85 protein-coding genes, 10 pseudogenes and 1 riboswitch (1 of these 96 running past the window's edge) are annotated in these 115,343 nt (G+C 47.4%); of the genes and pseudogenes, 20 read left to right on the forward strand and 75 right to left on the reverse strand.

All coding sequences use genetic code 11. The features are described 5' to 3' along the window. Positions 1 to 535, forward strand: the 3' portion of a protein-coding gene (locus tag ACFQ88_RS23550) for a polysaccharide lyase family 7 protein (RefSeq protein ID WP_379457342.1). The gene continues 65 nt to the left of window position 1, outside the view; 535 of the gene's 600 nt are visible here — the last part of the coding sequence; the start codon falls outside the window, past its left edge; the stop codon is at positions 533 to 535. 372 nt (positions 536 to 907) lie between these two features. On the opposite strand, the gene ACFQ88_RS23555 is transcribed toward ACFQ88_RS23550, so the two are convergent. Next, on the reverse strand, positions 908 to 1,648 hold the full coding sequence (locus tag ACFQ88_RS23555) for a Fic family protein (protein WP_379457344.1): 741 nt from the start codon (positions 1,646 to 1,648) through the stop codon (positions 908 to 910). Positions 1,649 to 1,925: 277 nt separating this feature from the next. Beyond that, positions 1,926 to 2,780 carry an aldo/keto reductase gene (locus tag ACFQ88_RS23560; protein ID WP_379457346.1) on the reverse strand — a complete coding sequence of 285 codons (855 nt, stop codon included), beginning with the start codon at positions 2,778 to 2,780 and terminating at the stop codon, positions 1,926 to 1,928. A gap of 237 nt (positions 2,781 to 3,017) precedes the next feature. Between ACFQ88_RS23560 and ACFQ88_RS23565 the strand changes: the two genes are divergently transcribed. After that, positions 3,018 to 3,170 (forward strand): LacI family DNA-binding transcriptional regulator, encoded by a 153-nt coding sequence (locus tag ACFQ88_RS23565; RefSeq protein WP_379457956.1) that lies wholly within the window; start codon positions 3,018 to 3,020, stop codon positions 3,168 to 3,170. Between the two features lie 251 nt (positions 3,171 to 3,421). On the opposite strand, the pseudogene ACFQ88_RS23570 reads toward ACFQ88_RS23565, so the two are convergent. From ACFQ88_RS23570 to ACFQ88_RS23590, 5 genes and pseudogenes are all read right to left on the reverse strand, one after another. Further along, a pseudogene (locus ACFQ88_RS23570) lies at positions 3,422 to 3,928 on the reverse strand (IS110 family transposase); the annotation flags it as partial. 946 nt (positions 3,929 to 4,874) lie between these two features. Continuing rightward, entirely contained in the window at positions 4,875 to 5,681 is an 807-nt protein-coding gene (locus ACFQ88_RS23575) for an extracellular solute-binding protein (RefSeq protein WP_379457348.1), read from the reverse strand. 1,326 nt (positions 5,682 to 7,007) lie between these two features. Next, positions 7,008 to 7,877: a phosphotransferase family protein gene (locus tag ACFQ88_RS23580; RefSeq protein ID WP_379457350.1), complete on the reverse strand. Its 870-nt coding sequence runs from the start codon at positions 7,875 to 7,877 to the stop codon at positions 7,008 to 7,010. 284 nt (positions 7,878 to 8,161) lie between these two features. Then, on the reverse strand, positions 8,162 to 9,364 hold the full coding sequence (locus ACFQ88_RS23585; protein WP_379457352.1) for an MFS transporter: 1,203 nt from the start codon (positions 9,362 to 9,364) through the stop codon (positions 8,162 to 8,164). Between the two features lie 47 nt (positions 9,365 to 9,411). Further along, a pseudogene (locus ACFQ88_RS23590) lies at positions 9,412 to 10,943 on the reverse strand (ABC-F family ATP-binding cassette domain-containing protein). Between the two features lie 737 nt (positions 10,944 to 11,680). Between ACFQ88_RS23590 and ACFQ88_RS23595 the strand changes: the two are divergent. Next, positions 11,681 to 11,884 carry a helix-turn-helix domain-containing protein gene (locus ACFQ88_RS23595; protein WP_379457958.1) on the forward strand — a complete coding sequence of 68 codons (204 nt, stop codon included), beginning with the start codon at positions 11,681 to 11,683 and terminating at the stop codon, positions 11,882 to 11,884. An 821-nt stretch (positions 11,885 to 12,705) separates the two neighbouring features. Here ACFQ88_RS23595 and ACFQ88_RS23600 read toward each other — a convergent pair. Genes ACFQ88_RS23600 through ACFQ88_RS23610 form a run of 3 tightly spaced genes read right to left on the reverse strand, consistent with a single transcriptional unit; the run spans position 12,706 to position 23,753 of the window. Further along, positions 12,706 to 18,486, reverse strand: a complete 5,781-nt coding sequence (locus ACFQ88_RS23600; RefSeq protein WP_379457354.1) for a glycoside hydrolase domain-containing protein — start codon at positions 18,484 to 18,486, stop codon at positions 12,706 to 12,708. A gap of 26 nt (positions 18,487 to 18,512) precedes the next feature. Beyond that, positions 18,513 to 20,243: an S-layer homology domain-containing protein gene (locus ACFQ88_RS23605; RefSeq protein ID WP_379457356.1), complete on the reverse strand. Its 1,731-nt coding sequence runs from the start codon at positions 20,241 to 20,243 to the stop codon at positions 18,513 to 18,515. A gap of 18 nt (positions 20,244 to 20,261) precedes the next feature. Then, positions 20,262 to 23,753 carry a PA14 domain-containing protein gene (locus tag ACFQ88_RS23610; protein WP_379457358.1) on the reverse strand — a complete coding sequence of 1,164 codons (3,492 nt, stop codon included), beginning with the start codon at positions 23,751 to 23,753 and terminating at the stop codon, positions 20,262 to 20,264. A 231-nt stretch (positions 23,754 to 23,984) separates the two neighbouring features. Between ACFQ88_RS23610 and ACFQ88_RS23615 the strand changes: the two genes are divergently transcribed. From ACFQ88_RS23615 to ACFQ88_RS23625, 3 genes are all read left to right on the forward strand, one after another. Beyond that, positions 23,985 to 24,338: a TetR/AcrR family transcriptional regulator gene (locus ACFQ88_RS23615; RefSeq protein ID WP_379457360.1), complete on the forward strand. Its 354-nt coding sequence runs from the start codon at positions 23,985 to 23,987 to the stop codon at positions 24,336 to 24,338. Positions 24,339 to 24,383: 45 nt separating this feature from the next. After that, the gene (locus ACFQ88_RS23620; RefSeq protein ID WP_379457362.1) at positions 24,384 to 24,554 is read left to right on the forward strand and encodes a hypothetical protein; all 171 of its coding nucleotides are present in this window, start codon (positions 24,384 to 24,386) and stop codon (positions 24,552 to 24,554) included. A 361-nt stretch (positions 24,555 to 24,915) separates the two neighbouring features. Then, complete coding sequence (locus tag ACFQ88_RS23625) at positions 24,916 to 25,068, forward strand: hypothetical protein (protein WP_379457364.1); 153 nt, start codon at positions 24,916 to 24,918, stop codon at positions 25,066 to 25,068. Positions 25,069 to 25,571: 503 nt separating this feature from the next. On the opposite strand, the gene ACFQ88_RS23630 is transcribed toward ACFQ88_RS23625, so the two are convergent. Beyond that, positions 25,572 to 25,694, reverse strand: a complete 123-nt coding sequence (locus ACFQ88_RS23630) for a hypothetical protein (protein ID WP_379457366.1) — start codon at positions 25,692 to 25,694, stop codon at positions 25,572 to 25,574. A gap of 384 nt (positions 25,695 to 26,078) precedes the next feature. On the opposite strand from ACFQ88_RS23630, the gene ACFQ88_RS23635 reads away from it, so the two are divergent. Beyond that, positions 26,079 to 26,351, forward strand: coding sequence for a CBO0543 family protein (locus ACFQ88_RS23635; RefSeq protein ID WP_379457368.1), 273 nt, complete (start codon positions 26,079 to 26,081; stop codon positions 26,349 to 26,351). 686 nt (positions 26,352 to 27,037) lie between these two features. Here the strand turns inward: ACFQ88_RS23635 and ACFQ88_RS23640 are convergent. After that, positions 27,038 to 28,030: a DUF3231 family protein gene (locus ACFQ88_RS23640; protein WP_379457370.1), complete on the reverse strand. Its 993-nt coding sequence runs from the start codon at positions 28,028 to 28,030 to the stop codon at positions 27,038 to 27,040. Positions 28,031 to 28,493: 463 nt separating this feature from the next. Between ACFQ88_RS23640 and ACFQ88_RS23645 the strand changes: the two are divergent. Beyond that, positions 28,494 to 28,658, forward strand: a pseudogene (locus ACFQ88_RS23645) (IS110 family RNA-guided transposase); the annotation flags it as partial. 84 nt (positions 28,659 to 28,742) lie between these two features. Here ACFQ88_RS23645 and ACFQ88_RS23650 read toward each other — a convergent pair. The 17 genes and pseudogenes from ACFQ88_RS23650 to ACFQ88_RS23730 form a co-directional block, all read right to left on the reverse strand. Continuing rightward, positions 28,743 to 28,943: pseudogene (locus ACFQ88_RS23650) on the reverse strand (tyrosine-type recombinase/integrase); the annotation flags it as partial. 311 nt (positions 28,944 to 29,254) lie between these two features. Beyond that, entirely contained in the window at positions 29,255 to 30,568 is a 1,314-nt protein-coding gene (locus ACFQ88_RS23655) for an ABC transporter substrate-binding protein (protein ID WP_379457374.1), read from the reverse strand. A gap of 135 nt (positions 30,569 to 30,703) precedes the next feature. Continuing rightward, positions 30,704 to 32,017 carry a sulfatase family protein gene (locus ACFQ88_RS23660; RefSeq protein WP_379457376.1) on the reverse strand — a complete coding sequence of 438 codons (1,314 nt, stop codon included), beginning with the start codon at positions 32,015 to 32,017 and terminating at the stop codon, positions 30,704 to 30,706. Between the two features lie 97 nt (positions 32,018 to 32,114). After that, positions 32,115 to 33,752, reverse strand: a complete 1,638-nt coding sequence (locus tag ACFQ88_RS23665) for an extracellular solute-binding protein (protein ID WP_379457378.1) — start codon at positions 33,750 to 33,752, stop codon at positions 32,115 to 32,117. A gap of 191 nt (positions 33,753 to 33,943) precedes the next feature. Then, positions 33,944 to 36,253, reverse strand: coding sequence for a helix-turn-helix domain-containing protein (locus ACFQ88_RS23670; RefSeq protein ID WP_379457380.1), 2,310 nt, complete (start codon positions 36,251 to 36,253; stop codon positions 33,944 to 33,946). A gap of 580 nt (positions 36,254 to 36,833) precedes the next feature. After that, positions 36,834 to 37,139 (reverse strand): hypothetical protein, encoded by a 306-nt coding sequence (locus tag ACFQ88_RS23675; RefSeq protein ID WP_379457382.1) that lies wholly within the window; start codon positions 37,137 to 37,139, stop codon positions 36,834 to 36,836. Positions 37,140 to 37,149: 10 nt separating this feature from the next. After that, on the reverse strand, positions 37,150 to 37,443 hold the full coding sequence (locus ACFQ88_RS23680; RefSeq protein WP_379457385.1) for an FAD-dependent oxidoreductase: 294 nt from the start codon (positions 37,441 to 37,443) through the stop codon (positions 37,150 to 37,152). 323 nt (positions 37,444 to 37,766) lie between these two features. After that, positions 37,767 to 38,150, reverse strand: a complete 384-nt coding sequence (locus ACFQ88_RS23685) for a VOC family protein (protein WP_379457387.1) — start codon at positions 38,148 to 38,150, stop codon at positions 37,767 to 37,769. Between the two features lie 101 nt (positions 38,151 to 38,251). Then, a complete protein-coding gene (locus tag ACFQ88_RS23690; protein ID WP_379457960.1) occupies positions 38,252 to 38,530 on the reverse strand; it encodes an ArsR/SmtB family transcription factor in 279 nt (92 codons plus the stop codon). Positions 38,531 to 39,478: 948 nt separating this feature from the next. Then, the gene (locus ACFQ88_RS23695) at positions 39,479 to 40,114 is read right to left on the reverse strand and encodes a DedA family protein (protein WP_379457389.1); all 636 of its coding nucleotides are present in this window, start codon (positions 40,112 to 40,114) and stop codon (positions 39,479 to 39,481) included. Continuing rightward, positions 40,092 to 41,315 carry an MFS transporter gene (locus ACFQ88_RS23700; protein ID WP_379457391.1) on the reverse strand — a complete coding sequence of 408 codons (1,224 nt, stop codon included), beginning with the start codon at positions 41,313 to 41,315 and terminating at the stop codon, positions 40,092 to 40,094. The genes ACFQ88_RS23695 and ACFQ88_RS23700 overlap by 23 nt, the downstream gene beginning before the upstream one ends. After that, positions 41,315 to 42,454, reverse strand: a complete 1,140-nt coding sequence (locus tag ACFQ88_RS23705; RefSeq protein ID WP_379457393.1) for an MGDG synthase family glycosyltransferase — start codon at positions 42,452 to 42,454, stop codon at positions 41,315 to 41,317. Before ACFQ88_RS23705 ends, ACFQ88_RS23700 begins: the two co-directional genes overlap by 1 nt. Before the next feature lie 22 nt (positions 42,455 to 42,476). Then, positions 42,477 to 43,178, reverse strand: a complete 702-nt coding sequence (locus ACFQ88_RS23710; RefSeq protein ID WP_379457395.1) for a polysaccharide deacetylase family protein — start codon at positions 43,176 to 43,178, stop codon at positions 42,477 to 42,479. A gap of 30 nt (positions 43,179 to 43,208) precedes the next feature. Then, positions 43,209 to 43,472: a glycosyltransferase family protein gene (locus tag ACFQ88_RS23715; protein WP_379457397.1), complete on the reverse strand. Its 264-nt coding sequence runs from the start codon at positions 43,470 to 43,472 to the stop codon at positions 43,209 to 43,211. Positions 43,473 to 43,557: 85 nt separating this feature from the next. Further along, on the reverse strand, positions 43,558 to 44,079 hold the full coding sequence (locus ACFQ88_RS23720; protein WP_379457399.1) for a phosphatase PAP2 family protein: 522 nt from the start codon (positions 44,077 to 44,079) through the stop codon (positions 43,558 to 43,560). Continuing rightward, positions 44,057 to 44,683: a YqaA family protein gene (locus tag ACFQ88_RS23725; protein WP_379457962.1), complete on the reverse strand. Its 627-nt coding sequence runs from the start codon at positions 44,681 to 44,683 to the stop codon at positions 44,057 to 44,059. Before ACFQ88_RS23725 ends, ACFQ88_RS23720 begins: the two co-directional genes overlap by 23 nt. 146 nt (positions 44,684 to 44,829) lie before the next feature. Beyond that, positions 44,830 to 45,459, reverse strand: a complete 630-nt coding sequence (locus ACFQ88_RS23730; protein ID WP_379457401.1) for a YkoP family protein — start codon at positions 45,457 to 45,459, stop codon at positions 44,830 to 44,832. Positions 45,460 to 46,439: 980 nt separating this feature from the next. Between ACFQ88_RS23730 and ACFQ88_RS23735 the strand changes: the two genes are divergently transcribed. Further along, positions 46,440 to 47,843: a hypothetical protein gene (locus ACFQ88_RS23735; RefSeq protein ID WP_379457403.1), complete on the forward strand. Its 1,404-nt coding sequence runs from the start codon at positions 46,440 to 46,442 to the stop codon at positions 47,841 to 47,843. Between the two features lie 1,040 nt (positions 47,844 to 48,883). Here the strand turns inward: ACFQ88_RS23735 and ACFQ88_RS23740 are convergent. The 3 genes and pseudogenes from ACFQ88_RS23740 to ACFQ88_RS23750 all read right to left on the reverse strand — a co-directional run. Beyond that, positions 48,884 to 50,012 (reverse strand): annotated as a pseudogene (locus ACFQ88_RS23740) (ABC transporter ATP-binding protein); the annotation flags it as partial. 250 nt (positions 50,013 to 50,262) lie between these two features. Beyond that, positions 50,263 to 50,547: a DUF4183 domain-containing protein gene (locus ACFQ88_RS23745; RefSeq protein WP_379457405.1), complete on the reverse strand. Its 285-nt coding sequence runs from the start codon at positions 50,545 to 50,547 to the stop codon at positions 50,263 to 50,265. A gap of 74 nt (positions 50,548 to 50,621) precedes the next feature. Continuing rightward, a complete protein-coding gene (locus ACFQ88_RS23750; protein WP_379457407.1) occupies positions 50,622 to 51,407 on the reverse strand; it encodes a DUF4183 domain-containing protein in 786 nt (261 codons plus the stop codon). A gap of 282 nt (positions 51,408 to 51,689) precedes the next feature. Between ACFQ88_RS23750 and ACFQ88_RS23755 the strand changes: the two genes are divergently transcribed. Next, on the forward strand, positions 51,690 to 51,968 hold the full coding sequence (locus ACFQ88_RS23755) for an MmyB family transcriptional regulator (RefSeq protein ID WP_379457964.1): 279 nt from the start codon (positions 51,690 to 51,692) through the stop codon (positions 51,966 to 51,968). A gap of 779 nt (positions 51,969 to 52,747) precedes the next feature. Here the strand turns inward: ACFQ88_RS23755 and ACFQ88_RS23760 are convergent. From ACFQ88_RS23760 to ACFQ88_RS23830, 15 genes are all read right to left on the reverse strand, one after another. Further along, positions 52,748 to 53,455, reverse strand: coding sequence for a response regulator transcription factor (locus ACFQ88_RS23760; RefSeq protein ID WP_379457409.1), 708 nt, complete (start codon positions 53,453 to 53,455; stop codon positions 52,748 to 52,750). A 1,035-nt stretch (positions 53,456 to 54,490) separates the two neighbouring features. After that, complete coding sequence (locus ACFQ88_RS23765) at positions 54,491 to 55,876, reverse strand: FAD-dependent oxidoreductase (RefSeq protein WP_379457411.1); 1,386 nt, start codon at positions 55,874 to 55,876, stop codon at positions 54,491 to 54,493. 17 nt (positions 55,877 to 55,893) lie between these two features. Further along, positions 55,894 to 57,249, reverse strand: coding sequence for an extracellular solute-binding protein (locus ACFQ88_RS23770; protein ID WP_379457413.1), 1,356 nt, complete (start codon positions 57,247 to 57,249; stop codon positions 55,894 to 55,896). Between the two features lie 78 nt (positions 57,250 to 57,327). Further along, positions 57,328 to 58,161, reverse strand: a complete 834-nt coding sequence (locus ACFQ88_RS23775) for a carbohydrate ABC transporter permease (RefSeq protein WP_379457415.1) — start codon at positions 58,159 to 58,161, stop codon at positions 57,328 to 57,330. Positions 58,162 to 58,176: 15 nt separating this feature from the next. Further along, the gene (locus tag ACFQ88_RS23780) at positions 58,177 to 59,061 is read right to left on the reverse strand and encodes a carbohydrate ABC transporter permease (RefSeq protein WP_379457417.1); all 885 of its coding nucleotides are present in this window, start codon (positions 59,059 to 59,061) and stop codon (positions 58,177 to 58,179) included. Positions 59,062 to 59,308: 247 nt separating this feature from the next. Beyond that, positions 59,309 to 60,862 (reverse strand): response regulator, encoded by a 1,554-nt coding sequence (locus tag ACFQ88_RS23785; protein WP_379457966.1) that lies wholly within the window; start codon positions 60,860 to 60,862, stop codon positions 59,309 to 59,311. Further along, positions 60,849 to 62,651 (reverse strand): sensor histidine kinase, encoded by a 1,803-nt coding sequence (locus ACFQ88_RS23790; protein WP_379457419.1) that lies wholly within the window; start codon positions 62,649 to 62,651, stop codon positions 60,849 to 60,851. The genes ACFQ88_RS23785 and ACFQ88_RS23790 overlap by 14 nt, the downstream gene beginning before the upstream one ends. 455 nt (positions 62,652 to 63,106) lie before the next feature. Continuing rightward, positions 63,107 to 65,383 carry a glycoside hydrolase family 88/105 protein gene (locus ACFQ88_RS23795; RefSeq protein WP_379457421.1) on the reverse strand — a complete coding sequence of 759 codons (2,277 nt, stop codon included), beginning with the start codon at positions 65,381 to 65,383 and terminating at the stop codon, positions 63,107 to 63,109. Continuing rightward, positions 65,364 to 66,245 (reverse strand): carbohydrate ABC transporter permease, encoded by an 882-nt coding sequence (locus ACFQ88_RS23800; protein ID WP_379457423.1) that lies wholly within the window; start codon positions 66,243 to 66,245, stop codon positions 65,364 to 65,366. Before ACFQ88_RS23800 ends, ACFQ88_RS23795 begins: the two co-directional genes overlap by 20 nt. Before the next feature lie 12 nt (positions 66,246 to 66,257). Further along, positions 66,258 to 67,199: an ABC transporter permease gene (locus ACFQ88_RS23805; protein ID WP_379457968.1), complete on the reverse strand. Its 942-nt coding sequence runs from the start codon at positions 67,197 to 67,199 to the stop codon at positions 66,258 to 66,260. A gap of 72 nt (positions 67,200 to 67,271) precedes the next feature. Next, complete coding sequence (locus ACFQ88_RS23810; protein ID WP_379457425.1) at positions 67,272 to 68,957, reverse strand: extracellular solute-binding protein; 1,686 nt, start codon at positions 68,955 to 68,957, stop codon at positions 67,272 to 67,274. Between the two features lie 495 nt (positions 68,958 to 69,452). Next, positions 69,453 to 69,668 carry a hypothetical protein gene (locus ACFQ88_RS23815; protein WP_379457427.1) on the reverse strand — a complete coding sequence of 72 codons (216 nt, stop codon included), beginning with the start codon at positions 69,666 to 69,668 and terminating at the stop codon, positions 69,453 to 69,455. Further along, on the reverse strand, positions 69,604 to 69,885 hold the full coding sequence (locus tag ACFQ88_RS23820; RefSeq protein WP_379457970.1) for an Ig-like domain-containing protein: 282 nt from the start codon (positions 69,883 to 69,885) through the stop codon (positions 69,604 to 69,606). Before ACFQ88_RS23820 ends, ACFQ88_RS23815 begins: the two co-directional genes overlap by 65 nt. Before the next feature lie 12 nt (positions 69,886 to 69,897). After that, on the reverse strand, positions 69,898 to 73,254 hold the full coding sequence (locus ACFQ88_RS23825; RefSeq protein WP_379457429.1) for a family 43 glycosylhydrolase: 3,357 nt from the start codon (positions 73,252 to 73,254) through the stop codon (positions 69,898 to 69,900). 85 nt (positions 73,255 to 73,339) lie between these two features. Beyond that, positions 73,340 to 77,311 (reverse strand): S-layer homology domain-containing protein, encoded by a 3,972-nt coding sequence (locus ACFQ88_RS23830; RefSeq protein ID WP_379457432.1) that lies wholly within the window; start codon positions 77,309 to 77,311, stop codon positions 73,340 to 73,342. A 542-nt stretch (positions 77,312 to 77,853) separates the two neighbouring features. Between ACFQ88_RS23830 and ACFQ88_RS23835 the strand changes: the two genes are divergently transcribed. The 3 genes and pseudogenes from ACFQ88_RS23835 to ACFQ88_RS23845 form a co-directional block, all read left to right on the forward strand. Next, positions 77,854 to 80,145 (forward strand): helix-turn-helix domain-containing protein, encoded by a 2,292-nt coding sequence (locus tag ACFQ88_RS23835; protein WP_379457434.1) that lies wholly within the window; start codon positions 77,854 to 77,856, stop codon positions 80,143 to 80,145. A gap of 92 nt (positions 80,146 to 80,237) precedes the next feature. After that, positions 80,238 to 80,594, forward strand: a pseudogene (locus ACFQ88_RS23840) (transposase); the annotation flags it as partial. Positions 80,595 to 80,598: 4 nt separating this feature from the next. Then, positions 80,599 to 80,736 (forward strand): annotated as a pseudogene (locus ACFQ88_RS23845) (DUF1259 domain-containing protein); the annotation flags it as partial. Here ACFQ88_RS23845 and ACFQ88_RS23850 read toward each other — a convergent pair. Next, positions 80,733 to 80,930: pseudogene (locus tag ACFQ88_RS23850) on the reverse strand (IS3 family transposase); the annotation flags it as partial. The pseudogenes ACFQ88_RS23845 and ACFQ88_RS23850 sit on opposite strands and share 4 nt — an antisense overlap. Before the next feature lie 180 nt (positions 80,931 to 81,110). Further along, positions 81,111 to 81,599 (reverse strand): CBO0543 family protein, encoded by a 489-nt coding sequence (locus ACFQ88_RS23855; protein WP_379457436.1) that lies wholly within the window; start codon positions 81,597 to 81,599, stop codon positions 81,111 to 81,113. A 275-nt stretch (positions 81,600 to 81,874) separates the two neighbouring features. On the opposite strand from ACFQ88_RS23855, the gene ACFQ88_RS23860 reads away from it, so the two are divergent. Genes ACFQ88_RS23860 through ACFQ88_RS23875 form a run of 4 tightly spaced genes read left to right on the forward strand, consistent with a single transcriptional unit; the run spans position 81,875 to position 86,076 of the window. Beyond that, positions 81,875 to 83,488, forward strand: a complete 1,614-nt coding sequence (locus ACFQ88_RS23860) for a spore germination protein (RefSeq protein ID WP_379457438.1) — start codon at positions 81,875 to 81,877, stop codon at positions 83,486 to 83,488. Beyond that, on the forward strand, positions 83,485 to 84,699 hold the full coding sequence (locus tag ACFQ88_RS23865; RefSeq protein WP_379457441.1) for a Ger(x)C family spore germination protein: 1,215 nt from the start codon (positions 83,485 to 83,487) through the stop codon (positions 84,697 to 84,699). The genes ACFQ88_RS23860 and ACFQ88_RS23865 overlap by 4 nt, the downstream gene beginning before the upstream one ends. A 6-nt stretch (positions 84,700 to 84,705) precedes the next feature. Next, complete coding sequence (locus ACFQ88_RS23870) at positions 84,706 to 84,939, forward strand: hypothetical protein (protein WP_379457443.1); 234 nt, start codon at positions 84,706 to 84,708, stop codon at positions 84,937 to 84,939. A gap of 39 nt (positions 84,940 to 84,978) precedes the next feature. Then, a complete protein-coding gene (locus ACFQ88_RS23875; protein ID WP_379457445.1) occupies positions 84,979 to 86,076 on the forward strand; it encodes a GerAB/ArcD/ProY family transporter in 1,098 nt (365 codons plus the stop codon). A 386-nt stretch (positions 86,077 to 86,462) separates the two neighbouring features. Here the strand turns inward: ACFQ88_RS23875 and ACFQ88_RS23880 are convergent, their stop codons facing one another. From ACFQ88_RS23880 to ACFQ88_RS23935, 12 genes are all read right to left on the reverse strand, one after another. Beyond that, a complete protein-coding gene (locus tag ACFQ88_RS23880) occupies positions 86,463 to 86,969 on the reverse strand; it encodes a hypothetical protein (protein WP_379457447.1) in 507 nt (168 codons plus the stop codon). A 487-nt stretch (positions 86,970 to 87,456) separates the two neighbouring features. Next, positions 87,457 to 91,170 carry a cobaltochelatase subunit CobN gene (locus ACFQ88_RS23885; RefSeq protein ID WP_379457449.1) on the reverse strand — a complete coding sequence of 1,238 codons (3,714 nt, stop codon included), beginning with the start codon at positions 91,168 to 91,170 and terminating at the stop codon, positions 87,457 to 87,459. An 81-nt stretch (positions 91,171 to 91,251) separates the two neighbouring features. Next, positions 91,252 to 93,177: a VWA domain-containing protein gene (locus ACFQ88_RS23890; RefSeq protein ID WP_379457451.1), complete on the reverse strand. Its 1,926-nt coding sequence runs from the start codon at positions 93,175 to 93,177 to the stop codon at positions 91,252 to 91,254. Then, positions 93,167 to 94,105: a magnesium chelatase ATPase subunit I gene (locus ACFQ88_RS23895; protein ID WP_379457453.1), complete on the reverse strand. Its 939-nt coding sequence runs from the start codon at positions 94,103 to 94,105 to the stop codon at positions 93,167 to 93,169. Before ACFQ88_RS23895 ends, ACFQ88_RS23890 begins: the two co-directional genes overlap by 11 nt. 89 nt (positions 94,106 to 94,194) lie before the next feature. After that, the gene (locus tag ACFQ88_RS23900) at positions 94,195 to 95,052 is read right to left on the reverse strand and encodes an ABC transporter ATP-binding protein (protein WP_379457455.1); all 858 of its coding nucleotides are present in this window, start codon (positions 95,050 to 95,052) and stop codon (positions 94,195 to 94,197) included. Further along, positions 95,049 to 96,050 (reverse strand): FecCD family ABC transporter permease, encoded by a 1,002-nt coding sequence (locus ACFQ88_RS23905; protein WP_379457457.1) that lies wholly within the window; start codon positions 96,048 to 96,050, stop codon positions 95,049 to 95,051. Before ACFQ88_RS23905 ends, ACFQ88_RS23900 begins: the two co-directional genes overlap by 4 nt. Further along, positions 96,040 to 97,047, reverse strand: a complete 1,008-nt coding sequence (locus tag ACFQ88_RS23910; RefSeq protein ID WP_379457459.1) for an ABC transporter substrate-binding protein — start codon at positions 97,045 to 97,047, stop codon at positions 96,040 to 96,042. The genes ACFQ88_RS23905 and ACFQ88_RS23910 overlap by 11 nt, the downstream gene beginning before the upstream one ends. 174 nt (positions 97,048 to 97,221) lie before the next feature. Continuing rightward, positions 97,222 to 97,551: a (2Fe-2S) ferredoxin domain-containing protein gene (locus tag ACFQ88_RS23915; protein WP_379457461.1), complete on the reverse strand. Its 330-nt coding sequence runs from the start codon at positions 97,549 to 97,551 to the stop codon at positions 97,222 to 97,224. Positions 97,552 to 97,662: 111 nt separating this feature from the next. Continuing rightward, on the reverse strand, positions 97,663 to 97,812 hold the full coding sequence (gene rpmG, locus ACFQ88_RS23920; RefSeq protein WP_379457463.1) for a 50S ribosomal protein L33: 150 nt from the start codon (positions 97,810 to 97,812) through the stop codon (positions 97,663 to 97,665). 31 nt (positions 97,813 to 97,843) lie between these two features. Then, positions 97,844 to 99,067, reverse strand: coding sequence for a GTP-binding protein (locus tag ACFQ88_RS23925; RefSeq protein ID WP_379457465.1), 1,224 nt, complete (start codon positions 99,065 to 99,067; stop codon positions 97,844 to 97,846). 6 nt (positions 99,068 to 99,073) lie between these two features. Beyond that, the gene (locus tag ACFQ88_RS23930) at positions 99,074 to 99,592 is read right to left on the reverse strand and encodes a Fur family transcriptional regulator (protein ID WP_379457467.1); all 519 of its coding nucleotides are present in this window, start codon (positions 99,590 to 99,592) and stop codon (positions 99,074 to 99,076) included. Next, the gene (locus tag ACFQ88_RS23935; RefSeq protein WP_379457469.1) at positions 99,573 to 99,830 is read right to left on the reverse strand and encodes a metal ABC transporter solute-binding protein, Zn/Mn family; all 258 of its coding nucleotides are present in this window, start codon (positions 99,828 to 99,830) and stop codon (positions 99,573 to 99,575) included. The genes ACFQ88_RS23930 and ACFQ88_RS23935 overlap by 20 nt, the downstream gene beginning before the upstream one ends. 491 nt (positions 99,831 to 100,321) lie before the next feature. Here ACFQ88_RS23935 and ACFQ88_RS23940 point away from each other — a divergent pair, with 491 nt between their 5' ends. Together ACFQ88_RS23940 and ACFQ88_RS23945 are read left to right on the forward strand one after the other, a co-directional pair. Then, the gene (locus ACFQ88_RS23940; protein ID WP_379457471.1) at positions 100,322 to 101,314 is read left to right on the forward strand and encodes a CobW family GTP-binding protein; all 993 of its coding nucleotides are present in this window, start codon (positions 100,322 to 100,324) and stop codon (positions 101,312 to 101,314) included. Continuing rightward, a pseudogene (locus ACFQ88_RS23945) lies at positions 101,311 to 101,834 on the forward strand (MogA/MoaB family molybdenum cofactor biosynthesis protein). The gene ACFQ88_RS23940 and the pseudogene ACFQ88_RS23945 overlap by 4 nt, the downstream one beginning before the upstream one ends. A gap of 515 nt (positions 101,835 to 102,349) precedes the next feature. Here the strand turns inward: ACFQ88_RS23945 and ACFQ88_RS23950 are convergent. Further along, positions 102,350 to 102,811, reverse strand: coding sequence for a CBO0543 family protein (locus ACFQ88_RS23950; RefSeq protein WP_379457473.1), 462 nt, complete (start codon positions 102,809 to 102,811; stop codon positions 102,350 to 102,352). After that, a complete protein-coding gene (locus ACFQ88_RS23955; RefSeq protein ID WP_379457475.1) occupies positions 102,808 to 103,299 on the reverse strand; it encodes a CBO0543 family protein in 492 nt (163 codons plus the stop codon). The genes ACFQ88_RS23950 and ACFQ88_RS23955 overlap by 4 nt, the downstream gene beginning before the upstream one ends. Before the next feature lie 464 nt (positions 103,300 to 103,763). Between ACFQ88_RS23955 and ACFQ88_RS23960 the strand changes: the two are divergent. Next, a pseudogene (locus tag ACFQ88_RS23960) lies at positions 103,764 to 104,411 on the forward strand (GNAT family N-acetyltransferase); the annotation flags it as partial. A gap of 14 nt (positions 104,412 to 104,425) precedes the next feature. After that, positions 104,426 to 104,512: riboswitch (cyclic di-GMP riboswitch) on the reverse strand. A gap of 81 nt (positions 104,513 to 104,593) precedes the next feature. On the opposite strand, the gene ACFQ88_RS23965 reads toward ACFQ88_RS23960, so the two are convergent. From ACFQ88_RS23965 to ACFQ88_RS24020, 12 genes are all read right to left on the reverse strand, one after another. Then, positions 104,594 to 104,845, reverse strand: a complete 252-nt coding sequence (locus tag ACFQ88_RS23965; protein ID WP_379457974.1) for an S-layer homology domain-containing protein — start codon at positions 104,843 to 104,845, stop codon at positions 104,594 to 104,596. A gap of 245 nt (positions 104,846 to 105,090) precedes the next feature. Continuing rightward, positions 105,091 to 105,411 (reverse strand): Fur family transcriptional regulator, encoded by a 321-nt coding sequence (locus tag ACFQ88_RS23970; protein WP_379457489.1) that lies wholly within the window; start codon positions 105,409 to 105,411, stop codon positions 105,091 to 105,093. Positions 105,412 to 105,484: 73 nt separating this feature from the next. Beyond that, positions 105,485 to 105,934, reverse strand: a complete 450-nt coding sequence (locus ACFQ88_RS23975; RefSeq protein ID WP_379457491.1) for a periplasmic substrate-binding domain-containing protein — start codon at positions 105,932 to 105,934, stop codon at positions 105,485 to 105,487. Next, on the reverse strand, positions 105,927 to 106,232 hold the full coding sequence (locus ACFQ88_RS23980) for an ABC transporter substrate-binding protein (protein ID WP_379457493.1): 306 nt from the start codon (positions 106,230 to 106,232) through the stop codon (positions 105,927 to 105,929). Before ACFQ88_RS23980 ends, ACFQ88_RS23975 begins: the two co-directional genes overlap by 8 nt. Positions 106,233 to 106,901: 669 nt before the next feature. Further along, positions 106,902 to 107,963, reverse strand: coding sequence for an undecaprenyldiphospho-muramoylpentapeptide beta-N-acetylglucosaminyltransferase (locus ACFQ88_RS23985; RefSeq protein WP_379457495.1), 1,062 nt, complete (start codon positions 107,961 to 107,963; stop codon positions 106,902 to 106,904). Positions 107,964 to 108,152: 189 nt separating this feature from the next. Further along, positions 108,153 to 108,830 (reverse strand): FadR/GntR family transcriptional regulator, encoded by a 678-nt coding sequence (locus ACFQ88_RS23990; RefSeq protein WP_379457497.1) that lies wholly within the window; start codon positions 108,828 to 108,830, stop codon positions 108,153 to 108,155. 358 nt (positions 108,831 to 109,188) lie between these two features. Continuing rightward, the gene (gene vanX, locus ACFQ88_RS23995; protein ID WP_379457499.1) at positions 109,189 to 109,836 is read right to left on the reverse strand and encodes a D-Ala-D-Ala dipeptidase VanX; all 648 of its coding nucleotides are present in this window, start codon (positions 109,834 to 109,836) and stop codon (positions 109,189 to 109,191) included. A gap of 4 nt (positions 109,837 to 109,840) precedes the next feature. After that, complete coding sequence (vanA, locus tag ACFQ88_RS24000) at positions 109,841 to 110,872, reverse strand: D-alanine--(R)-lactate ligase (protein ID WP_379457501.1); 1,032 nt, start codon at positions 110,870 to 110,872, stop codon at positions 109,841 to 109,843. Then, complete coding sequence (locus ACFQ88_RS24005) at positions 110,873 to 111,835, reverse strand: D-isomer specific 2-hydroxyacid dehydrogenase family protein (protein WP_379457976.1); 963 nt, start codon at positions 111,833 to 111,835, stop codon at positions 110,873 to 110,875. Positions 111,836 to 112,260: 425 nt separating this feature from the next. Then, positions 112,261 to 113,391 (reverse strand): sensor histidine kinase, encoded by a 1,131-nt coding sequence (locus ACFQ88_RS24010; RefSeq protein WP_379457978.1) that lies wholly within the window; start codon positions 113,389 to 113,391, stop codon positions 112,261 to 112,263. After that, positions 113,372 to 114,076 carry a VanR-ABDEGLN family response regulator transcription factor gene (gene vanR / locus ACFQ88_RS24015; RefSeq protein ID WP_379457503.1) on the reverse strand — a complete coding sequence of 235 codons (705 nt, stop codon included), beginning with the start codon at positions 114,074 to 114,076 and terminating at the stop codon, positions 113,372 to 113,374. Before vanR ends, ACFQ88_RS24010 begins: the two co-directional genes overlap by 20 nt. A gap of 292 nt (positions 114,077 to 114,368) precedes the next feature. Continuing rightward, the gene (locus ACFQ88_RS24020; RefSeq protein ID WP_379457505.1) at positions 114,369 to 114,617 is read right to left on the reverse strand and encodes a hypothetical protein; all 249 of its coding nucleotides are present in this window, start codon (positions 114,615 to 114,617) and stop codon (positions 114,369 to 114,371) included. Between the last annotated feature and the right edge of the window lie 726 nt (positions 114,618 to 115,343).

Below are 115,343 nucleotides of genomic sequence, written 5' to 3' on the forward strand. Positions count from 1 at the left end.
CCAGAAGCCATGGAATCTTAATTTGAGCGACCGATACAGCTTCGATTCAGCTACCAATACGCATACCATGTGGATTTATTCCACGGACGAACCGTTCCAGCAAGGGAACACCACGGATCCCCGGACTGAGATGCGATGGAATGAAGAATATTCGACCGGTGAGCATATGTGGGAAGCCGATGTCTATATTGCCTCCGGATCGGCCGGATCGTCTGTCATGCAGATTTTGAGAATCGATAGGCCAGCAGGAACGCCTGCAACCGACATTATGCTGGTTGCTCATGCCGATAATACCGTGAGACGATATTTTGATTCGAATGGAGCACTTATCAATTCCAATGTGTATGACAACTGGTGGAACCTGAAAGTTGCCCATGATGCGGATAATGGAACCATCAAGGTATACGCCGACGATCAGTTGGTACTGACGGTAGATGACCGTGGACCTGCGACTCGTCACTTCAAGAACGGGGTTTACGGGGTAGACGGACGTTCAGAGACCAAGTTCCGGAATATTAAATACTGGGTCAGATAAGGTCAAAAAAACATGTAAAAGGAAGGCCTACTCGTATTTGTCGTGTAGGATAATGATTTCCTCCGTATCCAGAATGCTCCTTGATGGAGAAACCGCCACCGGAATTCCGGCAATGAGCTACATCCGTTTATGATCCGAACCAGGTATTAGTCAAACTCTGAATCAATGCTCGACTTCCCTTCTCTATACGGGCTCAATCGCCTATCTTTTTGCTTACACATCTTGTTTCCCGATTGTCCGTTTTCCATATTTGTTAATTTATAAACCAGAGGTGACCTCCTAAATGAAAAATGCCCCCAACAGTGTATAAGCAAAAATAGATACACTGTTGAGGGGCATTCTATTGGTTTGAGGCCTATAGCAAAATAGAAGTTATTTTACGGCACCTATGTATCTTTGTAAACTAACTTCAACACATTCAGCAATTAATTGCACGAATGGCACTATGTCACTTTCAATACTCGCTTTTTCCAAAGTCTCATAATATTTTAACCTAGCCTCATTTGCTGCTTTTACAATGGCTGGCGGGAATCCGTACTTCATTAAAATTATATTCATTAAAAGTCGTGCTGTACGTCCGTTTCCATCAGAAAACGGATGGATATAGACGAAACGGAAATGAAATTCTGCGGCTAGCTCAACGGGGTGAAGCTTATCTTTGTGTTCATCATACCATAAAATCAACTGTTCCATTTTTTCAGAGAGGACTGCGAAATTTGGAGGGGTATGTTGTGAACCAGATATCATGACATTAATCATTCGATACCGCCCAGCATTTTCATCATCGATGTTTTTAAGTACTAGATGGTGAATCGACTTTATTACATACTCCGATAATTCAATATTTCTATCTACAACATCTTGTACATAATTGATTGCTTCTGAATGGTTAACCACTTCAAAATGCTCTCGAAGCTTTTTTCCGCCTATGGTTAGTCCTTCTTCTAGAACCAACTTGGTTTCAAGTAGTGTTAATGTGTTACCTTCAATTGCGTTAGAATTGTAGGTCCACTCAACCCGATAAACTTGTTCAAGATTTCTTACAGCTGCAGAAGGTAATGGACGTAATTTATCTAATTCACTTTTTAGCAGATCAATCTTATCGAAGTTCATAGTTCCCTCCTCCCTACTACATATTATATCACAACTAACAATAAATAGACTCTCTACCCAGTGTTCATAAACCCAAGCGGGTTATATGTACAACTGTCCAAATGTTGGGCAAAAACATTCTTGTATTAACATAATATATATTATGTTAATTCCATTGGACCTGACCTAACCGGTTACACGGTGTTAAAGGCTTAATATTATCCCCTAAAGCGAGCTCCACCACAGTCCAAAGCTACTTGTCAATCTTAACATCTACCAAAAGTAAGCTAACACTCTTTTATATAATATCTAGCGGAACTTTTCTTGATGGTTTAGGAAATACCGCATCCAATCTGTTTAAGTCATTTTGTGTAAAGTCGATTTCACTAACGGCTGCATTTTGTCTCACATGCTCCTCTGTGGATGCTTTCGGTATGGCTAATACATCATCATTTTGGATACACCATGCCAAAAGGAGTTGAAAAGGGCTAATGCAAAGCTGTGCTGCAATATCCTTTACTACTGGATCATCCACTAACTCTCTTCTTAACGCTCCTGCCTGTGCTAAGGGAGAGTACGCCATGATGGGGATGCTATGCGCCTTCTGCCAAGGAAGGAGATCGACTTCAATACCTCGTGAACCCAGATGATACAAAACCTGATTAATTATACAGTTTCCCCCTTTGGCAATACCGAATAGCTCCTTCATATCAGCCGTATCTAAGTTAGAGACCCCCCATCGCCTGATTTTCCCTGCTTCCACAAGTCGCTCCATACCTTCAACAGTTTCGCTCAAGGGGACCCTTCCTCTCCAGTGAAGAAGATAAAGGTCAAGCCGATCCGTCTTCAGCCGTTTCAAACTTTGCTCGCAACTCCGAGTGATACTAGCCCCACCAGCGTTATGCGGATACACCTTAGATATTAAAAAGACTTGATCTCGAATGTCCTTGATGCCATCCCCAACCAATTCTTCTGTTGAGCCTTCACCGTACATCTCTGCGGTGTCAATTACCGTCATCCCAAGTTCTACGCCAAGTCTAAGAGTACTGATCTCCTGCTTTCTTTTCGACGGGTTTTCACCAATGAGCCAAGTTCCTTGACCGATAGCAGGTAATATCGTACCGTCCGGCAATGTTACCATACGTTTCGCCATGTTTTACACCATCCTTAGATTCTGATCTTTATTGAATAATAACACTGTTTAGAGGAAGTGTTATAAAATGTTAAGAGATAACCCCAAACATCCTTTTTTAAAGGAGAGTATTGTATGAAGAAAATCGCGCGGATGAAGACAGGTTCATTGTTCCTCCTTTGTGGTCATGTTATTGAGGAATGATCGGCCGGCCGTCTACAAAATAACTTAGGGATCGGGCCTTTATTTCGTTCCGAGATCGCAAACTGTGCTGATGCCCACGAGTTTGCCAAAAAAGCCGGCGTTTCCGTTACGACCATCTCGAGGGTACTTAATGGTGAGAAGTATGTACAGGATGCCACACTTCTAACTCAGCGTAAGAACAGTATTAGACTGGAGTCGTTGATCTAACGCGGTTTTTGAATTGAAGAATCGTCGGCTTTTTGAAAAATAAGTTTTAGATTTGTTCCGTTAAAAGAAGCAGCGGCGGACCAAGACTAAAATAAAGTCTTAGACCTGCCGCTGTTGTCGTTTAACGTACGCTTACGATGTCGCCCAAGGCGACGATCTAGCCGCGTCGAAGGATTTAGTGATGAACATGCTTCGCATATTCGGAGTAGAAAACCGTTTGACTGGGATGGAACGTTGGAAGCGGAGGTACCTACGCCACAAGAGACCCAAAATTCCCGATCACTCATGATGGTGCGCAGCGTCTGAAAGTCACCCGCTTGGCGTGTGTAATCGTAGTAATAAACACGGCTGATAACATCAGCAATAACAAGGGCATCTTTGGGATCGCTCTTGGAAGGACAGTTATCACGGTTCTCCTTATTTCGTTTGGTTGTCGCTGGATTCACTAAGATAACGTTTAATCCCAGCTCAACCAGCCAATTGGCCATGTTGTTCCAATAGTGCCCTGTCGGTTCCATGCCGATGGATAAGGCTTTTTAATCTGTGCTTCCGCTGCAGTGCATCCTTCCACTGCTTTAAATTTTCAAACCCATCGTTTGTGTTCTTTAACGAAAGATGCCGATTGGATAGAACGATTCCTCGGAAGTTGGTGGCTTGTGCGACATGCGTTTCCTTGCCATATCTATTCCTATAACAAGGTGAGAGGTGGTAATTCGTTCAATTCGTTGATTTTGTGCGTCGGATTGCTTAAACTTCATATTAAGAGCGCCTCCTTGATGGTGTTGGGTTTCGAACCCGTAGACAAACCCATCATACCGAGGCGCTTCCTTTTGGCAAGCCCGTTTCTTAGGACTAACAGGAATGTTTATTTTAATGAACAGTCCCTAAAAATGATATAAACAGCTCTTTCCGCTTGTGATATTCAGGTGAATCAGAAGGTAACAAACCACATGCATACTCTATAATCACCTTCCAACCAAAAAAATCCTTGTCTGAAGCTTTAACACCACAATCTTTGGAATTGAAACCACACCAATCCTGTACGTTTTTCCATTGTCCCTCAAACGTGGTAACATCTCGATGTTCCGCGAAGCTTACAGTTACCCATGGCGAAATTATAATTGCTGAGACGATGAAAATAAGGACTATCGCGAGAAAAATTATGTGTTTCATGAGTGAGATAACCACTTCTTTTTCATCACCAATAGAAGTATAACTATTATTAAAAACACACTAATTGAAAATGATTTCCCTTGAATTACTCTTTCCATGGAAGGAGCACTATCCATTACTCTCCACAGACTCCAACCCTGATATAACAAACATCCCACGTAAATAGATAATCGGTTATCCAGCCCCATGTTCTTTTACCTAAAAGAACAACCCCTGCAATTTGCCAAACCAAGGAGCTTATTGAAACAGAGTAAAAAGCGTAATATTCCCCGAATGAAAAATCAAACTGATTTTCAAAAACCAGATTTAATGCTATGCTTGAAATAAAAATAAAACACCAATCGTTATTTGAAATATTGAAAACGATTTGGCAAATGTGAGCGGACTCAGTACCCAACCTTGTCACCCGACATTTTTTATTAAATGCAGATTTAAGCGTCATTTTTTGCGAAAAATTCAAAGAATTCATTTTGAAAAAAGATCGATCAAAATGGATTCTACAGTTCAGTTTTTAAGATTTAAGGCTCGTCCTTACTTCCAGCCCCATTTTTGAAAGATTTGGTGAGATTCTTCCCTTCTTAAATAATCAATAAATTGCTGTGCCTCTTTTTTCTGATCGGTGTTTTTCGTCAGGGCTATCGGCGTTCCACGATAGAGCTTTTCTTCTTCGGGCAGTTCGACCAGGTCGGTCACATCCTGGAGCCGGTAATACCACGATTCATATGTAATCCAAGCGTCCAGACTGGAATTCGATTTCCATCGTTCAATGGCTTCGGCACTCGACTTTACAGAAAGGTTAATATTTTGGGAAATGCCTTCGATCAGTCCTTTTCTGCCTGCCAGGTCTTCCCACAGGCCAAGCTGGCCGGCCCCATTTACATCGATTATTTTTACTCCATTTTTCGATAAATCCTCCAGGCTTTCAATCTTCTTAGGATTTCCTTTCCTCACCAATATTCCTGCAGCACGCGGGTAGAGTTCTTTTCGTGATTTAGTGTCGATCATTTCGGGGTAGTTAAAGATGAAGTCCTGCAGCATATACTCGGAGCCACCGAAAATAATATCTGCATCTTGCTTTGCCTGGCCGATCCAATTGCTCTCTGGTCCGGCTGTTACTTCCACCTTGATTCCCGTTTCAGCTGAAAAACATTCAGCAGCTTCCTTGATCGGTCCAAGTGGTCCGCCCGGTCCGTACACCCGGATGACATGATCACTTTGGCTGGAATTTGGTATCACCTGGGAGGTAGGCTTATTATTTTCCATTTTTGCATAGGCTGACAATCCGGCAGCCGTAATGACAAAGAGCAGTAGAGCTGATAGGAACAAGGTCTTCTTCATGATTCTCCCTCCATTTCATACATGATTTTTACAGGTACTATTATAGGCAACGAAGGGAGGCTGTAAACGGTTTGAATATAGTTGCAAAATAGTTTGAAAGTTTCATAACTACTGTTAATTAGTCTGGTGAAGAATAAATAATGGTACTTTCTGTTCACCGACACAAAACTGCTTTACTACGCGACACAACTTTGTTTAAATAAAAAACGCAAGAAAAAACTGCTTTAATCACAGTTTATTCTCGCGTTTCACTCACGCTGTCTGTACGTGGGTATTGTTCTAGCTGCCGTTCAACGCGGAAGCCTTGCGATGTTATTAATAATTACGCTATCGTGCTAGCGTGTGTCCCTTCATGTTGGGCATCGTCTAATGCCTTTACTTCTCGGCTTACACAATATTTGAAGGATATGCTTGGGGCTTGATAACCTTTGCCTATAATACAAACCAAAAGCGTATTGTCCTCCCGTGGCTCAACAATGCGATATTCGATCCACGGAAAATTGGCAGTAAGCGTATCGCGCAATTCATGAATGTTTTTTTTGACCCCAGGATTTTCGGCAAGTGTATCCGCGGAGATAACCCATATTTTTTTGATGGATCCGGATACTTTAGTGCATGCTCGATCATGAGCTGTAGTGTAAGTCGTGAATCGATTCCGCCTGAATTAAGCAAACCGATCAATGAGTGCTCATCATATATTTTTTTGATCCTGGCTCGTGTGGATGCGAGCAAATCCTCATCCACTTTTTCTAACATATCCAGACTCTCCCCTCGATAACACGATGACGATCCCGCTTCGTTCCAATAATTTCAACATCAAAATCTAGTAGTACTTGAACCCGATCTTGAGGAAATGGAAGTGGATCTTTATTAGCACCGTAAGGAGGTATCAGGTTTTGCATATAAATTTCTACCAAAAGCGAACAATTAGGATGGAAGGCATACACCTGGAACTTGTGTTTCGGGCTCATATAATGCCAATCTGTCCCATCATCCAACATGGCATCGATTACAGCCTGCTATTTCATAAGACACTCAGAACTAAGACCCTCCTTAATTATTCAGTCGATCTCTTTCGCGAAAACTCTTAAGTAAGGAATCCGTTTCCTCAGACATTTCCGTAGCACTATTTTACAGTTCATCAATACGTAATATAATTTCTTTGACTGCTATCTCACCCAAAGAAACCCCTAATTGTTTAGTATGAATATATGGATCGGACATAGAGTTGATTTTAAGCAGGAATACGCTGGGTTGTGGTTACAAATAGTTGCTTTCAGGTTGTTGGCGATTATTTGCAGAAACGACATTAGGAAAAGGGAACGATCATTGATAATTGAATATCCCGTTCTTAAACGCTTGTTCATCATTGTTCTCAATACCAAATAAAGCTTCTTGAAGCGCAAACGTGCCTAGGTAAAACCTCATTCGTGATTCAGTGCTTTGAAACCCAGGGTAGAACCCGTACATCTGTTTCAAAAAATCTTCTCCGTATCCGCTTATTATAGCTGCAGCATCAACGGCTGGATCACCTACATGTGATCCACCGAAATCAATGATGCCTGCAACTTTCGGAAGTTTAAGATCGATCAATATATTTCCCACGCCAAAATCCCCATGCACAATTGCTGGTTTATATTGAAAGTTCATTCTGTCATTCAAGAAATCCTCAAAATGTTTTCTTACTCGTATTTGATTCTCATTGCTTATATAACGAAACAGTTTCTCTTGAATGCGTTTGTACATATTCTCCCAATACTTATATTGATTTTGTTGATAGAGGTGATCCTTGAACTCTTCTTGCAAAGGAATATTGTGCAACTCCAATAAAAATTGTGACAGCTGGTTGGCTATCACACATAAATCTTCATGGCCCATAGAGTGAAAAGCTTGCATGTCGAAAGTTTTTCCCGGTATCTTACGATAGCCTACAAATACCTCTCCCACGGTCTGCGATTCGAGGTTCTGGTAAATAGGGTTTGGTATATCAAGAGTAATATACTTGTATATGAACTTTAATAACCGCGTTTCCTCATGTAACTCTTTAATGCCTTGTTGATATTTGGGGAAACGGAATATGAGTTCATGATTGACCTCAATGACCGTGTTGTTTTGACCGTTCTCATTGAGGATGACCGAATTGATTTGTAGGTTTGGGTAAACTTCCAGAATTTTTTGTGCATAGTTCTTTAGCATAAACAGCCTCCATATAATGGTATTTTAACAAGCAACAAATATATAGAACCGCGCTCGGGTTGGCACGTCGCCATACCTTCTGACGAATCAGTCCGGTTCAACGAGCATGGAGCCTTCGCCCTGAGTAAAAGTATGCAAGCTTCACTTGAATCTCTCCGTCGCAGCTACGGGAGTGACGGCTGAGGATGATCCTGGTTCCGGAACTTTCGTTGTTGCATACTCTTAAGGCAGATGCCGCCCAGCCGCCTCGTTGCGGTAAAATATCTGTAACCTCGGTCAGCTTCTTAGTTCATGCTCTTTAACTGTTTGTGGAAAAAACTATAAGAAGCACATATCAGCAGTAGTACCCCCGAATACATGAGCAAGCTTTCGATCGCTACCCGATCAGCCAACGGCCCGAAGAAAACCATACCTAAGGGCAATGAGCATGAATTCGCAATTTGAATCAGACTGAATACCCGACCATGCATGGAGGGCTCAACTTTTTCCTGCAAGGAAACCGTTATAGGTGTATTAAAATAAGGGCCTGTGATTCCGATCAAAAAATTTAACAACAAGTATAGCGAAAATAAGGGGGCAACACCTAAACCGATCATCAGCAGACCGTATAACGCGCATGCAAGAGTCGTGGTGCTCATACGATTGCGAAAACCACCCCATAATGCTACCAATATCCCGCCTATAGCGAGTCCGGCGCTGTATGACATTTCGTTTACCGAGAGTCGCCACATTTCCGGGCCGAAAGATCGGCTGACCATTAAAGGGGTTAGAAAAGCGGCCGGGCTAATTAAAATCATGACGATCACCAAGAACACGAGCAGCCGCTGGATATATGCATTTTCTCTTAGATAACCGAATCCTTCTCGAATGCCTTGCAGTTGAGATTGCGGTTTGCTCTTGAGGTAAGCCGGCACTTGAATCGCAAACATCAGGCTGATCCCGATGACGGCCGTGAACACATCGATAAAAAACGTCGTTTCGATGCTGAAAATCGAAAGAATGGCTGCACTCGCCGCGGGAGATAGAAACATCGTTAACGATGTGATGCTGCTATATATTCCGTTGATCCGCATCAGCTTATCCTTCGGAACGAGCTGGGGAATCAGCGCGTTAACCGCGGGGGTCTGTACTCCAGTCCCTGCCGAACGAATGAGCAACGCAGTAAAAAGCAACCAGATACTTGTATAACCCGACAAAAACAGGATCGCCAAAATCAAGGTTACGAAAGCAATCGTTCCATCCGCCAGCATCATCATTTTCTTTCGATCAAAGCGGTCAATCCATACGCCCGCAAACAATGATATGGCGATTTGCGGAAGAAAGCCGCAAAGGGTGGAAATCGTCATCATCGCACCGGATGAAGTCGAAAGCGTAATGTACCATATAATGGCGTACTGAACTAAAGATGAACCAAACAAGGAGACGGTTTGGGCGATCAAAAACAGACTGATTTTCTTTTTCCAATTATCACTGATAGCACGATCCACGAAAGAAACCTCCTAAATAGACTTCAAAAAATGACAATAAGCTTTCGTTAGACATGTTCCAGTTTTACTATGCGGTCGGCCCAATCCTTGTAAAAGCTCTCCTCATGGGACACAAGCAGTACGCTCCCTGAAAAGGATGCCAAAGCGTTCTGCAGCGCCTTTTTCGTTTCCGCATCCAAGTGATTCGTCGGTTCATCCATAATCAAAAAATTGCATGAAGTAAACAGAGGCCTGCATAATTTCACTTTCGATTGCTCACCGCCACTGAGCGTACCAATGGCCTGCATGGCATGGTTTCCCCTTACCCCACATAGCGCTAAATGGCTCCGTATTTCTTTCGTATTCAAATCGGGAAACGGCTCCGAAATCACTTGGATCGGTGTCAACGCATCGTTGTCCCATGTCAATTCCTGCTCGTAATACCCGATTGCAGCTTGCTCCGAAAACGAAAAGAACCGGCAATAGACGGAATTCGTCCGGCCAACGTATTCAGCAAGGTAGACTTGCCGATTCCATTAAAGCTTGTAATAACAAGTTTTTCCCCGCCCGCAACCGAAAAATTCAGTTTAGGCAGCAGTGATGAATGATATCCAATCTCCAGATCGCGAACGGTAAGGGCAACTTGAGCTGACAGCGGCAATTCGCGGAAACGAATCGATGGTCGATGGGTAAAAGTCGGCGGAGTCAAGCGCTCCATCCTTTCGAGCTGCTTTCTGCGACCTTGGGCGATTTTGGAATTTACGCCGGCAATATTTTTGCGAATATACGCCTCCGTTTTTTCAACCTGCTTTTGCTGCGACTCGTACCGGCGAACATAATCCTGCCTTAGGTGCTCTTTTTGCCGGAGGAAGTCCGAATATTTGCCGTAATATTTGTGGATCGTTCCAAACTCGATGTCACATATGCAAGTAGAGATCTTTTCCAGAAAGTCATAGTCATGAGAAACGACAATAAAGGCGCCATCGAAATTGGCCAGGAAGCTGGCCAGCCATTCAACATGATCTTGATCCAGAAAGTTGGTTGGCTCATCCATTAACAAAATATTCGGTTTTTCGACGAGCAGCTTGGCAAGAATTACTTTTGCCCGCTGCCCACCGCTCAATTCATGAATGGAGCGCTCCATTCCCATCGCGTCGATACCCAAACCGCTAGCAATTTTGCCGATCCGGCTTTCGATCGAGTAGAAATCTTGGGTTTCGAGCTGTTCTTGATACGCTGCTGCCTGCAACAATACAGCCTCATCACCGGTAACGGCGCTTTTCTCATAAAGATGGTTCAGCTTCTTTTCCGTTTCATACAAATCCGCAAACGCCGTCTTCAGATAATCCAAAATGGTCAACGTACCGTTTATTTCGGCATATTGGTCCAGATGACCGATTTTCATATTGGACTGCCTTTTGACCGTGCCTTGATCCGGCACGATTTCCCCTATCACTATTTTGATCAGCGTGCTCTTTCCTGAACCGTTTTGTCCAACAATCCCCATGTGTTCGCCCTTATACAACTCGAAGCAGGCATCTTCATACAGTTTTTTGTCCGCAAAGTTGTGCGACAAGCTTTCGACTTTGAGTAAGCGCATAACAATTCCTCTCTCTTAAAAAATATAAAAAAGCAGAGGGTATAGCGTCACTGACGACGCCGGCCCTCTGCTTGACGTGTTTCATCCGATTTCGTTTGGCATGAAACGTCGAAATCGAAGCACGCAAAAAGGGCCACCGACAAAACGTTGTCGATGGCCCTTTATCTTCTTTCATCAGCAAAATAGTCACACTTAAACAAGCGTAGGATTCTACACTTTTTTAAGACTATTCAGCCGATGAAAATAGGAAGCTTTCTGCCTCCCTGATTAAGCTCCATACAACGCTTCATCGTGTACAATTGAACGGAGCAAACTTTTCGCACAAGTTTAACATATCGGATATATAACACGTTCAACACCCTTCCTTATTCCCAGAGATTGTAGCATACGCTCTTTCAGGCGTCAATTCCTCTTGGAAAACAATGTATCAATACTCTGAGAAAATGTCACCTCAGAGTGATCAAGGCCGTGCTTACCAAGCGGCCTCAGCGTAGCTTTTGTGCTGAGAATACATGGCATCATAGAACGAAACCCTTATTGTGGTACATGGTTTTCATACCTCATCCAATTGCTCTTCGATTCCGATCCCCCTTCGTCGAAGCAGTCTTGGCTTCTTCCACGAAAACCCAGTAGTATCTACACCGATGGAAGTGGAAATTCCGCGCAGAACAATAGTATCGATGCCGCGGCGGCAACCGGGAGCTTTTCATCATCACTGCCTACTCCGCTTATAAAACATAACGAAACATGACTATCGAAAGACAGCGGAGCGGTTTGAGGTCTCGTATCAGCAAGTGCACCAAGGGGTCAACAAATACGAGAATTGGGGACAAGATGCTTTACAGGATGGCCGGGGGCGGAAAAAGGCAGCCGAAGAGTTGAGCGAAGCGGTTCGCCAGAAACTTGCCTCGAAGAAGTTGGAGTTGAAATGTACGGTTTAGAACGGAGAATGCTTACTTAAAAAAGTTATGGTAATTGCAAAGGAGGCGACGCTAAACGGGCACCGACAAGAGTATGTTTACCTAGCTATCCAGTCAGCTCGGCAAATTTGAAATGTTAGACCAAAGAGGTTGCCCAGAGAGTTAGCTCATTTCAAAATCTCTATGGCTTCTGTTCTTAGATATTCCTGATAATAGACGTTGCGGACCTCACGCTGCTTGCTGATGGTCTGTTTATCAATACTTGCCGCTCTAGCTTGGGACCAAGTGCCCAATGACTGGGTCATGTCTTGATCTTTATCCAAGGTAAATCCAATGTCAGCCAGAGCGCGTTCTCCCGCTTTGTAATACCAGAATTCAGTATCAACCAGAACACCATCATGATCGAAGAGTATGTACTTTTCATTGTTTCGTTCTCCTATAATTATTACGATATCGAGTGCTGCGATTGATAGGAAGTAGGGTATTCACTGGAAGGATTCCACCCTTCTTGCGTGTTAGCTGATCGCCGATCAGCGGCAAGAAAACATCCGTTTCTGGGGGTAGTTTTGTGTCATCCGCTTAATATGAGGGTATATTTGTGTCGGAGTTTCTTGATACAAATATACCCTCAATCTATTTGAAAGTCCGGAAAATCTGGAAATTGATTGTGTGTCATTGGACATTGTTGGTTGTTGTTGGCATCTTGACTTGACGGGAACTCCGTATTCCTTTGCGCTGTACAAGAATGAAAGGTCGAGCTCAGCAGCAAGATTCGCTCCTGACCCGACCTTTATTTGTAGCTCTGAATGACGATTCAATCCTGCTCCGGCGTTTGCGCACTCTTAAGGGGTAAAGCTAGCGTTATCGAGATTGCCGATATATTTGTAAGTCGTGCTTCCCGTGCCTTTCATCACGAGATATACGTCCTGAATACCGGTTAGCGTCTGTGTCAACTGCGCTCTAGCGGTTTTGTAGGTTCCCCATGCGGCTGCTGTCGGAGGCGTGTTAACCTTCCCGACCAGCGTACCGTTAACGCCACCTAGCCGAATTTCCACAGCTGCGTCGGCCGGGCAGCTTGCACTGTTGCTAGCATACTCGATGGCCAGCTGATTGACGCCGTCGCTGCCAAAATCCATTCGCTTGAAGGCAAGCCATGCGCCGCTAAATGTATTGGCGACTTGCTTGCCGCTTTTGCCCGCTTCGGTTTTCAACGGATTGTTGTTGTATGGATTAAGAGCCGCGGACCAGTCGTCATAGGCTTCCAATTCCAGCTTGGCAAAGTCGCTTCTGACCGGACGGTATTCGAGCGTCAAGCGGTCAAGATTCCCCAGGTACGGATGAGCGCTGTCTACCGTCCCTCTCAGAACTACATACACGTCCTGTTTTCCGGTAACGGTCGTGCTCAGGTCCGCTTCCGCTGTTTTGTAGGTACCCCAGTTGTCGCCGGTATGGGTCAACTGGACTGTACCGATAAGCTTACCTGTGATACCTCCCAATCGAATTTCCGCTATTGCGTCTGCCGGCGCTTTTTGCACAGGAGCGTCGTAGACGAAAGCCATATGATTTCTACCTATCGTACCGAAATCAACCGCTTTGAAGGAGAGCCAGGCACCGTCGAACGTATTGGCGACCACTTTGCCGCCGTTGTTGTTCTCTACCTTGAGCGTTCCCCCTTTGAGCGGGTGAGCCGTCGTGGACCATTCAGCTTTATCTTCAAGCTCGATGGCCAGCTGCTTCGGCTCCGGCTGTTCTCCGCCCGGCTCCTCCGGCGCTGTCACTAGCTCAAAGCCGGCATTGTCCAGGTTGCCGATGTACTTATAAGTCGAGTCCGTCGTACCGGTTAAGACAAGGTAAACATCCTGCATTCCTGTAACGGTTTGAGTCAGCTGCCCTGTAACCGTTTGGTAAGTTCCCCAGGCGCCTGCCGTCGGAGGTACGGCAATCTTGCCCACCAGTTGTCCGTCAACTCCGCCCAGACGAATTTCTACAGCCGAATCGGCTGCACAATTCGCACTGTTGCTCGAATACTCGATGGACCATTGATTCACACCGCTGCTGCCGAAATCCATTCCCTTATAGGCCAGCCAAGCGCCGCTAAATGTATTCGCAACCTGTTTCCCGCTCTTCCCGTTCTCGGTTTTCAGCGGACTGTTATTGGCAGGATTGGAAGCCGTGCTCCATTCATCGTATGTCTCCAACTCCAGCTTGGCGAAATCCGTTCTAATCTTCTGATAGCCGAAGGTCATCTTATCAAAGTTGCCGATGTAAGGCAACGAACTCGTCGTGATGCCCTTCATGACAATAACCAGCCTTTGCTTGCCTGTTACCGTTTTGTTCAATTGGGCTTGCGCTGTTTTATAGGATCCCCAGCCGCCGCCCGTATTCAGGAGGTCTACCGTTCCGATAAGCTCCCCGTCGACGGCATTCAACCGAATGTCCAGCTTGCTGCCCGCAGGCACTTTATTCGTCGGCGCATCATACTCCACGGTGATCTGATTGGCTCCTTGAGTGCCGAAATCAAAGTTATCATAGGCCAGCCAAGCGCCGTCAAAGGTGTTTGCAACCACCGTTCCGTTATTGCCTGCTTCGGTTTTTAGTGGGTTATTGTTGAAGGTATTCACGTCCGACGTCCACTCCGTGCGGCTCTCGAACTGAAGCGTCAACCCTCCGTCTCCAGGCTCGCCCGGCAATTCTGGCACCTCCGGAACCTCAGACTCCTCCTCCGGCAGCGGCAATGGCTCCGGCAGCGGCTCCTCGATGACCGGCGGCTCCGGTTCGGGTTCGGTTACCGGCTCCGGCTGCGATACGATCGGTTCTGCCAGCCATAGCGAATCGTAGATATTGCCGTTGTAGGCGTCCACCAGATAAACATTCATCTGATACTTGCTTGCATTGACATTGAAAAGCTGCGACAGCTGGAAGCTTCCGGTCTGCACGGGCACGGCGTTGGACATCAATGCCCGTTCATAACCATCCATTAACTGGAAGACTACGACAGCGGAATCCGCATAATCGCCTTTCAGTGTTCCTGTTACCCGCACATCCATATTGCCGTTCCGATGCACATCGGCTTTGAGATCATACACGTCCCACTGGATGTCGGATGTATAGGCGGCATTCGAGATCAGCACGTGGCCGATCGTATGGCCGGAGCCCTCATCCGCCTTCACCCGGACCTGAACCTTCCCTGCTTCGAAAGCGAGCGGGCCTACGGTTTGTGGATTGGTGGTCACCGGCTTCCATTTCAAGCCTCCGTCTGTGCTATACTCATAGTCGGCCGGCTGCTCAAAGCCGGGAACGAAAGTCCAACCGAAGGTATTGGCTTTATCGTCCACGACCGGCACTGTCGGCGCCTCCGGTTTCTTCAGCTGCTTGACCGCTGCAAAGCTGAATTCGAAGGCGATATCTGAGCTCGTCGCATTCACCTGATGGACCTCTGCAGCAATGACGTTGGTCCCTTGGACCAAATACGAAGGGTCTATCTGATACGAATTGCGGACCCGCTCGTCATTGACCGTCGCGTTCGCAAAGGTGCCGTAATGGACTTCGCCGGCCGGCATATTCGTACGGATCACTTCATGACCGTTCAAGTAGACGATAGCCCCGTCATCGCGAATGAGGCTGGCATCCAGCTCGAGAATATCATGGGTATTGGCTACTTCGAAGGTTTTGCGGAAGTATGTCGTCGGATACTTATTGTTAGTGTCCGGGCCGTAGCTCATCTTCGTTTTTACTTTGCCGTTGTTGTCATAACCCAGCATCGCGGGACCTTGGGCCCAACTGCTGTCGTCGTAATCCAAGCCGGTCCAGCCATTGCCGGCATACTGGCCTTTATCATAGTATTTCCATTCGGATTGCTCGGCGATCAATGTCTGGCGTGCCAGCGCATTATTGACTTCCGATGTAAAATTCAATGCCGGTGGAGCAGCGCTGGGAGCGGCTCCCCAGCTCGTATTCGGGGTGGAGTCCATACGAAAATTCAAAGTGCCCCCCGACATCACATCGTCATATTGAATCCAGGCCCGGTTCAAGTTGTTTCCATTTAACTGTGCGGATTGGATAAAACGGTTTTTGCTGGACACATTGTCAGCTTTAATCGTAAATGTTTTGCCGTTATCCAAATGCAGCTTCACTTCAGAAAAAATCGGCGAACCGATCAAGAAGCTTGCTTCACCGGGATTGCCCGGGAACAAGCCCAGCGCACTATAGACAAACCAGGAGGACATCCCGCCGGCATCATCGTCCATGGATTGTAAGTATCCTTCCGGATCATCCCTGTAAACCCGGGATTTCATCGGATAAGCGTAAGGCCCGTGGTTATGGTATTTTTGAGTGACCGTCTCTGTGGTGTATTGTCTGGCATAATATTGGGTTAAATACGGATAACCCAGGTAGTTGAATAAGTATGGAACATGCAAATCCGGTTCATTGATGGCCATATACTCGTTGATTTTGAAAAAATGCTGGAGCTCTTGCGCCATTTCTTTCTTGCCGCCCATCAATTGGGCAAGCCCATTTACATCTTGGGGAACGGACCAGCGGTATGTCCACAGGTTGCCCTGATAAGCGTACTTATCTACCGCTAAAATATCCCCTTTACTCACCGTCTGCCCGTTCGGAGTAAAGAAGCCGCGCTTCTCCCCGTTCTCATCGACCTGATTCGGATTCCAGAGCTGCTTGTAGGACAAGGCGAGCTGCTTGTATTTCTCATACGTATCGAGGTCTCCGACCAGCTGGGCGAGCTTCATAGGAAACGAGGCGCTGTTGGCCTTCTCCAGCTTGCCGGATATTTCCCCGTCGCTGACCGAGAAATTATCCGCATCCACAGCCATTCCTTTGAGCGCTTTGTATACATCGAAGTTCGTAAAGCCTTTGGCGTACGCATCGAGAATAACCGCTCCGTTAAACTCATTTCTGACCGTCGGACTTGGCCAGTAGCCGTCGCCCCATTGAGTATATGAGCCTCTTGTACTGTACAGATCGACAAGGGACTTCACCATGTTCTCATATTTCTTCGGAGTTAGCACCGAGAACAAAGCGTACTTGCGGAAGTCATCCCAGGTTGTCCAGCCATTATAATATTCAAAATCATTGCCGAATTCGGAGACCTGACGAATCGTGTTCTCGTCTCTCCCCGCTTTGAAGGTGCCGTTGGAGCTGGTCACATTATTCGGATGAAGGAACGTGTGGTACAGCTGCGTATAAAAGACACGCTTGTTCTTCTCGTCTGCGTCGGTAATTTCCACCTTGTTCAGCAATTCACTCCAAGCATTCCTGGACTTGGTATGCTGCGCATTGAAATCCCAGCCGGCAATATCGTGATCCCGTTCGTACTTAGCCTGTTCTACGCTGATCGTCGACAAGCCGACTTTTGCCTGAATCACTTGGCTATCCTTCGTATTGAAATTCACCCATACGCCGCTGTTCGAGCCGCTGCGCTGAGCCACCGCTCCGACCGCGTCGCCCTGCCAGGAGCTGTAGGACTGAAAATCCTGGTCAAACTGGATGGAGTAATACATCGTGTAGTATCCATGCCCGCAAACATTTTGCGATTTGATCATACCTGAAATCTCATTGCTGTTTTCCACCGTCAGATTGGCATCCACCATGCCTGCATAGGAGTTGGACAGGTCGATCAGCACCGATCCGGTCTCGGTCCCCGGGAACGTGTAGCGATGGAAGCCCACATTGTGTGATGCCGTTAACTCGGCACCGATACCCGATGCCAGCTTGACGCTGTAAAAGCCAGGGGTAGCCGCTTCACTGTTTTTATCGTAACGCTGCTTGTATTCATCCTTGTTTTTCGTAAATTCGCGAATTTCTGGCATCATCAGGATGTTGCCGCCTGCACCGCTGCAGCCGACGCCGCTAAAGCGCAAATGCGAGAAGCCTTTTAAATACTTATCTTGGTAGTAGTAGCCGCTGAAGGCCCCACCGTCACTATCGGGACCCAATGAAACCAGACCGAACGGCGTAGTCGGCCCCGGATTCGTCTGCCCGTTGTCACCCATAGTGTTAATGAACGGATCTACATAATCCACCGGAGCCAGGTTCGACGCCGGATAGGCAGGCAGCTTGTCGCCCTCCACTCCGTAAATTTCGAGCTCATACAAACGAACCGTGTTATTGTCATAGGCTCCCTTATCGATATATAACCTTACATACTGGGCAGAAAACGTCGGAACATAACGTTCAACGATCGTTTGCACGTTATTTTTGACCACGTCGACATCCACCCACGTCTGGCCGTCTTGACTCATTTGCAGCCGGAAATCTTTAGTGTTCCAGAACGGGCTGTTGGTCGATTCACCGATGGCGGCGTTTTTCACGACCCATTGGTTCATATTGTAGACTTGGCCCAAATCGAGCGCTAACCACTTGTTTGCCGTACTCGTATTGTCGCACCACTTCGTATCGTTCTTGCCGTCCACCGCTGCGGTTGCGCTCTCGTTCGCATTGCACTGTCCCGAGGCTGTCGCCTTAGCGTTAAGCGCCACATTCTTGGTCTCGACAACCGGTAATGCGGGGTTGACTGCCGCAGCTGCGATTTCCAAAGCGATCGGCGTCAGCATGCTGTATGTGATCATAGCCGTCATAACAATTGATAGTAACTTTTTCCACATTGCGATGGGGTCCTCCCGCTTTCGTATTATAAAGAAGCTTTGGGCAGCAGCCTATGGATCATGACGGCCACCTCGGCCCGGGTCACGGATTGCTTCGGATGGAAACGAAGGCCGTCTCCTTCGATCAGTCCTTTCGCCCAAGCTTCGCTCACGGCTGCTTCCGCCCAAGCCGCCACCTCGTTCCAATCCGCAAAGTCAGGGGCCAATTTCACCGTTGCGGTCAATTGGAAGTAAGGAGCTGCCTGCACCAAGGCAATGACTGCTTCTTCCCTCGTAATCTTGTCATTCGGCCGGAACGCGCCGTTATAGCCCGATACGATGCCAAGCGATGCCGCTTCTGCTACAGGCGTGGAATAATACTCATTCGGCGCTACATCCGAGAACGGATTCGCCGCAGCTACCGGAGACGCGGTATCGTTCCACTTCAACGCGCGCATAAGCATGGTTACGAACTCTGCCCGGGTGATTCCCCGACCCAGCTCGTAATGAAGGTCATCTACGCCGTCCACGATGTGCTTGGCGGTCAGCGAGCGAACGGCCGGCTCCGCCCAATGTCCTGCTACATCGGCAAACATTTTGTTATATTCCAGAATCGTATAATACGAGAAGTGCGCCGCTGTAAATGTGAAAATACCTTGCCGGATCGTGCCTCCCACGTACTCCGCTTGATGGCCGTTTACGTAATACACTCCGGCAAGATCGGACGAAATCGCTTGTTCCTGCGCCGGTGTTAACTGAATCGCCACAACGGCGGGCTTGTCCAGCGTATGGATTTCTACCGTGCTGTCCCCGGTGATCAATTTGATGACAACGGACAGGATCACTCCGGTGCTTGCGTAATCCGCCTGGTTCTTCAGCGACCGGCTTAACACCTGCTTGGCTTCCTCCGTCCAGGCTGCGTTCAATTCGATGCGTATCCGCGACTGCGAGTCAGCTGTGGATGTAAGGGAGCCTGCAGGGAAGCGGAGCGTGTTATTACCGGATTGAATAATGAAATCCAGGCTCTTGTCCTTGAGCTCCTGCAGCGACTTGGCCGGGAACTCCAGCGCTTGGACCGATAAGCTCGCGTCCGCCGGCAGCTGAATCGTTACGGCTCCGGTGGCTTGCGACATGGCTTGAACCAGCGTGCCGCTGCCGAATACGTAACGGCCATCTCCAGAGCTTTCGGGCTGTACGATGCCGTCGGCTGTTTTTCCCGCGTTGACGGGGATGCTGCCGGTATCAGGCTCAGGGATGGTAACGCTGCCTCCTGTAGAAGGGCTGGATGAGTCTCCACCATCGCTGCCGGAATCAGAGCCCCCTCCGTTCCCTGGGCCGGCCCCTCCGCCATTACCTGGATCGGTGCCTCCCCCATTCCCCGGATCGGTTCCGCCGCCGTTGCCTGGATCAGTACTGCCTCCGCCATTCAGATCTACTATGGTAAAGGCTTTGCTTTCCGATTGACTCTTATTGCCCGCCACTACCTTGTATTCGCCATATGGAGCAAAATCTTCGTGATTCGGAATAGTTACTTTAGTTGAATAACTGCCCATAGAAGGGGTTATAGAATCGAGATAAAAGATGGTTTGATTCGGTCTTACAATTTTCACCACAACATCGGAATCGTCGCTTGTCACCGTCCCGGAAAGGATGATTTCACCGCCGCGTTGAACTTCCTTTCCACTCAGGTTGAGCGTGAAGGAAGCCGGCGCCGCATGAGCTGATAGCGATGATAGCATGATGAACAATGCCAGCAGGGCCACTGCATACTTTTTCAACGTATTCCATCCTCACTTTCATTGAAGCGTAATAGGCCTTGCCAGCTGATTCGGTAAAGTCGGATCACTATGAAACTGATCCATCACAAAAACTTTTACCTTGTAATTCGCTCCCTGTACGTTGAAATATTGGGTGAACGCCAGCTTATTTTGCTTGACGGGAACGGCATTCACCAGAATCGGCATGTCACCGTCCAGCAGCTCGAATACCGTATAGGCGTCTGCGCTGTAATCGGCCGTAGGGTCCAATGTGACATGTACCTCCAGCTGCTCGCCCCGCTTAATTTCACCGGTAATCTTATACGTATCGTGAACTTGATTCACGGTAAACGGCTCGTTCGAGGAGAGCGCAAACCCGGCCTCCGCTCCCGTGGTGGCATTCGCTTTCACACGCACCTTCACAGCTCCTGCAGCGTAATGGTTGTCTCCGACCGGCTGTGGGTTAGCGGTAACTGGAAGCCATTGATTCCCGCCGTCGATACTATATTCGTAATCGTTCGGGCTTGAATACCCGGGAACGTTCGTCCAGCCGAACGTATTGTATCCGTCATCCACTACCGGTGCGGTCGGTGCCGCCGGAACATTTCCCGAGGTGCTTACCATGCTCTCGACCGAATTGTCCCTTTTGTCCACGGCTTTGACTACGAATTCGTACGTTTCGCCGGCAACCGTATTGGCTGCAATATATTGATAGGCGTCCTGACCCTCTACAGCAGGAACATACGCGCTCCAGTTCATACCTAGCTTGCCACCCGCTTCGAGGATTCTAAAGCCTCTTACGTCGTCGTCTGCCTGAACACTTTGCGGACGGTTCCAGGAAAGCACCGTTCTGCCATCCCCTGTTTGGCCTGCCGTCAATTGCTCTACTGGATTCGGCTTGCTGTCCGTTCTGACGATGGTATACGTATCGAACGGCTTGTCTTGCCCCGACTTATAGGACTCAATGGTGAAGCTGTCCGCCGTCATCTTGATACCGGAAAAGATCGGTTCGTAAGGCTGCTCGAAAACAGCCGCATAATAGCGGTCAACGCCATTTTTTATATCATAGTACTTGGTACCCGCCGAGTTGTTAATCATGTACAAGGTGCCGTCCGGATTCAACGGGTTCCCCTTATCGTCCTTCTTCACGTCCTTAACCGGCTTATTATTGTACATCTGATGAGATCTCATAAATGTGTGGTCGTGCCCTTGCAAAACGACGTCGATCCCGAGCTCGTCGAATACGGGATAGAGCATTTTTCTCATATCCAAAATATCCGTATCCAGAGCATGGTTCCCGAGCGAATAAATCGCTTTATGGAAACCAACCACTTTCCACTTCTTGTCGGTCTCGGCTACTTCTTTCTTTAGCCACTCCACCTGTTGGCGGAACGATTCCTTCTGGCGGTCGTCCCAGGCCATATCCATCGTATTCAAGATCATAATGTGCGCATCGCCATAGTCATACGAATATACGCTGCCTGGAGGCAAAGGATTTTGAATGGAGTCGTTCGGGTAGTTGAAATGATAATAATAGTTATCGTTATATGGTCCTTCGTGATTGCCGACTGCGGCCATAATCGGCAGCTTGAGGAACATGTCCTGCGGCTTGCCGAAATAATCGAGCCATTGCGATTCCAGCGAGCCTGCATCCACCTGATCCCCGGTCATCACCATAAACTTGGAATCTGGGTAATGCTCAAGGCCCTGCTTCAGCGTATCGGCAAATACTTCGTAATCATGCGAAATGGCGCCTTGCGAGTCCGTCATATACAGAAACTCGTAGTTCGTTTCGTTCTCGGCTTCGGTCATAAAGCTGCCGACTTCGCTCCAGTTATTGTCGCTTCCGACCCGGTATTTATAAACAGTTCCCGGTGCCAGGCCTTCAGCCAGCACCTTGTGGCTTATAAAAGAGCCGTTTGTCGAATTCGTAATTTTGAGAGTTAAAACGCGGGTTTCTTCCGGCTTTCCGACAAACCGCTTTATGGCTGCCGAGTTAAAATCTTGGTCTGCCGTCACGATTTCCACAATGCTGTCCTTGGCGTTAGCCGGCGCGTTTTGCGGTTTTTCATAGCTTGTGTACCAAGCGAATGAGCGATTCGTTTTAGGGCTTCCATTGAACGACATCGCAATGGCGATCGGAGCATAGTTGACCACTTCAGATAAATTCGCCGGGCTGAATTGGAAGCTGGCTACAGAGGTTCCGTTCGTATATTGCAAGGCGCCTTGTCCGTCGTAGGTTACTTTCACCCGTTGTCCAGGCTTAACGGTACGGGCAAGGTTCAATTTCAGAACCGACGGATCGCTGCCCTGTTCCACGGATTGAACCTGAACGGCTTGGTCGTCCGCCGTAACGGATACATGAGACGTTAATCCTGCGGGCGCTGTATTCAAGTCCTCAAGCATGGTAAGCGAGAGGCTCGCGCCTTCCTTCGGAACCGTCGCCGATACCGGTCCCGAATAGGTCTGCGGCAGATAGAACACGCCGCTCGGCACGATGGACTTACTCATGCTTGGCGCTGACCAGCGCAGATACAGATTGGAACCGCCGAAGTCTTCGAAATACTCAATCCTCACATTGTATTTCTTGCCGCCCTCCAAGGAGATAGCGCTGCTCGACTGCTCTTTGTCCCAGTCATTTACCCAATGGTCAATGACCAACTTGTCGTCAATCCAGAGACGAAAACCGTTGTCTCCGATCATATAGAAGGTATAAGCGTCCGTTTGCGGCGGTATGATCTGTCCCGTCCAGCGAACATTGGCATGGTCTTGTTGACCTGTCCAAGCTTGCAGTACCGGGTCCAGATTCGTGAAGTTCACTTGCGGATCTACCGTCGTCGCTTTATAATCGCCGAAGCTAAAATCGCTTTTTCCGGTGTAGTATTCACCAAGCAGCCCTTGATCCTTGGCTGTTGCGGCAGACGCTGATATAAGTGGTGCCTGCGCTACCGGGGACTCTACCTGGCCGTAAGCCTGAAATTCATAGATTTGGGCTGAATAGCAGCCGGTAGACGCATCCGCATCACCAGGGTCCGCAATGGATAGCTTGAAAAATCTTGCCGTAACGGGCGTATCCAAACGATGCGTCGTCACGGCGTATGTATTCCCCGTCACTGTAACGACGGGCGTCCAATTCACATCGTCGTTACTGGTTTCGATGGTATAATCCCGGGTATTGTAGCCGGACGGTTCTCCCGCCGAACCCGCATGCGCTAGCAGGAATTGATTTACTGTGGTTTCAACCCCCGTATCGACTTTCAGCCAATATGGATTTCGGGTATCGGATAAATTCGTTTCTCCCTGATAGACCCATTTGCTAGATGTGAGATTCCCATCAATCGCCTGCGACGGTTTGTACTTGTCAGATACATAACCGTACGCGGATGCGGTTACAGTGCTTGAAGCAAAGACATTCGTGGCAGCTGGCTCAGCATGGACTGGCGAAATCGGCCCATTGCCTGCAGAAAACAACGATGTCCATAACAAGACTGCGACTAACGCACGATTGAGCAGCGCGATACTCTTTTTCACTTCTCTCTTCCCTCCCAAAAATATATCTCTGTACATTAGGGAACTATACCTAGTACGAGTTTCTCGTTCAATAGAATTAATCATTACTAAATATTTTGTTTATGTTAACTTAGTAGATTCGTTGTCAAGCGCAAGGGAGCTTGGAAACGTATTTTGACCGTGTGGTCAGCATAGCGACGAGTTGATGCATTTGCCTGTACAGTTATACGAAAGAGATAAGGTTCTTGAGGATTGTTTGTCCTTGTTTGCGCGTCATGGTATAAAAATACTTCGACGGAAATGATCGCGGAGGTAGCCGGCACTCCCAAAGCTTTGATCTTCCATCATTTCAGAAACAAGACAAAACTGTATTTGAAGCTGGAGTATTGTTCCCGAAAAATCGGGGCTGAGCTGAAGCTGGATACGGTTTTGGCGTATGATGATTTTTTTCAAGCCATTGATGAGTTTAGCCGTTTGAAGTTTAATTACATTCGAAATTCACCTGACGAGTACAAATTGGTGTACGAAGCGTTATATTTGACACCGGACGAACTGAAACCGGATTTGCAAGAAAAGGTACGGGGATGTAACCGCGGGGAACCATAAAGTGTAGAGAAGGTTGTTTGAAAAGGTGCCGCTTCGGGGGCAGGCGTGGAACGCGAGCATTCTTTTGAGCTGGTCATGATTACTTTGGAGCATTTTGAAAAGAAATTCCTGATGGAAGCTTCCGAAATAGAAGCTATTGATGATGCTGATGTTGAGGACTATTTCGATATGATGAACCGTTTTTGCAGCATGCTCCGCCATAGAATCGCACAATAAAGTTGGTGGTACATTAAGGGAGCATGGATCACCTTTCGGTGCCGTCGCAATATTGAAGGCCCCCCGCTTCCTAAAGGATTTGCAGAAGCTGGCGCCTCCGCAGGAACAGCGCAGCGTTGAACAAGCTTCGAAGGATCTCAAATTAACCAGACCTGAGCTCACCGATGAGCAAAAGAAAGAGTTGTACCGGTGCTTAATGGAATCGAAAACAGATAGGCTGGAACCGCGTTTAATCGGAACGAATATCAGCAGCTAACCGGTATTGTGACAGCTTTAGATGCGCATTAGCAACTCGTAAAAATAGAAGCGTCGGGAGATTGGTAGTTGCTCGAATTCGAAAACATTCTAGGGGTTGAGTTCCATGTTGAAAGATATTGAAAGAAAAGTGCTTCGCATCTTGGCCAATCTCTCCTTATTACACAACAGAACGCCAACCCTTCGCGAAATTGGCATTAAGGTAGGACAGGACGATAAGGGCGTCATGAACGTATGGGCCAGCCTGGCAAAGGAATGATATAGAGTGGTCTCCTAATGATCCGGAACGGATCACCTTACTTGAGATCGAAGAGTGTGATCCATTGCCCCCAAGTAAGTGGATGAATGTATATGATCCAATTTATGTACGCGATCAACGCAGTCAGCGACAGTCTAGGACGTCATTTTATCTTCCATGGCTGCCGCTGTTTCTATTATTGGGAACATTATTATAATTCGAAAAGTCGCGTCTTGACAGACTCTATGTACTTTTTCAAACTTTCCTCCACACATTCTGCAACTAATTGTACGAATGGATTTAAGTCATTTTGAATACTCGCTTATTCTAAAGTCTCGTAATATTTTAACCGAACCTCATTTGCTGCTTTTTACAATGGCTGGTGCGAGTCTCATTGGTAAATGGGAAATTTCTTCATTTCGGACCTTATATTCACGGTTTCCTCAGCGTAAAGCACGCCGGCCATGCTCCCCCTTTCGATTAAGCGCAAAGCAGGAAGAAATAAGCTTCCTCCCTGACGTCCGTTACAGTTTCGTATTATTTTTGGCCTGCTGGATCAATGCGTTGACAACCTCATCCATCTTTATCGTAAAGGTCTGATTCATGAACGTGATGCTGACTTCATTGGAGCCCGGCTTTCCTTCCAACTTCAGGCTTTTGGTTGTAACTGTGAAAGAGCCGTCCGGATTTTGATTGTACTGGGCTCGGGACACTTAGTATTTTTATTAGGGGAAAAACAACACATATAATATGGTACATCATATAAAATTTCTCAATAAATGGGATAAGGTTCTTGTCATTTATGGGATAATGTTCTTGTCATCCGACAGAATTTATGTCTAGAAAGGCTTATAGCTACTTTCTAGACATATGTATAAAATACGCGTTTGTGTATATGTTAAAAACAAGTAAACGTGTCCGACCAACCTTCACAACATCAAGTACCTTCTCACTTTATCAAGATCCCTCGGTAACAACCTCGGATTTCTATTCTTTTCAGATTATTATCGACAAGTCACTGCGTATTCCTAATGGAACCGCCGTATACCTTTCCGGCGGATATAACTGTTTTTCCAGTAAGTTTTATGGTAGTTTATCAATTCTTTAAGACTTGGAAATCTTATTTATTGGCGAGTATTTTCTTGGCAGCATTGTTTTGCTACGTTAATGAACCCTTATTTGTTCTGGGTAATATGTTTCAGATGAATAACTGGACTCACACGCATTCTTTTATTGGCTTTTGTTTCAGCATACTCAGCAGATGGATTGTTCTTAAATTCTTGAGTATGAGTAAACAAAACTGATATAACGAGCTGTCTGCTAGTCACTTGGTTAGATTATCCAACAACTAGACTACGGAGTAATGATATTCTTAATCTGAGTCAAGGATATGAAGCCCCGACTTTATGCGAAAGTCATGGAATCATTCCCTGGCTTTTTGGTTTATCCAAAAACGCATGTTCCTCAATATTCAGTCCTTTTCGTCATTTTCTTCGACTTTCAGCCGATCTATTTCGGGACTATCAAGAATAAGCTCGCCGGTCGTTGGTTATCTCATGTTATTAAAAAACTGAATATCATTTTACTTTCGCCTAAATTTTCAAGTAAGACGTACAATAAAATAAAAACAGCCCAGAATGAAACCTCGGCTGCAATCGGAAATATGAATATGGTCCTACAATAATATTATTTCCACATTTACTTCGCAGAACATGTATTCTGTGAAGTAAAAAAGTTCGTCTTTAATTGGTTATTAATATAATAATAATTGGCTTCCCATAATCAGTTGTCTAATGACATAACACTAGCGAAGAAAAACGTAAGTTCTTCAGTGGCCTCATGCGATTCCCGGGTCTTTGCAAACTTCATATATCGCATTGTAAACCAGGATTCTAATTGCGCAATCCTCCCCTTTTAGCGGAATAACTATCTGTTTTATAATGTTACAGTTCTTCGATCCTGTACATTAGAGGAAAGTATTGTTAAGAACTTATTTCTTTATGAGTTTATCGCGGTCAACTGCTTCTGGCGGTTGTTCCAACCATCCATTGTCAATCATGATATTTGCGCCATCTTCCACATATAAAATTACGTCCGTTTGGCATTTCAGAAATAAAGCACCGATATCTTTTCTACCGTTAAGTGATATGCCATTGGCATATTCCCTTATTTTTACATTAAACATGTCTACTTTGTGAAAAAGCATGAGGTTGTCAGAAAATGGAGATATCGTGGAAGAAGTCACCAAATAATCTTTCAGTGTCGGGTAAGGCAACCCTTCGTTAGACAACTTTTCTGTTAACAATTCGATGTGTTTCTGATTAAGTTCCTTTCCTCGCTCCAGAAATTTCCTAACCTTATTGTCATTTGCTACTTGAGCAAAGCCAATAATAAGTGCTTTGCTTGTGATATCATTATTAATATTTCCGAAAATATGGGCAATTTCCAATCCTTGCATGGGTCTGCTTTCTTCAAAAAATGAGCCTAAAAACTCTTGGCTATGTACAAAATCAACTTTTGCAGGGGGCTGAATAACAGGCGAATTCATAAGCTCATTTTTAGATTCAGCTATCACTGCAACAACTGAAAGCAGTTTCATTGTATCATCAACGCATTTGACGAAAAAATCTCGAATATCCTTTCTTGTAACCAATGGAATAGCTACTGTATACAGACTCATTCCGGCTTTGCCCGAATACCTCAAATAATGAAGATAAAACTCATCGTTAAATAAACGAGGGGCTTTCAAGTTTACATCACTGTCTGTGAACCCAACGGGTGTTGGAAAGTCTGCTTTTTGAAAAAAAAGTTCAATCGTTTGGATATAATTTTTGCATAAATCCAATGCATATTCTAAAGCCACTTTAATATCGGGGTCATTTACATGCTTCAGATAATAACTAAGCACGCACTTTTCCATTGTGTTTCCTATGTATGTAGCCCAGAGCTTGCCCATTTCTGTTGCTGTGAGCTCTAATTTCATAAAATCCACTCCTTTTTTTCCTAGTGAGGTCTTAAGAACAGTTTTAACATATCCAATAAGGGAAAAAATATACTTTGTAATCCGCCTTTCAGCTCATCAAAGCTGCAGCTTAATGCTTCAATTGGGTTAGCACATACAATACTTACCATGGTCCTTCTGGGGGAAATTTGGTGGTAATAAAAGATCCTCCGTTACGACGGAAGGCTTCAATGACAAGCTGAGTTCCCCACAATCCAAAAGAAACTTGATATATCAAGTGTCCTCATAGTTTTTTGTAAATGCAAATTACTTAATTTTGTACATATGTAATAAAATCGGCTCAAGCCCTTATGTATCAAGGCTTTTGTCGGAGGATGACAAGAACCTTATCCCATTCCCGACAGACGAAAACCCATCGCTAGTTGCGATGGGTTTCAATGCATTTTACTTCTTAAATTGTGAGCCTGGATACGTATTGATCGACCTCTATCTCATGACGATGTGTATGGTCATGACCAATCCGGATGTTAGAGCCCTGCATCACTACAATGTCGACGTGAAAAAGCTCAAGAAAATGAAATCCATTATGAAATTATGCGGCAAAGTAGCCCGAATGCTTGTAGCTCTGGCCAAGTTCACATCTAACTAAGGCTGAGCCTGGCTCGCTGGCTGATGTATTCGCAGGACACAATAAGTCCTTGCTTCAAACGAATTCACCCTCACGTACCTACGCTTACAAGGCAGGGATTTTGGAAGGGCAATACGGCTTTGCGGCTGCGGTAGGGCTTATGAATTCCGTTATCACTGCCAAAGCTTCTCTTTGTTTTGATCCCTTTCCATTTACAATTGCGGAGCAGTTTTCCCAATTCAGGTCTTCGATGTTTAACTTCTCCACCTCTCCAACCCGGCAGCCAGTACTGTAGAGAAACTTTAGAAGAGAACGGTCAAACGACCGCTCGACTCAGACGGACATAGACATTAAATGACACCCCAGATGAGGTGTCCTTTAACATGAATATATTTGGATGACTCTACTTCCATTTCATTGCCGAGTTATTTTTGCCGGTTCGTTTCCGCTTCTCTCAGCGCCGAGTTGATATCTTTCTCCTCTTTGACGATTGGGACGATGGCATTAGACATACAACCATCCGCAAACGAATAGTACTTGCTCACCGGAAGCGCTTTCGTGGGAGTGGATATAAAGGCCGCCTTCAGCGGTAGGCAGGTGCGACCGCTCCTTTGCATTTATTTGACTGTCTGTTCCTGAATATACTGGTTCAGCTTTTCTTGCGCAGACCGCAGGGCGGTATTGACATCGACACCTTTCAGCATCACTTCTTTCGAAGCATCATTAATCAAGCCGCGGCCCTTCTGATCGAATTTCGTATGCTCATGTACTCCGGGTTGGAAGGTGAAGAAAGCGTTCAGATTCTTTCCTTGCAAGAAATCGAGCTCCGAGCCGTAATCTTTCTTCACCTCCTCCGTCTTCTTCAACACGGTCATACTTCCTTTCTTATTGAAGAACTTCTGCACTTCGTCGCCGGCGATATAGGATATGACTTGATAAGCTTGATCCTTATGTTTGCTTGTGGACGAAATGAGTAGATTGTGTGCCTCAGCCTGCCACGCAAATCCGCGCCCTTTGTCAAATGTAGGCAGCGTCACCAGGTCCCAGTTAAACGTAGTTCCGTCTTTTTGCATTTGCTCGATATTCCCGATCATGCCTGCGTTCCAGTAGGCTGCCATTCCGACTACTTTCTCTTTCAGAAACATTGCGTTTACGTCTGCAAATTTACCGTCATTCACATAGCCCGGGACGGAGTGAATCGCTATGAACTGGTTAAGAACTCGCTGCCACCCGTCGGTGACCAAGTTAGCCTGGTTCGTTTTCTTGTCCACATAGGGGAGAGTAAGTCCCATAGCCATTCGGTCGGCCCCCCCGGTTGACATTCCAAGATATTGCGTACTCCCGTCACTGCGCGTCAGTTGACGCGACAAGCTGACGGTCTCCTCCCAGGTCATACCATCCTTCGGATAGGGGATTCCGAATTTATCGAAAATATCTTTGTTATAGAACAAACCAGGTACATTCATACGGAAAGGAAGCGCTATGAATTCGCCTTTGTCGCTGAATTTCTTGATTTGTTCCGTCAGCGTCGGGTCGAAATTTGCTATATTCGTTCCGAACTTTTTGATATACGGATTGAGATCTTCCGTAATCTTGAACTCCTGCAATCCCGGGATACCCGGCAAACCGGACATAATTAGATCCGGGACATCGCCTGCCGTTATGAGTTCTGCAAGTTTGCCGGTAACCCTCTCAACGGTAATATGAGGGAATTTCTTCATGACCATCTGGGTGAAGTAGGAATCGAATTCCACGTCGGTAAAGCCGCCGTAAGATACGAAGAGTTTCAGCGTGACAGGCTCGGTGCTGACACTTGCAGAGTTATTATCCGTTCCACCGGCTTCTGGTTTGCTGCTTGTTTGACCGGAGCAGCCACTCACCAGCAGCACTGCTGCGAGAATGCCTGCATGGACTATCTTCATTCGTTTCATTGTGGGACCCTCCATTGTCTATATGTCAACTCTATAAGACGTCATTGTGGTGCGACAATCCTCTTCAAGGGAGTGTCTCATACCCATCAGGGCATCTGTTGAAAGCAAAGTTATTATCAGCCGGTTCGAAGTAGTTTACTCGAAGTTGTTCGGGTGCAAGCTGCCGAGCGGGTTGACACGCGCTCCTTCAGGTGCCGGTACCGGACCCGCGAGCAGCGGATCGTCTGTACGCCGCATCCAGCTTTCCAGCCGTTCAGTCAGGTCGGAAGCAATGCCTACATAGGCGGAATCGTCGATCATGTTCTCGCGTTCGACGGGATCGAGATACAGATCGAACAGCATGTCTTTGGAGCGGCTGCGCTCGCGGATGCCGTGCTGCATCAGGAATTGTTTGCTCATGCCGTTGTCCATATTGGACATGACTACCTGACCGTGATCGTCGTAGAAGCGGATCAATTTGTAGCGTTCCGTCCGCACGCAGCGCATAGGCTCGTAAGCGGCATGGTATGTCACCTCGGAGAATAGTTCGGTGCGAACTTCGGATACGCTGCCGTCCAGCAGTGGCACAAGCGAGCAGCCTTGCAGCCAGTTCGGCTTGGCAATTCCGGTTATCTCGCATAATGTCGGGAACAGATCGATCTGAGAGACGATCGCGTCGATTGCTTGACCTTCTGTCCTGCCCGGGACACGCATCATGAGCGAAACTCCGATGCCCGTGTCGTACAAATAACATTTCATTCGGGGGAAAGGGATGCCATGATCGGTCGTAAAGATGAGAATCGTGTCGTCCCACTTTCCGGCGTCCTTGATGGCCTGCCGCACAATGCCGAAGCACTCGTCGACAACCGCAGCCGAAGCGATAAATCCGGCCATATCCTTGCGGTTCGCTGCTGTGTCGTACATCGGATGCGGAGGCATGACGTACCGGGAATCGACCGGGCGGCTCGTCTGCGGGAAATCGAATTCCGCGCGGTGCGTGTTGTGCAAGCCGACGGTCAAGAAGAACGGCGCGTCCCCCTGCTTGCCGATGAACTCGGCAGCCAGCCGGGCCGTCTGCAAATCGCGCGCTTCGCCTCCACGCGCTTCGTTCAAAAGATTGAGATTTTCCTTGTAGCCGAGCTCGTTGACCGCCCCCGCGCCGTGATTCTCGTGTTGTACGCCGCTAAGCGCGGTTTCATAACCGTTCCGGGCAAGGAACGAAGCGAGGTGCTGCGAGCAGTCGTTCAGCCGGAAGCCGCGATGGGCGAGACCGATCATCCCGTTCGAATGCGGAGCCATTCCGGTAAGCAAGCCGCTGCGGCTTGGCGAGCAGGTTGGACCGGCGCAGAACGCTTGGCGGAACAGCGCCGCTTCTTCGGCAAAGCTTTGCAAATGAGGAGTAGGTACAGCATACCCGTAAGGCTGGATGTATCTCCCGGTATCATGCGTGTGGAAATAGACGATATTCATGGCTTCAGCGCTCCTTACACGTTCGCTCTATCTTGATTCCTATTTAAAGTGTGGTGAAAAGACGTCCGCTGCGCGAACGGATCATTCCTCCGATCGGTCAGTTGTTTTTGTACCGGTTGTAAGCGGCCTGATAAATGCCCGTGTATTCGTCGGAACCCATACTCTTCAGCGTGCCGACGTAGTTGTCGTACTCGGTCAACGGCACGGCGCCGGTGACGAATTTGACCCGCATTTCCACGACATAGGTGGAGATGACGCCGGACAGCATATTCAACCTGTCCTGCTCCTCCTTCGTGAACAGGAAGCTCGGCAGTATTTCCCGCGGAATGTCCGGCTCCAGCAGCTTGGCGGAAGCAAGCGCGGACGGCATACTGTTGCCCGTCCTGTCGTACTTTTCCGTAATCAGATGCGGCAAACTGCCGCCTGGCCATGGCGAATAACGCCCGATCATCTGCTCAAGCGACAGCCCTTCCAGATTATGAGCGATCCGATCGGTATAGTGCACACTGCCGTCGGCAAGTGTTGTGTATGTTTCGCCCTCAATGCCCATACGTAAAAATTTGGAGCCTTCTTCTCCGTAAAAATAGTCGATCCAGCGTATGGTCGCTTCCGGGTGCTTGTTGTTTTTCGTAATCGCAAATGTGCCCTGCGTCTGGGTCACCGGGCTGACCGCCGTATACAAACGATTTCCATTCGGGCCTTGCAGCGCAGGCATAGACACGTAATCGTTCCTGTAGTTGTCTCCGGCCTTATACGTGTTTGTCATATTCGTCGCGCCGACTAGCCCTTGGGTCAACTTGCTCTGCAATTGCGGCGAATCCTGCGTGAATACTTCTTTGTCGATAAGGCCGTCCCGGTACATATTGTGCAAATATTCCAGCAAGCTTTTGTATTGGGGCTCCATTGTGTAAAAGCGAATGTTTCCGTCCGGCCCGACGTCGACATTGCCGTTCTTAAACCCTGTCAGGGCAAGCCCCCAGGCTCCTGCCAAGCTTTCCCACAAACTGAACCCCTTCTCTCCGGACCAGACGACTTCATCGGCAATACCGTTGCCGTTGAAATCTATTCCCTTAAACGCTTTCAACGTCTCGTAAAATTGCTCCGTCGTCGATGGAATCGGCAGGTGCAGCCTATCCAGCCATCTTTTGTTGATCCACGGCTTATTGCCTACAAGGGGCGCCAAGTATTCGGCTACCTGCGGCAGCGCGTAGATATTGCCGTCTGGCGCCGTAATGCTTTTTTTTACGTTCGGATAGTTGGCGAACATTGTTCTCAAATTAGGCGCATACCGCTCGATTAGCTCGTTGAGCGGGATGAGAATGCCTCGAGATCCGAAGTTGACCATGTCAAACGGAGACAGCTTGGCACGGTATAGAAAATCGGGCAGATTGCTTCCGGCGAGCGCGATATTGCGCTTTTCGCGGAAGAGGTTGTCCGGCTCTGTCTGCCAATGGATCGTCATATTCGTTTTTTTGGCGTACTGTTTCAGTACCTCCATGTCCTTCCATTCGCCGTGCGACACCGCCTTGGCGCCCATAGCTGACAACACGATTGGCGCGTTGACGATCGGGAAGCCGGTCAGGTTGAACAGATTTACCGCCTCCTTCACCTTGGTGTCGGAGGCTACCGGATTAACCGGAGCCGCGGGGCCGCTCCAGCTGACATCCTTGCATGAGGCGAGCAGCAACAAGACGGAGACCAGTCCGGCCGCAAGATGCGCAATTCGGTTGTTCATCTCTGTTCGCTCCTTTCGGCTTCCAATGAAATTAAAGTAAAATAACCTCCTTCCCTTGTGCGAGTTGCCCTCAGCATACAACAGGGCGTGGAGGCAGGCTATAAGCAGATCTGTGTCGGTATAATCAAATATTGACCGGTCAATTTCCTTGATCGTCTGTTTTTTACATTACCCCGGTTTTCCTCATTCCGTTACCCTTTGATTTGCAGGCTTCGGTATTGTTCGGGCGTGACGCCTTCCATCTTCTTGAACTTGCGAATGAAGTTGGAGACGTCGACGTAACCGACTCCCTTCACGACATCGGCCAAGCTTTGCTGCTCGTTCAGCAGCAGCTCCTTGGCTTTGCTCATGCGCAGCATGTCCAAATAACGGATCAGGGAAAAGCCTGTCTGATCCTTAATGAACCGCGTTATGTAGGAAGGTGACTTCTGAAAATGGTCGGCGATCCGCTCAAGCGTCAAGGAACTGTCGCTGTAGTTGGTTTGCAGAAATAGCAGGATATCGTCCCGCAGCTTAAAGTTGCGGCTTTCCTTGCGCCCGGCCACATCCTCACACACATGACGGCAGACGCGAATCATCTGCTGCTCCAGCACATCGATCGTCTCTATATTGTACGGCTGCATCGCATCGACAAGCTCGTGCGCGCTAGCGGCTTGTATCTCGTCCAATACCTTCAATAGCGTGTGCAGCAGTCCGGCACCGGCCAGACGGGCCGCTTCTGGCGTGACGGACTGCGAGCGAATGGTGCCGATCATGCTACGGATGCACAGCTCGGCTTCATCCGGATTACCTTGACGGATGCTTTTCACCAGCCGTTCCTCCAATTCGTGGAAGTAAACGGGCCGTTCCTCCAGATGCGACTGCAGCTCCTCGAAAAACAGCGCCTGCCTCGTTCCCCGCACGAAGCGGTAATGAATCGCCCGCCGCGCTTCGGAATAAGAAAGCCCGATGGAGGTCAGTGATTCATATGCCTGACCGATGCCGATACTCAGCGTAAATTTGTAATAAGTTATGAAGAAGTCCTGGACGCTTTCAGCAAACGAACTGAGATGCGGTTTATAAGCCGCCAGATTGTCCAGATTGACGATCAAGGCGACGCCGCTTTCGTCGGCTGTGGTTACTCCGTAACCTCGTCCTATTTCCATCGCGATCTCCTCGGCGACATTAAGCATGCTGAATTTGAACAATTCCTGCATCGAACCGGAGTAGGCCGATTGGAAGGCGGCGTAATCGTCGATGACGAGAAGGATGGCGACAAAATGCGGATAATCGAATCTCACCTCGGCCAATTCCAGCGTATGCTCTAGGTCGTCCGCCTCCAACTGTTTGCCCTTCAGCAGCGACAGCAGCACGTTCTCGCGGATCAGTCCCTTCTTACTCCTCAGCTTGGTCATCATGCTTTCTTTCCCGGACAGCTCGCGCACAGCGTTCGACAAATAGACGATTTCGTCTGTCGAATCGGCCGCCCTCGTCTCCGTTTCTTTCTTGTCGGCGAACAGTTGAACAAGCTGCCTCAGCTTCTGGTAATTGTTGTTTGCCAGCACGAACGAGACGACCGTTCCTCCTGCGAGCAGCATGATCATGATCATGCCGAGCAGCTTGCGGCTCTGCAGCACTTTCTCCAGAAACAACGTTGTTGGGATGAGCGTAATGTAACTCCAGTTGTTAATCGCCGACGATTCGCGGATAACCGAGTAGGAGATGCCTTTAACCGCGCGGGTCGCGACGGTCCCGGGTGCATCCGACAAGCTGATGGCAAGCGCCTTGGGAAATTGAGGATCGTCGGCAGTCGTAAAGATCGTCTGCCCGTTCTCGTCCACTACATAGAGCGACGTGCCGGGCCTGCTGACCAAGTTTTCGCTGATCGACAGCAGCATCTTCTCGTCGAGCAAGAACATGACGACGCCATAAGGTGTGCCCGAGTAGGCCGGAAGCGGATACAAATAAGTGGCGAAATGGGAAGGCGAAGAGTCGTTGACGGTAAATACGGGTTCCACCGGTCGAATGACCGGTCCGTCCAGCGAACGGATGACGCTGTTCAGAGAGGATGTCCAATTCGGGTAATGGTATATGCGCTCGGCAAATTCATTCTCGGTATAGACGCCGGTTGCAGCAAATATGCGATCATTATCGTAGGCATCGTATTTCAGCACGATATCATGAATGAACGAGTTGCTGGTCAAATATTTGTTCAGTTCGGCAACGGCCTGGTAAGAGCTGAAGCCGGGCCGAGCAAGAGCAAACGGGGTAAGAAGCGTGTTGGAGGAAATTTGCACAGCTATGCGCTGCAGCTCGTGGAAGCGCGTGTCCATAAGATCGCGCAACTGCGCGTCGGCGGCAATTTGTGCCTCCTCGACTTGCTTCTCCAGAGCGGCGATAATACCCGCGTACGAGAAGCTGCCCAAAACAAGCAGAAGCAGGAGCACCAGCACGAGGTAGGAAAAAAATATTTTGTAGAAACGGACGGATCGTCGGCTTTTGTTCATCAGCCATTTCAGCATGCTGCGACACCTTTTCTATATAGTTTCCTGTTGGCTTGCCAAGCTTTTGTTCTCCATACCAGTAGAGTAAAGCATCATACCCTTCATAGGTTTGATGTCGCCAACAGGTGGAATGTTGAGCAAACCTTTCAGACCCTGCACGATTCGCTCTTATATGGCTTTCTTATTCTTCGCGCTAAATTTTACCGCTTTACTACGATTGGCCCAAAAGTTGCCGCCGTGGTCACGGTCCTGGTAAGTAACAAGCAGCTCTCCGGCATGCTTGACTTTGGTGATTTTTTACCATACGGACATATTTTGTGAATCTCACATCGATCGTGTTCATCTCCATCCAGAAAATTCCGTTGGTGGTAATCGTTGTGTTCACTTCTGACTGTGGAGATGCCGCCATCGGCTAGTTCAGAAGACTCCCTGCGGGCGCCTTACTAAGGACGGTGGATAACGAAAGACATGCCGCCAAAACGATACTTATTTTTTTCTTTGACAAATACACCACTCCTTGTAGAAGGTGATTACCATTCCCGCCATAAAAGTTGAGCGTTTACATTATAATAACATAATATATATTACAAATATCATATTATTTCAATCCAACATTATGGCCGGAATCCCCCATGAGCGGCGGATTACCGGCAATCGAGTCGGCGGACTGTCGATCTTTTTTTATCATATTTACCATATTTTGTTTTACCATTACTGCTATTACACGTAATGAGGCTACCGTTACCAAACAAGCGGCCGTGATCGGAATGGCCTGCTGCTCCCACGTCTGCAGCGAAGTCAGTTCGACAGATGGAACCAGCCTGCTCGCTATCTGCGGCGATATCGTCAGGATCACGTAGTGAACCTCAATCATTTCGCCATTCTCGCATCGAACTCGTTGCACCCGCCCGTCATCATGCTCGCACCTGCTCTTTCCAGATTCCGTAGGGGATGAACTCGTCGACTTTTCGAAAAATATCCGGATTTAAGTTCAATTCCCGGAAAATGTCATACTCATCCCCGGCATAGAGTGCATGTGAACCCAAATTGAAGTGTATTCTGTCCTTTTTGTTTGTGATCGCCCTTCCCCCCATCTGATTCTGACTTTCCAAAACGACGACGCGTTTTCCTCCTCTTGCTAAATAAATTGCTGCGGTCAGTCCGGCAATACCTCCACCAACAACGGCCACATCATACTTTGAAACCATTCGAAGAAACCTCCTTCATGTGTTGTCATTAAACAAGACAGGAAGGAGGCCGAAGATGTGACAAAGTGGTAACAGTGTCTTGAGAAAATATAGTGTTAGACTGGAGTTCTTGATAGTACGAGAATCAGGAAATGAATTTCATTAGACTGATCATGCAAAATGAAACAGCGGCGGAATAGGACTCGAAAAATAAAGTCTTAGACTACCGCTGTTTCATTAAACTAATGTTTCCCGTTAACCTACTTATATCGCCATTGTTTGTAGCTTGTTACCCTCGGGATCCCAAAATTCAAAACTATCTTGGCCTTCTCCTGAAATATTGGTTACTTCTGCCCAATCTGAATAAGGTTGCCGCATGTATCGTCGAAGACAGCTATTGTGAGTTCGCCCATTTTTGTCGGCTCCATAGTAAAATTCACGCCGTTTTCCAATAATCGTTTGTAATCTTTATTAATATCTGCAACGCCAAACATTGTAGCTGGGATGCCATCGGCAAATATCTTCTTTTGATACTCTTTGGCGGCAGGATGGTCATTCGGTTCGAGTAAAAGTTCGGTACCGTCTTGCTCATCGGGAGAAACAAGCGTTATCCATCTAAATTCTCCGACGGGAACGTCATGCTTTTTTACAAAGCCCAGCGTTTCTGTATAAAACTCCAATGCCTTGTCTTGATCTTGAACGAATATACTGGTAACAATGATTTTCATAATGTTTTTCCCTCCATTGATATGTGCAATGTTGGTGCTCTGCTAACAATCTGGCTCCAATCTGAAAAAACCATACATTCGTCAGAAATTCTTAATTAAAATTACTCTATCCACCCTTTCAGCAAATTTTTAAGTGGTTCGTTGTTGAATATAACCACTCGATATTTCCCTCTTTTTTCTGATTTTACCAGCCCTGCATCTTCCAATGTTGAAAGATGTTTAGCTATCGCCTGTCGTGAAATGGAAAGGTGGTGCTTCATAATGAGACGTGCCGTAAGTTCATACAACGTCAGCTCGTTGCGTTCGGATAGTTCGTCTAATATAAGTCGCCGAGTCGAATCACCAAGTGCACTGAATATAGCGTCTTTGTCCCAATTCATATATTGATTATAGGCAACCCTGAGGTTGCTTGTCAAGTCAAGAAACCTCAGGGTTGCTTGTTAAACAAAGCAAAAGAAACGTAGGGTTCTTTTAACTATTTATCATGGTTAGCTTAATGAAATTGCGCTAGTCCAATACTTTATTTTTTCAAGTGAGACTTTCAAAGGGTATGATTGAAGCCCACCGATTGGGAGTTTGGGGAAGTCTCTCAAAAATCTTATGACTTATCGTTTATAATTGGTCCAGAAATTAACTTCGCCGAGTCATTAAAGAATTCTTATGTTGGAATTGCGATGTTAGATCCTAACAAGCTTGAGTATGCATTAAAGATAATATCACTAGCTCCAATTTAACAGTGTTTATTGTATTATGAGAAGATTTGTAAGATCTAAACCAACTTGATCACCTATCCAGACTTTTTTATGACAAATTTAGCAAAAACAATATATGAACGATGTCCAAAAGGTGATCTTATTGTTCGGTTAATCCTTGTCGTTCGGTAAACTTCCGTATTCTCAGTTGGAATGTAATCTTTAGGATTAGTTGTAAGGTTAAAACACTGATTTCATTCGATAAACTATTCCGCAAACGGGAACTATAGTTCAATATCCAACTAAGATTAGGCTGACGACATGGACCGGCAGCCTAGCTCAGTTTATGACCGTATCACGGGAACTTGTAAATATATACCATATATTTTGCCCCTGATGACAGCTACGTTGGTACTACCTCTTATTATGATCTTGTTCGAACGATTGAATCAAATCGTCACTTCCCCCCTCTCCGGCTTGCTTAACTGTTCTAGTAATTACAGACATTTTCGGCGCTCGCCCTTGACGATCGTTGCACTGAATTGAACTGCTGCGTCCCCATTCGGCAGGAGAAGACGGGCAGCCTGCCCGCCTTCTCCAACACGGCTATGCCGTCTGGTAGCTTCTTCTGCACCATCACCCTCTGCTCCTTACCTTTCCTTTACTGCGACTCCGCCTCGCGCTTCGAACTTGAACCAGCAACCATACCCCCGCGAGAACAGCCACTCCGATAAAAAAGAACTTCATATATTGCTCAATGATGCTGAACATATGTTGCCACTGCTCCCCGAAGAAATAGCCGATTGAAAAAAATGCAATGACCCATAGGGAGACCCCGGTATAGGCATATAGGAGCACTTTGCGGTACGGCACCCGAATAATGCCGATAAAATAGCCGATAAACTGCCGGACTCCAGGAATGAAGAAGCTGACCAGCAGCAATCGGTCCCCGTATTTGTCGTAGTAGCGGCGCGTCTTCTCGAGCAGCTCCGGCTTGAGGAAGAGCCAGTGTCCGTAACGCTCGATCACAGGCATACCGGCCTTGTAGCCAATCACGTACGTGATGGTGACCCCTATAATCGATCCCGCCAGGGCCATCGCAATAGCCGACAGTCCATGAAGCACATCTTTAAAGGCTAAGAAACCGGTATAGGTCAAGGTGCTGTTGCCCGGCGGAATGGGGAGCGCGATGAAATCCAGCGGCAAGCCGATGAGCAGGACCAGGTATCCATATTCGTGAAACAAATGTTCAACTAACCCGATCGGGTCCATGAGCATTCTCCCTCTTGTGCTGCAAAGTCCTGCCAGCCGAGACAAGCTTGTTTTGTGGTAAAATCAAATAAAAAAGTGCAAGAACCGCCAGCAGAGCAACGCTGATGCTAATGGCAGCGGCATTCGTATACTGGCTGGCTATCCATCCCCCGATGACCGGACCAATCATAATGCCGAGCCCTTCAATCCCTGAGAGTACTCCCCACCCGGTCCCCTTCTGATCCTCCGGAACAAGGTACGATAGCACCGCATTCCAGGCCGGAAGCACGGCTGAGTAGGACAATCCCAGCATAAAGGCAAACAGCATCGATAATGCAGGCGGCGGCATGGATACGACTAACAGAGCCAATACGGTCGTAAGCGATACGAAACCGGCGACCAGCATTTGCTTGTGCCCCCATCGATCGGCCAGCTTCCCCATCGGGACAAGAAACAGCATCGTGCCGGCCCCGCCTAATATGAGCATTAGCGAATATTGCGGCTGGCTCAGACCGAGATGGTTAGCGGCAAAACCGGGCAGTATTGGCAGCAGCAGTCCCGCTGCAGTCATCTGCAGGACCATGCCTGGTAACAACCATTTCAGCTGAACGAGCCTTCTTCGCAGTCCTGCAGCTTGTTCGGCAAAGCTGACGTTCTGGAGATGCAAGGGGGTTGTTCTGTTAATCGCGAACGATGCGATGCAGCCGACGGCGAGCAACGCAACCATCAGCCGTAAGGCAGGTTCGAAGCCATAATCGAAGGTGAGATTGATTGTGACCGGCCCCAGACCGATGCAGGCCAGCCACACGGTATATATCGCCCCCATCTGGGCCGCCCGCTCCGTCAGCCGTATTTTCTCCAGACAAATGAGCCATATAGGCGATCCCCCCATCCCAAGCATCACGGATCCGGCAACGAGCCCCCAGGCATACGGACTAAAGAACACGGCAGCTAGTCCGGATAGCATCAGGACGAAAGTGGCGGGCAGCAGCCAGCGCAGCGAAAACCTGTCCAGCAAATATCCAGCCACACATTTAATCAGCGTATCGGCTGTATAATGAAGCGAGACTGCAAGACCGACCAAAGCAACGGTTTGCCCCGACTCGTTGACGGCAAAGTTCGGCAGGAACGAGAACAAGAAAGCGCTTCGGACAAACTCTGTGCAAAAAAGCACCGTGAACAGCGTCAGAGTAGCAAGCTTGAATGCGCTCCTCCCGCTCATCATATTCCACTCCTGCTTAAGGGATTTGCCTCAGGAAACAAATGCCGGACAATATGGTCCGCAGCCGCTTCCTGCCTTGCTGCGAGCAGCCCGTTCATCATCGACTGCTTGATCAGCTCAGAGGAGATCATCGCTTGTATCTGCAACACCAGATCATGAATCGTAAAGGCCACGACTGCCGCTCCTTTGCGCTGCAAATACAGGGCTTTTTCCTTCTCCTGCCCCATAAACGGCTTTAGGATGAAAATCGGAACCCCGGCCCGAATCGTCTCGGATAGTGTAACGCCTCCCGCTTTCGTGACGACGCAGCAGGCGCTGCTCATCAGAACATGCAATTGATCGGTGAAGCCGAATACTTCCACTCTTGTATCATTTGCCCCACTCTCCACAAGCCTCCGTCTCCATCCTTCCTGCCGGCCACAAATCACTTGAATGCGGATGCCTGACAAGAGCAACAACTTCCCGATGAGCCTCGATAGCGAATGCAATGTGCCGCAGACGTTAGCCATAAGCAGAATCACATTCTCATCTGCTTCTTTGCCGGAGCTGGAGCCGAAACCGATCATTGCCGCATCATGAAATGACTCCCTGACCGGAATTCCGGTCACGGTAATACGACTCTCGGGGACGCCCTGCCTGACCATGGCCTCTTTCACGTCTCTGGCAGGGACAAAATAATGATCCGGCTTGGCGAACAGCCATCTTCGGTGAACGTCAAAATCCGTTATGACAACAGCGGTACGGGGACGGATCGCAGATAATGCCTCGCTGCTTGGCAAGCTGCCGAACGGGAATGTATAAATGATGACTTCCGGCTTGTACAGGAGGACGATTTTCCTGAGCCTGTCGCCGCCAAGACTGTTCATCCAGGCTGCGATCTTTCCATTCATGGGAAGCCGGTTGTTCAGATGGTAGGTCCATCCGTAATAGGGAATGCCCAGGCTGGCTGCAAACAGGCTTTTCCGGTACAGATAGCGGATGATTTTGTTCAGAGTAGGATAAGCTTCCCGGAACAAGTCGACAACCGCCAACTGGCTATAACCATTGCGGATCAAGCTTTGCTGCAACGTCTTGGACACCTGATGATGACCTTCGCCGTAATCGGCCGTTATAATTAAAATTTGCGGTTCCTGCCCCACTATTTTCACCTCATTTCACTTGTCAAGCCATTTCATCCAGACGAACGAATTGCAAGTTGCGTCCCTGTAATTGCTGCAGCGCTTCCTCCAGAGCACGAAGCATAAAATATGGCGCGTGATGGTCCGCTCCCGGCGTATCTCCGCTGTCATGTAGCAAAATAACAGATCCGTCCGTAATTCCGTTCAGCAGCGTTGCTTTCAGTTTTTTGCGGCAGTTTCTGCTGCGCCAGTCCCCCGCCTTCAGGGACCAAAGCACGATGCGGTACGATTTGGGATGAAAGAAATCGAAAGCATTCATGAGCCCCCACGGCGGGCGATAGTGATCTGGCCTTTTTCCAATAATGGATTCAATAATATCTGCTGTCCGTTCCATATGATCACGCCGCACCGTCCAGGGAAGCATCAGCCAGTTGGAGGTGTGATCGTAATTGTGGATTCCGATCTGATGACCTTCACGATGCATTCTTCTGATCAGATCCGGGTGTAGCACCGCCTGCGAGCCAAGCACGAAGAATGTGGCCTTCACTTGATAATCCTGCAATAAATCCAATAATTCCGGTGTATACTTCGGATGCGGCCCATCGTCGAACGTGAACGCCACCTGGTTCTTGGTCGTTCCCTTGCGAAAGGCACCAAATCCGATTATTCTTGGCACAAAACTAGGAATTAGCATATACAGACTAATGAAGCCTATGAGCCCAATCAACAAATATTTAACAAGCAATGTCTCTATCCCCCTTAGTGATAAGTAAGCTTAAGCATACTGCTGCAAAGAGCAAACCCATTTTTCTTCTTGTGTATCGCTCTGCATGTTCAGAATTTGTACATGTCTGGCGGAATTCTGCTGTTTGCACAGCCCTACCTTCCCCCTCATTTCATCCAATAGGGAAGGCTGTTGAACCAGCAGTTGAAACTGATCCTGCAGATTGTCAATCTGACATAGATACGCTACTCCCGCTTGAGTCAAATAATCGGCATTATCCTTTTTCTGCCCCAGACGTGGCTCCAGCAGCAGCATGGGAAGCTGAAGCGCCAGCGCTTCGGAGGTCGTCAGTCCGCCCAGCTTTCCTGCTATTCATCAACAATCGCCTCTCTCGTGAAATTCAACTATGCACGAGTAAAACAACCATCACCGCCGTTAGGAATCCGACCATCCCACCAGCCACACAATCGATCGGATAATGATAGCCCCAATAAACCCGGGATATGGCCACCAACAAGGCCAGACCAATCAAGACAAGCATAATTGCCGGTGATGAGGCCAAAATAAAAGGTGTAACCAGGGCGAAAATAGCGGTTGTATGGCCAGATGGGAAAGAATAATCCTTCAAAGGGAATTTACCTACCTTCACCTGCTCCAGCTTGCGGAAAGGCCTGTCTCTGCGCACCTTTCTCTTGATCAGGACAGCAACGATATGGCTAACGGCCAGTGCGATCAAGCTTTGCAACCCAATTCTGCTGAACTCCCCTTCGGCGAACCATGCCAGGGACACTGCGCAAACGATGGTAAACAAAGCTCCGCCCAAATGGGTAATCCATCCGAACAATCGGTCCATGGCCCGACTGCTCAGCCGATGGTTGCACCAAAAGAACAGCGTTTGATCAATTCGCCTTATCCACTGCATCCTGCTTTCCGCCTCCATCCCCTGCTTTTTCGACCGATTGATGTTCATCCCTTATCTTCCTCCGCTCGGACAGCTTACGTATCAAGAACCATATTGCCGCAATCGCTACGCCAACGCCCACCAGCGTAACAGTGAGAACTTGATTCACCATATTCTCTGCCGCGCGGCCATATATAAAGAAGAGAAAACCGACTACATAAAACTTCACCGCCCGGCCAATGGCTGCATAGCTGAGCAGCTTCCATAATGGATAATTCATGCATCCGGATAAAATTGTAAATATTTTAAACGGGATTGGAGTGAACGATCCAATCAGGATAGCGGCCTCGCCGCGGCGGGCAAATAAAGCGCTTGCCGAATCGAGCCATTTTTTTTTCATAACACTGCCCAAAACATGTTTTCCCGACACTTTGCCGATCCCATAACCGATCGGTGTCCCAAGCAGACTTCCGGCAAAGCCAACCGTAGCGAGCCATAAAGCCGACTCCGGCTGTACCGCGCTTAAAGAAAGCTGCAGGAAAAACGCCGGGATGGGGAAAATAATCGCATCGAGCATAGCGTGTATGAAAAGTCCAGTCGCTCCGAAGTTCTGTAAAAATTCCATAATTTTATCCATGAATGCCTATCCCACCTTTGTAACAGAGAATGATGAAAAATAGATTACCTCGGTCGTTATGGGTTTCCAATCGCTGTGTTCCAACTCCATACCGCCCTCCAGCAACTCACTCACCACGCTCTTAGTATCTTTAATTAATTGGAGCTTGATTTGGGTAGACATAATTCCTCTGGAATGGACAGCCTCTTCACCGTCAAAAATCGGTTCCTCAGCGAGCTGCTGGAGTGAATCAGCATCATCGGTATCAATTGTTCGGTCTTGCTACCAACCCGCTTCTTGCCTTCAGGGTGCATGACGGATAACAATAATCGGAGATATGCCGTTGTAATGCGTTTGAACAGATAGGACTTAATCGGTTGTTGTTCGAAACCAAGACCATATGTCAAACCACGATGAAGCATCGTAATGCCGATTAACGCCTTCACCTCTCTGAACTCCGGCTGACTTGCGAACGCCTCGCTGATCTGCTGCATGGATTTCCGTGTAAGCCGGGCCGTCATGAGCGCCGCGCGGTCTGAGCCTTCGGATTTGATCAGCGTCAGAATCGTTTCATTATTGAGATGGAGTTCCCCGACCAGATCGCCTTTATCGATGATGGTGGAGTCAGCACAGACGATGCTCTCCCCCCGGTGTTTCTTAATCATGACTTTGCAAATTCCAAAGTGCGATGTATGTGAGCCGCGAAAGTGTGAAATCCAATCGAACCCTCTTTCCCACACCATCCAGGCCGCCTGCATTGAAGATTTGCGTAAACGAAGTAACATTGATCCAACCATCCCTCCTTATTTTAATGGCGAGTTTCATTGAAATTGTCAATCTGAAATAATATTTCTATGTAAATTCCTTATTTCTGTTAATTTTATGATAGACGATTTAACCAAAAGAGCATATAGGCTGAGGTACTGGTTGGTGCCCCGTCTTGAGACGGAGGCCGGATACATCCGGTTGACTACTGTCTATGATTAAGTATGAAACACAAAGCATAATTGAACGTAAAGAAATATTCTTGTGAAAAGGTTAATTTCGTTTGGTGTCGGGGGTCCATCACTCAATTTGATGCACACCGCTGATCGGTCAAGTTTTAATCTGTTATATAATTTCGACCAAACATGATTTCGTTACATGCTAGTAGAGATTCATTTGCACTCCTAACAATCCAATCAGATTATACCGATAGGATGGCTTCTCCTTCTGAAAAGTCCGGATGATCCGAATCACATCGGTACGATGCTGATTGGAAACCTTCAATCGAAGCAGTGTGCAGAGCATGCCGGGAAATGACGGAAAGTCCCATCACAGACATCTTCTTAAACAAACCCTGCAACTCGAGGATTCGTCGCCTCTTGCGGCCGAAGCTCAACAATTCGTTCAGTTCTGTGTCTATTGCAGCATGGTTATACGGAGCGGCGGTAAACTATCTGATCAGCGTTGTGAACAATGTACCGGTATCGGTCAGCAGCATATAAACCCGCTTTCCGATTTATTGTTTTCTAGGTATTCGTTCATTTCCTCTCACCTCATGATTGATGTAAATTAATGTTTGACTGATATTCAACCAATCAATATATGTGCAAAATAGGGTAATGTGGTTTTCAATCTGCTTTTCAAATTGGTATTTCCGCTTCTCGCTCGGCTTAGTTTTCACTATTGACAGGTTATCTGACGGGTGATAGAATTCATAAAAATCCCATATAATTACTCGGATTTATATTTTACCATTTTGGCCATGTGTGGAGGAATGATTATGTTCAAGACGATTTCCGTACCGAATGGACTGCTCTCAACTGCTCTGTCCGCCTATTTGCTGCTTGCCGTTCCAGCGCCCTCGGTGTTCGGTGCTGATGCTCAAGCGGAAGCTCTAGCTCCCATTCAGGCCGCCCCTGTACAAACTCAACAAGGATTGAGCGAGTACAGCATATTCCTACAAGAGAAATTCAATGTGACGTTGTCGGAAACGCCAACACGCGGGGAATTTATCGACGCTATCGCTCGCTCGCTGAAGTACGCGCCGGACAGCAAAACGACCGTCGCTTTCAGCGATCTACCGACGAGCAGTCCATACTATGCCTCGGCGGCCGCGCTTTATCAGCGAGGAATTTTGACCTCGACGTCAACATTGGCTGATCAACCACTATCGCCGCTGCAAGCCGCATTTATTGCGGTGAAAGCGGCAGGCGTCACCGAACTGGCCTATTCCTATCCGCAGCCGAAAGTTTCCCAATCGCTCGCCCCGCTGATGCTCAACGTTGACGATTTCGTTTCCTTGTCTGCTGCACAGGAAATTGCTGCGGCGAAGGATACCGGCCTCGTCGATCCGGAATTTTACGGTGACTTGAAGCAAGGCGCGAATGCTTCCAAGCGGCTGGCGGAGCAGCTTCTCGGACACGTACTGGAAGTTCAAGGCCAGTACAAACACTACATCGGCCAAACTTCCAATCCCAATATCTATGCGAAGCTGACCGACGCCTACAATACATCGGACATCATCGAAGCGCCTGAACTGGAGAAAGTCGTCAACGCCGCTTTGGAGCAAGGGCTCGTCACCGGTTACAATTTGAAGGACTTGCGCTTTAGCTCCAATTTCGTAGACACGCTATCCTTGACGTACGGTCATTCCGATCTGAAGCACGCGATTCAGTTGATCGGCTTGCTACGTAGCGAAGGGATTGAAGCCAAAGTGCAGTTTGAGCCGAAGACCTCTGCTTTCGTGCATCTGATCGAGTGGGGGCAACCTACGCCGTCCAGTACAACACGCTATAAAAAGCTGGCCAACGGCAACTATATCGCTTTGGCGAAGGAGTATGACATCGCCCTCGAATTCACGAGCGCTGCGGACAAAGCCAAATTCCAGCAAATCGTGCTGAAGTACGCCAAGAAAAACAGCGAAGATACGGTGGGTCTGATCGCCGGTTCCTGGTGGCAGCCGCTCTATTACTCCTTGACCGAACTGAACGATTACGATGTGATTACAAATAATCAAATCACATCAGAGGGTCCTTATTATGCACAATCTTTCTCACTAAACGACAAGTCGGATGAAATCGTTGCTGGTTTCAAAAAAATCGACCCGAAGGTCAACGTCAGTACGTACAAGTTCTGGGTTGACCGTCCCTTCCACAACTATTTAACAGGCGACGACTTTAAATAAGAAAGGCGAAGAAAGCCCGGTTAGGGCGGTATGCTCCTGACCGGACTACTATAATAAAACTTATTTGTAAAACAAATTGAGACTAACCATATTAAGCAAGTCGCCTCATAACGAGTTTTTTAAAGAATCTTCCCACACTCCCACGTGATATTTGTCCTTATTATCATTACATTTATTTTAATAACATAATCTATGAGATACGATTAACTGATTCCATTGAAGAGATTCTACTTATATCCATTTCTTCTATTTTTCTTTCAGTTACAGGAGTTTCAATTAGGTTATCCTGATAAAACCATTCCATTTAAAATCCTCCCTTAATGAATAATTCTGACGATAGCACATAGTTCTACCCTCAGAACACATATCTAATTAAGAGTTACCGAGCCAGTAGCAAATACTTGTGTAATTGTTGCCCATCCATCATGAGTTAGAACCTCTCCTGTTAAACAAGGTCTGTATGAACCTTCAGCGAAATAAGTATTAACCTCTTGACATTTAAAAGACTTAACGCCTCTTAACCGATATGTGGTTCTATGAGTCCCTCCACCAGTTGTTTCATGCCCCGAGATAAGTGTGAATCTAGGCGGACCTTGTTGTGTATCTGGAGGGCGGCATGATCAGGGAAATAGGCGCACCCTCCGAGCTTCTCCGCCACAACGGAAGATTCCGCAGCTATTGGGAGAAGCAATCCCCCTATTGGTTTCATGCAAATTAAAAAATAAAAGCAGGACCGCATGGTGTTAACACGCCTTCCCGCTCTTTGATGTATCGGTCCCCAGTGAAGCTCTAATGGACCTGGTTCCGTTATTGCCGCAAAAATACCCAAAAACGCTTAGCGATCGGACCGTATTCCTTATTGCGCGATATTCCAAAGATTTTACTGCAAAACGACGTCAATAACGGCCTCACGGACCGATCTGTCCCTATTTTTGCAGGATTTCAAGCAAACAACGATCAACTGGCCGCTCCGACGCCGCAATCTGGAGGTCCCCCTCACCTGTTGCCTGCTTTCTCATCGCCCTCAGGGCCTCGTAGGTCTATATCGCCCGATTTGCAGTGCTCTTCTCCCCACCCTTTTGCAGCTGATACATCCGGTAGTATCGGCCCTGCAGCTGCATGAGCTGCTCATGATTGCCGCGCTCTACGATTTCTCCGCGATGCAGGACGAGAATCAGATCCGCCTCCCGTATGGTCGATAGACGGTGGGCAATAACGAAGGTCGTACGCCCTTCGCCGACTACTTTCAGCGCTTGCTGAATCAGGCCTTCGGTCTCGATATCTATGCTGGCCGTCGCCTCGTCCAGAATCAGAATCGCGGGATCGAAGGCAAGCGCGCGGGCAAATGAAATCAGCTGCCGCTGGCCTGCCGACAACGTGCTTCCGCGCTCCACAACTGGCTCGTCGTATCCGCCGGGCAGCTTCTCGATGAAGCCAGCTGCTCCGACATCCACCAATGCCTGCTTGACCTTGCTCTTGTCAATGTCCTTGTTGTGCATGCTTACGTTAAACTTGATGTCCCCTGCAAACAAGAACGGATCCTGGAGTACGATGCCCATATGCTTACGGAGCTGCTGCTTGGACATTCCGGCAATGCTTTTGCCATCGATACGAATCTCGCCTTCCGTCGGCTCGTAAAAGCCCAGCAGCAAGTTCATGATCGAGCTTTTGCCAGAGCCTGTATGTCATACAAAGAGCCACCGTCTCGCCTTTGTTGGCTTCGAATGTGATGTTACAAAGCACCGGCTCCCCTTCCTTGTAGGCAAAGCTAATGTTGTCAAACGCAACATGCCCTTCCGGTCTCGCCGCTCCGACAGCATCCTCCAGCTCCCTGCCTTCCAGATCGAGCAGATGAAACACTTTTTCGGCGGATACAATAGCCCTTTGGGCATTCATCAGCTGATCGAAGATGCCGATGATCGGTTGAAAAAAGCGGCCCAAATAATCGATAAACGCATAAAAAACACCGAACGAAATGGCCGTATGCAATGATTGGCCGCCGAAATACCAGATCGTCCCTGCCGTAAACAAGGCTCCGATCAAGCCGGTGAAGTTGCGTGAGGAAAGGGAGAATACCCGGAACTGCTTGACGTTGTTGCGGTACCGGTCCTCGTTCAGCTCCTCGAATTCGTCCAAACGGGCTTTCTCCTGGCGAAACGCCTGCAGGATCGCCTTACCATACCATAATTTAATGAGAGACCGCATTGGATTTTATCGTTATGAGAAAAAACTCCTAGACAATGTACTGAAAGCAGCATCGAAATATGTAGCCAAATGAAGTGTTTCTTCCAGAATTAAAAGTCCCCCTTCGATGTTAGATTCAAACAATGAACCAGCTCCTATCACGGATAGAAGCCGGTCGCTGTGAAGCCGATGAGTTTGCCATATTTTCCTCTGAGAGGATCAAACAGCGGCAAACTTATGAGACGACGAACTGGACGACAAGAGGAGTCCCTCCATCCAGGACGTCGCCTCCGGGAATGGTGATAGTAGTGGTTGTAACAGAGGACGTATCAGCAGTTTGCATAAGACCGTTAATATAAAGATTGTAATAATTGAAAGTAGCCGGAAACGCCGTTGCGGCTGTGCCGGCATCGTTTGTGAATGCTGTAGCGGCAATTGCAAATGTCGCCCCTGTCCCCGTTCCTGCACCGATTGTGGAAGTAAATCTTCTACTATTTTGATATGGTGTCACGATAGGCATTATTCATCACCTCCCTTCTCTATTAATAAATGCACGAGATTCGAGGAATGCGAGGGCATAAATTCCATAAATTTCTAGATGCTAATTTTCGCGAACAGTTGTACCGTTTCGAGAACAATTGGAGTTCCAGCATAAATCGTTTCGCTTTGTGGCAAAAAGATCAATTTAGCTCTATTAACGTTGTACGAATTGCCAGGTTGTACGATCCCATTTATATAAAGATTACTAAAGCTGCTCGGGCCGAGTCCGGTAAAGTCGGACTGTGACTCTCCTGCATCGTTCGTAAATTGATCGGCGGGAATTGTGACCGGCAACGATAAATCCAAGTCGGTGCTTGGGAAGTAGAAATAACGGTTTACGGAGGGGGTAACTTCTATGCTAGGAACGGTTACGATTCCTGGGGGACCTTGAGGACCTGTAGCCCCTTGAATTCCCTGCGGGCCTTGTACTCCTGAAGAACCTGGAATTCCTTGGGGTCCTTGTGGTCCCGAGAGACCCTGTCTAGCGGCTGAGCCTACCTGCCTTTGTATCATTGAGATGAGTTGGGACTTAATTTCCTGCAATGTCGGAATCATCCGAAGGCCATGACAACTTTTTTTACGGAATCCTCGAGGGCTATTTTTCTTGCAAGGTCTGCCGCGTCTTGGTTTATATCTTCTTTTGCAATGTTTACTGATAGTATCCGAACTTTTGAATGTTTCTGTTCTTTTGCATTTCCACTTTTGTACCAGACGTCTGTGCCTACGTTTTTTTCGGTCGGTTTTCCGCTTTGCCAGGTGCTTCATATTCGTCACACTCCTTAGGGCATATGGTATATGCCCTATTCTTATGTAACATACACATTCGGAGAGTGGACGCATAACTACTTAGGAAACGAAACCCCATATTTTGGCGAGAAAATAGGCTTTGGCGAGTAGGTTAGTATCCATGGACGACGACTGACCTCGGGGCTTTGAAGGAAGAAGTAACCTAGCTTGCCAATAATGGAACATCATGGTATACCTCTTTGAGGCAGAAGTGTACATCTCCATCTTTTTGCAAGACTGATACAACAGGAAAAGGTAGAAGATCAGCAATATAATATTGGTTTGGAGCCGGTAATAAGGGCTCCGCCATTCGTAATCGGAAGATACTAGGAATTGTTGCTATGGAAAAAAACAATTGAGTTAGTTTTTCTAATACCGCCATTTTCAAATAATATGAAGCAGAGACCCCATAGGATGAGATCTCTTTTGACGGATGCCAAACTCGGATCGAACATACAGGATTGGGAATCCAGAGCACAAGTCTTGATTGCACACTTTCGTGCAGATTATGCACTCTTCTCTAATGATACGAGGTTTAAAGAGCTTATTGAGGATTTAAACAGAACAGCCAGTTGTTTCGAGAGGTATGGCCGCTACATGACATTCAGATCGTAACATACCGCCACAAACAAAGGTAGAGATGAAGTTTGAACATGCGACCTTGCAACACCCGAGTAATCCGACAAGAAGATTATAATCGGACTGTTTTGCCAAGTATACCTTCAACAAGTTCAAAGTAACCTCAGAAATATCCAGGTCTCCTTGCTCCCTTCCAGCATCTTGAACTGAAGGGCGTAGGCTTTCAATCTACTGGGACTAACCCCAGAATACGTTTATCACCTTCATACAGTTGCCTTAACTCACTTAATATAATAAATAAAACCTCCCATAAGAGCTACTAAATCTAGTTAGCTTCTTATGGAAGGTTTTAGACTGACTTTATTAAACTAGTGTACCCTTTAGTTTAATATAAAATTGTTTTTCAGTTTATCAAGAGAAACAAACGATTCATCAGCGAAACAAAGCAAAAGATCGAACGTATCAATGCACCTGCGGAGCGCATCGAGATCGTATCGGTGCAATCAACATCATGCGTCAACCTGTAGCAGATGGTAACAGTCTGTCAGCCTAGATAGCTATATGCTCTGATCTAGGACGGTCTATTGAACTAGCCCTTAACTTAGCAGTTGGGCAAAGCGGAAACGTATGCGCCTGTTAGCTAGCTAAGAATCCCACCCTTTCAAGGGTGTGGAGGTTCAATATCTCTAAAGCTACCAATTTTGTTTGATTCATCCCAGAGCCGGAATCGAAGTGATTATAAACTAGAAACGATTGTGAACCTACGATGAAACAAGAAACAAGTGCAATAATTGGTAAGTAAGAAGAAATAAATATCATAATTTTCCCATGTATCTATACCCTACACCCCATATCGTTTTAATAATTTCCGGACTTTTTGGCTCCCACTCGATTTTTTTTCGTAAGTTAGCAATGTGCGTATCAATAGTACGTTGATTTATTGCCGAATCAATCCCCCGTAAAGCTTCAATAATAAAGTCGCGAGTAATCACCCGTGCCTTGTTTGTAACTAATACCTTCATTATTTCATATTCTGAGTAAGTAACATTGACTTCAGAACCTCTTATAATAAGTATTCGGCGATCATCATCAAGTCTAATATATTCGAAATCAGATTTACTTATAGCATGAACCCTTCTTAAAACTTCATCAGGATAGCAATAAGTACGACGCAGTAAGGATGATACTCTAGCAATTAACTCATTAATACTAAAATGTCTATAGATATATACATCTGCACCTGCAGATAAGTATTCAATTCTTTCAAGAGAATCCTTATTCGTAACTACCACCAGTATGGGTATATAGGTTTTTTTCCGTATCTTCCTACAAAGCTCAATCATGCTATGATCGATAAGTTGGAGATCGAGGATCACCAGTTGTGGGTCAAATTCTGAAAAAGCCGTGAATCCTTCCACACTTTTTGAGGTCCGGTTTATGAGATATCCTTCTTTTAATAAATACATACTCATCTTTTCCCACACCACATTGTCGTCTTCAATAATTAGTATCTTATAACTCATCAAAGAACCAACCTCTTCAGAAATTAGAAAATACTCAATTAACTCTGAATGACTCTGTCAAATTTGAAAGCTTATGATTGTATTGATGCAATAAAAGTATAGGTTTTCGAGATGTATAGAATTACTTAAAGCTACTTTAGGCAATTTCAAAGATGTGATGTGTGCCGAAGATTTTTCGTGAATAGGAAGAAATTTAGATATTTTTTTGGACTTATCTATTTAAGGTTGGATGTTCAATCGGCTTAGAGTAATTAGTTGGAGTCGAACCGGGGATGCTGAATCATTTTCGATAGTAATTACAGCCGTTCTAATGAATCATTTTGGAAAATATCACTGTCCAAGATAGATCAAATTAAACCAAATAAGAGATCGGAACATGAGCGATTTCCAAATATACTGGGTGATATTAGAAGCCTGCGGACGAGCTCTTGGCTTCACAATTCAATGTGATTGCGTGGCCAAACGCAATCAAAGGAAACTTGGTGCCACTTCTACTCGAAAGTCGGCGAAACTGACCTGTTCCAGCTGTTCCCGTTGTCGTCGACGCTCCGTCCCCGCTTCGAGTTGTGGAGAGGTATTCCGGCAACTCATTAACTACTTTGAAAATCAATCCCGGCTTCCAGTTTCCTATTGGTGAAATCCGCTTTACTCGAGCTGATCGGTACCTTTATTCAACAAGCCGGGCGTCAGCAGCAACCGTTCCAGATTCAATCAGCCTCCTCCGAGAAAGTGAGCATCGTGCTCGCATACATCGAACGTCACTTATCGGACAAGTTGACCGTCGAGCTTCTTGCCAAACAACTGCAGAAGGTATCCTTTCACCCAATACATAAAGTATGGCGCAGGGTTTTCCTTGCGCCATCTCTAATCTGCCATCATCTCAAGATTTTTCGGGGTTTAGCCATACTGTGGAAAACCGACCTTTCCCCGACAAACCTGACGTGAGGATTTCCCCCATCCAGCTATATTGCGGGCTGGGGCGAATGTCCCTTTCTCACCACGAGATTGCAATATCGTTTTATGACGGGAGACGGTTTAAATGATAGCTTTTTGAGCAAGCAGCCTTTCCTGCAACTGACCTACATTAATGCCGCGTGTGTCTTCATTCTGTTCCGCTGCCATGGCGGCCGCTACGCCTGCCGCTTGCCCGATTGCCATGCAGTGGGATTGTACCCTCGTGGAAGCGAGCGCTTCATGCGTTGCCGAGATGCAGCGTCCTGCAACGAAGAGGTTTTCCAAATCAACCGGGAGCAAACACCGATACGGAATATCGTAGGCATCGTCGAGTTCCGTCCAGACATTCGTATGGTCGTGTGGGCTATGAATGTCGACTGGGAAGCAGCCTTTGGCAATGCTGTCAGCGAATTTGGCACCGTGGAGTACATCGTCCTGGGTCAGGACATAATCGCCGATGATCCGTCGCGTCTCACGAACCCCTACCCGGGAAGCTGCGCTTGCCAATGAAGCCCGCTCGAACCCAGGCAAGTATTTACGGGCAAACGCGACCACCGACATGACTTGCTGACGCAGATCGATCTCTGCACGAATCAGCTCCTGATTATTCGTTCCGTCAATGCGGTTGACGCGGGTTGCATTAAAGAGCACATCGCCATCGCGATAGTCGGAAAACAGGGTCAGCCGTTCACGGCCTACATGCAGCTCTCCTCTTGCTTTGGCTTCGGCAACCACCCGGTTGAAGCCGCTAAGCGCTACCATGCGCTTAGCAAAGTGAGCCGGCAAGTTTGCAGGGAGGATTGGATACGTTACCCAGACCAGCTCATCGCGGTGCCCCAGTGTGTAGTCGATGAACTTATCCAGATCGACATAGCTCATTTTGAAAAGCGAAGACACCGGCTGTGCTAATCCATCTTGTCTGCGCCCGTACTCATAGCGCGCCCCAGCCGATACCGCGATATCCCCATCGCCGGTCGCATCGATATACTGCTTGGCACGGATGATATCTTTGGACGACTTACTGCGAATGCCGATTCCTTCCACCTTGCCGTGCTTGGCATAAACCTCATCCACATACGTATTGAGCAACAGCCTGACTCCAGCCTCTAGGACAAGCTTGTTCAGAACAAATTTCAAAATCTCAGGGTCAAACGGAGTGATATAACCGCCCGTTCCCTGCGTGGAACCCGGCTTGTCGTATGGGCACTTGACTGTGCCCGTTGAGCCCTCATATGCAACCAATTCATCCACAACATCCTGAAATACGCCGCGGATAACTTGACGGTCCTGAAAATAATTCGTCATCCATGGACCAACCAAACTGCCAGTCCCGGCTCCTCCAAGAAAGGAGCTAGGCTCAATCAGAACCGTGCTTGCGCCGGTGCGAGCCGAGGCAATTGCCGCTGCAACTCCCGCAGGACCTCCACCGATAACGGCGACTTCATAGTCGTAAATTGAAGTATTCATATTAAATACACCCTCCATTAATTTTTAGCCAAAATGTCATCGGCACGCTTCTTCATATTTTCAACAGCATCCGAGGTGCTTTTTTCACCGATCAGCGCACGTTCGCCTTCCTCATCAACAATCTTCTGAATTTCGGCAAGGTTCTTGAACTGCGTATCGTTGACATACTCTACATCAGCGAAAGCTACCCGCTTGAACGACTCAACGTCGAACAGTTTTTCGGGATTGTCGCCGAGCACTAGTTTGGCTACTTTTTCTTTGTCTACTTTTTTCCATGCCGGGACGCGTCCGCTGGAAATGAGCGGTTCATTCCCTTCCGTCACGTACCATTTTAGGAATTTCCATGCTGCTTCTTTATTTTCGGAGTTGGCGTTGATCGTAACGAAGTCTAGGTAACCTGTGCCGCCGCCGATGTATTTACTGTTCGCCGTCATTTTTGGCGTTGGAGCAAACGCGGTGACAAAATCATGCGGGAAGTCCTTCGTATTTTTGATGCTGCGGATGCCTGCCGTACCATTCCAAACCATCGCGGTTTTGCCGGAAAGGAATAGGCTTGTGCCCTGCATCTTGGACGTTTTGGCTTCTACGTAAGGAGGCTGTACTTTTAAGTTTCGCTCCATATCGACCATTGTGTCCAAGTACGACTTGAAAACCGGATTGTCGAGATTGCTTGTTTGGGCATCTTTGTAAAACGCGTTCGAACCGAGCTCGGTTTTTACCGTTTTGTCCATCCATTCATAGATTTTCGGCTCCAGGTTACCCACAAAGGAACCCCATCGCTTATCGTTACCCTGGCCTTTGGTCAGCTTCACAGCATAATCTTTATATTGATCCCAAGTCCAGTCCGTAGGAATCAGTAGCTTTGCTTCATCCAAGTAAGATTTATTGATGGAAACAAAATCGTTCAAAATGATCGCCGGGATATAATAGGATTTATTATTAAACTTTGTGATCGCTTTATCACCGAAGTTATCCTTAATGTCAAACTGATCTTTGGCAATATACGAATCCAGCGGCTCAACCATATTAGCGTTGATCCGCTTCACCAGCTTATCCATTCGATAGTTAACGAACAAGTCGACTTCGCTGCCTGCCATTAGCGATGTTTCGAGCTTGGTGTTACCGGCTTCATCATTAACAAACCGAACATATTCGACTTGAATGTCAGGATGAGCTTTATTCCAGTTCTCAACAGCCTGTTTCGGTCCGCTCTCTTCCGGAACTGCACCCCAAAACTTCAGCTTTACGACTTTGCCTGAAGCTCCTGTACTGCCGGCGTTGTCAGTTGCTGGGTCCGAGCCGCAACCGGCCAGCCCCATTGCCGCGATACTTACTGTTAGAACAATACCCATCATACGTTGATGATTCATCATTTTGTAATACCCTGCCTCTCTCTATGTGTAATTAGATAAACGGAAAAAATGAACGACTACCGGTTCGAAGGAAAAGAATTACCCTTTCACTCCGGAGGATGCAACTCCTTGAATAAACCAGCGCTGACCGAATAAAAATACCGTGATGACGGGTAAAATAGAACTGACTGCCGCAGCCATCATTTGCGGATAGTTTGTGCCGGAATCATCGACAAAATTAGTTAGGCCAAGCGGAACAGTAAACAATTTCTTGCTCGTTATAAAAACAAGCGGATTGACGAACTCATTCCAGTTCCATGTGAAGCTAAGGATGACCAAGGAAACCAGTGCAGGTTTGGACAAAGGGATGAAAATACGCGTCCAAATTTGAAAATGGTTGGCGCCTTCAATTTTTGCCGCCTCGGAGAAATCGCCGGGTATCGTCAAATAAGTTTGGCGAAGCAGGAAAATGCCGATCGCCGTAAAGATTCCTGGCAATATCAAGGCCCAATGCGAATTATAGATACCAAGATAATTGAATAAAATAAATCTCGGAATGAGCGTCACTTGATCAGGAACCATCATCGTTGCTAAGAAAATGAGAAAAACAAAATTTTTGCCTTTAAATTCAAAGCGGGCAAAGCCATAAGCGGTGGCAGAGCTGATCAGTACGGCGCCGATCACCGAAAGCACCGTTACTTTAATTGAATTGAAATAGTAGAGACCGAATGGATGGGACCCGAACCAAATTTCCTTATAGTTATTCCATTGAATCTTGGCGGGTATCCAGATCATCGGATCATGAAATACATCGATTTGCTTTTTCAACGATGTAGACAGCATCCAGAGAAACGGCAACAGCATCGTAGCCGCCACGGCCGCCAGCAATATTGTCGTGAACAGCTTCAGCCCATTGTTTTTGAGCCACGTCATGCTTGTCTCCTCCTTCTAGTAATTCACCCAACGTTTTTGCCCAATCCACTGTACGATCGTGACCATGAAAATAATCAGCGTCAAGATCCAAGCCATCGCGGACGCATAACCCATTTTGTAAAAGCTAAAGCCGGTCTGGTAAATATAGAAAGTTAATACCGAAGTGGAAGTACCCGGCCCCCCCTGCGTCATCATGAAGATGGCGGCAAATACCTGGAAAGAATGAATAATGCAAGTAATTAGAACAAAAAACGTTGTTGGCGACAAAAGCGGGATCGTCACACTGAAAAATTGTCTGACTTTACCTGCTCCATCAATGCTGGATGCCTCATACAAATCTTTCGGAATGCTTTGTAGTCCGGCCAAATAGATTACCATATTATAGCCGATTGCCGCCCAAACGCTCATGATGATAATGGCGACCAAAGCCCATTTGGGATCGGAAAGCCAGCCGGGGGGATGTTCGATGCCAAATCCGCGGAGCGCTTGGTTAATCGGCCCTTGACTTGGAGAGTACAAGAGCGCCCATACCAGCGACACAGCAACAATACTCGAGACGTAAGGCATGAAAATAATCATACGCAGCGGCGTTTTGAAAAATGCGCCATGATTCAGCGCTACAGCTGTTAGCAGTGAAAATAACATGATTAAAGGAACGGTCGTTACGGCAAAAATTAAATTGTTCTTAAGACTGTCCGTAAACCACTGATCAGACCACATCTTTGTATAATTATGAAAGCCGGTAAACCGGATACCTTTGAGTCCCTCCATAAAGTTCCAGTCCGTAAAGGAGATGACCAATGAAAATATAATCGGAATCACCGTCAATAGCCCGAATCCGATGATTGCCGGCATAATAAACAACCATCCTGTAAACGCTTCCTTATTGTATGCCTTCATAACACTGCCCCCTTTCTGCTTACTTGTTCTGTGGTCTTGACGCTTATTATCGTAACCCATGGGGTGGAAGGGTTAAACCAACAATCACACGAAAAAAGGATACGATAATTTGAAAGTTAACCGTTTTCAATTCGTTTCACATGTAAACGGATACAAATCTTTGAGGCCAAGACACGATTCTACGAAAAAAAATCACATAGAACTCTTTACAGCAGTTCAAGTGATTTTTACATGTTCCATCGTGAAGTTATTTGCGGGAAGCCGTGTATTGAATCGGTGTACAGCCTGTGTATTTTTTGAAAATTTTGGAGAAATACTTTGGATTGTCCATACCGACACGCTCCCCTACTTCAAACCAATCCAATTTTCTGCCGCGGAGGAGCTCTTTCGCCTTCTCAACGCGAATTTCCTGAAGATACTGGGAAAATGTTTTGCCGACTTCCTTTGTAAACAGATTGCTGAAATAGTTCTCGCTCAGATTGACAACATGCGCTACGTCCTGTACCCGAATCTGTTCGGCATAATGGATTTTGATATAATCGATGGCTCGCTGTACTTCAGGCCGTTGATTAGCATTTTTTTTGAAAGAAACCAACATTTCCCTAGCGAGCTGATGCAGATGGTAGCACCAAGCGCGAAGCTCGAGATAGGTTCCACGGGAGTGTACTTGCTCAAACATGGATTCCGATAGCATGCTTGCCGGAACTTGTCCGTCCCAATCCTTGAGGAGCAGAATGACAGACGATACCCAAGCGTGAACCGCATCAACGACTTCGGTGACAGTTACATCCTCTCTTACGATTGCAGGAAAAAGCGTCTGAAACGCTTTCTCGGCCGCTTCATCGTCATGCCCTTCCAAACAAATCAAATACTTTTTGAAATCTCCCATTTCCATAAACTGCGAGTGTCGATCGGAAAATGCGGATTGATCCGAATCATACGCGTACACGCCATAGCCTCGGTAAAATACGAGTCGGAGGGCAGCTTGCGCCTCCCGGTACGCTTCCATCCGTTCCGACGCTTGATGAAAAGCCCGGCTGACACCGCAGCTAAAGGTGTCACCGCATGCATGCCGCATGGCCGTCATGCGTTCGAGAAGCGCGCAAGTGATCTCAAACTCCGAAGAAGTATCTTTCGGCATGCGAAAGAAAAGTGTCCATCCGGAGGAGCTTTCGTATATAAATAGACAAGCGATAGCTTCACCTTGCTCTATGAATGCTTCCAGCTGTACATGTAGCTCATTGTACTTAATACTAGTCCCTGCATGAATTTGGTTTCTTTCCAATACAACGACGACATGCCTGCTCCCGGATATTATGGCTCCATCATACACTTCATTCGGCGTCCCCTGTAGCCAATCAAGCCAATCCTCCCGCATCACCTTCCACGGCGATTCTACATCGGCTTTTTCGGCCGTTATGGCGGAATTCTTTGGTACAAGCGTCGCTTTGATTTTGAGCACCGACTGGAGCAGCTCGTCGGGATCCATGCGAAATTTATTCATATAGTCCACGGCACCCAGCTTCAACGCTTCGCGAACGGTCGGGAAATCCTCCAGTACGCTCAGGATGACAAACCGAATATGTGGAAATTCTTCTCGCACTTCTTTCATCATTTGCAAGCCGTCCATATGAGGCATCCGAATATCTGTCAAGACCAGCTCCGGTTGTACGGTGCGGATCAGCTCCAGGCCGCTTCGGCCATCCGCCGCTTCGCCGGCAATTTCAATTTCGTGGCTTTCCCAGTCCACACTAGAGATGACGCCTTTGCGCACAAGAACTTCGTCATCAATTATGACCATCTTCACCTTCATGGCCTCCCCTTTCGCGATATGGCAGCGTAATCGTGACACGGGTCAGCTGCATTTTCGAGTCTCTTTCGATCTGCAATCCATAAGGTCCCTCATACATCAGCTTAATTCGTTTATTCACATTGGTAAGGCCAATGCTGGGACCGAGTTGTTCTTGTGCTAACTGCGCTTGTAGCTCCTCCAGTCGCTCTTCGGTCAGCCCGGTGCCGGTATCCTCAACGATCAGTTGAAGCAGCTCATCCTTCCGATAAGCGCGGATATGCATTTCTCCGCTTTTTTCCATAAATAGCCCATGCTGATATACGTTTTCCACAATCGGCTGCAGCGATAATTTGGGCACGAGAGCATCCAGGCAACTCTTGTCAATGTCGTAATGAACTTGAATCGTGTCGCCGAATCTGTATTTTTGAATCGTAAGGAAATACTGTACATTCTCCATCTCGTCGTGCAGCGGGATAACCTCTTGTCCCCGGTGAATGCTTGTATTCAGCAAATGACCGAGCGCCATCAGCATCTCCGTAATCTGTTTGTTCCCGGACATGAGGGACATCCATTTGATAGTGTTCATCGTATTGTACAGAAAATGCGGGGTAATTTGCGCCTGCAGTGCCTCCAATTTTGCTTGTTCCTTCTTTTTCTCCAAAACAATTTCATTCTGAATCCGGCTTCGCAAATCGGACAGCATACTATTGAAGCTTTGCCCCAAAAATCCGATTTCATCGCGCGTCTTAACCGTATAGACGACGTCGAGTGTACCGCTTTCGACCATCTTCATGACCCTTCTAAGTTCGCTTAGTGGTTTGATCATCATGGAAGTAAGGCCGATTATCAAGCCTACGAATAGCGTTAGGCAGACAATGAGAATCACAACCGCGATATTCCGGTTATGAAGAACTGTTTTTAACATATCCCGGTAAGGAACAACCTGTACGACACGCCAGCCCGTAACCGGAACTACATAACTCCCTATGATATACATGTTATCGCCAATACGTGTCTGAAACGTATCTCCTCTGTTGTCAAGAAGCGGCTGAATGGATTTATATACATTCTCCGATTGAGCTGGGTCATCGCTTAAAATTGCCCCATCTCGATCAACAATAAACCCCAGACTCGACGAATACGCCGCATCGGGATTCAGTATGTCCAAATATGGAGTAACCGGCTCACTGATCGTGAGCATGCCTAGATTGTCTATGAGATTATCTGCCTTGACAAGCATGGATAATGTCATCAACTTGGCGCTTGACGGGGAGACAAAGTTATCCTGCTGCAACGTCCAAACCATGAAGCCGTTCTTTTCGACCGTTTTGGCATACCAAGGCGCATGCCGGATCTCCTCCTTCGTTGTGACAAAACTGTTCCAATTCGTATATAAACTACCCGAATTATCTATCAGGGTTAAGTAGACAGAGTCCGATGCGATCGAGGTCGTAACCTCCAAATATTTCTTATCCATAAAGTGGGAAAACGCCAGCTTTGCTTTGTCCGTTGCCGGCAGCGAAACGAGCACCTCCCTCAGCCGTTCATCCAGGGCAATCGCTCGGGAGATGTTGGAAAGCTCATTTAAGCGGCGCTCGATGTTCCGGTTGACCTGCAGCAGCCGATCGGACGTCATTTTGGCAATTTGCGAAGTCATCTCCTGCTCAAAGCTCTGGTAGACATAGATGCCAACTCCGGTAATTGGCAACAGTATACATAGAATAAACGCTGTAATCAACTTGGTTCGTAGACTGACAAAGCCGAAATAGGATTGCCAATTTCGCTGAAATGCCTTCACCCCTTGGTTCCACCTCTTTTGTTTCACATATTCGTTTCAATTGATACTAACATATCTCAATGCAAAACCCCAAAAGACCGTTAAGCTTCCGACTGGAAAAGTCTACGGTTGGCCAATTCTTGAACATTTTTCCATCCAACACCGTCATCTCCCGTCACTGTAATAAAAGGACAGGAGCCTCAATACTATTTGAGCACAAGTTATGCTCAACTTATTACGTATAACGTGCCGGGGTTACCGCTGGCATTCCTCACTCTCCCACAATGTAGTAAAGGCAAAAACACCGCCAGATCCCGTGGAAAGGATCATAGCGGTGTGTGCTTCACAACCGGCAACATAAATATGATAACTGCGGCACCAGGGAATCTCCTAACCACCTCAAAAGTTACACTATTATTTAGGTGATATGGTGTATAATTCCAATTAAATCGGATGGAGGAGAAGCATTACCACATTCAATTCTTTTGTTTCAGCCATTTCGACAATTTGCCTGTTTCGATGCCCGCCAGCAACACAATCCCTATACCATGGGTATCATTAGTCACCGCGTTCAGCTCAATCTTATAATATTCCGATGTGAAGGAATACCGGGAACCCCGGCATACCCCGTGCACATTCCCGAACCGGTCGATGCCATATTTCGTCAGGGCTTCCCAGCCCCTGTTCACCGCCTTTACTGCTTTTGACTTCATGTCATCCCAAATCCAGCCATGGCGGACTCCTCTGGATAAACCGTAAACAAACATACTGGTGCAGGAGGTTTCCTCGTAGGAATCCGGATGAGTCAACACCTGATGCCACAGCCCGCTGGTTCCCTGCAAAGCCATATACCCTTCTGCAAGCTCATTGTAGAAAGTCAGCAAATCCTCCCGCTCCACGTGCGTTTCCGGCATAAACTCCAGCAACTCCGACAGGGAGAAGAACACCCAGCCGTTGCCCCGGCCCCATGGGACATTGGTAGGCTTGTTGTGCTTAAAGTCGTACACATGGGACATGATCTTGAATTCAGGAATAAACAGATACTTCTTAAACCGGTTAAATTGCCTCGCTGCGTCATCCAGATATTTGGCATCCCCCGTCAGTCGATAATAGCGGATTAAGAACGGGGTGCTCATATACAGGTCGTCAGCCCATAGCGTATTTTCTTGGAAGCTGTTTGTGCAGATGCGAAAGAAGGCTCCGTCTCCAAGCCGTTCCTGTTTATATTCCATATGATTCGCAATCTGTTCAACCAGATAAGGAGTATGAGGATCTTGCGAGTCGCTGTACGCTTCGAGTACTGCGGAGCCGAAAGAACCGCAGTCATCTAGCATATCCATTTCCACCAGTTGATTGTTTACCGAAGGATAGCCGTACTGCTCCGCATCCCATTTCGCATATTTATAGATCCGGGTGCATTCTGTAATATGGTTCACTGCATAATCGAGGATTCCCTGCTTCTGTAAGAACCTACCGGTCTGCAGTAGCCCATAAAGCGTAACCCCCAAGGGATAATTCCACTTGGCGAACAAAGCATTGTCCAAGTAAGGTCTTACCCATGTATTCGGCCGATCCTGTCGCCAGAAGAATTGACTATCCCCCTGTTCAAACAAACGGTACAGGGAACAGATGCTATCGGCGGGTTCCTCCAGCTGTTTTTCAAAAGGCCCCAGATACAGCCATGGTTCACTGCTCCCCTTTACACCCCTGGGAATCGATAATGCAACGTTTTCCCCATCAATGATAAAGTCAAAGCCGTACTCCCATCCATTTTCTGAGGAACACAGCTCCACCAGCACCTCATGCTTCCCCGGATCCAGCTTGAATTCCGCTATATCCGATGTCTTCAGCGCTCCTGAAAACACCTCATTGCCATCAAGCCACATCCTCAGCTTCCCTGTGGAACTCCCTTTCAAGCTGCACACCTTTGAGCTAGCGCTGGAATGGCTAAGCTCCGACCAGAGGTAAGCCACCTTGTGGGGCAGATTGCCGAAAATCCGCGTGCATGGTTTCAACTTCTTTTTTTCTTCATCCCAGGAAAGCGCGGGGTACCAGACCATGCCGGATTGCTCTTCCAGGCCTGTGTATTCCGGAATATGCTCTTCGCTGAAATAGTCCGCATTCATTGCGTCAGAATAGATCCAGCCGGCCTGTCCCTTTCTTTCCTGAAATGGAGACACAAACTCCATCGGATTCCATTTTGTGTGCAGCGTACCAAAAATCCCGCCAAAACCTGCTGCTGTCTTCACAAACTTAATGCATACAGAATTCCAGCCCTTTTGCAACTTGGCACGAATGCCTTTATTCATATTGGGATTTACTTCTTCATTAATATCGGCTCTATATAGAAATTCCCGGTTCAAATAAACAGTAGCAGGACCATAGCAGCTCAGTCCAAAGTCCGTCCACCCGTCATGGTTGCTCCAGAGCAGACCAAAGACATAAGCATACTGGCCCAGTTTGGCTTCTGGCAGCTTCTCCTCTAAATTCATGTTATATCTACCATTGTTCTTCTTAAGAAAGCCTTCCCGCGAAAAACTCCGGAACTCAAAAGGAAGTGCAGGATTTCTTCCAATGTAGGCATTGGAAACTGTTTCAAGAATCTCATCTGTACGGTCATACAACTTCGAATAAATACTTTCCTGTTCATCAAAATATGGCTTCATCGTCGCAACTCCTTTATGAATTTTTCTACGATTCATGTTAGTTTCTGGTTCGCTATAATTGTCAAGTTTAACCTTTGAGCGCTCCAACCATTACTCCCTTAACAAAATACTTCTGCAAGAATGGATATGCCGCCAATATAGGGAGTGTAGCAACCATAATTGTTGCATATTTTATCGTTTCCCCAATTGCTGCTCTGTCCTGAGCTACTGTTCCGGACATCATTTCATCCGTACTGTTGGAAATCAGAATTTCCCTCAGCGCCAATTGTAACGGCCATAATTCTCTATTTCTTAAGTAAATCATGGCCCCAAACCACGCATTCCAGTGGCCTACCCCATAATACAACACCATAACGGCAATGGTTGGCAAAGCCAGTGGCAAAATGATTTTAAATAGTATGATGAAATCATGTGCACCATCTATATGGGCTGATTCTACCAAACTGTCCGGAATTCCCTGGAACGCCGTTCTCATGATAATCAGATTCCAGGTTCCGATTGCTCCGGGAATGATCAAAGCCCATATTGAATCCATTAAACCGAGACTCTTGACTAACAAGAAATTGGGAATCAGCCCACCACCGAAAAACATGGTGAACACAATCATGATGGTAATCGGCTTTCTCCAGAAAAAATCTTTCCTGGAAAGAACAAAAGCTCCCATGGATGTCATAATAATATTGTAGGCCGTTCCCACCACGACAATAAAGAGTGTATTCATATACCCGGAGTAAATGATCGGGTTTTTTAACACAGCTTTATACGCCTCTAGGCTCAAATTTAATGGCTTTAGGAGTAAGCCGCTATGGGCTGTAAGCTCATCTGCACTGCTCAAAGAGGCAAAAATAACATAAACAAACGGATAGGCCGTTATCACAGCCAATGCTGCTAATATAATAAGATTCACCGAATCGAAAATGTAATCCCCAACTGTCTTTTTGACGACCATACCTTCCACTCCTTACCAAAGACTGGTTTCATTAACCTTCCGGCTAACATAGTTTGCTGTTACGATTAAAATCAGATTCACTATAGAGTTAAATAGTCCCACTGCTGCACTGAAACTGTAATTTGCCTCCACCAATCCACGCCGGTACACATAGGATGAAATGATATCCGCTGTTTCATAAGTACTAGGATTATAAAGCAATATGATTTTTTCATATCCTTCACTCATCATATTGCCAATATTCATAATTAATAGGATCACGATTGTGGGGGCAATTCCCGGTAGAGTGATATGAACAAACTGTTTCCACCTTCCTGCTCCGTCGATGGTTACCGCCTCATATAGCTCCGTGTCAATAGCGGTGAGGGCAGCGAGATAGATAATCGACCCCCAACCTACGCCCTGCCAGATGCCTGTACCTACATAAATTGTCCTAAACCATCCTGCTTCCACAAGGAAGATGGTTCGGGAGCCTCCAAAATAAGCAATAATATCATTAATCAGGCCGCTTTTTGCGAAAAAGTCGATAATCATGCCACAGATAACCACCGTTGAAACAAAGTGCGGTAAATAGGTAACGGTTTGGATTGTCTTTTTAAAATATTTACTTTTGATTTCATTAAGCAATAACGCCAGAATAATGGGTGCCGGAAAAGCAAAGATAAGCTGATAGAAATTGATTAATAAGGTATTTCGGATGACTCTCCATGCGGAGATACTGTTAAAGAAATCATGGAAATGTTTGAGTCCTACCCAGTTACTGTCCCAGATTCCTTTTACGGGGCTAAATTGTTTAAACGCGATGATGACCCCATACATTGGAACGTAGTGAAACAAGATATACCAGGCTACTACGGGCAGGGCCATCAATATCAACCATTTATTTTTTTTATAATCTTTTTTTATTGCCTGAATGAGGCTTGGCTTTTTGTATATCAATTGTTGCGGCTGCATCCTTACTTCTGGCACTATTGGAACCTCCCTGTATTGTGAGATGGGGGAATTTCTTCCCCCATTTCAATCATGCTACTTATCAAAGATGTCACTGATATTAAACGATTGCGGATTTAATGCTTGCGGGAATTTTTTAATGTACCGATCATAGGCACCCTGTCTAACTTTGTTGATATCCTCAATACCCAGCTTTTTGATTTGCTCCACATACTTATCCCAAGTAGCATCCACATCCTCTTTTCCCATAAGCCACTTCAGGAACATTTCATCCTTATACGTATTAATTTCATTTTGTTTGGTAGTGGTTTGAGAAACTTCATCCGGTGTCAAGGTTCCTCTATAGCTCTTATTAGCTTTAGTAACCTGCTTTGCATATTTTGTCCAGGTTTTTAGTGACTCTTGTTGCTGGGGTAACGCCATGTACTGCTCAAAATACCTTCGATCCTGTACAAAGGGTCCGTCTTTAAAGGCGCGGGCGTAAACCTGTCCCATGGTTGCGATGGGCTGTCCGTTGGGATTATTCGTAACCAGCTCCGTATATTTGGGATATCCGTTTTCCATCTTATAGCTCACGCCCTCTATACCGAAGTTATAGAGCATGGAGCCTTCCTTCGTATAGCCATAATTCAGAAATGCGAGCGCTTCCTTCAGGTTCTTCTTAGCTGTGCTGGTAACATTCCAGGCGCCACCGCCGGTGGTAGGTCCATCCTTCGCCATAAAGGGATTGAAGTCTCCCTTGTTAAGGACGAGATACGGCATGGCGACCAAGTCAAATTTGGGGTCCTTTTTACTCATCAGCGGCAAATATTTACCAAGACCTGAACCGGTGTTTCCAACTGTTGCACCGGCTTGATTTCCGGTAATTTTGGCATCGATCGTTTTAGAATTATTCGTAGCCAATTCGGGGTCTAAGATACCTTCCTTATACCATTTCACCATGGTCTTGGCATATTCTTTAAACCTTGGGTCAATCGCCCCGTATACGACCTTACCATTCTCAATGAAGTGATCTTGATTAATCCCCCATGCTCCGGTAAAGTAGGTTCCTTTAATATTTCCGACACTTCCGGTAAAAGGTGCCGTTGCACCCTTCTTTTCTTTGAAAGCTTTCAATACCGTATACAATTCGTCAATGGTTTCTGGCACTGGTAAGCCTAACTCCGTCAGCCAATCCTTACGCAAATAGCCTCCAAAGTAAGTATATATACTCTCATGACCTTTGAGGAAGGGGAAATAAAATTGCTTTCCATCCTCTGTCTCTACATCCATTAATAAATCAGGATAGGCTTCATAGATTTTGGCAAGATCCGGTGCATACTTGGGGATTTCTTTCTTTATGTCAACCAGTATTCCATCTTCGAAGGCTTTTTCTCTTCCTCCCGGATAGTCTCCAAAGGTGCCCACAATGAAATCAGGTATATCCCCGGACGCAATCATAAGATTAAACTGCTCTTTTGCCGAGCCTTCTGTAGGATGGATAAATTCAAGTGTAACATTCAGTCTCTTCTGCAATTCTTTATTCAGTTCTGACTCTGCATAATTTTTCATAACAGCAAGAGCAGTACTCGGCAAGGGCTCCCAGACACGAAATTTTACTGGTTTCTCAAAAGGTAATTTTATTGCGGTATCAGTCGGAGTCGGATTAGTTGGTTCAGCCCCTTTTTCATCTCCTCCACATCCTGTCATCACCGCAGATGACAAAAGCGCTATCAAGAGGGAACCGGTAGTAATCTTGGTAAAAACCTTTTTACTTTTCAACTTTTTTTCTCCCCTTAAGTTTCATGTTTATGCAACACGCAATTGTAAACTGACTGCAAACATTCTCACTGAATCAACAATTGCTAGCGCCAGTATAGTTTTTCTATCCACATGAATCAATCTCAATCCATCAGAATGCGTATTCAAAATCCCCAAAGACAATATTAAATATGCGAAAATCATCACCTAAAACAAAAAAACGGTACAAAATCGATGACGGAAATCGAAGAGATCCTCCGATAGGAGTTTTTCACTTTCTATCCTATCAAACCCTTAGCCAAGCTATAAAGCGCGCGAGTATGGCGGATACTTCGGCCCGGGAGACAACACTGGCAGGCTCCAGAAGGTTCCCTGGTTTGCCGTTAAGGACCCCCCCGCCTTCATGGCCCAATCCATGGCTCCGCTTGCCCAGACGGAGATTTCGCTACTCTCCGCAAAGCTCTTGCTCTTGCTATTGTTGTCCGCAGCAGGCTGTCCGGCGGTGTAGGATCGAAATCAGCTGTTCCCGGGTAATGGCGGCTCCATAACCTTTGCTTGCGTCATCACTTCGGGCAGACTGATCTTGGCCGTAATTTTTCCGGCGGGTGTCGTAATCTTCTCAATCTTGATGCCCTGTGCGTCCGTTTCGATTATACCGGAACTTTCATCAGGCTTGGTCACGAACGGAGGAATTGCTGCCGCCACTCTGGTTATCTTCGTCGCTGTCGTCATGTACATACACACTTACGATCACTATGCAAGTTTCAGAGAAGCCGCCGGCCACCTTAATCACAGCTGTGCCGGCGGTATGGACCGTCACTAGACCATCCTCATTCACAGTAGCTACACTAGGGGTAGACGAGCTCCATGCCATATCCTTGTTATCCGCGTCAGCAGGCTCCACTTTTGCAGTAAGCTGGACTGTTGAACTCCCAGAGTTGGTATACAGTAGGGCGCTTGTCTAATTCAGGCTTACTTCGGTGACAACCTTCGGCTGCTTGTATGCCACAATGGTCATCTCCACATGGGGACTGGCTGTATGGGTATCGGTCTCACGGTACCGAACCCAATAAGTCCCTGGTGATAGACTTGGGATGGTATCACCTGTTACACTCGACCAGGCGCTCCCACTGTCGGCGGACCATTCCATGTATGCATTGACGCCGGTAATGCATCCATCTTTGGCGTTAACCGCTGTCTCATTGATATGTCCAAGTCCTTCGGGCGCAACCTTCGCTCCTCCCGCAACCATAACTTTAAAATCATCGAAGTCGATGGAGGCATTGGCGAATTTGTCAATGCCCAACACCTGGCCAATCAGCTTAGTGCCGCCTGTGTGACGGAAGTTATAGTCAGTGGCCACCTCAACATCATCAATATAGACGGTATAGGTCTTGGCCCCCCAGTTGACCACCATCTTGATTTTATACCATGTATTGAGTGAAGCGGATTGGACTGGTACCTTATTAGAAGGCCCCTTCTGTACTAAAATGTTACCCTTATCAAACGCCGTGACCACGGAAAAATTGCTCGCACCACTGTCATTTCTCACCATGGCGCCATTGAAGTACCCGGTGCCGGCTTTTAATCTTGCGCGATATTCAATAACGATGCGCTGATCCGCTTCAGCCTTCGCCTCGCCTGCAAATGGCAAGAACAGGTTTGCCTTAGGTTCCGTAGTAGCGGGTGTGACCAGTCGCAGGAATTTATTCCCGCCCTCTTCCTGCACAGTGGCGGTAGAGCCCTTGGTTAGGGCTTCGACTGTAATCCCGAACGGGTACTTGCCCGTCTCATCGTCGGAGAAATCCCTGTAAGCGTTATAGAACACGCCATTCTGTGTACCGTTGAATGAACCTAACAGATCTGCTTCCGCCTGAGCAAGGGCGCTCTGTGCCTGGTTAAGCTGCGCTTCTGTCAGGTTGGCGTCTGCGGAAAGTTCCTCCGCATGGTTCAACTGAGCCAGGAAGGCGTTATACACCGCTTGACTATAGCTTCCCAAACCTTTGTCTAGAGGGTATGAGGAACTGTCTATCCTGCTCTTAACTTGATTCACGATTTCATCAAGCCCCAATCCCGAGATAACCTCCACGGAAGCGACAGCAGGAATCTTCTCTCCATTTAGTGTCAATATGACAGGTACCTGAAGAGTGCCTAGTGAATTGAAGTGAATTCCTTCCAGCTTCCAGCTGACCCCGGAAGTGACTCTCTCCTCCTTGTAGACGACATCAACAACGCCGGGCAGCCTAGGTGTCACTCCGGAAGGAGTCTTTACTTGAGAAAGAACCTGAGGAACCTGAGACGAATCAGGAGTTACCGTCAAGTTGAACTTTGCTTCCTTACCGCCGTATGCGGCATTAATCACCGTATCCCCTGGTTTAGTGTCATATACCCGGCCGGTGACCGTAACCTTAGCCACGTCGGGGTTGCTGCTGAAGTACGTGGCGCCAGCCGTCACATCCTGAGCTTCATAGGTGTTGTAGCGTGCTGTTAACTGCAGTTGCCTTTTCATCCCGCTGGTCAGGGTGTTGTTTAATCCGCTGATAGCAATGGACTGCAGAGATTTAGGTTCAGTGGCAACGGCAACCGTGGCCGTAGCCTTTTTCCCGTTATATGTTGCGGTGATCGTGGCGCTGCCCGCCCCTACCCCCTTAACTATATCCCCATCAATAGCTACGACTGCTGTATTTGAAGAAGAGAAGGATACTCCGCTCTCCACAGGGGAATAGGTAGTGCCTGTTACCGTATACACAGGCAAACTGCGACTTTCATCCAACCCCAGCGTATACCCTGGAGATTCGAATAAAATTGTCGGTGCGGCATCAAGCTCGAATACATCTATACTGTCAATTTCGGCAAGGTTGGTGTCTGCCGAGAAGCGGACGGTATTGTCGCCTTGCTTGAGGAGGACTTTCTCTGTGGAGATTCCCCAACAATTCCAGCCGGAATAGATGATGTTCAATTTGATGCCGGAGCTTCCGTTGACCGACAATATTTGGGTTGCAGCTGTTCCGCTCAACGAGCCGTTGGCATTACGCACAGACAGCATATAAAATCCCGTCACCGGCACGTCGACTGTAAACTGGACATAATCATTGGTGTTCGAGATGTTGGTGATCTTCATTCCGCCGGAAGCGGTGATCTCCGACCGGACAGCGGGGCCGGTACTGCCGTTAGGTTCTTTCACCAACAGGGCGGCTTCCGCCTCATAGCGCTTCCGCACCGGCTCACCTGAAGGGATGGCAATCGGTTTATTCGGCTCGACGGGCTCTCCAAGGTTCGGCGTTCCATCCTCATTCCAAGTGAACTTCTGAGTGCGTATACTGCGGTTCCAGCCTGCGCCAACCCAGCGGGCGCCGTGGTAGACAATCCAGTCTTCAGTTCCGTCGGGAGAAGTGGTGAGACTGTGGTGGCCCGGGCCGACAACTCCGTTGGCGCTGGAGAAGATTGGCTTGTCCCGTTTCGTCCAAGAATTGGGATCCATCAAGTCAGTGCCAATCTTGGCCGTGATCAATCCGAGGCAATAGTAGTCTGTCCAGCTACCATTTGCAGAGTAGACCAGGTTGATGGTGTCGCCCTTTATCGTGATTTGGGGACCCTCATTGATCTTGCCCGGGGTATTCTCCCAAGCATACTCAGGCATTGAAAGCTGCAGCCGTTCCGAGCTGATGGTTTTGGGATCGCTCATTTTGGCAATGTATAAATTCTGGCCTTGCCCCGACTGATCACTTGCCCAGCCAGACCAGATGAAATAGTGTTGATCATGTACCGTCAGAACCGTGCCGTCGATCGCCCAGCGGTCGGTAGAATCGGTAATTTTCCCTATGAGTTTCCATTCTCCGCTCATCGGATCAGCATTGGCGTTCTCCAGCACGTACATGCGGTGATTTTTTCCTTCTCCGTTGTCGGGTGAGAAGTAAATATACCATTTGTACTGGCCATCGGCATCTTGGAGATAGTGAATTTCCGGTGCCCACACATTGGAACTGTACATGGTACCCGGCACCGCTCTCCAGACAACTACCTTATCGCCTGCATCAATACCGGTGAGCGTCTTCGATCTCCAGAGTGTGACATTCCCGCCAGTTGTATGGGTATAGTAGTAATAGCCGTCCGTGTGCTTGTAAGCATAAGGATCGGCTCCGTTCTGAAGGATAGTATTGTAGAAATTGGACACTTCTGACCCCCCTGTTGTCGATGCCGATATCGAATGTGTCGTATCTGTCGTCGGCTCTGCAGCCGCAGCTGCTCCAAACCATTGCGGCAGCATCAGCAGCACTGCGAGATAGAGCAGCAGATGCCTGAATCTTTTCCTGATCATATGCAATCCTCCCTGGAATTTTATAGCTCTCGGCTTTCACGAGGTAGATGGGACAAGTGATGCCTTGTCCCACCTTCATACACAGTTACTTTTGAAGAAGCCTATAAATAACAACTGCGGTTTCCGCTCTTGTAGCCGTTCCTAGGGGGTTTATCTCGTTGTTGCTGCCTTGAATAATGCCGCTGTGAATCAGTTCAGCAACCGCAGCTGCAGCATAATCACTCAACAGGGATACATCGGTATATCCGCTGATGTTGTCAAGCGATGCACGCTCCAAGCTTTTTCCAGTTACTTTCAATGCTCGATTGACTATGACCATTATATCCTGTCTTGTGATCGGGTTTTGAGCACCGAAATGGTTGTCATCCACGCCTTGTACAATACCGAGGGCTTTTGCAATACCTACCGCATCATAATAGTAGGCTGCCTTGCTGATATCCTCAAAGTTTGTAGCGAATTCAGCCTTCAGCCCCAATGCCCGAACGATCATAGTAATAAAGTCAGCACGAGTGACATTTTGGGCTGGTTCAAAGTTACCATTACCGGTTCCTTTGATGATACCTTTTGCGGCCAAATCCTCGATTGCAGATTGTGCCCAGGAATAGCTTGCTCCGACATCATTGAATTTGGTTGTTGGGGGAACGGTACTCCCACCTGTTGCAGTTCCTGTGTTTCCAGTTCCGGTGCTGCCGCTTCCGGTATAGCCGGTAGAGCCAGAACCATTGCCACCATGGGAGGAGTCTCCATCTCCAGAGGTATCATCATCGTTATCATCGGAGGAACCATCGCCGGAGGAAGTTTTGGTCAACGTCATGTTATTGTTACCGCTGTCGCCGGTGACCGTGACCGAGATAGATTTGCTCACATAACCGGAGCCGGAAGCCTGGATCGTATAATTGCCCGGTTGGTTAAGCGTAAGCATATAGTCTACCGTCGTTCGACCGGCAGGAACAGTATAGGTTGCCGAAGTTACCGTATTGGTTCTGTCTAGAATACTAATCGTTACAACACTGGAGGCAGTAAGTCCCCCGATCGTTCCGGAGATATGATATGCCGTAGGGGATACAGTCTCCGGAGTGAGTTCGATGATGCCCAAATCCACATCATGTCCGTTCATATCAACGGTCGTTGTGTACGGCTTAAAGACGGCTTTTTGGACGGTTAAGTCGTATGAACCGTTCACCAGGCTTGCAGCGAATTTCCCTTGTCCATTCGTATTATAAGTGCTTCCTCCAATGGTTACCCGGGCCGCGTCAATCGGGATGGTTGAGTCTTTAGCGTATACGGCTCCTGTCACTGTGTGGGTGGGAGAACCCGAAATAGGCGCTACCAGGGTTAATATAAACTTATCAAATGCAAGGCTATAGCTTGAGCTCAAATCATTTTTACCCGTGATCCTGAATTCCAGCGTATGGTCGCCTGCTTGAGAGAAAGTCAAGTCTCCATAATCTACATCCGTGTAGAGGAATGGTCCGTATTCATCAACTGTATTCCCCGTTGCCGCTCCATTCACATAAAGCTGAGATATACCTTTGTCATCGTCCTTTTTGAGTAATGCCTTTAAATTATATGTTCCTGCCGACGGTACATGGATTGTGTACTTTACCCAGTCGCCTACAGCATTGGCTTCATATATCGCTGCAGATCCCCCTGATGCCGGAGCTTCTGAAACTGTACCGTAGTTAGCTCCCGAATTCGTTTGGGAAAGGGATTCTGCCTGGTACTCATAGGTAGTACCGGGAGTTACTTTCACGATATATGCCGTATCGGTTCCCATCGTTGGTAAAGCGATAGTTAGGGCGTTATCGATAACCGCATAATTGCCTTCCAATTCAATTTTTGTTCCCTGCTGTTCTTTACCATTTTTTGTTTTTGTATTCTCTACAGATTCAACTCTGATATGAACCTTTCCGGCATTCTGCAGGTAAGCCGGGATATCCTTCAGGGTTAACGGTGTATCGTAACGAATCGTATTATCGGGATTCCCCAGAAGGATGATGGATCGTTTCGCTTCGCTGTCGCTGGTCGCGAAAGCCTCCACCTGTTCTTTGTTCTGGATGGTTTTTACCTTTCTGCCCGTAGCATGGCCATACCAGTAATACAGATACCAGCGGCTTGTAGGCTCGGACAGTGTGGCGGAATCCGCCAATTCGTCCAAACCTGCTCTGAAGTCAGGATTATCACCTTGCCATTGAGTATTTCCTTTCAGGGCATAAAGCAGACCGTTCTGCTCTGATCTCTCCAGCCTAGCGATGTAGTTGACTGACAATCCGGGATCATAACCCTGGTTGATGTCGCTAAGCTCCCATGGCCCTTGATATTCGGTAATTGCCAATGGCATTGGAGTGATCCCGTTTTCAAGCATCCAATTCTTTATCTCCAGTGTATGTCCTTCAATGTCTAACGGAGCACCGGACAATTCGTGCCAGCTCAATATATCTGGCAGGACATTATTCTCTTTGCAATATAGCAGGAAGTCCTTCAGACCCTGAAAATTATATCCAAGATATTCCGGCGCCTGAACTTTGTTATGCGGATCCCAATTCTTGATGACGTTATAAGCCCTTTTGTGTGTCTCATTGTAGTACTCCATACGGTCTTTCCATTGAATATTAGGCTCATTCCATGTGATCCATGAATGTATATCATAATTCTTTTCTTTAGCTTCATCCAGAAGCTTCCGTACATAGTCTTCCCATTCCTCATAGGTCGTGAAAGGTCTGTCATTTACGGGTCTTCCGGGCCACTTTGTTTTACCGTCATCAAATTGAAAACCATGATACGCATTGATCATGATTTTTGCTCCTGTAGCCTTGACACGGTTATAGGTAGCAGGGTCAAACAGGCTCGGCAGCCGCTCATGGTAGGTAGCACCCCTGACCGTCCTCACGGTTAACGGATCAATTAACTTCTGGGCTGGATCAATTTTCCCAATCCCATGCAGGAAACCGCTTGCCAATTGAGTGGCTTCTCCCCAGTCTTCGGAATAATCAACGGTTACAGCCGTTGCCCTCACAGCATCTGTACCTTGATAAAGCCTCAAATTGTCAAGATTAGGGCCTTCATTGACGGTGGTTGTCAGTTTTATGGTGTTATTGCCTGCCTGAAGAGTAGCCGTTCTATGAACCCTTTTCCACGTTTTCCAATTAGCTGTTGCAGGGAAAGGAAGAGGGTCTGTGTCCTGGATACCATTAACTTCCACTATAAGAGGTCTCTCGCTCTTAGTATTTTTGTCGTTGGAGTATCTGATTTCTAATAAGTAGGTTCCTGCGACAGGTACATTCACTGTCCATGTTATAGAACCGCCGGGTTTGGCATGGAAATCTACAAATCCGCTTCCTTGAAAATCTCCATTGTTCTTGTTGTTATCGACCTTCGCATTAACCAATTCAGCGTCTTCAGCTTCGTATACCGGAATTGAAGGGGGGGCTACAACAGCGTTATCAAACTTTGCAGATTGATTGAAAGTAGCAAATCCGACTTTGCCCGTTGTAAAGGATTCATCGGACACGGAAAGCTTTCGTTCACCGTTTACGAATCCTTCTATCGTACTACCGTTAACAAGGATTTTCAGATTATACTCTGTATCATTCATCAGTGGATTGGATATGGATTGCAGCACGATCCATGTACCGGCTTCTTTCTTCCTCAGAGCGAGTGTTTGGTCAGAAGAAGTATATGCGAGCTCATAATAGTTGTCATGATCGATAAACCTTGCCATGAGATGTACAGAATTGATTGTATAGCAGTCCAATGCCTCTACATTTACATCGGCACGAAATGAATAGTTTGTCCAAGAGGGTTCTCCTGCTATGCTTTGAGCAGAGCCTGACAGACTGCTTTGCCTGTAAGCCCCGTTTCCTTCATTCATATAAGTCCCCCAGGTTCCGCCCTCAACAGCCCAATTTGCTTTTGAAGCGTTTTCAAAATTGTCAGATAAGAGATACACAGGTACCATAGACTGGGTGGCAGCGAATGAAGCTGCAGGCATCAAACTGAACAGCAAGGATAAAACCAATAAAAGGGACACAAACAACGTTTTCTTACTTTTATCCATGTTCACTACTCCATTTCATAATTTATTTTCCTAATTAAAACTCCAGCAAATCCTCCTTTCCCCTATTTTCTGATGCTTCCGGGAAACGTAGCATGGCTCCGCCATTGTCACAAACATCAGCAATTGCTAGAGCCAGTGTAGTATTTCTATCCGCAATAGATCAATCTCAATCCAATAGAATGCATATTCAAAATTCCCAAAACCAATATCAAATATGAGCAAATCATCATCAAAAACAAAAAAACGGTGCAACACCTGACGATGTCTGCTTCCCGCGGAATTGCCGGAGTGCCACCGGTCCAGCAGCACAGGACGGGCATGCTCCAAGTTGTAGGCCATAGATGGTCTTATAAAGCCTGCGGGAAAATTGTGGAATTTCATTCGTAGTGTATTGTAGTATAATATTTAGGAACGTAGGCTCTCCAGGATCGGTAATCCCTGCTTGCGGAGCGTGGAGACGAACCTTCGAATGTGGGTGAAGATCCGGGTACCCTCCTCCGTGCGAAATTTTGTTACCCTAATCATAATAAAGAGGGGATCTCATGAACGTAAAGAGAATTTTGAACACTAGAAATAGTATCATTTTCACCCAAATTTTATCTTATATATTGATTCTGTTAATTCCTATCATTTTCACTGGAATCGTTTATTTTGTTACTGTAAGGACCATTGAGCAAGAAACAAACAGGGCACATCTTGCTATGCTGAAACAAGTTCAGCTGAATATGGACAACATCTTAAAGGATGCTGAGCGCTTAAGTTTTGATATTGCCTTTAACCCGGATATTCAATTGCTAGCCACTTCGCAGGAAACGAACTGGAATAACAAACAGTATGAGGTTTCTCAGATAGTAAAAGATTTCAAAAGGATGAATATCGCGAATGGCTACATAGATAATTTTTATGTGTACCTTAAAAATTTGGATGCTGTGATTTCTTCAACAGCAGCTTCAAGGAGTAAATATATGTACTCTATTCTTGTCAATAATGACATAAGGTATGAACAATGGATAGGTACTCTTCAAAATGCGTACAGCGGCAGATATCTCTCAATAGGCAATAAGACAAACTCAAATGAGGATTCCGGAGCGCTCACTTACATGCGTTCAATCCCAATATCAAATTCGGAGAAGTCTCTTGCCACAATCGTCATCCTGTTTAATAGAGAACGATTTACTGAAATGATTCAAAATATACAATCGGCGCAGTATGGAAGTATCTTTATTTTAGACGAAGAGAACAACATTCTTGCGTCGACTTCTTCTTTTCATTTATCAGACATCTTACAGGTGAATGAGCTGAGCGATAGTGATAATATGCTGGTTAAAGGACAAGGAAAAGATTCGTTAATCATATCCTATACTAAATCCGATGTATCCAAGCTAAAGTATGTTTCCATTGTTCGGCGAGAGATTGTTATGGAAAAAAGTGAGTTTACAGAAAAATTAATGATTGCAAGCATTATACTATGTTTAATTTTTGGAGGAGCTGTATCGGTTTTACTTACATGGCGTAATTATAATCCGGTTCGTAATCTCATCCGTATCGTCCAAAATGGGAAAATAAAGAACTCGTATGACAGATCCAGTAATGAATATCAGTTTATTTATGAGGCAATCCAGGATGCTCTTCAAGAAAAGGAAAAAATCAACCTTAAACTTAAACAGCAAAGCAGTGTTGTGAGAGCGGATTTTCTGCAAAAGCTTTTAAAAGGGAAGTTTGGCAATATATCTGTACATCACAATGCATTTTACGCTCTTGACATGCAGTTTTTATCCGGTGAATTTATAGTAGTGCTCCTATCCATAGAAGATAAGGGCAAGCTTATTTCCTTAGGGATTGGAGATGATTTTGAAGCGAAGTCAAAGCTCCCTAGCTTTGTGATCACCAATGTTTTTGAGGAGCTCTTGGGAAAAAGGTATAAGAATTTTGTTACAGAGATTGATGAGAAAATAGTATTCCTAGTAAACCTGCGGGATCCTGAAGCGGTAGATCATGTGCAGGAATTGGTAAACATTACAGAAGAGCTGCAAGGCTTTTTTAGAAAATATTACAATATGACCCTTACAGTTTCTATCAGCGATGCTCACACGGGTATCCATGGCATGCAGGAAGCATATCAGGAAGCTGTAGAAGCACTGGAATACAAAATGATTGCCGGTAACGGAAAGATCATCAGCTTCCAAAGTGTGAAAAATAATGTCAGAGATTATTTCTACCCTCTTGAAAAAGAGCAAAAATTAGTGAATTGCATCAAATCCGGAGAGTTTGAAAAAGGAAAGCAATTACTTGATGACATTATTCGCTCCAACTTTATTGACGGCACTCCCACTGCTGAAATGACAAGGTATTTTATGTTTGATCTTGCAAGTACGGTCGTAAAAACAGTAAAAGAAATATCTGCTGATGAACCGGTGGAAAAATTGTTTGAATGTGAAACCGTAGCTGAGTTGCAGGTGGAGATTACCAATACACTGTCATCGGTATGTAAACTCATTCAGTCAAAAACCGGTAATCGATCCTACGAATTGAGCAGGAGTATTATCGAGTTTGTTAACAGTCACTATGGAGAAGTTACCTTAAATGTAGCGATGATTGCAGAAAATCTGGGAATTACTCCAAGCTATATGTCAAAGCTCTTCAAAGAACAAACCGGAGAAACCTTGCCGGATTATATCAATAAGGTAAGGCTGGAAAAAGCGAAAGTATTATTAAGGGACGAAAAACTCAATATCTCTGACGCAGCTGTCAAAGTAGGGTATTTAAACAGCAATGCGTTGATACGTAGTTTTAAAAAGTATGAGGGAGTTACTCCGGGAAAATATAAAGAATGATTATCCTTTTATTCCAGCACAGCGGACCCGGAAGGGTCTGTTTTTGTGATGATATGAAATAAAGGATATGGTTTCTATAAACAATGAGCATTCACCAACGGCTTATGCTAAAAACCATGCTCACGCACATCGATTTCCTGAATGAACAAATTGCTGCTTTGGATATGGAGGTTGCCAACCGGCTCCCCCCTTTTCAAGCAGACCTGGATCGACTGGCCAGCATCCCGGGCATCGCAAGGAGAACAGCTGAACAGATTCTAGCTGAAATTGGGACCGATATTCGTTCTCGATTCCCAAGCTCCGCCCACCTCTGCTCGTGGGTTGGCCTCGTTCCAGGACATAACCAAAGTGCAGGAAAACGAAAACCCTCGAAGACCCGCAAAGGCAACAAATATCTCCGTTTAGCCTTAACGGAGGCCTCTCACTCGATACGAGGGTCTGATAATTATTTTGAAAGGAATAAAAGTTACTTCTGTCCATAACGAATGGCTATTCGAGCAAACCCGCTTGATTTAAGTTAATATTGAAGCAGATGAGAGACCTCTTATTTTCGCAAGAAAAGTCAGGCGAGCGTTTGATGCTATTCATTAATAAAAAACGAGGTTGGTGTCGCGTAAACACCATCGTTGGACATGAGCTCGGTATTGTTCCGGACTCATGCCTTTTAACTTTGTCTTGAGATGTTTGTAAATGTTGTAATCGATATATTTGGCTAGTTCTTGTTTGAATTGCTCAACACTTTCTAACTCTTTCAGGCATAGGAACTCCGATTTCACGATGCTAAATGGTCAAGTCCGCAGAAAAATCCCTGCAAATCATCATTGATGACCACATTTAATAGAAAAAAAAGAAGCTGATTCGAATCGCGAACAAACCAATGGGATTATATTTCCATAATTGGTAATAATCAAAGTTCTATGTCCTCTGAAAATTACTAAAGTACCTCTCAATATGCGGTGAACGGATTACAAATAATCAAAGATCCACATGAAACCAAGCGTAAAAGGAATCGAAAGTAAAAGTGCTACAGGCGGGTTTTTGTAGTGGAGAAAAATCATTGGAAACATGATGATGTAAAAAATCACACTCCACCCCATGTTCCATCCCCTAAAATAATCCATGCGGTCGGTCAGGAAAAAAATGTACTCGATGGCAGAAAAGACAATTATCCAAGATGCCCAGTACAGAAATATGCGCCTCCACTGAAGTGGGTGGTAGGATAAAAACAAAATGGTCATGGAAGTTTCTACGATAAAGATAATAATGATGTCCAGTAGCCCTTGGGGAATGAGCGAGGACTTGTACAACCAAAGGGGGCTAGCTTTTACGATAAAGCTGTAAAGCAGGTTGAGCACCACCATATAGAGAATCGTGGGGTAAAACTCTTGCCACTTGGACCACTTTGCGTAACGCAAGGCAAGAAACAAAAGAATTCCAGCCAGTGTAAGATTCATTGTACACATTGCCTCTTACCGAGGCTGCACCTCCGTGTAAATTTTCGTTATTACTTTCATTCTTTACATTTTGCTTGATTCTAAACTCGGTTAAAAATAGACTACGCTAACGAATACATTTGTGTGGAATCGGGCCGTTATCTCATTATTGCACAGGTTTTGTCACCAAACGGCCGATCTGTCTGCCATTCCACAGATTTTATAATCATCTCCTCATACAACTTGCCTCCATTGGAAAGGATAACGTTAAAAGTAAATTTTAGGTGATGTAAGTCATGCAATTATGGGGAAAAACATTACGGCTCATCATGAACCGCTCCCGCCGGCAGTCCGTAGGTGCCGCCCTCTCGCAGCCCACTCAGCCGGAACCGCTTCATTCCCGGCTGGACGCCATATTTGAAGAAATCAGCCGCGTTATGGGCCGCAGCAAGGATTTGGTAACGGAAAAAGTTTGTGTGGCAGCCGTTCCCGCCCAACCAGTTTACATCGGATTGATTTATATGGATGGTCTGACCGATACGACAGCTCTTCAGGAATTTGTCAAGAAGTCCTTAATACAAAACGGCCCGGCGATTCAGCAGGAGCTTTCGCAGCGTCCGAGTCCGGCGCCCGAATTCCTTCGCAATTATATGGCTGCGGTGGGCGAGTTCAAGAACATCACGGATTATCCCGGCATCTACGATTCCATCTTATCCGGTGATGCCGTCGTCATCCTGGAAGGACAAGCTTCCGCTCTCTCATTCAAAACCAAGGGAGGCGAATCCCGGGGCGTGGAAGAGCCTATGTCTCAATCCGTCGTCCGGGGGCCGCGCGATGGCTTTACGGAAAGCTTCGGCACGAATGTTGCGCTGATCCGCAAACGTCTGAAGACCCCCCAGCTGTGGCTGGAAACGAGGACGATCGGCAGATTTTCGCGGACGACGGTCGGGTTCATGTATATCAACGGCATCGTCGGTGAACAAATTGTTCAAGAGGTCCGAACCCGGCTGGACCGAATCGATATCGACGGAATCCTGGAGAGTGGCAACATCGAGGAGCTGATTCAGGACGAGACATTCACTCCGTTCCCGATGCTGTATAACTCGGAGCGTCCGGACTCGATCGCCGCGGGCCTACTGGAAGGGCGGGTGGCCATCCTCGTGGACGGGACCCCATTCGTGCTGCTGGCTCCGGCTTTGTTCATGCAGTTCTACCAATCCGCCGAGGATTATTACCAGCGCGCCGAGTTCGCATCATTGATCCGTATTCTGCGGTTTGTTTGCTTCTTCATCTCATTACTGGCTCCATCGCTGTACATCGCCATAACGACATTTCATCAAGAGCTGCTGCCAAGCTCGCTGCTGTTCAGCCTGGCAGCCCAGCGGGAGGGCATCCCTTTTCCCGCTTTTATCGAAGCGATGCTTATGGAGATTACCTTCGAGATTCTTCGCGAGGCTGGGGTACGTCTCCCGAAGACCGTCGGACAAGCGGTGTCTATCGTCGGGGCGCTAGTCATCGGTCAAGCTGCTGTGGAGGCAGGGCTAGTATCTCCAGCAATGGTCATCGTCGTGGCGATTACGGCCATCTCCAACTTCGTCATTCCGTCCTTTAATATGGGTATCTCGCTGCGCATCCTGCGATTTATCATGATGATTACCGGAGCCACCTTCGGCTTGTTCGGCATCACCGTCGGTGTGATCGCGATCGTACAGCATTTATGCAGCCTGCGCTCCTTCGGTGTTCCCTACATGTCGCCCATGGCGCCGTTCATCCTCGCAGATCAGAAGGACACCATCCTGCGGCTGCCTTTATGGGGACTGTTCGCCCGTCCACGATTCATTAGCCAGAAGAATCTCATCCGGGAGAACAACCCCCCTACCAAGAAGCCGGAAAGGAAGGGATCTTCATGAAGCTAGGAATCGTGAAAAGAAGCGGAGCTGCTTTATGTATGTTGGCGCTGACCACCGCGGCGCTCTCCGGCTGCTGGGACCGGCACGAGCTCAACGATCTGGCCATTGCCGTCGGCATCGGCTTTGATGAGGACAAGGGCAATCAAGTGCGGGTTACAGTGCAGCTCGTCAATCCGGGTGAAGTCGCTTCCAAGCGGGGCGGTGCGACCTACGCCACGCCGGTGACCACCTTGAGCATATCGGAAGCGACCACCCTGGAAGCGCTAAAAAGTCTGACAACCATTAGTCCGCGAAAAATTTCCCCCTCCCATCTGCGCGTGCTCGTCATCGGAGAAGCGCTGGCCCGGAAGGGAATCCAAACGGTACTCGACGGCATCTCACGCAACCACGAATTCCGGTCGGACTTTTATCTGATCGTTGCCAAGGGAACCGATGCGAAGCAAGTGCTGAGCATCCTGACTTCGCTTGAGAAAATTCCGGCGAACAAGCTGTTCCAGTCCCTAGCCATGTCAGAGAAAACCTGGGCGCCGACCGTCACCATGCAGCTCGACATGCTCAGCTCCGATCTATCCAATTCCTCCAAGGATACGGTGCTCACCGGGATTCAGGTGCGTGGAGATCAAGCTACCGGATCGACCAAGAAGAATGTGAGCCGAAGCGAGCCCTATGCCCGGCTTAAATACAGCGGTCTTGCCCTATTCAAGGGCGATAAGCTGGTGGACTGGATGAGCGAGGAAGAGAGCAAGGGCTATAACTATATCATGGACAAAGTCCATACGACCGCTGGCCATGTGGAGTGTCCTCAAGGCGGAACGGTCGGGCGCGATGTGGTTCGGACGAAGGCGAAAATCAAAGGGAAGGTCATAAATGGCGTTCCGAAAATTACAGTCGATCTATTCCTTGAGGAAGATATCAGCGAGTCGACCTGCAGCATCGACCTGACGAAGCCGGAGATCCTGGAGCAGCTCGAACGGGACGGCGAGAAGAAGCTACGGGAAATCATGACGGCCGCCATCCGCAAAGCGCAAAAAAACAAGGCCGATATTTTCGGCTTTGGAAACGCGATTGAGGACACCGATCCTAAAGCCTGGCTCCGCTTGAAGCCGGATTGGGATCAATATTTTGCCGACCTGGATGTAACGGTCCGGCCAACTCTCGAAATCCGGAGGCTGGGAACGACCACTAATCCTATTCAGATCAGATCGGAGTGATGCCTGATGTGGGCGGGCGCCGGAATCGTATTGTCCGTTATATTGATTGTGCTGACTGAGGTTCCTTACCTGCTGAGGAAGCGCCTACTCCCGGAGCTGGCGGTGTTCCTAGTCCTGCTGCTGGCAGGGACCGTACTGTCCTTCATGGAGGTCATGAGAGTAAAGCTGCCGAATCCGCTAGACTGGATTACTGCGGTCTACAAGCCGATCAGCGATGCCTTCAATGCCATGATGAAGTGAATAAACGCTGCAAATCTGTTGGGGAGTGAGGTCCGTATCATGCTGGAGAAGGGAAAAATCGGCGTTCATCAATTCACTGTCCTAGCCATCCTGTTCACCTTGGGCAGCTCTTTGCTCATTTCCCCCTCGGGGCTTGCGTTTGCCGCGAAGCAGGATGCATGGATTGCCGCGATCTTCGGGCTAGCCGGCGGACTGCTCTTAATCCCGCTCTATTATCGCTTCGCCATCCTTTTTCCACAGAAAACGCTGGTGCAGTACAGCCAGGAGTTGCTTGGAAGGTGGCCCGGGAGAGCCGTTGTGCTGCTCTATTTCATCTTTTTCTTCACGCTCGGAGCGCTCGTGCTTCGGAACATCGGCGATTTTATAACGGCGCAAGTGCTTCCGAATACGCCTCTGCAGTTCATTCATGTGTTTTTCCTGGCGGTCATCATCTTCGGGGTTAGACACGGGATCGAGACGTTCACCCGGTCAGGGGAAATCTTCCTCCCCTGGGTCAGCTTCTTCTTCCTATTTATGGTCGTGCTGCTGCCGACCCAAACCCATATGGACCAGATTCGTCCGATTCTGGGATACGGCTTGAAGCCGGTCCTGCAGGCAACCGTTCCCTTGATCGGCACCCCCTATCTCGAGCTGGTCGTTTTTCTCATGATCCTTCCATGCGTCAACCAATCCCGGAAAACGGCCAAAGCGTTTGCGACAGGCGTCGCCATTGGAGGAATGGGACTGATCATGATCTCGCTGTTGTCCATTCTAGTGCTTGGCGCTGACTTGACGGCCCGGCACATCTACCCAAGCTTCACGCTGGCTAAAAAAATCAGCGTCGGCAACTTTCTGGAAAGAGTCGAGGTCATCATGGCGGGCATTTGGTTCATTACCATTTACTTCAAATTGAGCATTTGCTTTTACGCTGCAACCATGACTTTCGCCGAACTGTTCCGCCTGAAGGAAGCGCGGCCGCTGTATTTGCCCTTCGGCATGATCATGGTCGTCTATTCGATCGTCGCTTACCCGAATTCGGCTTATTTCCTTAATTTCGCGACAAAAATATGGGTCTGGTTCTCCGCCACCTTCGGCTTGCTGATCCCCTTGCTGCTGCTGGCTGCGGCCCGTCTGCGGAAGATCGTCCCTCCCAAGTAAGTGGGACGCGGAATTTCGCTCCGGCCAGACTGCTGTGGTGAGATGTTGGCAAGAAAACATCGCACCATCCACATGGGAAGCCGCACAGTTGAAGCGACTAGACATTTTTTCGCTGAACAGGTCGTTAAGCAATATAGGGTCGCCGCCGTCAAGGCCGCCTATATATGAGCTTGAACTCCTGCTTATAAGCCACCTTAGGGTGTGGTTTCGTTGTAAAAAAATTGAGTTACCCGAATACTTTTTCTAGCTCTAACGCCATACTTATTCCCTGCAGCAACGTAGCTCCGCTCCACTCAATGAATTAGGTCTTAGCCGTTATCACCAAACATGAGTTTCTATTTCTTTTCTATGATTTCGTCTAACAAGAGTTATACGTAATTAAGATGTTAATATAAAAGGCCCATCACTACGTCGTCTTTCGCTTGTTCAGTCGATCTTTCAATGGATACTTTTACAAACCATTTAGTCGACTTCTGCACAACGCGGAGAATCCCATGCTTGCTATTAGATAGCATTGTTTTCTCCCGATCAGTAACGGCCGCAGGGACGACAAGACGTTGAACTTTTCCGTTCATGACAATAGGGAAAGAAACGCTATCGTCTCCAATCGCATAATTCTGATTGTTGACGAAGTACACACGCTTTTTGAGAATGGGACGCTTCTTTTCCTTCTTGGACTTCTGAAATATGTTTTTAGTGTCCCGAATGAGTTGATTCTTCACGGCAGAGGGCAGATTCGCATTAACGGTCTTTGAGGTTAGCTTTGGAAACGTTCCAGACGCTTCTGCTTGCTCAGTTAGCTCGTTGACCGTCCGAATGTACTCATTGCCCATATCCACCAATACAGACGGATTGGACGGAAATATACGGATTTGAATTGTTAGCGTCTGCATGATGTCACCCTTTCAAAGCTTGTTCTACTAATTGCTTGGCGCGTTTGCCCGCTACCTTAGTCATATACGAGTGCCTCCTGATTACATGTCGAAAAACGGACTATGTTTGTGTCGTTGGCTCGCGACAAGAACATTGTCCCATTATCTAAAAAAAACGACCGCAATATATGTGACTAAGAAAAGGACAATGTTTGTGTCGTCCGACATCCTTCTTCTTCACAAAAAAAGAGTTTGTCCCATTATCCGCGAACAACTGTCGGCGGCAAGTAAATCATGAAAATAATGATTACTTTGCCTCCAATTGGCGATCACAGATAAAAAGCCGCGATTTACGCGGCAATTAATGTGATACTGTTCTTGTCACCCGACATACGGTTGGAACATACACCGAGGCTGCGTCTCCTTCCAAAGGCTACTTTATTTTTCCTTAACTCGAAGTCTTATATAGTAATTTTTTGAGATCGACAGCTACTCTTTCCTTTTTTATTTATACCGGCGTTGACTCTTCCAAATCCCCTTCCAGCTCGAGATATTTTTGTCTCAGCCGGTTCAGTGCATCGATGCTTGGTTGCCAGTAACCCCGCTGATGGCTTTCCAGCAGCGTTTCGATCATGGCATGGTAAGCCCACCGGTTGTTTTCCTCCATTTGACGGCTTCTCTTCGGGTCCTCGACATAAACATCATACAGCTTGTCGAACACCCAGGGCTCGACTTTTCCGGTCGTTGCCGCCAAGCCCAGAACGTATTCGAAACGGCGGGCAATGGTTTGCGTCCCGTGATATGGATGCTTGAGCAGCGCATCGATCCATTTCGGATTGGTAAGACGGGTACGCACGCCGCGGGCGATTGCATGCTCCGCCGATTCCGTCAAGATCCGCTCTCCGGTCGTGTCGGTGATGTGAATTTCGGGACGGCTGCCTTTGGCCAGCTCCACCGACTTGGACAACCCTCCGAAATATTCGTAATAATGGTCGGAATCCGTCACCTCGCGTTCGTGGCTGCTGCGAATTTGCGAGACGATGTCGACCGCCAGCAGATGGGAACGGAACAACTCCGGCTCCGCCTGTCCACGCGACTTCAAACTATAGATATGCTGTTGGCTTTCAGCATATTTATGGCCAAGCTCGGCCTCCTCAGTCCAATGCTTCGTTTCGATCAGCTTGGTGACCGAAGTTCCATACTCTCCTTCCGCCGGACCGAATAGGCGGGCGCTGGCTAGATCCGCAATCCGTTCTGCATCATAACCGGCTGCGATTAGCTTTTCTGCCGCTCTTCTCGTATGAGCCTTGAAATAGTTGAACTCCTCGGGCTCCTCCAGCTCGGATACTTGCCGGAAGATGCGATTTAAGTCATCGACCACGTTCGGGAACATGTCGCGGAACAGACCTGTCATATGGACAACAACGTTCAAGCGGGGTCTGCCTAGCTCCTGAAGCGGAATCATATCGTATTCGGTACGGAACGCTCCACTGCCGATTCCGCTTCTGATGCGTACGCCGAGGTAATGAAGAATTTGTCCGATCGTTTCACCTTGCGTCCGTGATGTTTCCAGTCCCCAGACGATCACCGCCGTCGTTCCCGGATATTCGCCGTGCTGCTCGCGATACTGCCGGATCGAATTTTCGGCTACGACCGCTCCGCGTTCTGCTGCCGTCTGGCTCGGTACGGCACGCGGATCGAATTGATACAGGTTGCGTCCGGACGGGAGCACCTCGGGACTGCGCAGCGCATCGCCGGCGAGCTTGGCCGGTACGTATTTCCCTTCAAGCGCACGTAATAGCCCCTCCATCTCCTCGTTCGCCAGTGTGCTCTCGTACGCCCGGTAACCGTACTCCAGCGACAGGAGCAATGCCGAGCGCCATTCCGAACGTTCGAATGCATACTGCGGCGGAAGCTCCTTGGTTCCGATAAACACTTTTACAACAGACTCCGCTTCCAAATCCAATTCCCGCAGGGCCGCCATATCCTTGTGCGCGACCAATGCCTCCGCATCCCATCCCCTGCGCTCTGTAAGCAATCCGCGAAGGGACCGGATTTCCCCGCGCTCATGGCGCAGCACGAATCGCATATGAGCCGCAGCAGCTTCCGGGGAATATCCCTCGCCGAGCACATGCAGGCCGCTCGGGATGACCGAACGTCTCATCCGGTACAGTTCCTCCTCCATCTCATCCGGCGTCGTCCCGGAGAAATTCAGCGATTCCGCACATTCCCGCAGCTTCCGGAGAATGTCTTCGCACCGGTCCGGATCGAGCTGCTCCGCCTCGCGGTATTCATGCATCAGCATTTCCAGACCAAGCCATTCGCCGTACAACTCCGCTTCCGTAAACGGAGGCGCCTGATACCCGATCAGCACCGCATGGCTTCGCCTCTTGGCGATCATCGCTTCGGACGGATTGCCAGTGTAATAGTAATATAAATGCGGCAAATCGCCGACAAAATCGTCCGGCACGCAATCGCCCGACATGGCGCATTCCTTGCCTTGAAGAAACTCCAGCGTGCCGTGCGTGCCGACATGAATGACGGCGTCTGCTTCCAACCCTTCGCGTATCCATTGGTAAAACGCCGTATACTGATGGGTCGGCGGCAGCGACCGGTCGTGATATGATTTTTCCGGGTTTTCGTGAATGCCTCGTGATGGCTGTAAACCAATAAACACATTGTTGCTCAGAATGCCCGGTATCAGGAAGGCGCCATCCTCCGTCATCACGTCGCCGGGCGGCTCGCCCCAGCGGTCTGCGGCTTCAGTCCCCCACGCCTTGCGCTTGAGCTTGGCGCCAAAAGCGGGATCAGAATACCGGATCATACCGGACGGTGCCCGTTCGCCGGACCATTTCCCGGAATTCACCAAACCGCCTTCCATGAATCGGGCGCGCAATTCCTTCGCGGACATTTCCTCCACGTCGTATCCCCGCTGCTTCAATTCAGTCAGCAAGCGGGAAACCGACTCGAACGTATCGAGGAAGGAAGCACCGAACACGTTCGCTTCGCCTGGTGGGTAATTGTAACAGATCAGGGCGAGCCTCTTGTCCCGGTTCGGCTTACGCTGCAGCGCCAGCCAGCGCCGGACGCGATCGGCGAGCCGCTGCGCCCGTTCGGGAATCAACGTCAGCTTGTTCAGGGAAACGACCAGCTCCGTGTCCTCCCCATCACACCGCAATGCGGCGATCGGATAGGTCTCAATGCTGCCGTCCAGTTCCGGCAGAACGACCTGAACGAGATATTGCGACGGCGCCAGTCCCCGGATGGACTGATTCCACTCCTCGAACGTCGTGTTTGATAGGAAAAATGGATGGAGCATAGGTGCCTCCAATGCCTCAAGCAATTCTGCAGCCTGGTCTTGGACGGCCGTTCCCGAGACAGGGCCAAGGCCTAGGCGAAACGGCAAAAAGTTAAGAATCAGATTCACGGGCCGGCCTTCAGCGAACATCAGCTCGCGCAGCCGGTCCATCGGGACGTTCATGACCGATGGAAAGGCGATCGGCAGCACATCGGCGAACGATTCGATCTGATCTATCATTTGTCCGATGCAACTCCCGACATCCGCCGGATTGCCATTGCCCAGGAAGAAAAAGGCCACGGTTGGCCGATCACTCAATCGCGAGTAACCGCGGCTTTCCCGATATGCCGAATAGGAGGCGTATGCCTTTCGTGCCGTCGGCTCAAAAATGCACAACTCCCGCACATACACCGGATCGGTCGGCTCCGGCAGGTAAGTGCAGTCGCCATACGTCCGGCCTGCCAGACAGAGCATTCCGAGCATATTATCCGCTCCGCCGCCGCGCCAATATTCGGTTATCCGGACGTAATGGGCGTAATCCGTCCTTTTACCCGGAGGCAGTTGTCCTTCTTCGTGCCGTCCCGGCTGGGCGGGCAAATCGCCAGCCGTCACCATGCCAAGCCGCAGCAGCGAACGAATGTCGGAAGCGTCGCTTCCAACCGGAATCACGTGAGCCGAACGGTTCTGAACGATACCCCCGATATATGAAATCGACTCCTTCCGTACGCCGTGCGCATCGATTACTACGAGGTCGGCTGTTTCCAGCTTGCTTGCAATATGTATCCTTTGTGCATCGGTAAGCTCTGCGCCGAGGTCAATCAGCACCAGCTTGAACCGTCTGCGCTGCTCTTCTGCAAGTGTCCGGTACGCTTCAGACAAATGGACGAGCGCCATCTCCCCACCCGTCATTACAGTTATATTCATCGAATACCCTCCTTCCAAAGATAACGGATCTGCTTTCATGCGAACGAATTGTTAGTTGTAATCAACTGAGTAAAATGCAACCTACAGCATGGTGCGAACAATACGCTCGATGCGTCCTGCCTCCAGCTCTTCCAACCGAAAATATTGCCCATGCAGAGCATCGGAGAGCTTCCGGGCCAAACCCAGCCGCACAAACCCCTGCTCCGTATCGATGACCAGCGTCTGCATGCCGGACGCTGCGATACGCCGGGCGATGTCCACGCTTTCCAGCCAAGGATCCAGTCCCGAAGCGCTGCATACGTTTGCCTTGCCATCAGTGATCACAATCATGGCGGGTACGAGCCCGCTTTTCTTTCGCATCAGCGAGCGGATCGTCTCCGCACCTTTGCGCAAACCGAGCGAAAGCGGTGTCTTGCCTCCGGTAGGCAGTACCTGGAGTCTTCGCTCCGCCAGCTCGACGCTGCGGGTCATATCAAGCAGCAGCTCGGCCCGGTCCCCACGAAACGCCACCATGCCCACGCTGTCGCGCTGCCGGTAAGCGTCGCGCAGCAGCGACAATATAGCTCCCTTGGCAGCCTTCATCCGCTTGGCGGCATTCATCGAGCCGCTGGCGTCGACCACGAAGAGCAGCGCTGTTCCCGCGCGGCTTTCTCGTACCTTCTCACGCAGATCGCCCTTGGTGACGATGATTTTGCCGAATGCAGCTTCCGCTGAAGACAGCTCCGCCTTGCGCAGGCGCTGAAATGGTGCCGCCGCCCGAATCGTCGCGTCGAAGGCGAGATCGCGCACCTTACCATGCGGTGTGACAGCCCGAATGTACCGGCCTTTACCGGTCCCAGCGCCGGTTTTATTGCGTTTCCCTGAGCCACCGTATTCCTGCGTTTGAGGTGGGACAAAGGTAAAGCGCTGCACATCGAAATCCCGGCCGATCCGTTCTACGATTTCGCGCGCAACCGACGGTCCCGTCGGATCCGGAGTACCCTGCGGCTCTCCGCTTCCTTCCTGTTGGCGAGAAGGCATCTCCGAAGGCTCATCGCCATGCGGCTGCCCGCGGGGCTCCGTTCCCGACTCGTGATTGGACCCGTCCGGCGTCTGCGGCGCTTGGCCGGATGTGCGGCCGTCGCCCGCTTCCGCAGGCGGCGGTGCTTCAGCCTCTGGCCGCATCCGGTGCGGCAGGACGTAACCCGCCGCTTCATGTAAATCTTCCGTCCGTAAAACGGAACGGTCGTCCCAGGCAGCGATAGCACGAGCCGTTTCCACCAAAAGGATGTCCGCACGATGGCCGGGGCATCCGGATTCCCTGACGATTTCGGCAGCGAGCCGTAGCCCAGCCTCGTCGGCTTGCACGGCAGGCAATCGATCACGAGCCTGCTCGATCCTCTCGCGCAATGCCGTGGTTACATCCTCGTAGCTTTGGACGAATCCATCCGGGTCCCACTCGTACGCAAGCCGCCGGCGAATAATTTCCATTCGCGCATTCGCATTCCATTCGGCTTCCAACCGGACATACATCCCAAAGCCGGCCATAAGCTCCCGAGACGAACTCCCTTCCTCCGGATTCATCGTTCCGAACAGCAAAAAACGTGACAGCCGCCGTTCGGATAGTCCTTCCCGCTCGATCTCGCAATAACCGGCCTCCGCTGAAAGCAAAATCATCCGCATCATCCGCTCCGGCAGCAAATTCGCCTCGTCGACCACGAGCGCATGACCGTCGGCTTCCGCAATCAACCCCGGCAAAAGCCGTCTTTTTCCCCGCTGCATCGCGTACTCTGCATCCAGACCGCCCAACAGCCGGTCCTCGGTCACGTGAAGCGGAATGCCCACAAGCCGCCGTTCCGGCAGCAGCTCACCAAGACCACGGATCAAGATCGTCTTGGACGTGCCATGCTCACCGCTCAGTAATACTCCACCAAGTCGCGGATGCACCGCATGAAGCAGCAGCGCTTGTTTCGCCTGCTCCTGACCGACAACAGCGCAAAACGGATAAGCAGGCGGCTTACGTAGCATGCGTGCCCTCCGCCAGCAAATCGCCGAGCCGCCGCCGAAGCTCCTCCGCCCCGCCGACCTGGTCTTCGAACGGGCGCTTACGCATCCGGTGCGGCATCACAAGCATGGCCGCTTCGGTCATATCCTCCGTAAGAACACGGGTCCGTCCTAGAAACGCGGCAAGCGCCATCGCTGTTTTCATCAGCGTAATATCGGCTCGATGACCGTCCACTTCAAGCCGAATGCCGATGTTCGCGGCCCATTCAAGCATCTCCTCTGACGGCTCGATTTGCCCCAGCAGCTCCCTCGCCTGGACAATTCGCTCCTGCAGTAACATCTGATCATGCTCGTACCTCTGACGGAACTGTTCGGGGGCCGACTCAAAAGCGAGCCTCCTGCGAACCACTTCCATCCGGCTCGGAACGTCTTTTTCTCCGCTTACCTCCACCGAAAGCGCGAAGCGGTCGAGCAGCTGCGGACGCAGCTCTCCTTCCTCCGGATTCATCGTACCGATCAAAATAAACTGCGCAGGATGTGAATGCGACACCCCTTCGCGCTCGACCGTGTTCACTCCCATCGCGGCGGCATCAAGCAGCGCATCGACGATCGCGTCATCCAACAAATTGATTTCATCGACATACAAAATGTGTCCGTGTGCCGCTGCCAGCAGCCCGGGCTCGAACCGCTTCTCCCCATGCCGGATCGCGTGCTCAATGTCCAGCGTTCCAACCACGCGGTCTTCTGTCGCGCTGACCGGCAGATTGACGACGTTCAGGCCGGGCATCAAATCCGCAAGAGCCCGGACCGCCGTCGACTTGGCCGTTCCTTTTTCGCCGCGGATCAGCACGCCTCCGAGTCTCGAATTGACAAGATTTAGCAGCAGTCCTAGTTTCATTGTTTCCTGTCCGACGATCGCCGTAAAAGGAAACACGTTATGTAACGGTTTCATTGCGAACTCCTCTCCCTATCGGCTTATGTTTTCATCAGCACTTGTCGTTCGTAGATTTTGAATGACGGATGTTTTTTCCCTGACTATAGTCAAATCGAACCCACTGCAATCGCTGCCTCGACAGGCTCAGCTTGTTCCGGCTTCGGCGGCTGTGGTCCCGTTTTCCTTAGGAGTCCCGTGATGATGCAGAACGGCCGACCGCCTCGCGGGTGACGCTCAATATGCGCTTCCACACCGAAGACGTCTGCGAGCATCGCCGCCGTGACCGCTTCCTCGGGCTTGCCGCAGTCGTACAGACCTCCCTGCCGCATGACGGCAATCTCGTCCGAATAGGCAGCGGCATGGTTAATGTCATGCAGCACCATGATGATCGTGACGCCGTGCAGCCGGTTAATGTCTGCCACCAGCTCCATAATCTCCAGCTGATGGCTGACGTCCAAATACGTCGTCGGCTCGTCAAGCAGCAAGACCCGTGGCTGCTGGGCCAGCGCCATGGCGATCCAGACCCGCTGCCGCTCGCCCCCGGACAATTCAGAGAGCTTGCGCGAGGCAAAATGATGCGTTCCCGTCTGCTTCATAGCCCAATCGACGATATCTTCGTCCTGCTTTCGCATCGGTCCCCAGACCGGCTTATGCGGAAACCGCCCGTAACCGACCAGCGTACGCACCGTCATATCCGGCGCCTTATCCTGACTTTGCAGCAGCATCGCCAGCTCCCGCGCCAGCTCCCGCGGCGCGAAGCCGCTAAGCGCTTGGCCGTTTAGCAGAATCGAGCCGCTTTGCAGCTTCAGCTGTCTGGCCAATGCTTTGAGCAGCGTGCTTTTGCCGCATCCGTTCGGACCGATAATACTGTATATTTTCCCCGCATCCGCTTGCCAGTTCAGCCGTTCAATGACCGGTCTGCCGGAATATTGCAGATTCACGTCTTCCAAGCGGAATGCCTTCATCCTGCTTCCCTCCTCAGCAAATATAGAAAAAACGGCGCCCCCAGCACCCCCATAATGATCCCGACAGGAAGCTCGACCGGTGCGAACAGTAGGCGGGACACCGTATCGCAGAACGTAACTACGGCGATCCCGAGCATAGCCGTGGCGGGAATCAGCAAGCGGTAATCGGTACCGATCATCAGTCTGGCCGTATGCGGAACGATCAGACCGACAAACCCGAGCAGTCCGACGACACTTACCGCGATTGCGGCAAGCAGCGTAGCGACGGCCGTCATTGCGAAGCGTGTCACCTCAACCCGCAGCCCCAATCCTCTTGCGTTCGAGTCCCCAAGCGAAAGCACATTCATGTGCGTGGAGCCCGCCAAGGCAATAGCGGTGCCTGCGATCGTATAAGGCAGCATGGTGTAAAGCTGTGGCCAGCTTTTGGCGGACAATCCGCCGACCAGGAACATGAGCGCGCCATGAACGCGGTCGCTGTAAAACACCAATAAGGCGGAAATGCCTGAACCGAGAAAAGCGGAGACGGCGACGCCGGCCAATATGATACGAACCGGACTGATTCCTTGCTTCCAGGCAAGTAGATAGATAAGGGCCGCCGCACCGGAGGCGCCGATGAAAGCGACCGGCGTAAGGAGATTGGTCATATGCGGGAATAAAATCAAAATGATGATGCCGAAAAGTCCGGCTCCCGAGGAGACACCGATAATATGCGGATCGGCAAGTGGATTTCGCATCACCCCTTGTAGGAGCACCCCCGAACATGCCAAATTGAGACCTACCAGAGCAGCGACGAGCGTTCGCGGCAAGCGAATGTTCCACACCACTTCCTTCATGGGACCGGCGTAGCCTTGGAACAAATACTTCCATATGTCTGCAAGTGAAATCGATACCGCTCCTGAGCTTATGCTAAAGGCAACCGCCAAGCACGCGGCCGCAAATAAGGCGGCAAGTACGATCGCTCCCCTGTAAGCGGATTTCTGATCCGTTTTATTGTCCATTGCCGAAACGCTCCGGGTATACGAGCTTCGCCAAATAGGCGACCGATTCATCTAAGCGGAAACCAGGGTTGGAAAGCATCAAATCAGATGACAGCACTGTCATGCGGTTTTCCTTCACGGCCCGTAGTGAAGCCCAGGCGGGTTGACTGGACAAATCGGACTGAATTTTTTTCTCGCCGGCCTCCTTTGCGCCGTGAATGAGGATGAATACGTAATCCGGATTCAGCTCAACCAGCTTTTCCAGGCTGTAGGGAGCTGTCGATTGGCTGTTTTGCGCTGCTTCCAGCGATTCCGCGACGTTTTTCATCTTCAGCATTTTCGCGACCTCAAGCCCTACCGTGTTCGTCCGCTGGACGGAAACGCTGGACGGCGTCACGTTCAGCATCACGAAAGTTGGTGTTTTATCGGCCGGGACCTTCCCGACATATTGGCCAATTCGCTGATCCAGCTTCGCCAGCTCTTCATTCGCCTTGCTTTCTGAGCCGGACAGCTTGCCGAGCAAAGGAGCCTTTTCCTTCAAGTCCTTATATGTACTCAGATTGAACATGGCGAATGGAATGTTGCTCGTATCCAAAATAGTGGCTAAGTTACGGTGAAAGTTAGGGGAACCGATGACCAAATCGGGCTTAAGCGAAAGCAGCTTTTCCGTATTCACTGTCGTAATGCCACCGATGTCTTCGATTTGCTTCGCTTGCTCCGGTACATTTCCGCCGGTTGCGGATGTCCTGGCGATCGCGGTGCCACCTACCGCATACAGCAGATCCAGCAGCTGCGGCGAAAGTACCACGATTCGTTTAGGCTGGGTCGCAAGAGATACCGTTCTGCCTGTGTCATCCTGAAACGTTATAGACTGTTTTGATTGCTCCTGCCCAGATACGGCCTTAGATTCTTCGTTCTGATTCCCGCTGTCAGGCGGTGTCGTCTGAGCACAACCAGCAGCCAAAATCAAAGCAAGGCTTCCAATCAAGATGCGCAACAATCGTTTGGACCGGTGCATAACTGCAATTCCACCTTCTTTTAATTGTTATATTTACGATTATAATCCGATCAACTACCTGTACCATGTCTTTACGTTACGACGAATAACTAATGAAATGGTGCCACATGGCGATCATAGTAGGCGATCATGGACCGAATTGTAATCGTCAGTTAAGCATGATGAAATGGCTTGCTATAGCAAACCATCTTTATGATCCCAGCGCTTTTTATCAATTCCTATTGTCCCGTGTCCTGTAGCGATAAATCCTTCATCTTTCATATAATTAAATATCATCCTGTCGTCCAAACGTTTGCCTACCACCAAATGCTGCCGCACAATTTGCTTTCCAGCCTCAGCCGTTACATTTTTGTACCATACCCCTTCCGGATATACGATAACGACACAGGCATCCTCACAACGGCCATTGCATCTTGTTCTTGTTGTGTGAATGAGGTCATCCGCGCTACAAGCTGAGATTTCCGTTCGGATTGCCTGCGTAACGTCTTCTCCCATCCTTCGCATGCAACTGGCCCCATTACAGATCAGTACATGATGGCGGGTACCGGATATTCCATGTCGTCATAAGTTGGTGATCCTTTCAATAAAATACCGGACTGAACAGCCCGGCTGTTTTTATCTTGTTTCACGATGAAGCGTAACTTTTTTTAGTCGCGGGCAATATTTCCTTAATTCCAAACGGCCCGGATGCGTTTTTTTATTTTTCGTCGTTGTATAGTTACGATCGCCGGTTTCCGTACAAGCCAAGGTTACGATCACGCGCATGGTGTTCCCTCCCTTCCATGAGTTAAACCAATTATTTCGACAGTGAATGCTCCAATTGTTCGCTTGTAGAGCCCGGGAGCTCGTCAGCTAACTGATTCCAGTCCAGCTGCATCTCTTCACCCGTTAACAAGCAGTGGTCCAGCCCAGCGATTAACTCTTCTTTATTCATTCCCATTCCGATGAATACGAGCTTCGTGACACGGTCTCCGTATACCGGATCCCAGTCTTCCTTAAGTTCAGGCTCCTCGGCAAGTACAGCTTCTTTCTCCGCATCCGGTAACGCTGCGACCCAGTAGCCCGCAGGACCGATTTGGATGGACGGACCGGCCTGACTTAAATTCTGAGCAAGCTGATTACGGGAAGCAAGCCAAAGCATTCCTTTAGCCCGAACGACTTCTTCCGGCCACTCCACCATCCATTCTGTCAACCGTTCCGGGTGAAAGGGTCTTCGCCGCTCGTACACAAAGGAAGATATCCCATATTCCTCTGTTTCCGGAGTATGATCTTCCTTCTGTAGCTCTTGCATCCAACCGGCAGATGTACTCGCTTCGTCAAAATTGAACAGGCCGGTATTTAAGATCGACTTCGGATCGACTTTGCCATACGTTGTTCGAATGAGTTTAGCCCTGGGCTGCAGTTTCCGTAATACTTGCTCCAATTCCCCAAGCTCTTCAGCACCAACCATGTCGCACTTGTTTAACAGCAGCACGTCACAAAATTCAATTTGGCTGATTAAAAGATCCACGACATCGCGCGTATCGTCTTCTCCGGTCGCTTGCTGTCGTTCCAGCAACGTTTCTCCGGAGGAAAAATCATCCCAAAAGCGATAGGCATCCACCACAGTTACCATGCAATCTAAGCGGCAGTATTGGGACAAATCGATCCCGTGTTCTTCATCAATATAGGTGAAGGTTTGGGCTACAGGAACAGGCTCGCCGATCCCAGTGGATTCGATCAAGATGTAATCAAATCGGCCTTCGATCGCGAGTCGCTCAACTTCACGAAGGAGATCTTCACGCAGCGTACAGCAAATGCAACCGTTGGACATTTCCACCAGCTTCTCTTCCGTGCGTGATAGACCGCCATTTTCTTTAACCAGCCCCGCGTCGATATTCACCTCGCTTAAGTCATTCACGATCACCGCCACTTTAAGCCCTTCGCGGTTGTTAAGCACATGGTTTAAAATGGTCGTTTTTCCGGCCCCGAGGTAGCCGCTAAGGACGGTTACAGGGATTTTACTGATATTTGAATTCATATAACTTCACTCCTCGTTTGAAGACGTAGTTGTCCCGTAAGCATATTCCGGGTTGCACTCGGAACAATACCCGAACACATCGAACTTATACTTTAAAGGCTTAAATTGATCCGACATTCCGGCTGCCAGCTTTTCTGGCTCGTAATCGACAGGAATCGTTTTTTCACACCGCACGCAAATCAAATGATAGTGCTCATGAATCCCGTCTGTGCAGTTCAGCTTGAACCGTACGCTTTCATCGAATACGAACTGCTCAATGACGCCGACTTCCCGAAATAGTCTAATATTTCGATAAACGGTATCGTAGCTTATCCCCGGGTATATTTTGATCAATGTGTTATAAACATCCATAGCGGATACAAATCCGGAAGTTTCGAGAAAGGAGATCAACGTTTGTTTACGCCGCTCTGTAATGCGAACCCCATGGCTCGATAATCGATCGATCATGGCGTTCAATCGTTTCAAGTCGGCAGCCTGCAGAAACTTTCGGTCATTCCGGTCGATATTATAAAAAGGTTCCTGCATAGGTCTCCCTCCTCGAAAGGTATTCGCTTAACGCCATTTTCAATGCATCCATGTTTTGCTTCATGATTGCAATGTAGTCCAGATTTTGCTTCTTGTCATCGTCGGTCAGGCCTTCAATGGGATCCAATACGGACGTTTTTGCACCGATTTCATTGGCGATTTGCGCGACTTTGGAAGCCGCAAGGATTTCGAAAAAGATCATCTTGACCTTGAACCCAAACTTGACGATCTCTATCATTTTCGCAGCCGATGACTAATCCTCCGGAGAGATGCCGGCGATTGTAGGATCTTTACATTGATGTCTTCCAGACAAGGCGTATCGGAATAGCCAAACATGACAACATGCATCGAAGCTGCGATCACATCGATCTTCCCTTCTTTGGTCAGAGACATAACAAGGCTAATGTTATAGTAATTTTTACGAATTGTAAATAGTAATTATTACTTTTAAACACACCTCTTGGTCTTTGCTCATCTGCGGAATTATTTGTAATAATTACTATTATTATTTGTTGAACCTACGCGGAATTCTGAATTGCAAAACCATTAGGCAACCTTACCTGTCGTCATCGGTTTCGATTTAGACTTGCAGAAGCTAAAGGACAGCGGTTGGACTTGTGGGCACCCGAAAATAAGCGATAAAAAAACATCATCGCTATTTGACAAGTTAGTCCTCTGACTATAATATTGTGATTACTAGTAATAATTACTATTAAAGGAGTGATTCACTTGTCATCAACTGAACAGCGTATCCCTGTCACAGTCTTGACGGGATTTCTTGGCGCAGGCAAAACTACGCTTCTCAATCATGTGCTAACTGCCGAGCACGGGCAAAAAATTGCCGTCATCGTCAACGAGTTTGGTGAAGTCGGGATCGATAACCAACTGGTTGTCGGTGCGGACGAAGAGATTTTTGAGATGAACAATGGCTGCATCTGCTGCACGGTACGGGGCGACTTGATCCGCATCTTGGGTGAGCTGATGGATGCCAAGCGAGGGCTAAACGATCGAAAAGTCGACTTTGACCGCGTTTTAATCGAAACGACAGGTTTGGCCGATCCGGCTCCGGTCGCACAAACCTTTTTTGTCGACGAAGAAATGGCGGAATTTTACCGTCTTGATGCCATCGTTACGGTAGTAGATGCTCGTCATGCAAGCCAGCACCTGGACGAAGGTCATGAAGCGCAGGAGCAAGTCGCTTTCGCCGATGTCATGCTGCTCAATAAGGTTGACCTCGCTTCCGAGAAGGAGTTGAAACAGCTCGAAATCCGGTTAAGAGCGATGAATCCAGTCGCGAAAATTTACCGCACGGAACGCTCGAATATTGAAATCGGCAAAATACTTGGTATCAACGCATTTGATTTGGAAAAGAAGCTTGAGCTCGAACCCGGCTTCCTTGAAGAGGAAGACCATGACCATGACGATGATGTGTCGTCCATCGTATTGCAGGAAGAGAGGGCTCTCGATCTGAACAAGCTTGAGAAATTTTTGGGCGTATGGCTATCCGAGCACGGTGCCGATACGTTCCGGTATAAAGGCGTATTGAACATCAAAGGTGTAAAGCAGCGAATCGTATTCCAGGGCATTCATATGCTGTTCGAATCGACGGTGGATCGGGACTGGAAGCCCGAGGAAGTAAAACGCAGCGAGTTTGTCGTTATCGGCCGCGAATTGGACGAATCCTGGTTTAAAAAGCAGTTTGCGGCCTGCGTCGCCGTATGACCATACCCTCTGTCGATCAGCATCGGAAGGAAGCGCCTGCCACGGTTCGCTGCCTGATCATTACCGTTTCTGATACCAGGACGCCGGAAACGGATAAAAGCGGTCAGCTGATGCGGGAACTCCTCGAGTCAGGCGGATACATCGTCCACGGTCAGCTGATCGTCAAAGATGAATACACCGGTATACAACAGCTCATTCGTCAGGCCGGAGACGATCCAAGTGTGGAAGCCGTTCTGCTGAACGGCGGTACAGGGATCGCCAAACGGGATGCGACGTACGAGGTGGTTCACAACTGCTTGACAAAGAACTCCACGGCTTTGGCGAAATTTTCCGCTTTCTAAGCTATACCGACGTCGGCCCGGCAGCAATCCTAAGCCGGGCGGTCGCCGGTGTATATCGGGACAAGGCTATATTTTCAATGCCCGGCTCACCCGGTGCCGTCAAGCTGGCGTTAACGAAAATCATCGTTCCTGAACTCATGCATGTTATGTGCGAATTAAATAAAGATCGGATGTTTTAAGCAGTAGCGATACTGCTTATTTTTTTTGATGGCTCTTTTGCTCACTCTTTCAGATCTTTCTGGGATTGGTGTTGCACATCTCCGTTCCATGTTTATATGTTTAATAAGCTTTCCTGGCGAGCATTGTAACCTTATCGCTGGCTATAAAAATACATCGAAATCTTACGACATGCTGGTGTGTTGTCGGATGACAAGAACTTTATATCAAGAACTTTATCCCGAATTTATTAACAAAATAAAACAAAACATAAACAACATCGCCGCCTTCTTTAAAGGCAATGTTGTTTTAAATTGTAAGCCTTGATACATATTGATCAATATAATCTTATAAATTCTTATTGCTAAAATACGATGGTTTCAGGAGTAATGCCTTTTGGATACTCCCGAAAATAATATGAAAAGAATCGCTGGGACATATAATATGATTTTTTGATACAAATCCTCTTAATGTTACTGCCCCAGAACATATACATCGACAAAAAGAGGTCGTTGCCGGACAACCTATGTATTTTTCTTTATTTTAAGCTAAAAAACCATTTGCAAAAAATTCGCGACATGCCAAAAGTGATTAACAAAGTTATCCAAGTCCAATACCATGACCAATGAATGTAGGTGATTAATTCGGTATATTTTTCGATGAGCACTTCAATCACGGTTATAGCCGTACAGTAAGAACAAAAATAAAACAACTTGAACCACAGACTTCTTTCTGCCGGATACCGAGCATTAAAAAGCCCGCATATGACCGGATAAGACAGAAACTCAAATGTAAAACTTGACCGGTGCACCGAAGCAAAGCAGCGCACCGGATATTCGAGTAATCCGAGCTCCACGACAACCTGACCGATGATCCATGTAATCATTTGCTTAAACAGTATGGCAGCTTGAGCTAATCGAAATTTTCGGTGAGGGATGAAGAAAAACAACGAGAACGTTAACATCCATACGATAACAAGTATTGTCCATTCAAGCTTCATTGAACGACTCTTTTCTCCTCATTGAAAGCGGGTGTTTTAAAATACCATTTACAATATATATTAGTTATGAGGAAGATCACAACAAAATCTATCCAAGTCAAAAATACAGAATAGTTTGTGTACTTAATGAGTTCTGTATACTTTTCAATAACAGTATCGACTACACACAGACAGGTAATGCAAGCGGCTAAATAGAGCAGGCGTGGCAGCTTTCCCGATTTAGGTTCGTAAATATAATAAAAAGCACACATTACTGGATACATCATATACTCAGATGTAAAAAGAAGCTCCGACGCTTTCGGAAACTCTCTTACAGGGAATTGCAGCAAACCGAATTGAACATGCAACGTGCTGTTTACCCATGTAACCGCTTGGCAAGCTAAAAAGGCCAATACCGCCTCCCTTCTTTTCTTTCTGGGAATAAATAAAACAATGGCGGTAATAATGAGAACCCAAATCGCAATGAGAACCAGGCGCTCTAAAGTCATACCGAGGCTATCTCCCTTCGTTTCATAAAACTTATTTTTTCCTATGGTTTAATTATTAAAACACTGGATTCGGAGCAAATCTTAATAATATGGATCTCGCTATCGGTTTGTCATGTGATACAGACTCAGATAAAAATGAGAAACAGGTAAGATTGTGGATATATTATTATGTATGCCCGTGTATAGGGTCCAAACAGCCTATCCATTCATATCTGTTCTGGGACATTGAAGTGAGCAAACCGGCTCGACTTGCTTAGTTCTAGCTGTTTAACCGTTGTTCCTCTATCTTTATTCTTTTCCATTTAGTTCACTCCTTATTTTTAATGGAGAATACAGCTTGTCGCGATTCTAATTCTTATCTTGCCCAACGATCTTGCCTAGATTCAGATAATAAAGATAAGTTCATTCTCTAGAAATACAGCCTAATTTTGTAACGTAAAATAGCAGATGCGAAGGAGAAAGTAATGAGCAGGCAGAGACTTCAAGACCGACTGAGAATGAAGAAAGTCGAGCCAAGTCATGGAGAGCAATTCAATGACTTGCTGCGTTACGTTTTCCAAATAACGAATCATGATCTGCTTACATTCGGCTGGGGGAATCGGGAGATTGCACAGGCGAAACTTCCTGTACTCAAACAGGCAGATGTACTTGGCTGGTTCGATGGTGATAAACTGATTTCCCAGTTGGCGGTATATCCGTTCCAGGTTAATATTTTCGGAAAGATCTATGATATGGGTGGCTTAACGGGTGTCGGCACCTATCCCGAATAGCCAATCTAGGATTAATGAGCCAATTAATGCGCACATCGCTCGCGAATATGCGCGAACGGCAGCAGTCAATATCTTATTTGTATCCCTAATGCTTCGGAGCGAATTGGCATGGGAAGTCAAGGTTATCTGCTCTATTGGATCGCCGAGGAAGTCTTTCATATGAAGGAAATGGTATACATGGACGGTGAAGCGCGAACAGGTCTATGGAATTTTATCAGCACCCATTTCTCAATGATAACGCATGTCAAAGGTCATATTTTCACAACAGAGCCTCTTGCCTTCCTACTGGAAGACAGTGATATCAAGGAAACCATCTCCCCCTACTATATGGCACGAATTGTCGCGTGTATGGCAAATTGGGTAGCCCGGGGGACATCACTTAAACAGTGAGAAGATCCGTGACTTTGCGTCACTGCCTTTCGATAGTATTGCCGTTTTCCTGTTACCGATCAGCTTCCCGTCAAGGGAACTGAGCAGCAGCATGTTGTTCTGCACACCAGTGATAGCCTTACCGTTTATGTTCTCTACTGGCCGCTGTCATTTTCACTCAGCAGCGCCGTACCCTCGTCAATGACAAACTCCACAAACCAGCGTAGGATGGTCGAAGCCTCCGTACGAGTTGCATTTCCGGCTGGATCATACAGATTGTTATTTCTGCCATTCACAACACCGGTTTCCTGGATAGCTTTTACCGCTTCTATCGCATCATCGGCAAAGGTGGCAACCTGCCTATTGACGGGCAGTACTTCCTTCTCAAACGTGATTGGTTTTTGAATTTTGCGATGTCGACACCAATAATTAAGGTAGAAGAATACTTCGAATACTTCCCGCTATCAGAAAGTCCTTCATTTCTTTCGAATGATCATTATCTTCATTCTCCATTAAGTTCCATTTCTATATATGATATTCACCGTACGCATCGCAATGTTTAGATTTCGGGCAACTGTCACTTGGTATTTCCTTCACCCAACCTTTCAGTACTGTTTCTCAGCAGAAGTATACAATCGTAAGCCCACCTCTATTATTCTCTCTTTGATTTTATGGGTATGGTCACTCCTATTTCATAAGGACAAAGACAATATCTGGCCACTCTGTCGTTATAGATTCTTCGCAAGAGGCGCAGTTCCACGAACATGTCCAATGTACGGTAAACCGTTGCAATCCCTATTCCGGGGTACTTACGTTTTGCCGTCAAGTATACTTCTTCAGCCGTTAGCAAACCGGAACCCTTGTCGATAAAAACGTCCAAGATCGCAGCACGCTGTTTTGTTAATCTACTGCCACCCTTTTCGATTTTCAAGCTTAAACTCTGCTTGGATTGAAATGCTTCAGCTGTAGACATGCCTTTCCCCTCTCCGCATGAAACTTTTCCCCGGCAACTGGGTTCTCAGCGAACATCACGCCGTTCATCCTGTCTATATCAATGAAATTTCCGCAACCTCGATGTAGGCCGGACTGCTATTAAAGGCGTACTCCTTTATTTTTTTGTTATTAAAAACAACCGGTTCTCTGGTGTATGAAATCGGAATAAAGATCGCCTGATCATGAATTTCATTCAAAATAAAGCTATAGGTCTCCTGAATCTCCTCATCGTTCGACATCACATTTAGCTTCCGGATGAGCTCACTGCCGTCATCAACAAAGGCAAGAGCCTGAGCTAACTTCAGATCCTTGAGGGGCTCCGTAGTCATGTTCGAGATGGTCGTATAAGGATCCCACGATATGCCGTAGGTCATTTCAAGCGCAAGTGTGAAATCTGTTTGCAATTCATCAGGGAAGACTGCTAACTCCACCCCTTTTGGAATGATCTCCATCCCGATTTCCTTCAATTGAGAAGATAACGCCATAACAAGGTCGTCAACCATTTGACGTCCTGTATAATAAAGAATATGGCCTTTTCACACCGTTCTTTTCTCTTAACCCATCCCCGTCCAAATCGACCCAGCCCGCCTGCTCCAAAATATCGATCGCTTTTTGTTTATCATAAGGATAAGGTGTCAGATTTACGTTGGAATAGGGCATTGCGGGATCGAGCAAGCTGTCTGCCCTTGATTCAATTCCGGATAACAAACTTCCTACGATGCCGTCTTTATCAATCGCATAGCTGGCCGCCAAGCGAACATTCCGATCGTCAAAGGGAGCACGCGAGACATGAAAAACCAACCATCAGCGGCTTGCCGGAAGTTCATTATTTGCGATTTTCAAGTAAAGCGGCCGAAGTCCCATTCTTTGTATTTAAGGAGCTTATTCAACTCGGTGCAAATTGGCTTTCCCTAAAGAGTTGCCTCTCATCGACTCCACCACGCTGATGTAGGTATAATCCGGTTGCCATGGGCTCCTTATCATGGCGAACGGGCAGGTGTCAAACTGCATGTGGCTCTTCGGGCCGAGACAGTGCAACCGCTGCAAGTCGTAGAAACTGTTGGTTCTAGGCACGATGGACCGGTGAGCGAGAGTTTGACTCATGCGCCTTTCATCTTGTTATGACCGGGCGTACGCCAGCAGGAGCGATTGGATCGCTTCAAGCAAGACGGGCAATCGTTTGTTGTCCGCTTGCGCGACAACGTCCATCTACTCGACTCAAATGCGGACAAAACCTAACCTGACCGCCAGCGTTGCTGGTTAACCTGATAATACGAAAAAGCCCTCTTTCCTTCGTCTGGAAAGAGGGCTTAAATAAATATCTTCGAACGCCTATCTGTATTCTTAACAGTCCAAGAAACCAAAAAAACTGATTCCTGCAAACCCAAGCAATCATGGTTATAGTGTTGTTTATCATAAAATCGGAAAGAGTGTGATAATCGCATATCCGCTTTCGCGAAAGCAGGACGTTTAGCTATATGTTTCAATCAGCTTGACAATCGTTTCTACCGCATTCATTTCATTGCGGGATGACATGACTTCTTTGTAGACTTCACGCTTCGTATAGAGCGTTTCAACACGTTCAGCAAGGGATGTGGAGGCTAGCTCTTCTTCCAGAAGCACATCGGCGTAGCCGGAATTTTGGAACGATTTGGCATTTAAAATTTGATCGCCTCTGCTCACCTGCAGCGAGAGTGGAATGAGAAGCATTGGCTTTTCCAATAAAAGAAATTCATAAATCGAAGTAGCTCCTGCCCGGGAAATCACCACTTCCGACATCGCCATGACATCCGGAAGTTCGTCAGATATATACTCGAATTGTTTGTACCCTCTCTTGCCATAGAGATCCTGGGATATATTCCCGCTACCGCAAATATGTACAATTTGGAATTGCGCAAGCAACCTGTCCAGATTATCCCTGATAACCTGGTTAATAACTTGTGAGCCAAGACTGCCGCCCATGATCAGAATAACAGGCTTCTGGGAATGAAAATCACAGAGATGATAGCCTTTTGAAGCTTTCCCGTTTATAATTCCCTCACGAATCGGAAGTCCCGTTAAAATCGTTTTTTGATACTGCACATGCTGCATCGATTCCGGAAACGTGACACAAACCTTCGTTGCAAAAGGAATCGAAATTTTGTTAGCAAGTCCCGGCGTCATGTCTGACTCATGGATAATGACCGGGATCTTGTTCATCCAGCTTCCAAGAACGACCGGGACGGAAACGAACCCTCCTTTCGAAAAAACGATGGCAGGCTTCAAACGACGTAATAATCTATAAGACTCATAAACGCCCTTAATGACTCTAAAAGGATCTTTAAAATTTTCAAGATCAAAATATCTGCGCAATTTCCCGGAGGAAATCGGATAAAAAGGAACGCCTTCGCGCTCGATAATGTCTTTCTCGATACCGGTTGCTGAACCGATGTAACGGACTTCCCAGCCAAATTGCTGAAGCTTGTTCATCAGCGCGATGTTCGGCGTGACGTGTCCCGCCGAACCTCCCCCGGTAAAGACAATGGTTTTCATTCCATGTCACCTCACATAACGGGAAATATTAAGCAGGATGCCGATGATGTCAACATAAGCGTCAATGATTAACCTGCAATAACGAGAGTAATATGTGTTGTAGGCAAAAAAGTTATATAGCTGGATGTCATGGATAGTTGTCTAAATTACTATAGGGGTAGCGTACAGTGAAATGTTTCATTTTAACGACTACTGAGCGTTCTCGAATTGGGTGAGATGCTTCGCCATTGTCGCTGCAGCCAGCTTCGGTTCTCTGTCACGGATCGCTTCGAACAGCTTCATGTGTTCCCCAAACAGCATGCCAGCCTTATCCTTCCCGCTGTAGATCCATAGCTTGCGGGTGTCCTTGATGGTGCGGAACATCGCCGCGGAAATGTGTGTCATCATCGTTTCCAGAATCGCGTTGCCAGACGCTTTGGCGATGGCGAGATGAAAGTTCGTATCATAAATCCGGCTGATATCTTCGTTGCCGACGGCGTCGCACATTTGCCCTATGATTTTGCCCAGCTCTTCGACGTCTTCGTCGGTCCGGTGCTTAGCCGCCAGCTCGGCCGCTCCGACCTCTAGAATCTTACGCACCTGGAGCACCTGCGACAGCTCGGCGTTCGAATTCTGCAGCGATTCCAACACGGCCAACGGCTCAAGTCCGGGCTTCTTGACGTATGTGCCTCCGCCCTGCCGAGATTCGACCAGACCGAGCGCCTTCAGATGGCTGAGCGACTCGCGCACCGTCGAGCGTCCCACACGGTACTGTTCCGCCAACTGATCGATTGTGTTGAGCTTCTCCCCCGGCTTGATCAGTCCCGCTTCGATAATGCGCCGGAGCTCGTCCGTAATGATTTCGTAATTCTTCTTCTGTAAATTCATAGGAATCCTCTTCATCACGATTTATGATACATTAGCACTAAAATTAGTCAGATGACCTTCTTAATATTTAGGCTATGGGAGGGGTTCAAGTACTCCAGGATGAGGTGAAACGATAGCTGGCGGCCATCGTCAGAGATGCAAATTATCTTGATATGCATGCTGGATGAATTGTATGTCGTATTTGTACGATTCGACGACGATTTTTCCATCGATAGGGACGCAGATCCAGTGCCAAATCCCGGATGATATAAGTAACACCAAGTGTGTCGGTCCGCACCATCAGGCCGAACTCGGGTACGCTATTATTGTAACTCTTTCTAGCGATTGCTTGAGGATATCATAGATTCGCCGTTTGATTTTACCATCTAACAATTTTTCGACAAAACTTTTCACTGTCCAGTGATATAGGAAAATCAAAATAGGTATTGGGATAGGGCTCGTTTTTCAATGTATAATGCCACCATTCACAATCATATGAATTAAATCCGCTGGACTCCATGATAGAACGCAATAACCGGCGGTTTTTAGTTTCAGCCTCAGTGATACCCTTAGCTCCGTGATGGGAGATGACATCCATCAGATCAAAATCACCGCACATCGGAACAAGATCGCCTGTATCTACTCGATAAAGAGTCAGATCAATCGCACTACCACGGCTATGACTCGATTGAGTCGCTACGTAACCCTTCTGAATCATTTCGGAACGGTTGATATTAGGATAGTGCTTTGATTTTGTACGCCCATCTTCTGGCTCTTCAGACCATTGTACAAAGCGATCCACAGCGCGTTGCGGACGATAACCGTCCCAGAGAAGCAAGCCATATCCAAGGATGGCTGCCTGCTCCTGTGCCACACGCAGCGCGGCAGCCAATTCATTGGTGCCAACAATACGATTGACTTCATAGCCATCGACCGGTTTTCCGGTAAAATTGTCCCATGTGGCATACTTAGCATCCCACCGAATACCGGGTAGAACTTCATCAAGCAACACAAATTCTTTTTCCATATTCTTATCCCTCCATCGCTAATGCAACCATGCGTTCAACCACATCGGCAAGTGTTAAGCCGGCGGCGGCCATCATTCTTGGATAGCGGCTGTATGAGGTACAACCAGGCATAGTATTGACTTCATTGAGCACAACTTGCCCGTCTTTCTGTAGAAACATATCCACTCGAGCAAGCCCACTGCAGCCCAAAGCCCGATAAACCAGCTTCGCTGTTTCTTGTACCCGTTTCTTATCTTGGTCTGAAATATCGGCTGGAACCTTGATCGTAGAGTTTTCAGAACCGGTCTCCGGATTGTTTTCCTGATGGATTCGAAAGAAGCCATGTGACAACTGGATTTGATCCACTTCACCAACAAACAGGTTGTTACCGGTTCCCAACACTGCGCAGCCTACCTCGCTGCCGGAAATCATTTGCTCAATCAGAATTTTTGTATCATATTGCCTTGCGATTTCGATGGCTTCTGGCAATTCGTCCATATTTCCTACCTTGCTGACACCAAAAGACGATCCAGAACGGGCTGGTTTAACAAAGATAGGATAAATCAATTGCTCCGCGTCTAGCATGTCACCTTTATTGAATGTCAAAAATTCAGGCGTAGCGATTCCTGCATTTCTTACGATCACATATGCCAAAGACTTGTCCATGCACAGCGCTGAGCTCTGGATATCGCAGCCTACATAGGGAATGCCGGAAAGCTCCATCAGTCCCTGCATTGCACCATCCTCCCCCATTTTTCCATGCAAAACAGGAAACACAATATCCAGGCGGATGATCTTATATTCTCCTTGCTCTAACACAATCAACCCATGGGCATTTCTGTCCGGTGACAAAATGGCAGGAGTGCAATTTCCGTTTTCCCAATTCGCATCAGGATAATCGCAGAGCTTCCAACCACCGGCTTTGGTTATTCCGATGTAAAGCGGATCAAATTTCTCTGGGTCAAGGTTTCTGGCGATCTCCTGTGCGGATTTTATTGAGACAGCATGTTCTTCTGAACAGCCTCCGAATAAAACGGCAATCTTGAGCTTGTTCATTTATCTTTTTCCCCTTTCGAATTCTAAGCAATTCTGAATCGTGTTCTCCACGATATCTTGCAGCGCGTGATCAGTGTAAAAAGCGGTATGCGGCGTAATAATCGCATTTGGCAATTTTTGCAGTCGCAGCAGAAGTTGATTATTTACCGGCTTGTTTGTAAAGTCGTGATAGAATATACCTTCTTCGCCTTCAACGACGTCCAATGCAACGCCCCCCAGCCTCCCATTTTCCAAAGCCCAGATCAGAGCCTCTGTGTCAATAAGAGAACCGCGCGCGGTGTTAATAACTAAGGCTCCGTGTTTCATGCTTTTGATTCGCTTCCGGTCAAGTATATGGTAAGTATCAGGATTGAGTGGTATATGAAGCGACAGGATATCACTTTGCTGCAGCAATTCGTTGAGAGTAACATATTCGGCCTTAGCTTGCGGATACAAGTTGTAAGCTAGTATGCGGCATCCGAAGCCGTTTAGCCGATCAATAACTGCCTGACCAATGCGACCTGTCCCCAATATCCCTACCGTCATGTCGCGCAGTTCCCGTCCCAGTAAAGCATTAAGCTTGTAATCATGGACGTCTGCCTTGCATAAAACCGACTTTGCATTTCGTATAGACATGAGTATCAACATCAAAGTATAATCTGCTACGCTGGCCGGCGAATAAGCTACATTACCAATAGTAATGCCAAGCTTTTCAGCTGCTTCAATGTCAATGTGGTTGTAGCCTATGCTTCTTGTGGATATATAAGAGACGCCGTTTTCTTTTAGGGCGCGAAGAGTGGAAAGATCTATTTCCGTCTTATGGTTAACGCTTATACAGCAATTGCCTGATGCTAACGCGGCGTTTTCTGCTGATACCGCTGACTTAATGATCGTCAGTTCAACACCATAATGTGGTGAATACATCCTAAACGTATCCGCTTCATCCTTTTCACATCCATATATCGTGATGCCTGTTTTCCCCATTGTGTAACCATCCTTTTCTATGACCTTGATGTGATCTGGCAATTTATATCCGATCACACAAACATTTTTATATACCAATGCCGTGTTCTTTTTTTGATTCGTCATGTTGGAAATCTTGTTTTTCCATACTTACAACTGTTCATAAACAATATTGTTCTCTCTGTAATAGATCAGATCTCCATTTTTGATTTCATAATGACAGCCTTATAAGGCGTGGGTTTATCCACATGCCCTTTAGCCTTCCAAAATGAAAAGGTCTCGCCAGGCCTAATTATAAGTTTCTTGGCATAACAAAATCCTTCCTTTCTGTAAAATAAAAAAACTGTCAGCTTTGATAAAACCATGTTATCAGAAGCTGACAGACCGTATTTTAATATTGAGTTGTTTAATTCCTAAGAAAATCCTAACATCAGATTGATGGTTTCTTAATATGTAACAGGTAAAGATACTGTAAAGGTCACTGCGTTATCTTTGCTTTTGGCTACAATGGTTCCACCATGCAGGGTAACGATTTCTTTAGCGATGGACAATCCTAACCCGGAACCGCCGGTGTCGGAAGTGCGTGCTTCATCTAAGCGATAAAACTTCTCGAAAATAGCGGCCAGCTTTTCTGGTGGAATTGTACTGCCTTGATTTTGAAAAACGATCTTTATATAACCCCCTGTTTCCTCTGCGGAAATAACAATTTCCGTTTTTGGGTAGCTGTATGCGGCCGCGTTTTTCAGAATATTATTGAATACCCGCGCCAGTTTCACTGGATCACCGTACACGGTCAAATTTTCGTCTACGTGAAGTATAGCGGTATTGCCTTTTTCGGAGAGGATCGGATAGAACTCGTCAGTCATCTGCACAAGCATGTAATAAAGGTCTATCATGTCCTTTTCCAGCTTGATTTGCTGCAAGTTGTAACGGGTGATTTCAAAAAATTCGTTGATTTGTTTCTCCAAACGATATGCTTTGTCAAGTGTAATGCGAGTATATTTAACTCTCTGCTCCATAGGCATATCGGGAGCCTCGTCCAATAAACTCAAGTAACCAATTACAGATGTAAGCGGAGTCCTGATGTCGTGGGCCAAATAGACGACCAGATCATTTTTGCGTTGCTCTGCTTCCTGAGCAGCCTTTTTCTGTCTTTTCAAGTTGTCCTTTATGGTATTCAGACGATTTTCCATGAAATCCATCTCCGGGGAGAGGGATATCCTATTCTCTGAATCTTCCACAAGCCGATCCATGACGGAGCTGATTTCATCAAAATAATTAGTGAACAAGGAGATGGAGAACCAAGAAAGAATGACCAGAAAGAACAGCGTCAAAAGAAGCAGAATGTTATCTAAGTTATTACGAAATACATACTGATAGATTATCTGTGCATCGGAATTGTCCAGATGAAAAGTATTGATCAGATATTGAACGATGCGATCTCCAATCTGTCCACGCAAAATATCCCGCAATAGAATGACAGTAATAGCAGAAGTGATAGTAAACATTAGTATTTGTAAAAAAGCTTTTCGCTTCAGCCTTGCATAGTTGCCCTTCTTATTGCTTTTCAACTTTATAGCCGACCCCCCATACTGTTTTGATATACTTTGGTTTTTCTACAGTGTCGCCCATTTTTTCACGCAAGTGACGGATATGAACGGTGATCGTATTGTTGCTTTTGCTGTAATACTCGTCCTTCCAAATCTCATGAAATAGTTCTTCGGCACTCACTACTCCGCCCTTTCGCTCCAGTAAAATACGGAGTATGGAAAACTCGGTGGGAGTCAGCTCAAGAGGTTTTTCATTTAATAGGCACTCATGCGTGTTTACATCCATAACTAAACCTGAATGGATGATAATAGGCTCAGTGACAGGCGCAGACTGCATTATGTTGTATTTTTTATAGCGCCGCAACTGAGCTTTTACACGCGCTACCATTTCAAGCGGACGGAACGGTTTTGTGATGTAATCGTCGGCACCCAAGGTTAGCCCCGTAATTTTATCCGTCTCTTCATCTTTGGCAGTCAGCATAATGATGGGATAGGTATGCTGTGCCCGTATTTTCTGGCAAAGCTTAAAACCATTGATGTCCGGAAGCATAATGTCCAGAATTGCAAGATCAAGCTCAGTCGTTTCGATGCAAGAAAGAGCTTCCTTTGCAGAGTAAAACTTGAGCACTTCATAATTTTCATTTCGCAGATACACTTCTATTAAATCCGCTATTTCATGTTCATCGTCAACAACGAGAACTTTAGCGCACATGATTTTCAGCTCCTTTTCAGACAGAACTCAACATCCTACTATTTTACTAAATTCGGTAACTTTATTTATGATCACTCGCATGAGTAATTATTAAGATTGTCATAAGGGGACCCACTTCCTTCGCCGTGCTTTTGGCGTCCTTTTCTGTTCAACATTCACATAAAAAACTATACAGGTATCGTGCATAGTGATCCGAAATAAGTTTCTTCATCCAGATAAAATGCTACTAGGAGGGTCGCAATCAGTAACCATATAATATAGTAGAAATCCATTCAAGAACAGCTACCTGTCCTTACAAGATTTTGTCCTCCCGAGCATCGTATTGGTGACTCAAGATCCTTGTGCGGCTCCAATAGATTCCCTCGTAATCTGGATGAAATAACTCTTTTTTCATTTCCCGATACCACGGCTCATCGATCACATTATGATTTGGATGGATCCCGTTTTTCTTCATGTAAACCGTGACAAATTCTTGAAGCTTTTCGCTACCGGCTATATTCAATATAGCGGCTCCATTCAATTTTTCCGAAAAAATTCCCATTATATACCCCTTCCTCCTGTAGATGACTAGGACCGGTGTACCAGGCCAAGCGAATTTCCCATATATGTTTCTTTACGGTAGGGTGGTGATCAACACGTTTTCGTCGCTCACTGTTCAATGAACCGCCATCACTTTTGCCCACGCGGATACGCTCCTTTGATGGCCAGCCTCGTTACTTCAAGCGTCTTACGATCATTATTCCATTGGGCAACGGGTCGGCCTCGATGACCACACCGATGATTTTGCTCCCTTCACTTAAGCCCACGCTATATTTATGCCCTTGTGGCAATGATGCTCTCCTCTGCATAATGGTAGGATTCTTTCAGCGAGATCGGGCTTACCGGCTCGAGCGGTTCATATTCATGGTAATAGGTGCGTAGGTAAAGCTCTATACTCAGGTCCTGGTGGTGGTACTAACACCGGTATTGGAGGGTGGGCTGTATACCGGTCATGTTGGTAGACTGTACACAACCAGGTTGAGGCATGTATACTGGTCCTGATTCAAAACTATACATGGCTATTCACCCACCTTGGAATTTGTTTGTTGCTGAACTTCATAAACGGGGTATGTTATCACAAACCGAAACTATAGTAAGGGCTTTGAGAAGTATTGGGTGGGAAATTTATCCATGGATATCTTATTCCGACCTGCCATTAACACATACCGTTTTTTTATTTTTTTGGAGACCTCCATTTCCAAAATTGCCCTTTGACTTAACACAAACA

Source organism: Paenibacillus sp. NPDC056579, assembly GCF_042793215.1.
In the GTDB taxonomy this organism is placed as follows: domain Bacteria; phylum Bacillota; class Bacilli; order Paenibacillales; family NBRC-103111; genus Paenibacillus_S.

Coding starts and splice junctions, on each gene's coding strand:
- ACFQ88_RS23555 (WP_379457344.1), bottom strand. CDS start 1,648: ATGAACTTCGATAAGATTGATCTGCTAAAAAGTGAATTAGATAAATTA.
- ACFQ88_RS23560 (WP_379457346.1), bottom strand. CDS start 2,780: ATGGCGAAACGTATGGTAACATTGCCGGACGGTACGATATTACCTGCT.
- ACFQ88_RS23575 (WP_379457348.1), bottom strand. CDS start 5,681: ATGAAGAAGACCTTGTTCCTATCAGCTCTACTGCTCTTTGTCATTACG.
- ACFQ88_RS23580 (WP_379457350.1), bottom strand. CDS start 7,877: ATGCTAAAGAACTATGCACAAAAAATTCTGGAAGTTTACCCAAACCTA.
- ACFQ88_RS23600 (WP_379457354.1), bottom strand. CDS start 18,486: ATGTGGAAAAAGTTACTATCAATTGTTATGACGGCTATGATCACATAC.
- ACFQ88_RS23625 (WP_379457364.1), top strand. CDS start 24,916: ATGTTGAAAGATATTGAAAGAAAAGTGCTTCGCATCTTGGCCAATCTC.
- ACFQ88_RS23635 (WP_379457368.1), top strand. CDS start 26,079: ATGGAACCGCCGTATACCTTTCCGGCGGATATAACTGTTTTTCCAGTA.
- ACFQ88_RS23640 (WP_379457370.1), bottom strand. CDS start 28,030: ATGAAATTAGAGCTCACAGCAACAGAAATGGGCAAGCTCTGGGCTACA.
- ACFQ88_RS23655 (WP_379457374.1), bottom strand. CDS start 30,568: ATGAAACGAATGAAGATAGTCCATGCAGGCATTCTCGCAGCAGTGCTG.
- ACFQ88_RS23660 (WP_379457376.1), bottom strand. CDS start 32,017: ATGAATATCGTCTATTTCCACACGCATGATACCGGGAGATACATCCAG.
- ACFQ88_RS23665 (WP_379457378.1), bottom strand. CDS start 33,752: ATGAACAACCGAATTGCGCATCTTGCGGCCGGACTGGTCTCCGTCTTG.
- ACFQ88_RS23670 (WP_379457380.1), bottom strand. CDS start 36,253: ATGCTGAAATGGCTGATGAACAAAAGCCGACGATCCGTCCGTTTCTAC.
- ACFQ88_RS23680 (WP_379457385.1), bottom strand. CDS start 37,443: ATGGTTTCAAAGTATGATGTGGCCGTTGTTGGTGGAGGTATTGCCGGA.
- ACFQ88_RS23685 (WP_379457387.1), bottom strand. CDS start 38,150: ATGAAAATCATTGTTACCAGTATATTCGTTCAAGATCAAGACAAGGCA.
- ACFQ88_RS23690 (WP_379457960.1), bottom strand. CDS start 38,530: ATGAATTGGGACAAAGACGCTATATTCAGTGCACTTGGTGATTCGACT.
- ACFQ88_RS23695 (WP_379457389.1), bottom strand. CDS start 40,114: ATGGACCCGATCGGGTTAGTTGAACATTTGTTTCACGAATATGGATAC.
- ACFQ88_RS23700 (WP_379457391.1), bottom strand. CDS start 41,315: ATGAGCGGGAGGAGCGCATTCAAGCTTGCTACTCTGACGCTGTTCACG.
- ACFQ88_RS23715 (WP_379457397.1), bottom strand. CDS start 43,472: ATGCTGCTGCTGGAGCCACGTCTGGGGCAGAAAAAGGATAATGCCGAT.
- ACFQ88_RS23720 (WP_379457399.1), bottom strand. CDS start 44,079: ATGCAGTGGATAAGGCGAATTGATCAAACGCTGTTCTTTTGGTGCAAC.
- ACFQ88_RS23725 (WP_379457962.1), bottom strand. CDS start 44,683: ATGGAATTTTTACAGAACTTCGGAGCGACTGGACTTTTCATACACGCT.
- ACFQ88_RS23730 (WP_379457401.1), bottom strand. CDS start 45,459: ATGTTACTTCGTTTACGCAAATCTTCAATGCAGGCGGCCTGGATGGTG.
- ACFQ88_RS23735 (WP_379457403.1), top strand. CDS start 46,440: ATGTTCAAGACGATTTCCGTACCGAATGGACTGCTCTCAACTGCTCTG.
- ACFQ88_RS23745 (WP_379457405.1), bottom strand. CDS start 50,547: ATGCCTATCGTGACACCATATCAAAATAGTAGAAGATTTACTTCCACA.
- ACFQ88_RS23750 (WP_379457407.1), bottom strand. CDS start 51,407: ATGCGTCCACTCTCCGAATGTGTATGTTACATAAGAATAGGGCATATA.
- ACFQ88_RS23760 (WP_379457409.1), bottom strand. CDS start 53,455: ATGAGTTATAAGATACTAATTATTGAAGACGACAATGTGGTGTGGGAA.
- ACFQ88_RS23765 (WP_379457411.1), bottom strand. CDS start 55,876: ATGAATACTTCAATTTACGACTATGAAGTCGCCGTTATCGGTGGAGGT.
- ACFQ88_RS23770 (WP_379457413.1), bottom strand. CDS start 57,249: ATGATGAATCATCAACGTATGATGGGTATTGTTCTAACAGTAAGTATC.
- ACFQ88_RS23775 (WP_379457415.1), bottom strand. CDS start 58,161: ATGACGTGGCTCAAAAACAATGGGCTGAAGCTGTTCACGACAATATTG.
- ACFQ88_RS23780 (WP_379457417.1), bottom strand. CDS start 59,061: ATGAAGGCATACAATAAGGAAGCGTTTACAGGATGGTTGTTTATTATG.
- ACFQ88_RS23785 (WP_379457966.1), bottom strand. CDS start 60,862: ATGGTCATAATTGATGACGAAGTTCTTGTGCGCAAAGGCGTCATCTCT.
- ACFQ88_RS23800 (WP_379457423.1), bottom strand. CDS start 66,245: ATGGTCGTCAAAAAGACAGTTGGGGATTACATTTTCGATTCGGTGAAT.
- ACFQ88_RS23805 (WP_379457968.1), bottom strand. CDS start 67,199: ATGCAGCCGCAACAATTGATATACAAAAAGCCAAGCCTCATTCAGGCA.
- ACFQ88_RS23815 (WP_379457427.1), bottom strand. CDS start 69,668: ATGACGACAGCGACGAAGATAACCAGAGTGGCGGCAGCAATTCCTCCG.
- ACFQ88_RS23825 (WP_379457429.1), bottom strand. CDS start 73,254: ATGATCAGGAAAAGATTCAGGCATCTGCTGCTCTATCTCGCAGTGCTG.
- ACFQ88_RS23830 (WP_379457432.1), bottom strand. CDS start 77,311: ATGGATAAAAGTAAGAAAACGTTGTTTGTGTCCCTTTTATTGGTTTTA.
- ACFQ88_RS23835 (WP_379457434.1), top strand. CDS start 77,854: ATGAACGTAAAGAGAATTTTGAACACTAGAAATAGTATCATTTTCACC.
- ACFQ88_RS23855 (WP_379457436.1), bottom strand. CDS start 81,599: ATGAATCTTACACTGGCTGGAATTCTTTTGTTTCTTGCCTTGCGTTAC.
- ACFQ88_RS23860 (WP_379457438.1), top strand. CDS start 81,875: ATGCAATTATGGGGAAAAACATTACGGCTCATCATGAACCGCTCCCGC.
- ACFQ88_RS23865 (WP_379457441.1), top strand. CDS start 83,485: ATGAAGCTAGGAATCGTGAAAAGAAGCGGAGCTGCTTTATGTATGTTG.
- ACFQ88_RS23870 (WP_379457443.1), top strand. CDS start 84,706: ATGTGGGCGGGCGCCGGAATCGTATTGTCCGTTATATTGATTGTGCTG.
- ACFQ88_RS23875 (WP_379457445.1), top strand. CDS start 84,979: ATGCTGGAGAAGGGAAAAATCGGCGTTCATCAATTCACTGTCCTAGCC.
- ACFQ88_RS23880 (WP_379457447.1), bottom strand. CDS start 86,969: ATGCAGACGCTAACAATTCAAATCCGTATATTTCCGTCCAATCCGTCT.
- ACFQ88_RS23885 (WP_379457449.1), bottom strand. CDS start 91,170: ATGAATATAACTGTAATGACGGGTGGGGAGATGGCGCTCGTCCATTTG.
- ACFQ88_RS23890 (WP_379457451.1), bottom strand. CDS start 93,177: ATGCTACGTAAGCCGCCTGCTTATCCGTTTTGCGCTGTTGTCGGTCAG.
- ACFQ88_RS23895 (WP_379457453.1), bottom strand. CDS start 94,105: ATGAAACCGTTACATAACGTGTTTCCTTTTACGGCGATCGTCGGACAG.
- ACFQ88_RS23900 (WP_379457455.1), bottom strand. CDS start 95,052: ATGAAGGCATTCCGCTTGGAAGACGTGAATCTGCAATATTCCGGCAGA.
- ACFQ88_RS23905 (WP_379457457.1), bottom strand. CDS start 96,050: ATGGACAATAAAACGGATCAGAAATCCGCTTACAGGGGAGCGATCGTA.
- ACFQ88_RS23910 (WP_379457459.1), bottom strand. CDS start 97,047: ATGCACCGGTCCAAACGATTGTTGCGCATCTTGATTGGAAGCCTTGCT.
- ACFQ88_RS23915 (WP_379457461.1), bottom strand. CDS start 97,551: ATGCGAAGGATGGGAGAAGACGTTACGCAGGCAATCCGAACGGAAATC.
- rpmG (WP_379457463.1), bottom strand. CDS start 97,812: ATGCGCGTGATCGTAACCTTGGCTTGTACGGAAACCGGCGATCGTAAC.
- ACFQ88_RS23925 (WP_379457465.1), bottom strand. CDS start 99,067: ATGAATTCAAATATCAGTAAAATCCCTGTAACCGTCCTTAGCGGCTAC.
- ACFQ88_RS23930 (WP_379457467.1), bottom strand. CDS start 99,592: ATGCAGGAACCTTTTTATAATATCGACCGGAATGACCGAAAGTTTCTG.
- ACFQ88_RS23935 (WP_379457469.1), bottom strand. CDS start 99,830: ATGATAGAGATCGTCAAGTTTGGGTTCAAGGTCAAGATGATCTTTTTC.
- ACFQ88_RS23950 (WP_379457473.1), bottom strand. CDS start 102,811: ATGAAGCTTGAATGGACAATACTTGTTATCGTATGGATGTTAACGTTC.
- ACFQ88_RS23955 (WP_379457475.1), bottom strand. CDS start 103,299: ATGACTTTAGAGCGCCTGGTTCTCATTGCGATTTGGGTTCTCATTATT.
- ACFQ88_RS23970 (WP_379457489.1), bottom strand. CDS start 105,411: ATGTCTACAGCTGAAGCATTTCAATCCAAGCAGAGTTTAAGCTTGAAA.
- ACFQ88_RS23975 (WP_379457491.1), bottom strand. CDS start 105,934: ATGGTTGACGACCTTGTTATGGCGTTATCTTCTCAATTGAAGGAAATC.
- ACFQ88_RS23985 (WP_379457495.1), bottom strand. CDS start 107,963: ATGAAAACCATTGTCTTTACCGGGGGAGGTTCGGCGGGACACGTCACG.
- ACFQ88_RS23990 (WP_379457497.1), bottom strand. CDS start 108,830: ATGAATTTACAGAAGAAGAATTACGAAATCATTACGGACGAGCTCCGG.
- vanX (WP_379457499.1), bottom strand. CDS start 109,836: ATGGAAAAAGAATTTGTGTTGCTTGATGAAGTTCTACCCGGTATTCGG.
- vanA (WP_379457501.1), bottom strand. CDS start 110,872: ATGAACAAGCTCAAGATTGCCGTTTTATTCGGAGGCTGTTCAGAAGAA.
- ACFQ88_RS24005 (WP_379457976.1), bottom strand. CDS start 111,835: ATGGGGAAAACAGGCATCACGATATATGGATGTGAAAAGGATGAAGCG.
- vanR (WP_379457503.1), bottom strand. CDS start 114,076: ATGTGCGCTAAAGTTCTCGTTGTTGACGATGAACATGAAATAGCGGAT.
- ACFQ88_RS24020 (WP_379457505.1), bottom strand. CDS start 114,617: ATGGGAATTTTTTCGGAAAAATTGAATGGAGCCGCTATATTGAATATA.